The organism is Caminibacter profundus, assembly GCF_054657155.1.
Genome location: NZ_BAAHXC010000001.1, coordinates 647672 through 759233 on the forward strand (window position 1 = coordinate 647672; position 111562 = coordinate 759233).

A 111562-nucleotide genomic window follows, 5' to 3' on the forward strand; every position below is an offset into this window, starting at 1 on the left:
CATAACTTTTAGGCTTTACTAATAACTCTTTTAATTCTATTGCAAATACTAAAAAAGGGAAAAGAAGAAAAATTGATTTCATTAATAAAGAGATGCAATTATATTACTAATTAAAATTTGTAAGAATTGAAGAGCTAAAATTAATATAATTGGCGATATATCAAATCCACTAAAGTTTGTAGGAATATATCTTCTAATAAATGAATAAATTGGTTCAGTTACAGCATATAAAAATCTTACAATAGGGTTATAAGGGTTTGGCTGAACCCAAGTAATAAGTGCCGCTATTATTACCACCCAAATATAAAGTCCAATTACTAAATTTATAAATTGCAAAATACTAATTAATACTGCGTTCATTGCTTTGCCAATGTGTAAAGTTTAATAACCAAAAATAATACTGTTAGATCAAAGATAATAAAAAATATCCAAGTCAATGCCTCCATTAATTTTCCTTTATCTGTTCTGTTAAATCACTCATTACTCTATATAATTTTACCAAAATAAACACTGAAATAATAAAGTTAATAAATAAAAAATTCATTAAAACAAAAATTTTTGTACTAAAACCTTTTATTAAAATATAAAAAACCATACTTGCAATAGCTGAAATTAAAGCAAGTGTCAATAAAACAACTCATCTAAAAATTTCCCTTACGTTAGCTAATTTCTCTTTATAATACTCTCTCATCTACTTTTAATTACTTCTTTTAAATATGGCAACATTGCATTATATAAATCTTTAATTTCAGCACCATGTTTTTCATTTATTAAAAGTTCTCTTAAAGGCATAAAAAGTTTTTTACCTTTAAGAGATGTATTTTTCATAACTCTCTTTTTAAAATCATCATAGTTTTCTTCTAACTCATTTTCTAAAATTTCTTTTTTTAGAATTTCTCGTTCATCTTTAAACTCTTCATCAACAGATTTCTCAAAAACTTTTTCAAATTTTTCTTTTATCTCTTTAAGAGTAGAACTTTCATCTCTAAAAATCTTTAAAAGCTCTTCATAACGAGAATTATATCCTAAATATTCTGATAAATTTTCTATTTTCTTCATATGTTCTTTATTTAAAAATTTAAGTTTTTCTATATCAAATTTTGCAGGTGCTTTTGAAATTTTACTTAGATCAAAAAATTTAATTGCTTCTTCCAAAGTAAATACTTCTTTCTCAAAACTATTCCCAAGTAAAATTAAATAATTTGCAATAGCTTCTGGTAAAAATCCTTCTTCTAAAAGCCATTTTACTGATGCATGATTTTCTCTTTTTGAAAGTTTTTTACCCTCAACATTTAGAATAATTGGTAAGTGAGCATATTTTATCTCTTTATTATATCCTAAAGAATTTCTTATATGTATCTGTTTTGGAGTATTGCTTAAATGATCCTCTCCTCTAATTACTAGAGTTATATCATAAAGCATATCATCAATTGCACATGCAAAATTATACGTAGGAGTTAAATCTCCTCTTAAAATTACAAAACTATCCACTTCAAATGGAGATATATCAAATTCACCTTTTATTTCATCTATAAACTTTATATTATTTTCAGGTTTTTTTATTCTAATAACAAATGGCTTTTTTTCTACAATTAGCTTTTCAACTTCACTTTTACTTAAATTTTCACATTTACCACTATATCTGTAAGGTCTTTTTTCTATTTTTGCTTTTTCTTTTTGTAGTTTTAACTCTTCCTCATCACAAAAACAAACAAAAGCTTTTTTTGAATCTAAAAGCTGCTTTGCCAACTGCTGATGAATATGAAAATTTGATGATTGATAAACTACTTGATCATATTTTATCCCAAATAGATCTAAAATTGTTAAAATTTCTCTATCTTTACCCTCAATATTTCTTTCTTTGTCTGTATCTTCAATTCTAACTATTAACTTCTTACCTGTTTGCCTAGCTACAATATAATTAAAAATAGCAACTCTAAGATTTCCTATATGCATATCTCCTGTTGGACTTGGTGCAAATCTAAGCATTTAACCCTTTCATGAATATATTTTTTTGCTATTTTCTAATACTATCTCAAACATTTTCTCATCTTTCGATATTAGTTCAACAAATTTATCAAATTCTTGGAATAGAAGTGTAGCATATTTTTCAATATCTTTTAACTTTTCATAATACCATTCATAATTATTTTTATTTACTCCTTCTTCTTTTAATCTTTCTAATACTTCTAAACCTATAGAATGTATAAAATCATGATACTCTTTCATTTTTTGATAATGTTGTAATCTAACTAATATTTCTTTTATTTCAGGTATTTCCATCCACTTTCCAAGCATACAAGTAGATGAGTTAATCTCAAACATTTTATTTTCAATATGTTCTTTTGTAACAGATGAATAAAGATTTGATTTGAAGATAATATGCGCAATTTTAAATGTAATAAAGATTAATTTTAATTTATTAGTATCTGAGATTGAACTTACTTCTTTTAAGTCTTTTTGTAATATATTTAAAAGACTTTCAAAACTTTCAAGTGAATTATAAGATTTGCTACTAATTTCTACCACTTTTTCTGTATTATCACTCACTGTCATAAATTGCTGCTGAAGAGTTTGAATAGTAATTGCTATTTCATTAGTAGCTTTTTGAGTTTTTTCAGCTAGTTCCCTTACATTATCAGCAACAACTGCAAACCCTCTACCATGTTCACCTGCTCTTGCCGCTTCTATTGCTGCATTAAGAGCTAGAAGATTTGTTTGGTCTGCAATATCTTTAATAAGTTCTACTATATCAGAAATTGAACTAATATGATTTGCCATATTTTCAATTTCAGCTGAAGTTTCTGTTACTTTTTGAGAAAGCTCATCAAAACCACTTTTTGTCTCTTGCATAATTGCATAAGTTTCATTTGCTTTATTTGATGACTCTTTAACTTTAATAGCAATATCTTTAAATGCTTCATCAATTTTATAAATTGACTCTCCTACTCTTCTAAAGTTTTCAGGCACACCACCATCAATTGTGGTAAGCATTTTACTAAGGTTTGCAAGAAGTTCTACTTTTTTTGAAATTTTAAGTGATTCAATCGCTTTTTCAAATTCAAGCGCTACATTTCTAAATTCTCCATGAAGCCCACTTGGTAATATATATCTATAATCTTCTCCATTAATTATGGCTTTAATAGAATTCTTAGTTTCTCTTAATAAATCCTCAATCTGATCAAGAGATTCATTTATATTCCACCCAATTTGCTCTTCTTTCGTTTTATCATCATCAAGTATAATTCTATGATGAATTTCTCCATTATATACTTTTTCTACTACTTCCTTGATTTTATCAAGAGTATCTTTTTTTTCTACTGTCTTTTCTCTTTTAATCCAAGGTAATATTACAATTATCAAAAACAATACTGCTAAAATATACTCCTCTTTAAAAGTAGAATAAATAACTCCAATTCCCGATATTGATGAAATTATAACTTCTATAATTTTTCTCATTTTTTATCCTTGTTGCAAATCAAATACTAATTTATTATATTTTTTTATGACATTTTCGTCATTAGTATCTAATAACTCTTTTAACAATTCATAACTTGCACTAATACCCCCTTGTTTTTCAGCTTCTAAAAGCTTTTTATATATCTCACTCATAAATTCAATTCCACGTCTACTTGGTTTTTTTCTAAAAGAAGTGTATCCAACAATATTGCCTTGAAGATCGACATCAGCAGTAATATAAGCAAAAACCCAATAATATCCTCCATCTTTTCTTAAATTCTTTACAAACCCAAAAAATTCTTGTTTGTTTTGAATCAAATCCCAAGCAATTTTAAAAGCAATACGAGGCATATGCGGATGACGAATGATGTTATGATTAGCTCCAATTAGCTCAAATCTACTCCATCCAGCCATTTCCACAAATATCCTGTTACAATATGTAATATAACCTTTTGGATCAGTTTTTGAAACTATAAAATCATTATCATTCATCACTTTTTCAATATTTTTTATCTCTTTTGGCGCATCTAATTTTGAAAGCCTCTTTTTAGATTTTAATTTCTCTTGTATTCTCTTTTCATCTATCATATTATTCCTTTTAAATCGGTCTAAACATTGTAAGTGCAATCATTATTATAAAAATCATAAAACTTAACCAATACATTATTTCATAAATTTTTGATGAAAAATTAATCTTTTTTAGTAAAACATAGACTAAAAATATGTTCTCAATTATTAATAAAACATCAAATGTAAGCTTAATATGAAACCAACCGCCTGACTTTGCAACTACTGGATTTAAAAGTATTAGCTTTGTTCCTATACCCAAAACAATTAACATCATAAATACTGATAAAATACCAAATATATATTTATCTGATAAATTGTTTTGAAGAGATTTTATAAATTGAAGTAAAAAAATAGCCCAACTAAATACTACTAATAAATGAAATCCATACCAAAGATAATACATTTTCCTTCCTTTTTTGGAAAATTATAGCGAATATTTATTCACTATTAATATCGACAAATTTTTGTAAAATTTTAATAAAATTTTAACAAAATTTTAATAAAAAAAGTAAATAATTCATTATAAACAAAAAGTGTCTGTTACTTTTTATTTGGTAAAATATAAAAGCAAGAGACTATTTAGGGGCTCTTGCTACTTCTACTCCATTTACTCTTACAATAATAAAATCACCATCTACATCAAACTCTATTTTATCTCCATCTTTAACTTTACCCTCAAGTATAAGTTCAGCTAATTTATCTTCCACTACATCAGCTAATGCTCTTTTTAGTGGTCTTGCACCAAATACTGGGTCAAATCCAACCTCAGCAATAAAATCTTTTGCTTTTTCGCTAAGTGTAAGTTCAATTTCTCTCTCATAAAGTCTTTGTTTAATTTTTCTAAGTAATATTTCAACAATTTGTTTAACTTGCTCTTTTCCTAATGGATTAAATACAACTACTTCATCAAGTCTGTTTAAAAATTCTGGTTTCATTCTTCTTTTAAGTTCTGCCCATACAGCTTCTTTTCTAGCATTTGGGTCTTTTATCTCCATAATAATATCACTAGCAATGTTACTTGTTAAAATAATAATTGTATTTTTAAAATCAACAGTCACACCTTTATTGTCTGTAAGTCTTCCATCATCAAGTACTTGTAAAAGAATATTAAATACATCAGGATGAGCCTTTTCAATCTCATCAAATAAAATTACACTATATGGTTTTCTTCTAACAGCCTCAGTTAACTGTCCACCTTCTTCATATCCAACATATCCAGGTGCAGCTCCAATTAGTTTAGATACTGAGATTTTATCCATATATTCACTCATATCAAATCTAATTAATGCTTTTTCATCATCGAATAAAAATCTTGCAAGAGTTTTTGCTGTTTCAGTTTTACCAACTCCTGTCGGACCTAAGAACATAAAACTTCCAATTGGTCTATTTGGATCAGATAGACCAGCTTTATTTCTTTTGATTGCTCTTGCAACTGCCCTAACCGCCTCATCTTGTCCAACAACCCATTTTTTGAGTTCATCTTCAATATGAAGAATTTTTTCAAGTTCACTTTTTAACATTTTGCTTACAGGAATTCCTGTCCATTTACTTACTACATTAGCAACTGACTCTTCATCAACTGCACTTTTAAGCAATGTCCCTTCTTTTAGCTTCTCTTCCCATTTTTTTTCAAGTTCTGATAATTTTTTATTAAGTTCAACTATTTTTCCATATTCTATTTCAGCTGCTTTATGGAAATTTCCTTCTCTTTTTGCAATTTCAGCTTCATTTTTTAATCTTTCAATTTGTTCTTTAATTGAAGCTATCTCTTTTAAAATCCTTTTTTCTTCTTCATATTTAGCCTCAAGTTTTCTTTTCTCTTCTTCAAGATTTGCAAGCTCTTTTTCAATTTCTTCTAGTCTTTTTTTATTTTTACCTTCCATTTCAAGCGCTTGTTTTTCTACCATTAATTGCTCTATTTCTCTTTTAATTTTTGCAAGTTCAAATGGCTCACTTTCAATCTGCATTCTAATTTCAGCCGCTGCTTCATCAATTGCATCAATTGCTTTATCAGGTAAAAATCTATCAGTAATGTATCTATCAGTAAGTTTTGCAGCAGCTACAAGTGCTTCATCAAGAATTTTTACTTGATGATGTGCTTCTAATCTATCTTTAAGTCCTCTTAATATTCTAATAGCTTCATTTACACTTGGTTCATTAACCATTACAGGCTGAAACCTTCTTTGAAGTGCTGCATCTTTTTCAAAATATTTTCTATATTCTTTTAAAGTTGTTGCACCAATTGTTCTAAGCTCACCTCTAGCAAGAGCAGGTTTGAGTATATTTGCAGCATCCATACTACCCTCACTTGCACCTGCTCCTACGATTGTATGAATCTCATCAATAAATAAAATTACATCAGGATTTGCTTTTACTTCATCAACAACAGCTTTTAATCTATCTTCAAATTCACCTCTATATTTAGCACCAGCAATAAGTGCTGTCATATCTAAAGCTATAATTCTTTTATTTTGAAGGCTAGTTGGCACCTCTTTTTTTACAATTCTTTGAGCCAATCCCTCAACTAGTGCTGTTTTACCAACTCCTGGTTCACCTAATAAAATAGGATTATTTTTTGTTTTTCTAATAAGTATTTGAATCATTCTATTAATTTCTTCATCTCTACCAATTACAGGATCAAGCTCTGAGTTTCTAGCTTTTGCTGTTAAATCAATACCATATTTATTAAGTGCATCAAGATTTTCATCTGAACTTTTACTTTCTATTTTTTTATCTCCTCTAACTAACTCAAGAGTTTTTTTAAGTTCCATTAAATCTACATATTTTCCTAGTACATTTTTAAATCTATCAATGTTTGCTATAAGCCAAGTATCTACAGCTATATACTTATCTCCAAGTTTTGTAGCAAGAGCTTCTGCTTGTTGTAATGAGTGAATAAGTTCTCTTCCAACTCTAATACTCTCTTTTGTAATATTATCTACTTTTGGAAGTCTATCAACTGCAGATTTAACTTCAAGCTCAATAGCAATTTTATCAATTCCCATTTTATTTAGAGCTTGATTTAGTACAGTATTAGTATTTGTTAAAAGTCCCCATATAACATGTAATGGATGAACTTCTGGATTTTTATTGTGTAAAGCTAAACTTAAACCACTTTCAATTGCTTCCATCATTTGGTTAGTTAATTTCTCGAATAATTTTTCCATATTCTCCTCCTTAAAAGTTTTAGTTGAGCGTATTATAACACTTTAGTCGATTTATGTCAAGTTAATTTAGTTAATTAGTTAATTTGTATATTTGTATATTGGTATATTAGTATATTTGTAATTTCCCATTGTATTCATTCTCGATTCTCCACTTGGAACTTGGAACCTGGAACTTAGCAATTTTTTTCAATTTTTCATTTTCAATTGTCCATTTTCCATTCTCCATTCCTTCCTTGATTTTTTAAGTAAATTAAAATAGAATTTCAAAAACCCTCAAGGAGAATTATGAAAAAAATTTTTTTAGCTATTTTATTGATATTTTCTCTAACTTATGCAAAATACTCTTCTGAATCAAGACTTGCTTCGTATGAAAAGTTTGTAAAAGTTGTAAATATGATTGAAGCATACTACGTAGACCCTTTAACAACTTCTGAAATTATAAATAAACTTCTAAAAGGCGGAGTACCAGCACTTGACCCACACTCAAGTTACCTTGATAAAAAAGCTTTTAAAGAACTTAAAATACAAACAAATGGTGAGTTTGGAGGACTTGGAATTGTTGTAGGTATGAGAAATGGTGTTTTAACTATTATCTCTCCAATTGATGATACACCAGCTTTCAAAGCAGGACTCAAAGCAGGTGATATAATTTTAAAAATAAATGATAAAGCTACAATTGATATGACACTTGATGAAGCAGTAAATTTAATGAGAGGCAAACCTGAAACTAAAATCACACTAACAATTGTTAGAAAAGGTAAAAAGCCTTTTAAAGTCACAATAACAAGAGCAATAATTAAGGTAAAATCTGTAAAAGCAAAAGATTTACAAAATTATTCCGATATTAAATATATAAGAATTAGCAATTTTGATAAAAACGTAGTACCAACCCTAAAAAAAATATTAAAAAAAGTAAAAAAAGAAGGTAAAAAAGGAATCATAATTGACCTTAGAAATAATCCAGGAGGGCTTTTAAACCAAGCAGTTGGTACTCTTGACTTGTTCATAGATAAAGGTGTGCTTGTATCTCAAAAAGGTAGAGTAAAAAGTGAAAGTGAAATTTTTTATGCTCATAGTGCAGGAACATATAAAGAAATTCCTATAGTAATCTTAGTAAACAATGGAAGTGCTAGTGCTAGCGAAATTGTAGCAGGTGGTATGCAAGACCATAGACGTGCTGTTATTGTAGGTGAAACTACATTTGGAAAAGGTAGTGTTCAAGCTATTTTACCTCTTAATAAAAATGAAGCATTAAGACTTACAATTGCAAGATATTACTTGCCAAGCGGAAGAACAATTCAAGCAAAAGGAGTAACACCAGATATTATTGTCCATCCAGCAGAGATTAAAGAAATTAATGAAACTGCTGAAATAAAAGAAGCTAATTTAAAAGCGCATTTAAAAGCAGAATTACAAAAAATAGAAGGTAAAACTAAAAAAGAAAATAAAAATGTACAAAAAATTGATGGTGATTTACAGCTTTTAACAGCTGCAAATATTTTAAAAGCACTAATCTTAGAAAAAAATAAATAAAGGAGTAATATGAAACTATTATATGAAGGAAAAGCAAAAAGAATTTATGAGACTGAAAATCCAAATGAAGTAATTTGTGAATTTAAAAACTCTCTTACTGCATTTAATGGTGAAAAAGCAAGTGAAGAAGAAGGTAAAGGTGCATTAAACTGCGCTATTACTACTTTAATCTTTGAAGCTCTAGAAAGAGGAGGCATTCCTACTCATTTAATTAAACAAATAGATGAGACTAAACAATTAGTTAAAAAAGTGAAAATTATACCTATTGAAGTAGTAGTTAGAAATATTGCTGCTGGAAGTTTAGCTAAAAGATTAGGTTTAAAAGAGGGTGAAAAACTTCCATTTACTATTGTAGAATTTTATTATAAAAATGATGATTTAAATGACCCATTAATAAACGATGACCATGCGATGATTTTAAATTTAGTAGATAACAGAAAAGAACTAAATATTCTAAGAGAATATGGAATAAAAGTAAATGAATTTTTAAAAGAGTTTTTTGACAAAGTAGGCTTAATTTTAGTAGACTTCAAAATAGAATTTGGAAAAGATAGTGAAGGCAATATTATATTAGCTGACGAAATAACTCCTGATAGTTGTAGATTATGGGATAAAGAAACAGGTAAAAAACTTGATAAAGACTTATTTAGATTTAATCTTGGTGATATTAAAGAAGCATATACAGAAGTACTAAATAGACTAAAGGACGTAAAATGAAAATAGCTATAAACGTTCATTTAAAAAAAGGTGTATTAGATCCTCAAGGAAAAGCTGTAATGCACGCACTTGAAACTCTTGGGTTTAGTGACGTAAAAGATGTAAGAGTAGGAAAACAAATTATTATAGATATTGACACAACAGATACTCAAAAAGCAATTGCTAAAGCCAATGAAATGGCAGAAAAACTTCTTGCAAATCCAGTAATTGAAAATTTTGAAGTTGAGGTTAAGGAATGAAAGTAGCAGTAATTGTATTCCCAGGGACAAACTGCGATAGAGATACGAAGTGGGCTTTTGAAAAGCTTGGAGCAAAAGCTGATTTCATTTGGCACAGTGAAGATAGTTTAAAAAATTATGACTTAGTAGTTTTACCTGGTGGTTTTAGTTATGGAGATTATTTAAGAAGTGGAGCAATTGCAAGATTCTCTCCAATTATGCAAGCAGTAAGTGAATATGCAAAAAAAGGTGGTTATGTTCTAGGTATTTGTAACGGTTTTCAGATTTTACTTGAATCTCATTTGCTCCCTGGTGGTATGACAAGAAATGAAAATTTACATTTTATCTCTAAATTTCATCACTTAAAAGTTATAGATAATAACAATAAATTTTTACAAAATTTAAATGTTGGTGATATTGTAAATATTCCAATAGCACATGCGGAAGGTAATTATAAAGTAGATGAAGACACTCTAAAAAGAATGTATGATAATGGTCAAGTAATTTTAAAATATTGTGATGAAAATGGAAATGAACTAAATCCAAATGGAAGTATTGACGCAATTGCTGGAATATGTAATGAGACAAAAAATGTATTCGGACTTATGCCTCACCCAGAAAGAGCCATGGAGAGTATTTTAGGTGGAGCTGATGGAATAAAAATGCTTGAGGGTTTCTTTAAATGAAAAAATTTTTATTAATCTTCTTTTCCTCTTTACTTCTTTTTGCTTATAAAGTAGACATACACAAATGGTCATATAAAGATACTTTTTATGGCTTTTTAAAACAAAACTCTTTGCCTTTAAGTATATATTATAACTTACCAGCAGAAATAAAAAGAAAGTTAAGAAGAATTCCAACTGGTGAAACTATATTTATTTTAAAAGACAACAACAAATTAAAACAAGCCTTAATTCCAATAGATAATAAAAATCAACTTCAAATAATAGAAAAAAATGGAAAATTTATCACAAAAATTGTTCCAATTATTTATGATACTCAGAGAAAATATGTTGAAGTAGATATTCAAAATTACCTAAGCTATGATTTATATAAAACTACTCATCTAAGAAGTTTAACAAGTAAATTAATAAATATTTTTGAAGACAAAATAAACTTTAGAGCAATACCAAAAAATACAAAAATAAAAATACTTTATGAAGAAAAATTAAGATATGGTAAAGTAAAAGATGTAAAAATTATATATGCTTCTATTCAAAACAAATATTACACATACAATGCCTTTTTAAACCCTTATGATGGCAGATATTATGATGAACAAGCTAGAAGTCTTAAGGGAATGTTTTTACCAGTACCTCTTAAATATAAAAGAATTTCATCAAAATTTGGAATGAGATTTCATCCTATTTTACATAAATGGAGAATGCACGATGGAATTGATTATGTAAATAAAATAGGAACTCCTATTCACTCAGTAGCAGATGGAAAAGTTATTTTTAAAGGATGGATAAAAGGTTATGGAAAAACCATAAAAATAAGACACAAAAATGGATATGTTACAATGTATGCCCATTTACACGGATGGCCAAGAGGTATATATGTCGGAAAATGGATAAAACAAGGTCAAGTAATTGCATACTTAGGTAACACTGGTCTCTCAACCGGTCCACATTTACATTTTGGTGTAATGCGCTATGGAAGATGGGTCAACCCAGCAAAACTAAAAAACTCAGCAAAAATTACACTTTGGGGTGAAAAAAGAAAAGAGTTTTTATCATATATAAACACACTTCAAAAAGAATATAACATTGCATTAAAATGAGGGTAATTTTACTACTGATTCCTTTTTTTTTATTTGCTGAAATAATAAAATATGAAAATTTAAAACCTTACTATTATGAAAATCAAATAATAAACATAAAAGCAAAAATAGTTTTACCTAAACCTAAAGAAATTATTGCAATTCCTTCAAATGTTGAAGTTAATTTATCTAAGAAAAACCCATATATTTACTACATTAATATAAAGTTTAAAGCAGACAATATCGAACACAAACTGATTTTAGTAAGTCAAAAATTTTATAAAGAATTTGATCTAAATTCCATTATAAAAATTAAAAAAATAAATCCTCCTAAAAATTATTCTAATATATTAGCAAATAAGTTAGAAATAATAAATCCTATCTCATCAAAATATAAAAATAATAATATCCTTGTCTCTTTTACACTAAAATGTGATAATTGCAATATAAAAGACTTTAATCTAAGTGCAAAAGAACAAAACCTAACTCTTATTTCAAATAATGAAGCCTCATATTATATGATAGTTCCAAAAAATAAAAAAAAGATAGAATTTTATTATTTTAATTTAAAACAAGAAAAGTTTAATAAAATCGAAATACCTATAATACTAAAACAAGAAACAATAAGTACTCAGACAGATCTAAATCCTGAAGAAAATAGATTTTTTACGCCTTTAAATATATTAATTTTAGGTATTATTGCATTTTTCTTAATTGTTTTTATAATATATCAAAAAATTTGGATATTGTTTTTCCCATTAATTTTAGGTGGATATTTAATTTATGTCATCTTACCAAAAGGTGAAGTAATTTTAAAAAGAAACACAAAAGTTCAAATTTTACCAACTAAACAATCAACTGTAATTTACATAACAAAAGAACCTCAAAAAGCTAAAATTTTAAATAAAACAGATAATTACACAAAAGTAGAAATAAATAAAAAAATAGGATGGGTAAAAAATGAAGATATTGAATAGTATTATTTCTTATATTAAACTAGCTCTTGGTGTATTTGTTACTGTAATAGTTTCAATACTTTGTGGAATAGACCCTAAAAGAGAGCTAAAATATAGAAAGTGGTTATCTAGATTTTTAACACAACTTATAGCAAAAGAAATAATTATTGAAGGTAAATTAGATAAAGAAGCAAATATTTTAATAGGTAACCATACTCATAATCTTGATATTCCATTAATGGAAACAGTTATTCCAGAAAAACTAATTTGGGTAGCAAAAAAAGAACTTGGTGAAACTCCAATAATCAAATACATGCTAACAAAAACTGATATGATTTTAGTAGATAGGAGTAACAAACGATCAGTCCTTACTATGCTAAAAGAAGTAAAAAATAGAGTAAACAGAGGCCTTAAAATAGCAATCTTTCCAGAAGGAACTAGAAATAAAGTAAATCCAAAAAAAATGCAAAAATGGAAAAATGGACCAAAAGCTGTAGTAGAAAAACTAAATTTAAAAGTTCAACCTTTTGTTATAGTTAATCTTCCATTTGCTTTTAAGAAAAAGCCTTTTAGGGTTGAAAAACAAAAAATAAAAGTTATTTTTCTTGAGAGTTTTTATCCAAATGAACCTGATTGGTATGAAAAAACAAAAGAAAAAATGCAAGAAGTCCTTGATAAAGAATACAATAAAAATGAAAAATTGAAAATGGAAAATGAAGAAATTACCAATAACTAATATGCCAATAACCAATATACTAATTACCAATACACTAATATACAAGGATATTAAATGAAATTTGATACATATTTAGCAATAGGAATTGGTGGGTTTATTGGAGCTATACTTAGAGCTTATATTACCGGTTTTGTAAATAATTCAATTGAAGCCGATATTCCATTTGGAACACTTATTGTTAACTTAATTGGTAGTTTTACTCTTGGTGTTTTAATAGGTCTTATTCAATTCAATCTTATTGAAAACCCTCACCTAAAATCTCTTTTAACAACTGGTATGATGGGTGCTTTGACCACTTTTTCAACTTTTGCAATTGAAAGTTTTTTTCTATTAAAAAATGGACTTTTTATTGAAAGTTTAGTTTATATTTTATTAAATGTAATAGGTAGTATTGTTTTAGCAGCTGCCGGATTTAAAGGAATAGAAGCAATATATGCGAATTGAAAATTAGTTATTAGTTTATTTGTAAGCAATATACTAATATATAACCAATATACCCATACACTAAGGTAAAATATGTATGTAAGTATAAAATATCTTCATTTTTTAAAATTTAATAATTGTAAAGAATGCAATGATTGTTGTAAAAATAAGTTCTTAGCTCCCCTAGTTTTAGAAGATTTTGAAAAAGCATATAAATTTTTTCCTATTCTAATAGCTAAATTAGATAGCCTAAAACCTGTTATGCTTTTAAGCAACGAAATTTCATGCCCTTACCTAAAAAATAACATTTGCTCAATTTACGAAAAAAGACCACCTGCTTGCAAAATTTATCCATTTTCTCCTTGGTTTGATGATATTTTACTTGATATATCTTGCCCTGGAGTTGGAATATATGGAGAGAAATTACCTTTAACAAAAGATGAATTTATAAATTCAAAGTTTTTTGATACAAGAATTGAGAACATTCAAACTAAAATAATTTCAACTCAAAACTGGTTAAAAAATCAAGATTTAAACTATTTAGCAACGTTTAAAGGCATTTCCCTTTATATAATTAATAATATTAAAGACGATTTTGGAAAAATGCACAAAATTTCCCTAAATTTTTTAAAAAATTATCAAAAAATACTTGCATTTTAAAAACTATTTTACTATAATTTCATCACCACAACGGAAGCTCAGAAGATGACCCGTTAGCTCAGTCGGTAGAGCATCTGCCTTTTAAGCAGAGGGCCGCTGGTTCGAATCCAGCACGGGTCACCATCTGTCCCCATCGTCTAGAGGTCTAGGATACCGCCCTTTCACGGCGGCGACACGGGTTCGAATCCCGTTGGGGACGCCACCTAAAAAGGTCGCTTAGCTCAGTTGGGAGAGCACCAGCCTTACAAGCTGGGGGTCGCAGGTTCGAGCCCTGCAGCGACCACCATTGGAGCCGTAGTTCAGCTGGTTAGAATGCCGGCCTGTCACGCCGGAGGTCGCGGGTTCGAGTCCCGTCGGCTCCGCCATTGCTTCAAAAATCCTGCAATATCAACATCTTTAAAAAAACCAAAGAGGTAAGTTTCAGTTGTTTTATAAATTGTAAATTTTTTATAATAAGCACTATTGTTTGCTATAAAAGCAACCTTATTTTTTTATTCTAAAACTTTCATAACCTACAATTAATTAATTTTCTCATTATTTATACCAATGCTAATACCAATTCTAATATAGTCATAGTTTTTAAATAGAAGTATATGCTTTAATTGGTTGTATTTGATTAACTAAATTTTATTATACTGAAGTGTATAAACATCTTGGAATTGGTATAAGGATTGATTTGGGGTTTGGTATAATATTTTATTTTCTTTTTCATAATTTTAATTATATTTTTTATACTATAAATGGATTGAACCTGGTATAACTTATCATTTAGAAAGTAACAAAGCTATCCATTTTGTTTTTTCATAACTCATAAGCGCTAATTTTAATGTCATTGTAAGAGGTGCTGCTAAAAACATACCAGCAATTCCAAAAATCCATCCCCATACAAGCAATGAAAAAAATACTACTGCTGGTGATAAGTCAAGTCCATCTCCTAAAATTTTTGGCTCAAGCACATTTGATATAAAGTTATTTATAACCAAATACCCAATAGTTATATAAAAAGCTATTTGAATATCATAAGTAATTAGGGCTATTAAAACTCCAGGAATTGCAGCTATAATAGAACCAATTACTGGAATATAATTAAAAATAAAAGCTAAAATTCCAAAAAGATATGCATAAGGGACTTCAAAATATAAAAGCATTAAAGCAACTAAAAGTCCAGTGAAAGCAGATGTAAAAGTCTTTATAATATAATATTTTTGAGTATTTTTAAAAAATAGTTCAAGAGTTTGTTTATTTTTAGCTATAAGAGTTATCTTTTTCCCAAAATTTTTTGATTCAAATATCATAAAGGAAACTCCAATAAATATTACCAAAAATCCAGATAATAAACTCCCTGCCTTAGCTAAAAAAATTTTTATCATAGGTACTAAATTTATATCGCTAAGTAAAGAAATATCAAATTTCAAATTATATTCATTCAAAAACCTATTTACTTCATTAATTATTATTTTTAGTTTTTCATGATAAAATGAAGCATTATTTACAAACTCTCTCAAAGATGAGTTAATTACCATAAACATAGCACTAAAGATCATCACTACAATCAAAGCTGAAAAAACATACCCTACTAAAATGGGAAAACCTCTCTTCTCAAAAAAGTTAACCACAGGATATATTAAAATCGTAAGAAAAATAGACAAAATAAGATAAATTAAAAAAGAAGAGAGAAATTTAAGTCCTATTATAATAATAATAGTAGCTGCAATATATAAAATATTCATCAGTCAATCTTCAATACACTCAAAAATGCTTCTTGTGGAATATTTACCTTTCCTATCGCTTTCATTCTTTTTTTACCCTCTTTTTGTTTTTCAAGAAGTTTTCTTTTTCTACTAATATCTCCACCATAACATTTAGCTGTTACATCTTTTCTAAGAGCCTTTACAGTTTCACGGGCAATGATTTTATTTCCTATGCTTGCTTGAATTGCTACTTCAAAAAGCTGTCTTGGAATAAGTTCTTTCATAACTTTTATAAGTTCTCTACCTTTTCTCTCAGCCTTATCTCTTGGAACTATTACACTTAGAGCATCTACTACCTCACCTGCAACTCTTATATCCATTTTTACTAAATCGCCCTCTTTATAACCAATTGGTTCATAATCAAAACTAGCATAACCTCTTGTTAAAGTTTTTAGTTTATCGTAAAAATCTGTTACTATCTCATTAAGAGGCAATTCATATTCAAGTAATACTCTCTCAGGTGAGAGGTAGTCCATCTTAAGCTGTACTCCTCTTTTTTCATTCAAAAACTGAATTAAATTACCTACATACTCAGCAGGAGTTAAAATTGTAGCTTTTACATAAGGTTCATAAATTTTATCTATTTTATTTACAAGAGGAAGTTCACTAGGATTACTTATTTCTATTTCATTTCCATCAGTTAATTTCACTTTATATGTAACACTTGGAGCAGTTGCAATAAGTTCTATTCCAAACTCACGCTCTAATCTCTCTTTCACTACTTCCATATGAAGCATTCCTAAAAACCCTACCCTAAATCCAAATCCAAGGGCTTGGCTTGTTTCTGGTTCAAAAGTAATAGATGCATCATTTAATTTTAGTTTCTCTAATGCATCTCTTAAATCATCATATTTATCAGTGTCAATTGGATAAATTCCTGCGAATACAAAACTTTTTGCTTCTTCAAATTCACTTGCTGGCTCACTTGCTGGATTTTTAGCACTAGTTATAGTATCACCTACTCTAATATCGGCTACATTTTTAAGTCCCATTACCACAACGCCAATTTCACCGGTTTTTATTTCATCTGTTTTTAATTTTTTAAGAGGATGTGGATAAAAAAGCTCAAGTACTTTATGTTTTTTACCAGTACCCATTACAAGTACTTCTTCGCCTTTTTTAATAGACCCATCAAATACCCTAACTAAACAAATAGCTCCAAGATAATTATCAAACCAACTATCATAAATAAGAGCTTTTGTAGGAGCATTTGGATCGCCATTTGGTGCTGGGATTCTCTCAATTATTGCATCAAGTAATTCTTCAATTCCAATTCCAGCTTTTGCACTAACTAAAATAGCTTCACTTGCATCAATTCCAATAGTTTGTTCAATCTCTTCTGCAACACGCTCTGGTTCTGCACTTGGAAGGTCTATTTTATTAATAACCGGAATAATTTCAAGATCATTTTCAACTGCCATATAAACATTTGCTAAAGTTTGAGCTTCAACCCCTTGAGTCGCATCTACTACAAGTAACGCTCCCTCACTACTTTTTAAAGATTTGCTAACTTCATAAGAAAAATCAACATGTCCTGGTGTATCTATAAGATTTAAAATATGCCCTTTATAATTTAACCTTACACTTTGAGCTTTAATAGTAATCCCTCTTTCTTTTTCTATATCCATAGTATCTAATAATTGGTCTTCTTTTTCTCTATCAGTTACACCTCCACAAAATTCTATAAGTCTATCAGCAAGTGTACTTTTTCCATGGTCTATATGAGCAATAATTGAAAAATTTCTAATTTTATCTTGCATAAAATCGCCTTTTTTATCGTAATTATAACACATTGAAAATAGAGAATATAGTATCCAATTAGTCTGGGAAATAAAGAATAAAAAATTAAGTATTAGTAATAAATGTTGTTAATTTTTCTAAAAAATATACTTTAAAATTATTGACACAAATTGACTAAAATTTGTATAATTATAGTACATTAAAACTTAAGGAGGCTCAAATGAAAAAATTATTAACATCTATAGCACTCGCAGGATTACTTGTAAATAGTGCAATTGCAGCAGATAATAAAACAAATACAGTAAGTAAAAATGCTGTAATCAAAGCAGAAAAAAACGCTCAAAATACTCAATTAGTAAAAGAAGCAATCAGAGCAATTCAATACACTCAAGATGCTTTAATTTACTTAAATGCAAATAAAACAAATAGTGCTAAAAAAGCTTTAAAAGATGCAATTGGAGAACTTGCAATAGTTTTAAATGCACCAAATGCTCCATATTTATTACCAGTAGATATTCAAATTGAAGCTTATGAGTTTAAAGGCAGAATTCAAGATATAGCTAAAATGGTAGCTAATGCAAAAATCTTGGTAACAGAAAACAAACTCCCGGAAGCTAGAGAAATATTAAACTCTTTAAGAGATGAAATCGTAATTAAAACGATTAACTTGCCTCTTGCAACATATCCAGCAGCTTTACAACTAGCTATAAGATATTTAAATGAAGGAAAAATAAAAGAAGCAAAAGATGTTCTTTCAATGGCACTTTCTACACTTGTAGAAATAAACACAATTATTCCTATTCCTATAGTAAAAGCTGAAGGACTTGTAATAGAGGCAAGTAAAACTATTAAAAAAGACAAAAAGCAAGCAATAAAATACTTAGAAGAAGCTAAACATCAATTAAAACTTGGAGAGCTTTTAGGATATACTAGTAAAAGTGAAACAACATATAAAATGCTTGAAAAAGAAATTAAAAAACTTGAAAAAGAAATTAAAGCTAATCATAAAACAAAAGGATTATTCCAAGAATTGTTACAAAAACTTAAAGAATTTAAAGAAAAAGCTATCCAGCAAATTAGCAAATAATTGCTTTTTCTTTTTCTTATACCAAAAGCTATTTAAAAAAAGTAATTTAAATTTAAAGTATACACATTTGGGGTCAGTTAATAACTTCAACAAAATCTAAAACTTTTCTACAAAAAAGACAAAAAAATCCGCCAAAAGAAAAATAAAGTTTTTACTTTTTCTTCTTTTTAGGCGGTGTTACTAAAAGATTTATATAATTTCCTTCAAGTTTTGGTTCATTTTGTTTTTCAGCAACATCTTTTAACATATCCCAAACTCTATTTATTACTTCAAAACCTTTTTCAGGTGTAGCCAGCTCACGACCTCTTAAGAAAACTCTAAGTTTAACATGCTTTCCTTTTTCAAGAAACTCTCTAGCATGTTTTACTTTATAGTTTATATCATTTTCTTGAATTTTTGAAGTAAATTTAATCTCTTTTACTTCAATTTTTACTTGTTTTTTCTTTGCTTCTTTTTTCTTTCTTTCTTGTTCGTATTTATATTTTCCATAGTCCATTACTTTAGCAACAGGTGGATTTGCATTTGGTGCTACTAATACTAAATCAAGGCCTTTATTATATGCTATTTCAAGAGCTTTTGCAGAGTCTACTATTTTTGGTTCACCTTCCCCATCTACTAATCTCACTCTATCAGTAAAATCAATAATATCTTCATTGATTAACGTTTTTTCAACTTTACTCATAGTTTTACCTCACATAAGTTTTTTATCATTTCCACGAACTCTCCTTTTTCCATTTTGTATTGTTCTCTTTTTCTTCTATCTCTAATTGCAACTGTGCCATCACTAACCTCTTCATCACCAATAATTACAACGTATGCTACACGTTGCTTTTCTGCATTTCTAATTCTTTTATTAAGTGAATCATTGCTTGCAAAAATTTCTGTCTTAATATCGTCATTTAATAATTCTTTTTGAATATTTTTTGCATATTCAATATGTTTCTCACTGATAGGTACAAAAATAGCTTTAATAGGAGCTAAGAATATCGGAAATTCTCCTGCGTAATGTTCTGTAAGAATAGCAATAAATCTCTCAAAACTTCCAATAATAGCCCTATGAATCATAACAGGACGTTTTCTTTCATTGTTTTCATCAACATAACTTATGTCAAATCTTTCTGGTAAATTAAAATCTACCTGAATAGTTCCACATTGCCATTTTCTACCAATAGCATCAGTTATTTTAATATCTATTTTTGGTCCATAAAATGCTCCGCCACCCTCATCAATTCCATAGTTTCTTCCTAATTTATTAAGAGCAGACTTTAGTGCATTTGTAGCTTTTTCCCAAATTTCATCACTTCCAATTGATTTTTCTGGCCTTGTTGAAATTTCCATCTCATATTCAAACCCAAACTTTTTCATTATAGAATCAACAAAATCAAGTACTTTTATAACTTCTTCCTCTATTTGATCAGGTCTACAAAAAATATGAGCATCATCTTGAGTAAATTCTCTAACTCTAAGTAATCCGTGCAGTACTCCACTTTTTTCATGTCTATGAACAGTTCCAAACTCAAAAAGTCTTAGAGGTAACTCTTTATAGCTTCTAGTTTTATGTCCAAAAATTCTAACATGAGATAGACAGTTCATAGGTTTAATACCATACTCTTCTGGTGCTTTTGAAGGATCATCATGCTCAATTTCTGTAAAGTACATATTTTCTTTATAATTGTAATAATGTCCAGAAATTTTCCACATTTCACTTTTAAGAAGTTCTGGTCCTATTACTGGGTCATATTCACGTCTAATATGAGCTGAGAAAAGTAGCTTTTCAAGGTTGCTTCTTAGCATTGCTCCACGTGGCAGCCAAATTGGCATACCAGGAGCCACTTCTTCATCAAATAGCCAAAGTTCAAGCTCTTTACCTAATTTTCTATGATCTCTTTTTGCTGCTTCTTCAAGCATTTTTAAATAACTTTGAAGCGCTTCTTTTGTAGCAAAAGCAGTACCGTAAATTCTAGTTAACATTTCTCGGCTTGAATCACCCCCAAGATATGCACCTGCTACTTTTTGAAGTTTTACATTCTGAAGATATTTTGTATTTGGAAGATGAGGACCGCGACAGAGATCTTCAAAATCACCTTGTTTATAAATTGACACCTCATCACTTGGTATCATTTTAAGAACTTCTTGCTTTAGTTCATCATCTTTAAATTTTTCTATTGCCTCAGCTTTACTTATTTCATATCTTGTAATATCATATTTTTTCTTAGCAAGAGCTTTCATTTTTTTTTCGATATTTTTTAAATCTTTATCACTAATTGGCTCACTAGTTTTCAAATCATAATAAAAACCATTTTCAATAGTAGGTCCTACATAAAACTTTGCATCTGGAAAAATTTCTTTTATAGCTTGTGCCATTAAGTGTGCAGCTGAATGTCTAATAATCTCAAGAGCATCTTCACTATCATCAAAATAAATCGGCGTTGCGTCTTTTATATCTATATTTTTTGCCTCAATAGTTTGCAAATCTATAATATTATCCCCTATTTTATAACCAATAATATCACTCATTAAAATCCTTTTAAAGTTTTTGAAAAATTTATATTGTAGTTAAAAGTAGAAATAAGAAGAATATTAACCAAGCAAACCCCTCATTTTTGTAATACAAAATATTTTAAAATTTTTCCTTTCCATTATCAATTAGTATATTCTCCTTTTTAATTAAATTTTATCTGAAAAGTTTTTTAATGTCAATTTTAAAGTATATAAATTTATTAAAAGTGTTACTATGGTGGTCGCAGCTACAATATTAAATTTATTAATTTTTATTGTAATTGCGGCACTTTATAAAGGATATTTTTCAACTATCCCCTATCTATACCCTTAAAATATAAGGCATTGCAAACACAAATATTTGCAAAGTAATTATAATAGATTATTTGAAATTAGTAAAGAGAAAAGTTTTTAAAAATTTAATTATCTCATAGCAACCTGTTTTAACTTTTCTAAATTTAACCCTTTATTCTCTTCTAATAAAATAAAAAACATAAGCAACACATCTTATGAATTTCATAAGCAACCCCTCTTATGACTAACTTCAAATTATTAAATTTTGATACAATAAAAGTTTTATTTTTCAAACTCCACCCTGCAAGTATATCCACCCCCACTTAAATTATGCGTAACCTTTTTAATACTATACTCTCCATCATCTTCACCAAAGCTTGTTAATACTAAAATTCCACCTGCTCTTATTTCTTTTCCTACAATAGTTAAATTACCAGTAATAATTCCTTTATTTAGCATTTCATAATAACTTTTAGCTGTCTTATATGCTTCTGCTTCACTTTTAAAACTATCTTGAAAAATATATTGAGGCTCACCTGATAAATAAGTTATTTCTTTTTGTTTATTTTCTTTTGTATCATGATAAATTGCTTTTACACTTTTATACATTGTTTTAGCATTATATTTTATAGAATAACTTATAACTTCTTTTATATCTACTTCAAATTTAGGTAAACTCTCATTTTCTTGTTTTGTTTTAATAAAAATAATAGTGTCATTTTTAATATTAAATTGTGCATTAAGTTGTTTTGCAAGTCTTGTTAGAAGATTCAAATCACTCTCATTTGTTTGGGCTAAATGTTTAAAAGTAAAATCAATATCGCATTTTGATTTAAGATTATTTTCTGCTGCAAGTTTTGATATTAATTCACAAACTTTAATATTTTCAAAGCTTCTGTTATATTTTTTCTTTAAAGAATTAGTAAAGTTTGTAGCAGTAGCTTTAATAGTTAAATCACTTTGTGTTTTTGTAGTTGTTTGGACAATATATATTCCATAATATTTATCTTGTATCCAAACTTTTAATTCATCTCCATAACTTGGTCTTTTAAAATCGTTTCTAACTTTTAATGTTATTTCATCTGCACTAATACCTACTTCATCTATTAAAGATAAAGAGATAAGATTTTTTTGAATAGTTTCGGTTATATCTTTGTTATTTGCAATTATTTTAAAATTTACCATAAAGTTTTATCCTCTTTTAAAGATTCAATTACAATATCAGGCAAATAAACCTTATCAAATGCTTCAAGTTCAATTTTATTAAGTAGATGTGAATTTACTTCAAGCACTTTATTTACTACATCCTGATTAAGTGTTTTATATTCACGATAAATAATTTGGTCTAATCTTTCGCCTTGTGTTGCAATATATTCTCTCATTCGTAATACCTTTTAAGTTTAATTGAGAATTCTTGTTTAATTGCTCCACCTTTTATAAACTTTTTTCGCCCTATACTAATAGAAGTGATAATAACTTTTATACTTCCTTGAATAGTTGTAAACCTTATAGGCTCTTTTTTTCTTGCAATCTGTTTTAAAGTTTCAAAAATATTATTGCTTTTAAGTAAATACCAACCCTTTATTTCAAATTCATTATTTTCTTTTTCAATATCCTGATAATATGGATTATTTGCTACTCTTTTAATTTCAGCAAAAGGATAATTTTCAACTTCACTAATATCGCTAATTTCTTTTTCTGTAAATACAAAATCTCCCAATTTACATAACATCAGCTAAAGCCCTTTCTTTTTTGTTTTCTTCAATTTCTTCTATTAAATGAGGTAGAATAGTTTTTATTTTATCTATTATTTCATTTGTGTTTTGTCCTGTAACATTTATATTTATTGTATAAGAATTAGTAGTATTAACACTATTTGTAGCAACATTAGTTGTTGTAGCAGAAGGTATATTTCTTCTTCTATTTATAGCCTCTTTTGGTGTAACTTGTGGTATATTTTTTGTAGAGATTTTAGGTGCTTTAAATTTAGCAATTTTAATTTCTTTACTTTCTTGTTTTATATTTAAATCTTTTTCATCATCCCCAAAACCAAAGAAACTTTTAACTTTACTTGCAATATTTGTAACCCATTTTATTTTATCTGTTATCCATCCAAGTATTTTATCCCAACCTTTTTTTATAAAATTCACAGGAGACATAAAGATATTAGCGAGAAAAGTTACACCTTTTGAAAATCCTGCCTTTAAGTTGTTCCAAAAATTATTAAAAAAGCTGACTATACTATCCCAATGATTAATTATAAGTCCAATAGGAGACCAAGAAAATACCTCTTTAATAAATCCCCATACAGCATTAACTCCATCTCTAAACCAAGCAAATTTATTATACATATAAATAACACCAGCAACTAAAGCTATAATAGCAGTAATTACTAACCCAATAGGATTAGCTTTAAGTGCAAGGTTAAAGATTCTAACGGCAAAAGCTGCGGCTTTTGTAGCAATAGAATAACTTTTGATTGCAAACTCAGCTGTTTTTAATATTGCAGTTTTTATACTTAATGCTCCACTTAAAAAACTAATTCCTGTAATAAATGCACTTAAAGCAATTCCAACTGTCCCTAAAATAGCAGCTAATGCTCCAAGACCAGCAACTGCATACAAAATATATTTTACAAAAGAATTTGAATTTGCAACTTTATCAAGCCACATAGCAAGTTTACCTAATTTATCACTCACAAAACTAACAGCTGGTGCTAAAAATTTCCCAAATGTTGCTGCTAAATTACTAATTCTTTGTTGCAATATTTCAAACTCTTTACCTCTATTTCTTGCTTTAGCCATTTGTTTAACATTATCTAATGTTGCGTTAGATAGTTCTTTTTGAGATTTAGTAAGGTCATCTGTCTTATGATAAAGTGCAGTAATTATTTTTACTGCCTCCTCACTTCCAAATGCCTGTTTTAGCATATTCATTTCATTTGCGTCTAAAGTTTCTCCAAATTTAGATTTTACCCTTTTTAATATTTCTACCATTGGTAATAGCTTACCTGTGCTATCAGTAAATACTAATCCTAACTTATTTTGTGCATTAACAACATTTGCTAAAAAAGCTCTATAAGCAGTCCCTGCTTCTGCGGCAGAGTTAAATGCACTTTTTGCATTACCAATGATTGAAAGCTCTTCACTTAAACTAACTCCAAAACTTTTAGCAACAGCACCAATATTGCTTATACCTTGCACTAAATCACTACCATCTGTTCTAAATGCTTTAACTGCTAAAGCTATATTTGCACTAAATCTTTTCCCAAATTGAAAGTCTGTTTCATTACTTTTTTTAAAAATACCATACCCAAGTGCAAAAAGTTTGGTCATTTCTGCAACACTACTTTTAGTAGCCTGTGCAGTCATAGCAGCAAGTTTTGTAAACTTAGCAACTCCTTCATCACTTAAAGAAGATATACCACTTTTAATATCATAACTTGCTCTAATAAAATCTGGTGCAGTAATTCCTGCAAACTGATTACTCATCTCTTTTGCGGCTTTTGTAATTTTTTCTATACCAGTATCATTTATTCCTAAACTTGCTAAATCACCTTGAGCTTTTTGAATTTCTTGGTAAGCAGTAATTGTTTGTTTAAGAGGTGCAATAATTGCATTTCCTGCAATAGTTGCAACAGTGGAAACTTTAGCAAGTGTAGAGCCTATTTTTCTTAATTTTTCATTTGTAGCTTCTGCTGCTTGTTTAGCTTCTATTAATTTATTTTTTAATGCAAGTTTTTTTGAATTTAATGTTTCAATTGCATTTGAAGTTCTTTTTAATTCAGTTTTTAATTTATCGCTCTCTTTTTTAGCTTCTTCAAGATTTTTATTAATAGATAGCTTTTTTTTATTAAGTGAAGAGATTTTAGTTTCAATTTTAGTTAGTTTTTTATTAAAAGTTTCTGCTGATATTTTACCTTGTTTGAAGTCTTTTTCTAACTTAAGTTTTTCTTTATTAAGCTGTTTAATCTCTTTATCTATATTTTTAATTGCTTCATAAGCACCTTTTGTTTTTCTTTGCAATTCTTCAAACTTATAATTAAGTCTTAATTTAAACTTTTCAAGACCTTCTAATTTTTTATCTATTTTTGTAATTTCTTTATTTACATTATCAAGTTTAATATTTTTAAATTTACCTGTAAGATTTGTAACAGAATCACTCATTTTAGAAAGAGGCTTAGAAAACATATCAACAGCACTTAAAACTATTCCTAAACTAAGTAGCTTTTCCAAAACTTTTCCTTTTGTGGTATAATAAAATAAAAAGGCTTTTAATGAGTGTAATTATTAAAACTTTATTTATTATTTTGTATATTCTACTTTCAACAATTTTAGCAGGAGTAATTGGAATTGTTTTTAATCTTCCAGATACTCCTTTTGTGTATATCACTCTTTTAACTCTTTTTCTTGGGCTTCCAATATTTCTAAAGCTTTCAAAAAATAAATCTTAATCTTTTTAACTCTCATTTTCATAATATCACTATAACTAAATCTTAATTTCGTAGTTAAAATTACAACTACATCCTCAAAAGGGAGTAGACTAACTCCCTCTACATTAAAAAAGAGCTAAGTTCCTGCACTATAGCCATATAGTTTTTACCAGGCATCTCTCTAAAATCATCAGCACTTAAAGGATGAGAGACTATTAACTTTTCTGCAAGTTCTGTAATAACTTTTCCCATTGCTTTTTTATCTCCACCTGCACTTGCAATCTCCCCTACAAAATCTTCCATATCAGCCCCAAGAGGCTCTCTAAACTCTAATTCATCTACTTTTTTACCATCTATTTCAATTGGTTTTGGTAACTTTACTTTTATTTTATCCATCTACTCTCCTTACATTATTGCGTTTCTAATATCTTCTAAAATATCTTTTCCATCAATTCTTGCAATTACATTTTCCAAATCTGCAAAAATCACTTCTTCACCATCAATTTCTTTTGTGTATTGAATTGGATAGATTTTAATATTTTTCTTTTTAGCGTCTTTTACTTTCGTTGAATTCTCTTCTATATCAAAACTTCCAACCATTGTATGCACAATGGTTTTAGGCTCTCCATCTTCAATTACACTCTCTTTTACAACAAATTTAGCTTTATTTACTTTTTGCATTGCTGTATATGCAACTTTATTAATTGTATTAATATTTATTTCTGCTTCCATAGGCTCAAGCACTCTAATATCTTGCTTAATACCTTGTGGTGTTTCAGCCTTTTGTGTTTTTACAGTTGGCTCTTTAAAGTCTTCAACTTTTCCTAAAAATCCAACCCCCTCTACAAAAGCGTTATAACTTACACTTGCTGCTGGTAATCCCATTTTTTACTCCTTTATGAATTAATTATCTTATAAACAATTGGACTAAATTTATCAACTCTATCAAACTCAACACTTATTAATGTAGGTGTTGGATTTTCTTGTGCTTCTACTTTAAGATAAAACTTACCTTCTGTAATTGCAGTTGGCGTTGTTAAGTCTTCATCTAAATAGATATTAGTCCCTATTAAAACTCTTTTTCCAATCATATCAGCACAAAATGCTTTAATTGTATCTTTTGCCTCTTTTACAGCATATACCCCTCTATCACTATCAATAAATGGAAAAATTGCATCTAATACATCCATAGAGAGCTTATCAAAAATTCTAACTCTTCTTGCATCTTGAAGTAAACTATCTGGACTTGTTGTTTGATAGTTCCAAACTCTTATCCCATTGTATGCAATAAAAGATGTTATTTGATTGTTTGTTAAAAGGTCTGTCTCATCAGGAAGACCCATAATAAATTGAGCTTTATTTTTTGCTTGTTTTACTGGTAAAGTTTTATTACTAAGTGAATAACTCCACCCAACACTTGTAGTTAAATCACTTGCATCTACTACACATCTAAAAACAGATAAAACAAAATTTGCACTAAACTCATCTTCATCATCTTTTAAAACATTCCAATCAATTAAATTTGTAAAAATAGGTGTAAGTCTTTCACTTCCAAAATGATTTCTTTTTTCTATTGCATCGCTCCCATCTGTTGCATCTAAATCAATAAATCCTCTTGCTTTAAGAATATTAATCGTAGCAAGGTATTGATTTGCAATATCTAAATCAGTAGTATAATCAGGCACACTTATAATATCTGGTCTTACACTATAATCACCTGGTGCATTTTTAAGTTCTGCAATTGCATTAATAATATTTGTTTTTAAAACATCTTCGTTATCATCATATTTTGCAACACTTATAATTGTAGGCACAACAATATTATATTTATTGTTAACCCACACAAGATATTTAAATAAATTACCTTTAATCTCCCCATTAGCAATTGCTTTTTTAATATCATCTACACTTCTACCATTTAAAAATCCATCTAATGCTTTTGCAAGAGAATCAAAATAAAAAGTCTTGTTTTCATCAACCTCATTACTAACTAAAACTATTGCAATAGGTTCAGTCGCAGAGACTTTAACAGGTCTTGCTCCTATTGCTTCCCAGCTACTTACTACTCCTCTTGTTATAGGCATTTCCTCTCCTTAAAAGTTTTATTGTGTAAATTCAGGTAACTCAGTTTCAATTGCTTCTAAATCAATTGTTTCATAATTATCAATTGTAACTGTATCTTGCAACTCATACATCTTTTTATAAACCTCTTCTATCCAAGTTTGAATAGCTTTTGCTTCTTCATACCATTCGCTATTTTCATTTGCAGCATAAAGTGCTACTTCTCCCTCACTGTCGTAGTCATACTCTTTTAAAATTTCTTTTACTTTATTTGTAGCAATATTTGCTATTTGCTTTTTAACTTCTTCCAATTCAAGTTCTTTAATTTTTTCTTCTATCTCTTCTTCACTTAAAGAAGATACATACATTATTCCATTTTCTTTATCCATATCTTTAATTAAATAATCTACTTTTAATTCGTTTATAGCTTTAAAAAATGTATTCCTTTGTGCATTTTTTATAGAAATCATTATTAATTACCCCCTTATCCTAAATTAATTTCAGTAACTGCATAATCAGTACTACTACTATAAACAGAAATATCATTTATTTCTTCAAGAATATCTACGCCATCAATATAAGATAATAATTCAACAGAAACACTGACTTTGCCAGGTAAATACTGTTCATCAACATTCACGTTAGGTTGCACATAACAAGTAATAAAATTATCTTGATGATAAAATCTCATTAATGTGTTATTATCTCCACCATAAGGAATTTGCGTAATTTGGTTTATTTGTATAGCAGAAGGACAACAAGATTTTGAAATAGAAATATCACTACCAAAAATTAAACAACAATATCCACCATGTATCTTTATGTTACCTGCAAAAGCACTTATATTTACTTTAAATAATGGTGTCCATTCCCCTGGTCTAATATCTTTAGTAATACCAAAAGTTTTTTTATAAGCTTTAATTTCTTCTAATGTCTCCCCACCAAGCCTCAAAGCATTTCCAACACTAAGTTCACTTCCATCTTCTTTTACTAATATACCATTATCATCAAATTTTAACCCTAAACTCTCAATTTGTGCTTTCAAATCATCTGCTGTTGTTTGAAGAGTTAAAATTTTATTTTGTGTTTCAGTGTCTAATTGTGCAAACACTCCATCATATTTACTTAAAAGCTCCCTTGCATTAGTATTTAAATCAGCGAGTTCTAACGCTAAATCAGCCATCAATTACTCCTTTATCTATTAATTTATTTTCTAAAACAGTTATTCTATTAGTTAAAGCTGTTACAATAGGTAAATAGAGTTCATCAAACTCTGTTTTAGTTATATAATCATTTGCTTTAAATACAATCTCACCAGCCTCTCCACTTACTGCGAATTTAAGAGTTTGAACTCCACCAAGCCCTGTAACAAATGTAATTTCAGGTGTTTCACCCTCGCTTATAATTACATCATCACTATTTACAACTCTTATATACTTCATAGGAGTTGTAATATTTTCATCAACAGGTATTTCAAAAAGTGCTGTTAAAACTCCATCAGCGTCATAGTAAATACTATAAAATTCATATCTTTTAATCTCTTGTTTATTTTCATCTAAAAGTACTGCATATTTAAGATTACTTTTTATATCTTCTTTTATTAATTCAATACCATCATTTGTAGGTAAAAGCATCAAACCTGCCATATTACTGCTCCTTGTAAGTTATTGTTTGTATTTATGTTTAAGTCCATATTTAAGGTGGAATTAATGCTAACATAGCTAACCTTTGCTTGTGGGATATGTATATTGTTTGTAGGTCCTAAATCTATTTCTTTATTTTTATCTATTTTAATTTTTGCACTAAATCCGCTGTAAGTTTTTATCTCTTCATTTAGCTTTAATTCAAACTCAAACCCATCTAAAACAGACCTAACATTTTTATTTTCTTCAATTATTTTTGTAAGTCTTTTATAGTTGTTTTCATCAAATTTAAATTCAACATTATCAGGACTTAAAATTGCTTTAAACTTGTAAGCTTCTCCATTATATTCATACCATTCTTTAATTTCTGCATCAGTATAAGGCTTTAAACTTGCTTTAAAACTTTTTGTAGTTCCTTTATAATTTAATGCACTTATAGCTTCATCTATTGCAATTCTTGCACTCTCTTCATCTAAATTATCAATATTTACTCCAACTTCAAGTGCTAAATAAGGCAGATACTCTTTTATGCAAGTTAAAGGATTTGTATCAAAATATTTATCATCAAGTATTTTTCTTCTATCTTCGCTACTCATTTGAAAATATGCTTTTAACTCTTCACTCGTATAATTAGGAAGCACTGCTTACTCCTAAATTAAAACTAAATTTAACTACCTCATTAAATTCTGTTGTAATTTTTTCAGTAGGAGAATTTAATTCAACATCAATTATATTTTCATCTGTTAGCAAATCATATATTTTAGGTATGCTAAGGTATATATTAAACCTCTCTTCATAGTCTTTAAATTTTTCTTTAACTGCTTCTAAATCAACTAAACTAATATCTTTTGCAATCAATACTGCATCTATTAAAATTTCTTTTATAATAGCTTTTTCAACTTCAACTAAATCAGTTAAAGGTCTAATCTCTTCGCCATTTAAATAATCTCTAACAATATCTGTAATATCCTCATCTGCGTGATAGCAAACTTTTACAATCCCAGCCCCACCATTTCCAACATTTACTTCTTTAACTCTAACATCAGCACTTTTTGCATAAAATTCATACATTAATCTACTACCAGCAGTAGTTCTTCTCTCACGACTTAACCAAATTCTCTCTCTATATCTTTCGTCATCCTCAGGACTTGCTCCATTACTAAAAGGTGTAAGTTGTTTTGCAGTTACTACCCAAGCAATAGGAGTTAAGATTATTTCAGTTTTTATATCTTTAAATTCAATCTCCTCATCAAGCTCTATTATCCCAACTGCACTAATCTCACCAGCTTTAATAACTACATCATCTATTAAATAACTTACATCTTTTCCATTTCCAAGCATTAAGCCTTTTGGTAAAACTACATCATAATCTTGTGCAAGAGAGAGTGTAAATTCAATTTCAGCTTTTGGCTTAATACCAGGTAATCTTTCAACTCCAAATCTTGTAATACCTATATGGTCTAAATTACTACCAGTTGCAAATGCTAAAAATTGCTGTTTTATTCTCTCATTTGTATTAGCAATTAAAAGCATCTCTTCATATGCATCCATTTCAATTAAAGTCATTAAATCATCAGCTTCACTTGGGATATATTCAATTCCTTTACTTGTTAATATCTCTTTTACTCTATTTAATTTTCTCTCAACAATAGCTTCATAATCTGGTGTTTCTATAAGAGTAGGTGCTGGAATATTAAATAAACTCAACTTCTACCTCCAATTCACCATTTTCATCTTCACATAAAATAGTTATAAAGTTTTTATCAACATCAACTTTTTTAATATTCACTTCAGGTAAATTCTTCTCAATTGCTTCATATGTATAGCTTATTGCATTAAGGATAAATTCATCATCAAATGTTTTATCAACTAATGTGTAAAGCAAACTTCCAAAATTAGGTCTCATAACTCTACTACCAAGTGGAGTTAATAAAACTCTTTTAATTGCTTCTTCGGTTAGTATTTTTTTTATCATTTATCCTCCAATAAATACATTAGGACTTCCACTTGCTTGTGTGCTACCACAACTAACACCATCTCCAACCTTTTGTGCAGACCTTCCATTTACAAAAACGCTATTACTTCCAATCATAACCCCACTATGTGTTTCAGGAATATCTGGACAAGTATGAGGAGTAGAACTATCACCTGCTCTTGCTGCAGGAATTCCATTAACAAAAACATCACTGCTTCCTTCAGCTATTGCATGTCCCGGCCAACAACCATGTCCAGCTAAAGCATCTCCTAATCTTGTCATTGCACTCATAATATTCCTTAATTCAAGTTAATCTTGCTTCCTTTAATATTTACAACACCGCCTGCTAAAATATTAATCCCCCCACCAGCTATTAAATTAATACTCAATGGGGCATTTGCAGTAATATTCTCTCCATCACTTTCAATTCTTACACCATTTGCAAAATCAATCACAACTTTTTTATCATCTACACTGCTTGGCTCTTTACAGCCTTTATTGTAAATAGAAGGTAAAATAATCCCACTACTTGCATTCCCAAAAGGACTTAATACCACTACTTGCTGTCCAACACGAATCGGCATCCAAACTTTTACAAAATCATTTGCCCACATTAACACAGGTAAAAAGTCTGTAACTCTCCCAAGTATATTTACCCTTGCAAGAGCTAAACCTAAAGCACTTTTTACCTCTGTTACTGTGCCTATTTGGATTAAGTTACCTATTAATCTTTTAAATTCAGTCATCTTTTCCGCCTCGCAAAATAGATAAAATAGCTTTTATATCTTGCTTTACTTCTTTCATGTCGCTTTCTACATGCGTAAACCTTAAATCTATTTTTTCTAAAATAAGTTCTAATTCACTTTTTTGGACTACATCTTTAAATCTATTATTACAATGGTCTTTTGTTACAAAATTTTCTATATCTTTTCTGGTCACACTATTTTCATTAAAATGTTCAATCTCTCTTTTTAAACTTTCAATATCTTTGTCAATTGCTGTTTTTAATTCTATAAATTCATTCTTCATACTATCTATTTTAGAACCAATTGCATTTGCTTTATTGTGTGCTTCTTCAACTTTTTTTGTTGTTCCTTTTAAAGTTGCCCAAGCTCCACCAATACTAAGCAAAACTGTAGCACCAGTAATAAGTAAACTATGTTCTAAACTAACAATCACTTTTTTATCCTTGCTAAAACTGCATCTTTATCTTTGCTTCCAATACTACTTCCAAAATAAAAACTAAGCACCATACCAAGTGCAGTATTTAACATCCCTAAAAGCAACATTACTACCTCTTTTCTCTCTCCTGTTAAATTTTCACTCACAGACAAATAAAACATAACAAAAGTAGCAATTACTACAATTGTTGCTAAAATCTCAGGGTATATTTTTTTAACAATAGGCACATTTTCATTTGTACTTAAATTTGTATTCATCTCTCTTGCATTTTGTTTATCAGCTAAATACATTTGCAACTTTTGTAAAATAAGCTCTTTATTTTTTATTTCAAACTCTTTTAATTTTTGTAAATCCTCTTTTGTTAAATTTCCTTTTTTATTTAAATCAATTCCTGTTTTATCTTTTATAAACTTAACTGCTTCATCTTTTCCTTTATCAATAAAACTACTAAGTAAACTCATTCCTGCGTCTGCAAGCATTCCAATTAAAGGTATCATCCTAAACTCCTCATAATTTCTGCTAACTCTCTTGCTCTGTTTGGTGTTTGTTTTGCCCATCTACTATCAAGCATTTCATCAGCTGCTTTTTTATAGTCACCGTTTTTAAGAGCTTTCCACATCTTTTTAAATCTTAAAACACCATTTACCCCCATTTGGTAAGCCATATTCGCAATAACTTCTTGTGCTTTTTGCGGTAGTTCTAAATAAAAAGGCTCTCTATCGCTTAATTCAAGAATTTTTTTATCAAGTCTGTGTTGTAGAAGCATTTCAGCTTCTTCTTCTGTAATAGGTAATTTAGTTCCATAGCCAATAGTAGGAATACCTAAACTATCTTTATAAGGCATACCTCTAAAACCTTCGTGTTTTTTAATAGTTTCAATTAAACTCATCAAATCCCCCATTTTTCTGTGTAGTAGGTTATTTCAAGTTCGATTTTTGCAAGCCCAACTAAGTGCTTATCATAAGTAAATTCAATCTCATTACTTTTAAAACTTACATAATCTCCTATTAAAACTTGCTCTTCTAAATCTCTAACAACATTTAAAATGTCTTGTATTTTTTCTCTCAATATCGCAGGAGTTAAATTGTTTTCACTCATTAACAAATCTATTTCAATTTTTAAAGAATGCTTACTGCTCCCGCTTACTTCTTCACTATCAATATTGTCTTCTGTATCTCTTATAATTAAAAGTGGATATTCTTCAATTTCGTGTGGATTAATAACCCATTCATAAAAGTTTTTAATAAATCCACCATTAGCAACATCAAGTGTTTTAAGTCCATTTTTTAGATTATTTATTATTTCTTGTCTTTTCATATAAGAAGTGTATAAAAGAAAAAAATTTTAAGGTAGTCGACTATTTTAAAATCTTGTAGAATTGCTTTTAGAAATAAAAAGTTTTAAGATTAATTCATCTTTTTGCTCTTTTTTAATCACATACCAAGTTTCGTCTCTAAATTTTAGAATATCTCCGTTTTTAATATCTTTAAAATCAGATTTTTTAACTATAAGTGCAGGAGAATAACCCAAGTAGCCATCATCAAGCAGATATTCACTTTTTTCTATAAAAATAGCAGGAAAAAGAGAATTGTTATATTCAACCTCTTCTCCAAACTCATCAAAATTAAAAAAAACATCCAAGTCATCAATTAGATTGTTTTTCAGGCTCACTTGCTTCCTCTATTAATTCTATAATTTCAGCTTTTTTCATTTTAGGTTTTAATTTAATACCTTTTTGTTTAGCTAACTCTTCAAGTTCTTTTACAGTCAGTTTTTCTAAATCCCCCATATTTCCAGATTTATTTCCACTTTTTGCCTTTTTTTGTTGTTCAAATTCATTTTTATTGCTTCTAATAGCCTGCCCTGATAAAATCATTCTATTAGCTAAATCATCTCCAACTTCTAAAATAGAGCCTTTGGGATATTGTTTGCCTTTATAAACAACATCCCTTTTTACTTTTATATACATTGCTTACCTTTATTTATTTAGTAAAAATTTAACTGTCCCAGCAATATTTGCAGCTTTATTTGTAACAGCATGTCCAGCAAAATTATAAGGATTACCATCTGCATCTTTATCATCTGTTGTAAGTACTCTATTTACATCATCAAAATACAATTTATCCCCAACTTTAATCTCTTTACCTTCTGCTGCAATACCTTCAACTACTACATCGCCAACATAAACTGTAATAGTCTCACCTGCTAATCCACTTGTGCCTGCAATAGCTACCATATCACCAAATTTAATAAAATCACCTACCTCTACATTTTCAGTTAAAGTAAAAGGAACTCTATCAGCTCCTTCTTGTCTAATAATTGCTTCTTTCATTTATTCCTCCTTATTATGCACCAGCATTTTTGTAAAGACCTCTAAAGTCTTCAGCAGTAACACCAAAATCAAATACTAATTCATATTCAATTCCAGTAATATTGCTTCTATTAACTTCTTCTACAATAGGTTTTCTGCCTGTTCCTTGTAAATATCCAACTTTAATTGTTTTTTTCATAGCAGCTAAATACCAAGCTTTTGCATCTTCAAGCTCCATATCACTAATTAGTTCAAATGCACCTTTAAATGGATTTGCTACACCTGCATTTTGTGCTTCTACTTTTGCAGTAGAATTAAGAATTTGTAATGCTGCTACTTCAAGCTCAGGCGGCACTAATAAAAATTTTGGAAGTATTCTAAGCTGTCTTCCATCAAAATCTTTTTGTCTCATCATTTTTGTTCTTGCTGCTGCTAAACTATCTGTACTTAATGCTGCACCATCTGCATCATAGTTATTATGTGCTGCATCAAAAATAGGTTTTCCATCGTCCATTACATAATTTGCAAACTCACCTCTGCTTTGCAGTAAATCATAAACAAGTCTATTTTGGAATACCGCAACTTGTTCAATCATATCTTGTAAATCATCTGTAAACATACCTAAATCATCATTTATTAACATCTCTCTTGTAAATGCAAATCTTGCACCGTAAGAGTGTATTCTCCAAGTAATACCTGTTTCTCCTTTTTCTACATATTCAGTTTTTCCAAGCTCTTGCACTTTTTTAAAGTTTGCTCCAAAACTTCCTTTTCTAACTTCTGTTCTTGGTTTAAAGTCTTTAAAATCAACTGCTTGTGTCCATTTTCTAAATGTAACAGGAGCACTTTCAAAACTATCTTGAATAACTTTATTTTGCACATTAGCTAAAATTAATGGAAAATCACTTGTAGTCATTGCCCTTACAAGTTCAGTTTCACTTGCTTCAAGTGGTAATCCTGCAATTTTCCTTACCATATTTTGCACACTCATACCTCTAAACATATCAGCGTCTTTATGTTTTTCACTTGGATTAAATCCAAGTCTAAGCATAAGACCATCACTCATTGCTCTAATCATCTCTTGTCTGTTTTCATCACTTTTTTTACCTGCATATACTTTTGGTTGTTCGCTTGCTCTTGTATCAAGTAGGGCTTTCATAAAATCCTCTTTTGTTTTTGTTTTATCATCTAAAAATCTTTGCACTAACTCTTTATCTGCACCATAAGCGATTGCTAACTCTTGCAATTCACTTCTTCTTTGTAATTCTTTAATTTCAGCTTCTCTTGTTTCAAGTTCTTTAATTTTTGTTTTTAAAGATTCAAGTTCTCTTGTTTGCTCTTCATTTCTTTCTTTTAAATCTTCAAGCTCTTTTAATCTTGCTTGCATTTTTTCTTTATCCAATTTCTCCTCCTTAAAAGTTTTACTTCTTCCAACTGTTGCACCTTTATCAAATCCAACTCCAACAGCACTAACTTCAATTATTTCAAAATCAGTAACTCTAACAATAGGTACTTCACCTTGTTTTTCAATAACTTCAACTTCTTTAACTCTATATCCAACCGATACATCAGTTAAAATCCCCTCTTTGTACTTATTAAAAACTTCAATTGCATCAGGAGTGCTTCCAAATACAACATCAGCTTTTAACTCTCCATTTTCTACACGCACATTTTCAATTTTTCCAATAGCACTATCAACACTTCTGTCGTGGTCTTTAAAAAAAGTTTTTAAATTATCAAACCTTGCACCATTTACATCAAGCTCTTCAATATATTCAAGCTCTCCACAACAATATCTCTCACCTCTATTGTTTTTAGAAATAAGGATAAATGGAATTCTTCTTTCTTTCTCATCAATTAATTTCGTCTGTGGCGATGCTCTTCTTTGTATCTCACTTCCAATTATTTTACTCTTTAGTTTCACTTACTGCCTCCTCTCCTAAAATTTTTTTAATTAGTTCATTCTCTCTCTTTTGTTGGATTAACACTTCCTCAAAATCTTTTCCTCTTTTTGCAATTACTTCGCTTTTTGTAGTAAGACCAAGTGCTAATTCAAGCTCAATTGCTTTCATATCTTTAAGAGGGTCTACCCATTCTCTTGCAGGAGTTACCCATTTAGGTTTTAAATACTTCTGTTTATTTGTAAAGTATCTTTCAGGCTTAATGCTTTTAATTCTCCCAGCTAAGACCATACTATCAAGCCAACTCTCATAAATAGGATTAAGCACATAATCAATCATATGTTGCTGTTCATAATCAAATCTTTTGTTATCTTGTATAATGCTTGCTCTCGCAGAAGAAAAATTAACTTTGCTAAAATCTCTAAAAGCAAGCTCATAACTTACATTTCTTGCAACTGCAAGCATTCTAATTACACTCTCAACAAAATCTTTATAAGTATTACTTACTAAATCAGGGTCAAGTTTTGCAATTTTTTCTCCTTTTCTTAAATAATGCACCATTACACCATTAATCTCTTGTATCTTTTCAAAGTCATCATCCCTTACCCCATTTGCAAATCCGGGAACTCCTTCTTGTTCTACAATATAAGCAATATTTGCTCTTGCTCTTGCTGCTTGTATTGTAGCTGTTTGAAATGCTGCAAAATTTTTTAAATCAATTATTGCTTGCTTGTATTCACTTATACCTCTATATTGTGTAGCTCTTTCTAATTTAAAATAATTAATAACATCCTCAGCAAGAAGTTTTATATATTCAATTTTGCTTTCATAATCTCTATTGTTAATAATATAGTAATAAATAGGTTTTCCATTATCATCAATTTCTACACCATCAATTACATTTACAAAATCCCCGCCAAATTTATTTATTCTATCAGCTTCAATTAATTGTATTTTTAAAGGGAATTTTTTGTCTTTTGTAATTTTTTTATAGATAAGTATTTCGCCATCAACCATTCTTTGCTCTAATATTAGTCTTTGCAAATCGCCAAAATTAAGCCTACCTGTAATGTCACAATTTTCTTTTTTCTCCCATTCTCTCCAAAGTTTCTCAACTTCATCATCAAATTTAGATAAACCAGTTTTACTTTGTAATTTAATGCCTCTTCCTACTACATTATTAACAATAGTTTTATCAATATTAGCCATTATTGGATTATTCTCGTGCAACCATCTTGCTCTTGCTCTTAATATGTCTCTATCAGGACTTGCTGTTACTTCAAAAGGAGAATTAGCATTCCAAAAGTCTTTATTAGCTTTTGTAATTCTTCCGCCCTCATAAAATTTTCTTTTTTTAACACCAAAAAAACTTTTTACCTTAGCTAAAAGAGACAAGTGCTACTCTCCTTTGTGGATTAGAGTTACTTCCAGGAATATAATCTCTTCCATACAATTCAATTTGTTTAATCAATTCATTTTCTCTTTTGTATAAAACATTTAAACTTGCATAAGTTACTTTTCTACCCTCAATCTCATAGCTTTCTACTGCTCCACTTTCAAGTTTAGCAATAGCATTTTGCACTCTATCAAGTTTAACCCCAAGTGTTTCAGCCAAATTTAGCCTTTTTTGCAAATTGTAAATAAAAAAAATTTTTTAAGGTAGTCGACTATAATAAGTTTGATATAATTTTGTGAAAAAGGCATATTAATATGGCTAAAAAAGAAGCAATTACTGACTTTTGGGTGTATGAATTATTAAAAGAAGCTAATATAAATCTTGAACCACAAGGAAGCAGCATAAAAGAAATTGATGATGCATTAAAAACTGCTTCAAAAAATATGACTAAAAAAGGTGGAAAACCAGAATTTGTAGGAGCTGTTAAAGATTTTTTAATTGTTATAGAAAATAAAAAAGATTTAGATAAACACATAAAAATTGAAAATAATGTAATTTCTCAAAATAAAGAAGATATTAAAAAATATGCAGTAAATGGTGCATTATGGTATGGACTACATTTAATAAAAAACACCTCTTATAAAAAAGTTCTAGCTTTTGGAGTTAGTGGAGATGAAAAAAGACACAGAATAACTCCTATATTTATCAATGAAAGAGGTGATTATAAAATTTTAGATGATGTAGAAAGTTTTATTTCATTTAATGAAAAAAACATTCAAGATTATTATATTAGAGAAATTTTAAAAGAAAAAACAGATTATGATAAAGAATTACAAGAAATTTTAAAAGATGCAAAAGAATTGCACGAAGATTTAAGAAATTACGGAAATTTAAAAGATATTGATAAACCTTTAATAGTATCAGGAATACTCCTTGCATTAAGAGAAAAAGAATACAGCAATTTTTCTATTAATGATTTAACAGGCGATAAAGTAAAAACAGATGGTGAAAAAATACATGAAGCAATACAAGCACATTTAAAAAGAGTAAATGTTTCACCAGAAGTAAAAAGAGATAAAATCCTATCTCAATTCTCTATTATTAAAGATATGAAAATCTTAAATGAAATAAATCCAACTTTAAATAAAACGCCTCTTAAACATTTTACCGAATTTTTAGATGAGAGAATTTATAAATCAATTAAATATTCAAAAACCTCAGAAGATTATTTAGGAAGATTTTACGGTGAATTTATGGCTTACAGTGGAGGAGATGGTCAAACATTAGGAATTGTATTAACTCCAAAACATATTACTGACTTGTTTTGCGATTTAGTTGATATAAAGCCAAATGATGTAGTATTAGACCCAACAGCAGGAACAGGTGGATTTTTGATTGCAGCAATGCACCATATGCTAAAAAAAGCAAAAAATGATACACAAAAACAACATATAAAAGAACATCAGCTTTTTGGAATAGAACTTCAACCTTATATGTTTACAATAGCAACTACAAATATGATATTAAGAGGGGATGGAAAAAGCAACTTAATTAATGAAGATTTTCTTAAAATAAAGCCAGAAGAACTACAATTATGGGGAGCAAATATAGGATTTATGAACCCACCATATTCACAAGGAAGTAAAAAAAATCCTGAATTATACGAAATTTCGTTTATTGAACACTTATTAAATTCTTTAACTATTGGAGGTAAAGCAGTTGTAATAGTTCCTCAATCTACAATGACTGGAAAAACATCTATTGAAAAAGGAATTAAAGAAAATATATTAAAAAAACATACATTAGAAGGAGTAATTACACTCAATCCCGATACTTTTTATGGTATAGGTGTAATGCCAGTTATTGCCGTATTTACTGCTCACAAGCCCCATCCAAAAGATAAATTGGTAAAATTTATAGATTTTAGAGATGATGGATATATAGTAAATAAACATATAGGACTTATAGAAACAGAAGCAGCAAAAGATAAAAAACAACATCTACTTGATGTATGGTTTGATAGGATAGAAGCTCCTACTAAGTTTTGTGTAAAAACTACAATACAGCCTAATGATGAGTGGTTACATAGCTTTTATTATTTTAATGATGAAATTCCAACATATGAAGAATTTGAAAAGGTCGTGAATGGTTATTTAACATTTGAGTTTTCTATGATTATGCAAAATAGAGAGTATCTTTTTGATAAAACTACTATTAATGAATTAAAAAATTTACAATATAAAGAAATACCAAAACTAAAAGAGGTGGAGTGGAGGGCTTTTAAAATAGAGGAAATTTTTAAAGTTTCTAAAGGAGAATATTTACATAAAAAAAATATAATTGAAAATGGAAAAACTCCTTATATTACCGCTCAAGCGATTAATAATGGAGTTAAATCATTTATAGGTAATAAACCAAATTTTAAAGGTAATTCATTAACTGTTGAAAAAGTAAAATTAACAACTTTTTATCAACCATATGACTTTTATTGCTCTCACGATGTAAGTGTATTACAACATAAAAAATTAAACAAATTTAACTCTTTGTTTATCTCTTCTATGATAAATAGACAAGGCTTTAAATATTCTTATGGAAGACAAGCTCAGATGAATGTAGTTAAAAGAGAAACTTTATTTTGTCCAATCAAAAATAACCAACCAGATTGGGAATATATGGAGCAATTCATAAAAAATATAATTTATAAAAAATTACAAAAATTTTTAAATTACAAAAACTTTTAATATTGCTTATAAAACCCATTCTCCAAAATATTTTTTTTATATTTTTTAAATGTCTCGCTCTCTTCTAAAAGCTCTTCAACAACTCTTGTAAAAGCAATTTGTTTCTCACTTGCTATTGCTCTTAAAACATCAAAAGTAAGCTCAGTAACTGCTGGATGTATTGTCGTTTTTTTATAAGCAATATCAATCTTTTTTCTACTCATTTTCCCTCCTTAAAATTCATCTAAATAGTTATTTGTATAGTTTGCAACTTTTTTTTCTTGCAATTTAGCTCTAACTTGTTTTTGTGTTTTTCTCAAAAATCTAATACCAAGTAACTCACCTAAAAAAGTGTTATAAACTCCACAGTCCCACAAATGGTTATCAGCTGTTGGATTAACTTTATCCCACTTATAAACTTCTCTACCTTTTTTATTTATTTCAACTATTTTATGTTCGCTTGTATATTGTTTTGCAAACACTTCATCAGTGTTTTTATGTAGTGTAAAAATATTATCTCCTCTAATTTCGCCTTCTTTTTCTTTTATTTTTAAAGACCTTGTAATAGAGTTATAAAGCATATCTTTAAAATATTCAGTATTAAGCGTATAAACTTTTAAACCAGTAGCAATAGTAATCCCATCTTTTTCTTTCATTGCATCACCAGTAGTCCAGGGATTTACCATTTTATCTTTACCTTTCACAGGAATACAAACATCGCTATTCATTGCACAAAATTCATATACTTCTGGAGCGTTATATCCACTATCTATTGCACAAACTTTTACAAAATATTTATTGCCTCTTTTATCTAAATAATAAGTCCTAAATAAATCTTCTAAATCACTCCAATTTTCTACTCTTCCGTATCTAATTACATGTTTTTTATTCCCATACCCTAATGCTCTTATCTCATACCAAAAGTGGTCTTTTTGCACATCCACACTCATTACTAAAAATACTGTATCATCAGGAACAATTCCCTCATCTAAATCTATTTTTAACTCAAATATTTTTTCATAATCCTGCTCTTTTTGTGCTTTTTCAAAGACTTTTGCATTTCTTGTATTTTCCCAAACTTTCATATATTCATCAATTCCATATTTCTCTTGCTGTCTAAGTGCTTTTAAATATTCTTTAAAAATAGCATTCCAACTAATCCAACCAACAGGAGAATAATAACTTGGAAGCCTATACCCCCTTTTACTTGCTTTTGGATTATGTGCTATCCACTTACCCTTAGCTAACATTTCACTTTTTGCACTTTCATCTATCAATTTTTCACATTTAGGACATTTATATTTAACATCTCCTTTAAGTTCATAAGTTTCTTCATCATAATCAAACACAAAATTTTCTTTTTCAAATGTTATATACTCTCCACAATGTGGACAAGGCAGGTAAAAATGTCTTTGGTCACTTTCATTAAACTCTTTTTCAATGTTACTTGCACCTTTTATTGTAGGAGTGGAGTTTATATAAATCTTTCTATTTGCAAAAGCATCAGTCCTTTTCTTTAAAAGCTCAACAGGATTACCCTCTCCTCCAACATCAAGTGGCCATCTATCTACATCATCCCCAATAACAACTCTTCTACTCACACTTGCAAAAGTAGATTTTGTTTGTGCCCATCCAAATTTAATATTTCCACCAGGAAACATAAGTTCAAGTGTGCTACTCCCTGTACTATTTCCTTTTGCTTTTGTAATTTTATTTGCAAGTCTCGGCATCTTTTCAATTGATGGCCAAATTTTAGTTTTTGCATGTGTTCTTGCTATATCTTCTGTATGCAATACCATTAACATTGGACAAGGATGTAAATCTGCATAATAAAATAAAACATTATTAGATAACTCAGTAAATCCTAACTGCACTCCTTTTATTACAACCACTTCTTGTGTAGGACTTTGTGGAGATAATTCATCCATAATTTCTTTAAGGTAAGGTGTCCTACTTGTTCTCCATATTCCAGGCTCTGCACTCCCTTCACTCGGCAAAACTCTATATTTATCAGCCCATTCACTTACTGTTAAATTTTCTTTTGGCTTAATTGCTTCTAAAAAGCCTTTTTTAAACGGCATTCTCAATGTCCCTTATCACATCCTCTAAAATATTGCTAATTTCACTTTCAATTTTATTTCTTATCTCATTACTATCTTTACCAACAAGCTCATCACTAAGTCTTACAGGCATTGCATAAAGTGCGTCTTTTAATTTTTTACCAATCTCAAAAGCCTGCCTTTCAACTTCATCTTTATCAACTACAAGCCCTTTTTCTTTTTTAAGTTTAAATTCTTTTAGCTCTGCACTCGCAAGTTTATCTCTCAAATCTGGCGGAAGCTGTGTGCGGTCAATATCTTCAAATGCCCCTGCGGTAATTTCAATTTTGCCGTGTTCTATCATCCACTTTATTGCTTTACTAATGGGAAAAACTCTTCTTCTTCCAAGCATCTCATAAGGAAGACCATCTTTTATCCAATCGGTAATTGCCCTTTGAGACACATCAACTACTGGTAGTTTTGATAAAACTCCAACCGAAACTAAAATATCATTGTCGTTTGTTAAATCTAATGTAATTTTTCCAGCCATTTCCCCCTCCTACTTCAAGAAATAAATTTTAAGTTCTTACATTAATTTACAAATTTTCATTGTTTGAATATTTGAAGCTAAAAAAATCATTTTGTGTGTATAAAATTTGGGCTCAAAATGAATCGCACCACCTAGAACCCCTAGACAGAACCTATTAAAATTTAAAGTTTTTAAATGCATTGTCTATTCTGTTCCTTATTATTTGTTCCGCTTCTTTATTAGCTTTTTTTAAAAATTCTTTTCGTCCTAACATCTGAGTAGGTGAAATTGTAGTTACTGGATGTATATTTATATTTCTATCAGAGTCTGTAAATCTTGGATCATCTTTTTTTAGTCTTTTAAATAAAGTTCTTCCTTTATTTCCAACAAACCAAGTTTTCAATCCTCTTGTTTGTAAACTAATTCTTTTCCCTCTTATAATTTCTATACTCTTAGCTATTTTTTGTTTTTCAACTATTGTGACTCCACCATCTTTTCTATATATTTTTCTATTCTCTAATTTCGCAAATCTAATCATATTTAATCTACTTGACCTAATCTCTGCTTTATATTCTAAATTTGAATTTGTTGCTTTTTTTTCTTTAATAAATTGATTAAAATATGATTGGCTTTTAACTTTATATTTTTTATACGCTTCTTTTTTTAAAACACTTAAAAATTTTTTACCAGCCCTATTTATTGTTTCTTTAACATAAGGTAACATTTTTCCATTATTAGACATAAGTTCCAAAGTCTTTAATAATTCTTTATCTTCAATTTCAAGCTTAAAATCTATATAAGGTGTTTTACCCATCACTCCCCTTTAAATTAAAATAAATTCCCAACAAAAACAAAGCAATAAAAAACAGTTCAGTTAGCACTCACATACCTTTCAACTACTTTTATCGCTTCATCTGCTCCATAACAAACAACCGCTAAATACCCAAGCTTATTAAGCCTCTCAATCCACTCTTTTTGCTTTTCACTCACTCTTCCGCCCTTTTTTCTTTTCATCTCGATATAAAGTCCGTGATACTTCTCATTTGGAAGTGGAATACAAATATCAGGCACACCTGCACTAACTCCCTCTGCTTTTAAATTTTTAGCTTCTATTGCATTTCTACTACCACCATTTGGTATTGCATAAAAAGGTATCTTTTTTAATTTAAGATACCTTGTAAAAGCTATTTGCTCAGCTCTTTCTGTTGGGGGGTTAGTTTTCACTTATTTGCTCCAAAAGTTCTGGATTTTCATAAATATTTCCTATTACCTTAATAACTTCAAGTGGAATATCTTCAAAAAGAAAAATACCGGTTTTTGCGATTATGCAAAAGTAAGCACACTCTTCATCAAAAACAACTTTCCCTATTGCACCTGTATCAATTTCTACTATATCATCCTCATAAATCTCTTTTCCATTTTTGTCTTTTAGTCCTGTGTATTGGCCTATGCTTTCACTTACCACTTCAATATTTTCACCAAGTTCATAGCTATTAATATAAACACTTTCATAATCTTCACACTCTCTTCTTGTTACAAAATCACCTATAATCCATCTATTTAATTCTCTTGAATATCCCTTAAATTTAATTTCTCTCATTTTACCTCCTCAAAATCTTCATCTGTTACATGCTCTTTTGCTAACTTAATTGCCCTTTGTGTTGCCTCAGCTTTTGCTTCTTCACTTGCTTTTAGAGATTTTATAAGATTTTCAATCTCTTTTTTTAATCTTTCGTTTTCTCTAACAAAATCCACTCTTAACTTTCTTATTGCTTCTAATGTAATGTTATAAGCTTGTCTCTCTGTATAAAGTCCCAATTTATTAAGCAGTTTTTCTAACATCTTCAAGCTCCTTAATTAAATTAAATGGAAACTTATTTGCTAATTTTTTAAATTCAATAAGTCCCTTTTTATTTGGAAACACATCTGCAACTAAATCACTTGCATATTTAATAGAATTAATTGCTGTCTCTTTATCTGTGCTATAAACTGCTTGTTTTGTTAAAAACTCCAAATCCTCAACTAAATTAATTTCTTTTGTTAAATTAAACATCTTAAAATAAGCCAAAACTACAATCGCAACTATTGCTATATCTGTTGTTTTGCTTATATCATCTGGAACTCTTTTTAAAAGAAAATTTCTAATTTTTTCATTTACAAATATCTTTTTTATATTGTCTAACTTTTTATAAACTCTTTCTAAAATAAAATCAGCCTGTGTTTTGTCTTTTATGCTTATTTCGTTTGTATTTTCATAAGTTACTTTTAAAAAAGCATAAGCCATTAAAAGTAATGCTCTTTCTTTTTTTTGTTGTTTAGTCATATCAAATCCTTTAAAGTGGTATCTCAGGCATATCAATTTGTGTAGGTGTAATTTCCCTAACAGGTTCAGGAAAAATCTCATTTATATGTATCTCATTTACAAAAGGTTTTCCTAACCTATTTTTATCACAAATTAAAATTCTTGCATTTTCATCAATTATTGGATTACCTGTTTCATCTTTTTTAATTTTCCCTTTTTCATCTTTTAAAAACTTAAATCCAAGACCAAATACTAAATCAGCATCATACTTTTGGTCCCCACTCTCTTTTAAAACTAAACGATTTTCTTTAATTGCTTCTTCGCTTATCTGATTAATTAAGATTATTGTTACTCCTAATTCTCTTACTAATTCTGATAATTTTTTAGAAATATTACTTGCAGCCTCTTTTGCTGTTTTATCGTTTGTAACTATTTTCATACGACTATCAATTATAAAAAATCTTGCTTTTTCTCTATAATGCAAAAGTTTAATATCTCTTATTAAATCATCAAGTTTTGGACTTGCTTCTTCTGGAAGAATTAAATTTTCAAGCTGTTTAGGCTCTACAAAAGTTTTTATCATCTGCTTATAAACTCTATACAAGATAACTTCACTCATCTCAAAATTAAAATGCACTACTTTTTCACTTTTTGCAATATTTAAAGCCAATCTCATAAGTGTGGTTGTTTTTCCTACATAACTTTGAGCTGCAAATTGCACCATCACTCCAACAGGCATACCGCCAAGATTTTCATCAAAAGCTCTTATGTAAGTCTTTACATACTCAAAATCAGGCATCTCTTTTTTTAAGAACTCTTTTAAGCTAATAGTCTTAATATCTTTTTGTTCTTCAATTATTTCAAGAAATTCAAGCTCTTTTTTAAGTTTTATTTTTTTGTATTCGATTGCTTTTTTAGTTTCGTTATTTAGCTTTGCTAATTCTCTTAAAGCATCATAATACTCAATCTCTAAATCAAGTTTTTCAATATCATTATTTGCTTTTAAGATTTTAAATTTTAGTTCTTTTATTTTTTTCTCAATAAAATTTATTTCACTGCTCATATTACTTTCCTTAAAAGAATTTTTTCAGCAATTACCCCAAGATAAGTTTTAATTGGATTGACTTCTAACGCACCAGTTGATAAAATTTCAATACATTCAGATTTTTCATTTTCGTTTAGCAGATGGATGAATGCTTCACTAATTATCCAGCATTCATAACATCCATCAGCTCTTACAGTCTCTATCTCTGTAAGGGCTTTTTTAAGTATGCTAATATGAGCTGGTAAAAACAAATGGCTTTTAGAGGAGATTATCTCTTCTATTAGTCTTAACCTTTCATTGTTTTCTTCTGGGATATAACTCTCAATTAGAAGTCCAGCTAATATTGCTCTTTGATAAGCTAAAATTTCTTCGTCCATATTCACTCCTTAATAAAACGATATTGAAGGTCTATCAAGCATTACTCCATATTCAGGCTTACTATCAGATTCTTTATCTCTATACTGACCTTCAATAACTTTTATGATATTAGTATCGTTTTCGATTAACCAATCAAACTTCATCTTCCAGTTGTTTTTATTTTCTCCTCTAAGGAATGAACTAAACTCTAACTCTTCTAATGCTCTTTTGAAATCTTCTAAGAAGTCTTTATTGTTTTTTATTCTTCTCTTTAACTTTCGTTTTCTCTCGTTAGATAGTTTTTCTACTTTTGGTAAATCAAACTTCTTTGCAGACTCATTCCAAACTTTGACAAAAGTTTGAAAGTCGCTTGTCGACTCTTCTTTTTCTTTTTTAGATTTTTCTTTTTCTTTTATATTTACATTTTCATTTACATTATCATTTACATTTACATTGCTTCCATCTTGCTTATTATTTGCTTCTAAGGTTGCTTCTTGTTTGCTTTCATCTTGCTTATTGTTTGCTTTTTCTTTGTTTGCTTTTTTGATTTCAGCACCCTTTTTTCCAGCTTCATATTTTTTATTACTTGCTTCAAGCGTTGGTTTAGCCATCATAAATATAGCTTTTGCGGTATTAGGTAATTCATCTGATATATCTTTTCCATTAAACATAAATTCAAAAATCGCCTTATAAGCATCAGCTCTTTGCGCTTTTGGTAATAATTCAATTGCTTCATAATAACTTCTATAAAAAACAAAACTATCTCTCATTTTTCACCCTTTTTTGTTATAATTTCACTGCGATTATTTTAAAGTGGTTAAACTTAATTTTCTCAACAACAAATTTGAATTGCGATGGAGTTTCCCTTAAATCTTTTAGAAACTCTTTCGCAAACTCTATTGCACTTTTTTTATCTTTTACAAATGCTTCAAATGTATATGTTTTCATTGTTGCTCCTTTTTAAGTAATTCATAACTTGCTTCAATCAACTTAGCAGTTCTTGGTGCAATGTCTTCAATCAACTTATCAGCTATAACCTGCAATGCTAAATAATCAGCTTCACTAATAAGCTCATCTTCAAACATTGCTCTACTTGCATAATGTAGCAACATACCAGTGCCTCTGATTTCTCTTTCTATGTATTCACTATCTAAAATAGTTGAAGTAGCTTGTGACATAATTGCTCCTTGACTGTAGTCTTAATTTACATTTATAAGTGAATTATATAAAATATTTATACAATAAGTCAAGGATTAAGTAAATTTATTTTACAAAAGATAGTTAAAAATGTAGTTAAAAAATACAAAAGAAGAAGTTATTTTTTTAACTCCTCTAATAAAGATACAATCATTGCAGCTTTATCAGCTTTTTCTTTTACTTTTTCAAATTCTAAAAGTAAATTCATAAATTTAATAGCCCATTCAGGTGGATTATTTTTGCTGCTCCAATTTCTAACGGTTACATCATTTACTCCCATTCTCTCCGCCAACTCCTTTTGAGTTATTCCTAATTCCCTACAAACTTTTTTAACGATGTTTTCTTCATTATCTTTACAATATCCAAGCTCTTTTAATGTAGGTAACCAATAATCAAAATCTTTTTCTTTGCCTTGACTCCAATATAATTTTTCATCCTTATTTTGTTCCAACCATATTTCTAATGCTTCATTTGGCTCTATATCTTCTTTTAGATTAGATACCCAATATGAAAAAGCACTAAATATAGCACCAAAAGGATTAGTCTCATAAATATCAAGTATTTTGTTGTTTTCTTTTAGCCATTTATTTAGTCTTTTAAAAAAGTCACATTTATGCATTATCCAGTATTTATATGTTTTGTTCATTTTAAATCCTTTTTTACTAAAATTATACTTAATTCACTCAGGAGAGCCCCCTTTGATATAATTGTAAAAGCGGAACACAACTAAAAGGAGGCTCACTTGAATGTTTTCTTGGCTTGAAAATCTTGATAAAAAAAGGTGGTGGAATATGATTATCATTGTTGGATTTGTATTTGCAATACTTTTTGGTACAAAAATTATAACTATTATTGACCCACAAGCTGGTTTTTTAATTTCAGTTGGTCTTTTATTTGTTGGTATTGGTGAGGGAGCTAATCATAAAAAAGTTATCGAATACACAATTGGTAAAGAGGTTTATTATAATCCATTTTCAAAAACTATTGAGGGTGAATCTCCCACAATGAAAATTCCAAAAGGCTACATTTATAAAAGAGAGCCAATATTTATTGGACTTTTATTTGATTTTATTGGTGTAGCTTTAATTGTTATTGGACTTGTTAAACTTATTTAATCCCTCACTCTTAAAAACTAATTCTTTGCTTTCAACAAACTATAATTAGAATTATTAATTTTTACTTTCCCAATAACTTCTATTAATCCTAAATCTTTAAGCTCTGTAATTCTTCCACTAATTGCGTGGAGCGGTTTTTTTAGTCTTTCTGCTATTTTTATAGATGTAGCAGTTCCAAGCTCTAAAAGAGTTTTGTATACTTCTTGTTGTCTTGTTGTTAATTCTGGTTTTATATTTTCATATGCTTCTAAACTCGTCTCAGCCATTCTTCTCATCTCTTATCCTTTAAAATGGAATACTATCTTCATCTATATCCATAGCTGGTGGTTGAGCTTGTGATGCTTGGAATTGTTGTGGTTGCTGGTTGTTGACTTTTTCATTAGCTGTTGAATATTCAAATTTTTTGATACTTAATCCATCTTCACCATTTTTCTTTTTATATGGGGATATTGTGATATATAGATATTTATTTAGCAAATCATCAGTGTTTAATTTCTCAATTCCATCATCCCAAACTTTTACAGCTTTTGCTAAAAGTCCTAATTTCCATAACATTTTTTCAGTAAGTGGGAAAAAGTCAGAAAAGATAAAATTGTGTTTATCTTTAAAAGTAATTTTTAAAACATCATTGTTAAATTCATCTTTTGTCTTTTCTATTGCATCAATTTTCACTAAATGTCTACCTTCACCTAAAAAAGAAGTTGTTTTTACATTGCTCATATTGATTATCATTTTTATGCCCCTTTTTCTAAAACATTTATCACATATGCATTTATTACACTTCCAAACAGAGTATCAATAGCTCTTTTTAATGCTCTTGTTTCAGCCTTTGCAACTAAAAAATGTAAAGGTTTCCCTTTCATTTCATCTGGCTCTACAATTCCCATTCCATCAGCTTTTCTCAAAATATTATTAATTTGAAGTATTAATATACCTCTAACTAACACATACTCTTTTTTTATTTCTGTATCTGTTATTTTCCATTGATAACTAAGTGGCGTAGAACTTAAAATTTTTAACATTCCATCTCGTTTAGCTTCCCAAGTTCCATTAATCTTTACAAAATCACTTTCTTTTAAAAGTTTATATGCTTCTAATTTCACATAAGAAATTATTTGTTTATCTTCTTGATTTGCAGGAATTAAGAGTGCGCCTGTTTGTTCTTCAAACTTAATATCAATAATTTCTTTCTCCATTATCTAATCCTTAATGTTTCAATTTGTTCAAGTGTTGCACCTTTGATTATTAGACCATTTTTTAATGCTTCTTTTAATTTTTGTTTATCAATTTCAATTTTTGGTATTTTAAATTCATCAGGAATTTCATTTTCATCGTTAATTATTAATTTTGGTGGTGTAGGTGCAAAATAAAATGTTGCTTTTGGTGTTTTTAATTTTTCAATTCCTGCACTTTTTAAAGCTAATTCAAGTAACGTTTTTAGATTTTCTTTATTTTTTTGAATAGTTTTTTTTCTATTTTGAAGTCTTTTAATTTCCTCATCTAAAAATTTAATATCACTATCAAGTTTTTGTAATACAATTCTTGTATTATCTGCCTTGTCTTCTAACTTTATTTCAAGTTCATTAAACAACTCTGTTAAAGTTTCAATATCATCGCTATCGCTTGCTAATTCATATAATTTTTGAAATTCATCAGCTATTTCAAATAGTTTCATTTTTTATCCTTTTTATGTTATAATCAAATTGAGTTTTTTTAATTAATTTTTGAAATCTTTTAAAATTTTTCACCTCCAAATATTTTTTTTATTTTTATAAGCAATCCATCTATCAGCTGCAATTAACACCGCATATCCTAACCCCCAACCTGCAATCATTCCATACCAAAAATCCATTATCACTCCTTAATAATTGCTTGGATACTTCCAATTATCATCTTTTATAGATTTACCTTCTAATCTCTTTAATTTTGCTTTTACTACTTGTGCAACTTGCATCACCTTTGCTTTAAGTTCAGCTTCTTTTTTTACATTATCAACCTCAAAAATCATTATCACTCTACGCATTTGTTCTCCTTTTTTCCATCCATTCTATAATTTCATCTTTTGCAAAAAAGACTGCATTATTACTAACCCTACAAGGTTTTGGAAAATCTTCAAATTTCCTTCTCCATACTTTAATAGTTCCTGGTTTAATTCCTAATATTTTTGCTGCTTCTTTTTGATTTACATATATTTGCTCTGTTTGTTTTTCTTCCATTTATACTCCTTGTGTTAGATTTAAGAGAGGGTAGATAAAAAATTTGGGGCAGTTAGAGTATTAAATGATGAAAACAATGAACCTTGGTTTGTTGCAAAAGACTCAGAATTTCCAAAACCTTTAAAACCAAAAAACTCTACCCTCACCTAAACCTAACAAACTCCCACCCCTGCCTGAGAGTTTGAGATCTTACCACCGCTTGGCTTGGGAGCGGCTGTATTTTCAATCATCTCACAACCCTAAACCTTTTTTGTTATAATGTCGATATGTGTATATAAGGTTGTTTATATGTGTAATTATAGGACAAAATTGTCTTATTGTCAAGACTTTTTTGGGATGAAAGGACAAAAAATGGATAAAATTGGAGAAAGAATAAGACAAAGAAGGGAGACTTTAAATATAAGCCAGGAAAAACTGTCTGAATTAGTTGGAGTTTCTCCTAAAACTTTACAAAGAATTGAAAAAGGTGAAAATGATATTAAAGTTGGATTACTTAGAAAAATTGCTGATGCTTTAGAAATTAATTTCCATGAACTTATAGGAACAGAACCAATCAATTTTCAAAAAACTAAAGCAAAAAGCATTGGAACAGTAGCTCAATCAATGACAATTAATTCTCAAATAACTCAAACAGGCATAAAAAATAATACAAGACTTGAAAAGGCAAAAGAAGTGCTTAACAATATAGAAAACAATCACAAAGCAGATGTAGTGAATGTGCCTTTTTATGAGGATATATATGCAAGTGCTGGAGCTGGTGCTTACAATGAAAACATAACTCCAACTAATAATTTAACATTTTCAACAAATTTTCTAAAAAATATGCTAAATATTTTAGATTATACAGGTTTGCATATTATCACAGCAGTTGGAGATAGTATGCAGCCTACTATCTGCGATGGAGACAAATTATTCGTATTACCTTTAAAAGATTACGACTTAAAAGATGGTGGAGTTTATGTAATATCTACTCCTTTTGGTGTATTAGTTAAAAGAGTATATATCTATCCAGTGGAACAAAAAATAATTTTACACTCTGATAATCCAGAAATAAAAGATGAAGTATTACAAGGGGAAATAATGGAAAAAATTAAGTTTATTGGAAGAGTTGTGGGAATATTAAGAAATAGAATTTAAAGGATAAAGGGTGAAATTTTTAAAAGCATTAGTAGCTTTTTTTGTTTATTATTTTATAATTTTGTTTTTTATTACAATCATCACTCCTGAATCCATTTTAAAAAGTTCATTTGGAGTCATTCTTTTTTTTGTTACATTAGGATTAGCTATTTATATCGCAATCAAAGCTTATAAACTTAATACATTATCATTATTTAAAATTTTTAATCATAAAAAGAAAAACTCTCAAATACAAATTGAAAAAGAAGTAGAATTTATTAAAAATTTAAGTAAAAATCGTTCAACTTATTCATCAGACTCAAAATTTGCATTTCCAAAAAACAAATCTTCAAAAGAAACACAAACATCAATAAACAAAGAAGCCGATATTGAAATTATTTATGAAAAAGAAAATGGAGAAATAAGCCAAAGAAAAATTAAAGTAAATAAGATAGATAACAAATATTTATACGGATATTGTTTTTTGAGAAATGAAGATAGAACTTTTAGACTTGATAGAATAAAAAAATTAATAGATTTAACTACTTTTGAAGTTATCACTAATAAAGAGGGAATTATTGATTATTTACAAACAATGTTTAGTGAAAATGAGTTTATAAAAGAAATTCAGACAAATAATAAAAATTATATTGGTGAAGGATATTTTTATGGAAAAGTTGACTTAATAATAGCTGATGTAAATAAAGATTTTCATATTATATATAAAGATAATTACGAATTTGATGCAGCAGTTATAAGAGTTGGAAAATCTTTATACGATGATAAATTAATGCTTTTAATAAGAAATTTAGATACTGATGAATTTGCAAGTTTATATGTAGATAAAATAATAGAAATGTATGATTTAACAACTGGTGAAGTAATATCAAATATTAGTGAATATTTTGAAAAAATATATGAAAAAGAGTATATAAAACACCTTGAAAAAGAAGCAAAAAGACAAGAAAAAGAAAAAATAGAAAATTTTATTGATAAACATTTAGATTTATTAAAAATGCTTATTTATATTGCTAAATCAGACGGAACAATTAATTCAAAAGAAAAAGATATTTTAATAGATACATTAAAAACATATTTACCAGAAATTCCAGAGCCAAATAAAATAATTGATAAAGTTTCAAAAAACCATCTTTACTTTAATAGCTATAATTCTTTCGCTCATAATGCAAAAAGAATAATGGAGAACTATCCAGAAATAAATTTTTTGGAATATGCCGAAAAAATTGTATCAACTCAAAAAAGTATACATAGTGATGAAGAAAAAATACTAAATTATCTCTCCAAATACTACAATCGTGATTACCAATTAAAACATGAGCTAATATCAAAAAAACAAAGAGTATTTTATAATGAACCTTGTCCTCATTGTAACTCAACTCATACAATTAAAAAAGGAAAAAGAGAATATAAAAATTACACTGCACAAAGATACGAATGTCAAGATTGTGGAAAAATTTTTAGTATTAAAATAGAAGAAAAGGATGATAATGAGAAATAATTATCAATTTAATGAAGCTGATACTATTCAAAATTTAGCTCATCATATTGATATACACAATTATTATGTAGAAAAGAATTCCCCAAAACAAAATATTAATTTTAAAGGAGTAGTTCTTCATAAAAAAATGAATGAATTTGTCATATTCCTGGGAATATATCTAACTTTTGCTTTTACTTTTGGACTCATGTTTACTAAAAATCTATATTTATTTATAAATAAATTTATAAAACTATCTGATGCTTTTTTACCTATAATTTATATTATAGTTTTAGTATCGTTTATTCCTATCCTCATCCTAATAATGGAAAAATTACGCAAAAAAAATCAAATAGAAATATTTGAAGATACATTTAAAATAGAAAAAGGGAAATATGGGAAATTTAATTATTCAAATATTTTTAATTGGAGGATAGATGATAAAAAAAGAAATAGAGTGATTTTAAATATAAAAAACCCTGACAAAAATATTGTTTTTGATAGAAGAATAGACTTTTCAAGTGAAGCAGAAGCAATAATATTTAGTGAAATATTAAAAGATAAAATTTTAGGTGAAGACAAATAATTAAAGATTAAAGGTTGTGTAAAGGAAAAAAGAAACTATTAATAATCTTCTTTACATTAAATACATACAATTATATAATATTGGAGCTATAAATGAAACAAAAAAGAAATTTATTCAATAAAACAAAACCACCATATAATGAATACAAAAAAAGGCATAAAAAATACGAAAATTTAGATACATTTATTGATAAAAAAACTTTTGAAAAATTAATAATTTCAGAGTGTGTATATTGTGGTTTCAAGCCAAATGGTAAAAAATCTTGGAATTCAATAGATAGATTTAACTCAAATAAAGGCTATAATAAAGATAATATATATCCATGCTGCAAACATTGCAATTATGCAAAAGGCAGTTTAGAATTTAATATGTTTAAAGAATGGATTAGTAGAATATCTAAACACTTTATAAATAAAAGAGGAATTTGGAATGAAAAATAAATTTTTAATAAAATTAATATTATTAATATTTCAACCATTCCTTTTAGCCTTTACAAGCAAATACACACCTGACTTAAACAATTTTCTACAACCTATTAAATGTGATTACACACTACATAAAACAGCCTTTGATATTTGCTACTCTTGCAAATATAAACATCCTTTAGCAGTTACTTACATATTAAAAGGTGACCTTGTTAAAAAGAAAATATCTCGTAAAGGCTTACGATTTAGACCAGATTACAGTCTTCCAGCAAAATGCAGGTCCTACACAAAAGATTATTCTAAAACAGGATACGATAGAGGACATTTAGCAAGTAATGCAAGTTTTGATTACAACAGAGCAATACAAAAACAAACTTTTCTATTAAGCAATATAGCTCCGCAAAGACCTAAGTTAAACCGCAGATACTGGGCAAAGGTAGAAAAGTTTACTCGTTATCTTGCAGTTAAATATAAAGAGATAGAAGTTGTTACTGGGGTATGTGGGAGTAAAGGATATATTAAAAATAAAGTAGGAATACCTGCTTACTGGTATAAAATAATATACATTCCCAAAACTAATAACTATGTAGCATTCCTTGCTCCTAATACAAATACAGGAATGAGTAAGGCTAAATTAAAAGAATATAGAGCTACATTAGAAGAGATTAGAAATAAATGTGAATATTAAATTAATTTTCTAAAAACTTCTCCCACCATTTAAGCATTTCTCTCCTCTCCTCTAAAAAATCACTTCTCATATAAGCACGAGTGACTTTTGAGCCTATTACATGAGCAAGTTGAGTTTCTATTACTTCCGCACTAAATCCATGTTCTTTTTGTTTTTCATAGCAAATTGTCGCAAAACTTGCTCTAAATCCGTGTGCAGTATGATTAAACCCTTTACTTTTAATTAATTTACCAAAAGTATTATCCGACATTTTTACATTATAATCTCTTCCAAAAAAGATTAATCCTTTTTTATTAGGTTTAAACATAGCCATTTTATTTAATATTTCAATTAACTTATCTGTTAAAGGTAATCTAAACTCTTTTCTTGTTTTCATTTGCTCTTTTGGAATTATAATTATGTTTTTATCCCAATCTATCCACTCCCACATTAAACCTCTAACATTTCCTGGACGTAAAGCAGTTAAGGCTAAAAAATGCAATGCTAAATAAGTTTTTTTATACTCTACATCTTTAAAGAGCTCTTTATACATTTCTTTAAATTCTTGCTCATTAAGGATAGCTTGAAAATTTTCTACTTCTCTTTTAGGAAGTATTGCATTAATATCAATTGCAGCAGTTACATCTATCTCAGTATAATTATTGTGTAATGCAAATCTATAAATCTCTCTTAAAATAGAAAACACTCTTCTTGCAGTTTCAATCTTATTAGTTTTTTTAGTGTTAGGGGTATGCTTATTGGGTACACTTTTTATAACCTTTACAATATCTCTTTTTGTAATTGCATCTATAAGCTTATCTCCTAAATCTGGTAATATATAATTTTCTATCCTGCCTTTTTGTTTTTTAAAATGTGTTTCGCTAACTTCTTTTTGTTTTTTATCTAAAAAATCTGCTATAATATTTTTGAATAGTTTTTCTTCTTTTAGTTCCTTTTTTGCTTGTCGCTCAGCAACTGGGTCTATACCATCTAATACCTTTTGTTTAACTTCTCTTGTAATAGCTCTTGCTTGTGATAATGTTACTGCTGGATAATCGCCAACTGTATAGGTCCTTTCTTTACCAAATAACCTATACTTAATTCTCCAAACTTTCCTACCTGTTGGCTTAATTTCTAAATATAATCCATCCCCATCGAATAACTTATACATTTTATCTTTTGGCTTTGCTCTTTTAATTTTTGTATCTGTTAAAGGTATCGCAACTCTGGGCATTTTAACTCCTTTTAGGGTATAGTTCAACAAAAAAGATCTTTTAAAAGGTATTATACCCCAACCTATCCCTTTAAAGCAAATAGATAGTTATATATTTTTATAGACACTAATATAAGTTAAAGTTTCGATTTTTAGGGATTTTCAAAGGTTTTGTAGATAGATATATATGCTTGTAGATTGATTAGTGGTGGTCGCAGCTGGACTCGAACCAGCGACCCCTACCGTGTCGGGGTAGTGCTCTACCAGCTGAGCTATGCGACCAAAATAACATAATTTATGAAATTTTATCATTTTTTTTGAAAAAATAAAAATATGCAAAAAGTACAATACTTAAATCTATCATAACATCAGCAAAATTAAATATTGCAAAATCAAAACCACAATGCCAATATACATAATCAACCACTCCACCTCTTAAAAATCTATCAATTAAGTTTGAAATAGCAGCACCAAAAAGTATTCCTGAAATATAAGGAAAATTTTTTATGATTTTTTCTCTATAAAAATACCAAAGCAAAAATGCAATTAATCCAACTTGTAAAAACTTCAGCCACTCACCTAAAAAAGCAAACATAGAAAAAGCAACACCTTTATTTAAAGCTAAAATTAAAGAAATACATTTACTATGCCACTCAAATCCACTTAAAAATATCCACTTTATTACTTGGTCTATTCCTAAAACTAAAATAAAAAACAAAATAAATTTAATCCAAAACTTTTCACTTTTCATATTTTACTTTTCACTTATGATAGTTTTTTCTGAAAAAATTCTGTGAGTTTTTCTAAAAGTTCTTTTGCTTTTTTACTCTCTCTTCCTTCAATAAGAAGTCTTAATTTGTTTTCAGTTCCAGAGTACCTAACTAAATGTCTGTACCCTTGTTTTTCTACTTCTTTTAAAATATCACTTGCACCATCAATTTTCTCAAGAGGTATTTTTTCCGTTACTTTTATATTTGTTTGAACTTGAGGATAAAGTTCAAATAAATTAAAAGCCTCGCTTGCTTTTTTTTGAGTTTCTATCATATAAGCAACTGCTTGCAAACTGCTAACTAATCCATCTCCTGTTTTAGCGTAGTCACTAAAAATAATATGACCTGATTGTTCTCCTCCAAAATTTAAATTATATTTTTTCATAACTTCAAGTACATTTTTATCTCCAACAGCACTTCTATATACTTTTATTCCATATTTTTTCAAAAACTCTTCTAATGCACCATTGCTCATTACAGTCACTGCAATTCCATTACTTTTTAATTGATTCTTTTTATGTAAATAATAAGCTAAAGATCCTAAAAGTCTATCTCCATCTATTACTTCACCTCTTTCATCAACTACTACTAATCTATCTGCATCTCCATCAAAAGCAAATCCTATATCAGCTCTATATTCTTTGACTTTACTTGCTAAAATTTCTGGATGCATTGCACCTGAATTTTGATTTATGTTATAACCATTAGGTTCATTGTTTATCGTAATTACATCAGCTCCAAGTTCGCTAAAAATAGTAGGCGCTACTTTATATGCTGCCCCATTTGCTGTATCAATTACAATTCTAATACCATTTAAATTTAGATGTTTTGGAAAAGAAGATTTGATATGGACAATATATCTCCCAATAACATCATCAATTCTTTTACTTTTTCCTATTTCTTTGCCTGTTTTTAATTCAAAACTATTTTTAGAATATCTATCTTCTATCTCTTTTTCAATATCACCTGAGAGTTTATTTCCCTCACTATCAAAAAACTTAATTCCATTATCATCATATGGATTATGACTTGCACTAATCATAATTCCACCATCACATCTCATATCTTCAGTTAAAAAAGCAACAGCAGGTGTTGGCATAGGCCCTATTTGAATCACATCATATCCAATAGCAGTAAGTCCACTTACAATTGCATTTTCTATCATATAACCACTTCTTCTTGTATCTTTTCCTACTAAAATTTTTCCTGTTTTTTTAGAAATAGTCTCACCAAATGCCATTGCAAGATTTAGTGCAAGAAACGGGGTAATAACTTCACCTGCTTTTCCTCTAACTCCATCAGTTCCAAATAATTTCATTACAAATCCTTTATTTCCTTTTAAAAATGAAATATTGATTTGCAAATTTTAACAAATTTTTATAAAATACGGTTCAAAAAAAGGAACTAAATGGCAAATACAAAGTCAGCTCAAAAAAGAATCAGACAAACAAAAAAAAGAACTGAAAGAAACAGATACTATAGAACAAGAATTAAAACAATTACAAAAAATGTAGAAAAAGCTGTTGCTGAAGGGAATTATGAAGAAGCTTTAAATTACTGGAAAGTAGCAAACAAAAAATTTCAAAGCTTTGTAAATAAAGGGATTCTGAAAAAAAATACAGCAAGAAGAAAAATTAGCAGACTTCATCATCTTGTAAAGTCAATCGAACCACAAAACGCTTAATTTTTTTCCCATTTCCCCTCCTGTTACTATTGGTATATTGGTTATTTTTTATACCAATCCCAAAGCAAATTTTACAAATTTGTATATTGGTATATTTGTATATTAGTTTAATTCTCTTCTATTTACTTAGAACTTGTAACTTAGCAACTTGGAACTTATCCTTCATTCTTAACTCTCAATTCTCCATTTTCAATTGATATAGATGGTATAATTCAAAAAAATTTTTAAAGGTGCAAAAAATGCTACTTGATAAATTAAAACCATTCGTTGATAAATATAATGAAATAAACGAAAAACTTTCATCTCCTGAAATTACAAAAGATATAAAACAAATGACAAAACTCTCACGAGAAGCGAGAAATCTTGAACCAATCGTTACTAAGGCTAAAGAATATGAAGAGATATTAAATAATCTTGAAGAAGCTAAAATGATGTTAGAAGATCCTGAAATGGCAGAACTTGCAAAAGAAGAGATTAAAGAAATTGAAGAAAAATTGCCTCAATTAGAAGAAGAAATAAAAGTGCTTCTCCTTCCAAAAGACCCAAATGATGATAAAAATATTTTTCTTGAAATTAGAGCAGGAACAGGTGGAGATGAAGCAGCACTATTTGTAGGAGATTTAACAAAAGCTTATCTCAGATACGCCGATAAAAAAGGTTGGAAAGTAGAAATAGTAAGTGAATCTAAAAACGATATAGGTGGATATAAAGAAATTATTTTATTAATAAAAGGAGAAGGTGCTTATTCTAGATTAAAATATGAAGGTGGTACTCACAGAGTCCAAAGAATTCCTATTACTGAGTCTCAAGGGAGAATTCATACATCAGCTGTAACAGTTGCTGTTATGCCTGAAGTTGATGATATAGATATAGAACTTGACCCAAAAGATATTAAAATAGAAGTAATGAGAGCAGGAGGTGCTGGTGGTCAGCACGTTAATAAAACTGAAAGTGCAGTTAGAATGACACATATACCAACAGGAATAACTGTATCAATGCAAGATGAACGCTCTCAACAAAGAAATAAAGAAAAAGCTCTTCAAATATTAAAAGCTAGGGTTTATGAAAAACTTGAAAGCGAACGCCTTGCAGAAATTGGAGAAAAAAGAAAAAGCCAAGTTGGAAGTGGTGATAGAAGTGAAAGAATTAGAACATATAACTATCCACAAAATAGAATCACAGACCATAGAATTGGTTTGACTTTATATAGGCTTGAACAAATTATGAGTGAAGGACTTTTTGATGAAATAATAGACCCTCTTATTGCGCACTACCAAGCAGAAGCACTTAAAGAAGCGGGACTTTAATTAATTGAGAATTGAGAATGTGGCAGCCCGGCATACACGGAGTGTGTGCTGGGAAGAGTTGAGAATTGAGAATTTAATTTTAGTAAAATAGAGTATTTAGATTGAAACTGATTTTATGAAAAAACAAAAAACGAAAAGCGTTGCAAAATTTAAGCGTTACGAAGTAAAATGGAGCACTTAGCTTGAAGTTTTTTGTTTTTGAATAATAAATTTCATTTTGGAGAAACCAAATGAGCCAATTAAAAATCTGCGAAGAAGCAAAAAAACTAAAAATCCCTGAGTGGATTAGACCAACGCCTTTTTTAACAGTTGATGGAATTATTAAAATTTTTAACCCAACTTTTTCTGGAATAGTTCTTATAAAAAGAAAAAATCCACCCTTTGGATATGCACTGCCGGGTGGATTTGTAGACTATGGTGAAAGTGCAGAAGAAGCTCTTATTCGTGAAATGAAAGAAGAAACAAATCTTGATATAAAAATAGAAAAACTTCTTGGAGTATATTCCAACCCAAATCGAGACCCAAGAGTACATACAGCAAGTTGTGTATTTATATGTAAAGCTTCTAAACTTCCTAGAGCTGGAGACGATGCAAAAGAAGTAATGCTCATAAAACTTGAAGATATTCCTTGGAATAAACTTGTATTTGATCATAGAAAGATTTTAGAAGACTTTTTAAAATCTTTTTAAAATAAAAGTTTAAAAGGTTGTATAGGGTTATAAAAATTATAACTAACCCTTTACAACCTTTATAATATTTTTAAACTTTTTTATTTCCACATACCTCCAAAATGCTTCATAGGAAACCAATAATAGTTTCTATAATATCTCCCTATTCCTCTTTGAAAAGGATAATTTTGACACCATCTTTTTTCCATTAGCTCACAAGCACTTTTTCCTGTTATTAATCTTAATTCATTATTAAAAGCATTATAGTGATTATAACTTCCTGCCCTTAAAAATTTAAATAAAGCTACCACATCAGATGAACTCACTTCATTTAAGTACTTATCTAAATCTTCAACATCTGTAACTTCTACCATTATTCCAACTTCAAGTGCGTCTTTTATAGACTTTTTACCTTTCGAAATCAATTCATTATATAGTTTTTGAAGATTAGGATTGTTAAATTTTCCAACTTCATCTCCAAGCATTGGAAGAGGTATTCCATAATAACTCAATACATTTGCTACACCTTTTTGATGCATTACCTCAGCTCTATAAATATGTGGAAAAGTTCTTAAATTTGGATACATTTGAGATAAAACATAATAAACATCTTTTGCTAATTTCTCTTCTTGATACATATAAATAAGAGCCTCTTTTTCTTTTTGAGTTAAGGCAAATAGATTTACCACAATAAATAAAAAGATAATTAATTTCTTCATTACTTCTCCTTTATCTAAAATAGTAAGGACCACCTCTCATACCAGCACCATGTCCACCACCAAATCCAAAATGAAACATATAAAAAAGAAAATGTTCAATAAAAGGAAAAATTAAAATTAGTATAAAAATAAAAATTAAAATCTTTAATAAATTTTTATTGTCCATTTTCGCCCTTTTTAATCATTTCAGCTATATCTACTGGAGTTAAATTATTTGAAAAAGCAATTTCTCTTAAAGTTTGAGTCTTTTTAGCATTTATTCCTTTTGCTTTTAAAATTTTAATAGCTTCATTTGCATCACAACTATATTTTTTACAAAAATCATCAAGACTCATTCTCCCAATTCCACTTCCTGGTATAAACTTTACATTTTGAGAATTACTATTTTTTTTAGGTTTTATTATCTCGTAAACCTTATCAGGAGTTAAGTTGTTTTTATTTGCAATTTCCTTTAAAGTTTCATTTACATTAAATTGAACACCTTTTTCTTTTAATTTTTTAATAGCCTCATTTAAAGGGATATTTAGTTTAGCACAAAATTCTTCCAAACTTAAAAGCTCACCATGTGCAATTGGTATTTCACTTTTTGAAACTTCCCAAGAATTTTTAATATACTCTTCTAAATCACTTACACTCTTGAATGGTTGAATATTCTTTATAGTCCCAATAGATACCAAAGCTATAATTAAAAGAGCAAAAATTGACTCTTTTTGAAATAAATATTTCTTTAAAACTCTCCAATTAAAAACTATATGCCAAACAGCAACAATTACCAAAAAAAATCCAAAAATTACATGCAAATTATCCCATCCATCTTTATCAATACCCAAAAATTTCCACCCTGTAAAATAAGCCACACGCCCGTGTGGCATTATGTATAACACTATCCCACTAATAATTATAATAAGTGTTGAGTAGAATAAAAATAAATCAATCCATTTTCTCATCTACATTTCCTCGATCTACTTTTATACTCAAAACCTGTTGTTTTATCTTCTATTTCACAAGTTATAAAACTATACATTCCCTGATAACCTTTTACTTCTACTCTATCTCCAGGTCTTATATTGATACTTTGTAAAACCCAAGTAGGTGCAATTGCTACTTTTACAGTGCCTTTATTAGTTTTTACATCTGCCATCCACCAATAAATACCTTTTCTAAGACCAGGTAATGTATAAACTCTCTCAACAACTCCATAAAACTCACTATTGTAGTACTTAGAACTTTTCATCATTCCCATTTCGTGTTTTGAACTTATAATTTGATTAAAATAACTTTTAGAAATAAATTGTGGAGTATAATCCCCTCCATATCTTCTTAATATTCCAACAAAAGCCCTCATATGATGTCGACTGCCTTTTTCAAGATTTTGATAAACTAAATCTATATCTTTATTATTACTTCTCCTGATAGCTTCTTTTAGATCTTTTATATCTAAATCTTCAATTGTAGCTCCTACAATCAAAGCGTCTTTTAAGCTAATTGATCCTTTTTCAACTAATTCGTTATAAAGACTTTGAAGCTTTTTATTCTCAAATATCCCTATCCTATCTCCTGTTTTTTCAACTGGATCATGTAAACCATACTTATCTAAAAGTAATTTAACCATATGCATATGCCAACTTTCACTTCTTGAGATATTTTTAAATACTGGTAATTTCCATTTTTTATACAATGTCAAATAAACATCTCTTGCTAATTTTTCTTCTTCTCTCATATGTAATAAATCTTTAATTTCAGCTTTTGATAAACTCTCTTTAGGTAAATTTAATACATAACTTTCAACTGGTGCTTTCGCATAAGCACTACTTATCAAAACTCCTAAAGCTAATGCACTTAATAATTTTTTCATTTCACCCTCCTTAAATGTTTTTAAAATTATAAAGGGTGAAGTTAAACAAAATATAAACAAGTTTCAACTTTTTTATCTATATTTCTAATTTCAAACTTAATTTTATATTCATCTGCTATTTTTTTAACAATATAAAGTCCAAGCCCAAAACCACCTTCACTTCTTTCTTCTCTTACAAATTTTTTTGTAATGTTTTCAATATTCTTAATTTCACCAATATTTTTTATACAAAATTTTCCTTTTTTAAGTTTAATCTCAATAGTTGAATTATTAGGAGCATATTTAATTGCATTTGAAAGTAAATTATCAATAATTCTAATTAAATCTTCTTCATCAAAAACTACTTCAAAATTTTCACAATTTTTTACAACTTTTAAGTTTTTATTTTCAATCTGAGTTTCAAAAACTAAAATCCTCCTAGAAATAAGCTCTTTTAAATCAATCTTTTTTAACTCTTTTTTCTTTTTATGATACAACCTTATATATTTTAAGTCTTCAAAAATTTTACTTAGTCTCATACTAGCATTTTCTATTCTTTTTATAGCTTTTTTATTTGGTTTTTCCTTTATAATTTCAATATTCGTAAGAATTACGCTAATAGGAGTATTCATTTCATGAGTCGAATCTCTTATAAAGTCTTCTAAACTTTTTATAACCTCTTTCATAGGAGCTAAAAATACTCTTCCTAACCAAAAAGAAATAAAAATTAAAAAAAACAAAAAGAAAATATTAAATATCAACAAAGCTCTATGTAAAGAATCAAATTTTTCTTTATTAAGTAATTTTTGAGCCACAATATCTATTCTTCCCCACATTTTTATCATTTCATATCTATAATAAATATGATTGTCTTCAATCCAAAACTTTTTATCAAAATATACTTTTTTAGGATGAAAGTTTGAATATATTAATTTTTTATTTTTATATATAGCAATCTTTAAATTTGTTGAATAAGTAAATTCAGAATTTATTATTTTTATAATCATTCCTCTGTTTTGTTCTAAAAAAAACTTTATTTCTGTTTCTATTGACTTAATTTCGCTTTCAATTATATTTTTGTACGAAAATTTATAATAAAACCACTCACCAATTCCTACTAATAAAATAGTGGAAATAATATAAATTAATAAAAATCTCCTAAGTGCTTTTTTCTCAGCCAACAAATTTATATCCTATACCCTTTATAGTTTCAATTGATTCTTTTCCTAAAATATTTCTTAAATTGTTTATAAAAGTTCTAAGAGACATTTCATTTGGTTCTTCTAACTCATAAAGATATTCAAAAATCTTTTCTTTACTTACAACTTTTCCTCTATTTTGTATAAAAAACTTCAAAAGCTCAGCTACTTTTGGCTTTAGATGAATTAGCTCACTATCTTTTTTTAATTCTAAATTATTTAAATCAAATTCAAATCCATTCTTTAGTTTTACAACACTTTTATCACCATAAACTCTTTTAATAATAGCATCAATTCTATATTTTAGCTCTTTTAAAGAAAAAGGTTTTTTTATATAATCATCACCACCACTTAAAAAACCTTCTTCAACATCTTTTTCACTATCAAGTGATGTTAAAAAAATAATAGGTGTATTTTTAAATTTCCTGATCTCTTTTACTGCACTAAACCCATCAACTTTTGGAAGTTTTACATCAAAAATAATAACATCATAATTTTTTTCATACGCCTCTTTAATTGCTTCTTCTCCATCAAAAACACTTGTTACTTCAAAAAAATCTTCTAAATATTCTTTTATTGTTTCATTCAAGTCAATATCATCTTCTACTAAAAGAACTTTCATCTTTAGCCTTTTTTTAAAGAATAACTAATTTTTATAAACGTAAAATAAACTAAAATTCTTTTAACAAATCTTTTTTTATAAATTTATAATTTTTTACGGCAAAATAAGCAAAAGCACTAAAAGTTTTTCCATTTAATTTTATGCAGATTTTTTTTCTTTTATAATAAAAAGGCACCTCTTCTACTCTATCAAGGATTTTTAAAAGTCTAGGAGTTATTTTATAGACTTCTCCTTTTATAAAATGACCTCTCCCTTTTTTATCTATTAAGTATGGATACCAACCAGATTTACTAAGAATTAAAGGATACTTCTCACATGTAAAAGCCTCTCCCAAAAACTTTGCGTTTTTGAGATAAAACGCAAGTTTTTTTTCTCTTTTTAAACTACCATAAACAAATACAATCATTTGCAATTATAGTAGATAACTAATCTCTCACCTGGAATAATTAAAGCAGAATTATTTGACTCAGGATTTTTATCAGGCATAAATATTACACTCGAAACATTGTTTTCATACCTATCAAAATCTTTCCATTTGCCTGTAAATTTTAAACTTTCACTTACTTTTCCTACTTTTACATTTACTATGTCTTTATTTTTATTTATTTCAATATTAAAAAAAGTATTTAAAGTTTTTTCTAAAAGAGGCTTAGTTTTTTCAGTTACTGGAATATTTTTTGTTTGATTTCCATCATTAAAACTAATTCCGACTGTTTCACACTTATAATTTTTATTATCTACTATATTAAAAGCCATTGCTGCAATCGCTAAGCTGCTAATAAACAAAAACTTTTTCATCTTTATCCTTTTTTACAAATTGTATCATAAAAATTTATAAATTTCTTGTAAGGCACTTAGTGCAGGAAGTTTGATTTCAATATCAGCACCATCTGACTCTTTTGGATTTATTCTAATAAGTTTTGCACCGAAAAGTTCTCTAATTCTCTCACTCATATTTCTAACAGTAGGTACAGCTTTACCCGCTCCTATCTCAATAATTACTAAATCATCATCAATTTGACTTAGCCAATAATTAAATCTACTAACCTGTTTATCAACTCTATTGTCTACAAATTTAAAATCTCCAAACATTAAAATATTTGGTCTTGCAATTTTCCCACAGTGTTTACAATATAAAAAGTTTTTAGCTTCAAACTTTTCTATATCTACCATAATTTCTTCATTATTCTCCCAAATATCATCCGAACAAGGCTCAGTGCATTGTAAATAATGAATACTTCCATGAATCTCAACTATTTGATTTTCTAAAAATCCTGCCTTTTGAAACTGTCCATCTACATTTGAAGTAAAAACAAATTTATCTTGAGGTAAATTTTTAAGAATGTAAAACCCTCTATGTGGACTTGTATTTCTATAAAGGTTTAGTCTATGACCATAGAAGCCCCAAGCAAGTTTTGGATTTATATCAAACCAGGTAGGATTTGCAAGTGCTTGAAAATTTAATCCAAGCTTCCGAGCTTCAGGATAAGCTCTCCAAAACCCATCATCTCCACGGAAATCCGGAAGTCCACTATCAACACCCATTCCAGCACCAGCAGTTATTAAAAGATACTTTGATTTTTTTATAATATCAGCTGCTTTTTTTATTTCATTCATTTACTTCCCTTGCATAAAAAACATGCACTATATAACTTTCATCATCTATTTCAATCTTTATATCCAAAATATCTACATCAATATTTTCTTTTTGTTTAAGTTTTTCTCGTATCATCTCTTCTATCTCTTCTAAATAAATCGTTCTAAAACTTATCATTCCCCAATTTTCATTTTTTCTATATTTAATTTTCATTATATTACCTCACTTTCTGAGTTAGTTTTAGAGGTATTAGAGGTTTTAAAGGTTTTAGAGGTAATAAAAATATTACTAACCCCTACTACCTTTAATACTCCTACTAACCCTTACTAACCCCTACACACTTTGTTCGCATTCTCAATTCTCCTTCTGCACCCCAAAAAATCTAGCGATTTTTCGGGGACCCCGCTTTCTCCATTTTCCATTTTTAATTTTCCATTTTCCATTTATTATTACCCTCCAGTTTCCCAAAATGCTCTTGTACTAACTTCATCTTCTTGCCAGTCATTTTTTTCAGGTTTATTTCTTACTACATCTCTTAAGATTTCCGCAGCTTTTTTTATATCATTTTTTCTAATAGCTTCTTTTATATTGTAACTTTCAGTAAAAAAAAGACATGGAATTAAATACCCCTCAGCAGTCAAGCGAATCCTATTACAACTTTTACAAAACTCATCATCATGCGGTTTTATAATTCCAAATACATATCCGTCCTCAAGCTCATAATAATCACTTGCTTCAGCTTTTTTTTCTTTTTTTTCAAACTTATATTTTTTTGAAATTTTGTCTAATATATTTTTTGCATCAACTCTCTTAATTCCCGGATATGCTCTTTCATTTTCCATAAACTCAATAAATCTAATTGTAACATTTTTACTTTTTGCATAATCTAATAAATCTAAAATTTCATCATCATTTATATTTCTCATTATTACGCTATTTAGTTTTACTTTAAGATTTACTTTTATTGCTTCTTCTATTCCTTCAATTACTTTATCTAAAACATCTTTTTGAGCAATTTTTGCTGCAACTTCTGGCTTTAATGAATCAAGAGAAACATTGACTCTTTTAAGTCCTGCATCTTTTAGCTTTCTAGCATACTCTTTTAGATAATACCCGTTTGTAGTTAGAGCCAAATCTAAGCTCTGTTTATAATCATAAAGCATTTTTACAAATACATCTAAATCTTTTCTTAAAAGTGGCTCACCACCTGTAATTCTTATCTTTTTAACACCTTCATCAATTGCAAGGCGCAAAAACTCAAACATCTCTTCATATCTCAAAATATTCTCATGTGGCTCCCATTCAAAAGGAGTGTTTGGCATACAATAAAGACATCTAAAGTTACATCTACTTGTAACTGATACTCTTATGTAATCTATTGTTCTATTATATGAATCAATAAGCATCCTGTTCCTTTGATATAATTTCAAAAAAGGGTTTTTTAATGTTTTTTAAAACCTTAGAATCAATAATAACTTGTGATAATATACCACAAAAATTCGAAATGTTTTATGAAATGTACAAAAATATTGATAATTTTGATTTCAAATCAGATGAAAAACCTAAAATATTTAAAACTCCTAGTTATTCAAAATTTTGTAAAGTTGTCCACCCAGCAAAAGTTCCAAGACGCAGAGGTTTCGAAACACCAGAAAAAAAAGCAGTACTTCTTCATGCAATTGTTCATATTGAATACTCTGCAATTGACTTAGCACTTGATGCTTGTTATAGATTTAGAAATCTGCCAAAAGAGTTTTATCTTGATTGGTTAGAAGTTGTAGATGATGAAATTAGGCACTTTAAAATGATGAATAATTTACTCGAAAAAACTGGTTTTACTTATGGAGATTTTCCTGTACATAACTCTTTATTTGAAGCAAGTCAGAAAACTGTGGACCTATTAAGTCGTATGGCAATTATTCCAAGATGGTATGAAGCAAATGGACTTGATGCAAACAAAAAGATTATAAAAAAACTTGAAAAATCAAACGATCCTTTTGCAAAAGAGGTAATAAATTCACTTTTAGTCATTTTAGAAGAAGAAATTCCGCATGTAAGTAAAGGTGATAAGTGGTTTAAATGGGAATGTGCTCGCCAAAATTTAGAGCCAATCCAGACATATTTTAAGATAATTGATAACTTTTTTAAAGATTGGAAGAAAAAAGATTTAAATGTAGCAGCTCGTCTTAAAGCTGGATTTACTTGTAAAGAACTCAAAATTTTAAATGAAAAAATAGAGTGTTAATTACACTCTAAGATTTTTCCATTTTGAAATTCTATTCTTGTTGGCTCAAAATAAATATTTAAATTTTCTGTTTTTTCATCTTTTAAATATTTTTCAAGTTCATTTCCTACAATATGTTTTTTGTTTATAATAATTTTAGAGTTTCTTGGAAAATTAACTTCTCTACTTATATAATCTTGCAATATTTTTACTCTATCTTTATCCTCTGCAAAAAGAGAACCTCTCATATATTTTATACCTTCAGGATACTCATTTTTTAAAATAATTTTAAGTGTATAATAAGGAATTATTTCATCATGATATTTATAATTTAAAGAAAGTACTTTAATTTTATTGCAGCTTTTAATAGCAAACTCTCTTTTAGTATTTTCTTCTTGTTTTTTTAGTTCTTTTTGTTGTTTATGTAGTTCTTCTTTTAATTTTTCTATCTCTTTATCTTTTTTATCTACCTTTCTTTCTAATTGTTCTATTTTTTGAAGTAATAAATCAAGTTTTTTATTGATGTCATCATTTGAAGCTGCAAATATTATAGAAGTTGCTATAAATGCAATAAGAATTATTTTTTTCATTTATTCCCTTTTTAATGATATTTTATCAGAATTTACATATAATTTTATTAAAAATTTAAAAATGCTACAACACTTTTCTAATAAAAGGATAATTTTGAAAAAAGATATATTAGCATTAATAATTTCTTTAATTTTAACTATGATAATACTTAATATATTAAAGCTACCATTTATTTTAGGATTTATTGTAGGTTCAATTCTTTGGAGCGTATTGCATTTTAATATAAAAAAATGGTTATAATTTTACAAAAAAGGCATAATATGAATTTAACTCACATAAATGAAAAACATAATCCTAAAATGGTAGATGTAGGTGATAAAAAAGAAACTAAAAGAATTGCAATAGCCAGTGGAAAAATTCATATGAAAAAAGAAACAAAAAAAGCTATTTTAGAAGAAAAAACCAAAAAAGGAGCTGTACTTCAAACTGCCATAATTGCTGCAATTATGGGAAGTAAAAAAACTAGTGAATTAATTCCAATGTGCCATAACATACTAATTGATGGAGTAGATGTAGATATCGAAGAAATTGATGATGGATTTAAATTAATAGTAACTGCAAAAACAACTTCAAAAACTGGAATTGAAATGGAAGCATTAACTGCAGTTAGTATTGGACTTCTTACAATTTATGATATGGCAAAAGCAATCGATAGAGAAATGATAATAGATGACATAAAACTTGAATATAAAGCCGGAGGAAAATCAGGAGAGTTCAAAAGAAGTGAAAAGTAGAAAATGAAAAGTAAAAAGTTAAAAGTAAAAAGTAGCCAAGTGGCTAAGTGGCCAAGTTCTAATTTATCAAAAACTTTACACTTTACACCTTATACTTTATACTTATCAGATATTCCTTGTTTTATCTTAGCAGGAGGCAAATCAAGTAGGTTTGGAGGTGATAAAGCAAAAGTTTTTTATAAACATCAATACAAACTATGTAAAAGTGTTTTTAAAAAAGTTTATTTTGTAGCAAAAGAAAAAAAATTTAAGAATTATCCATTCTTTATAGAAAAATCAAAAGAATATGCTCCTTTTTTTGCGTTAAAGGAAATTATAAAAAAACACAAAAAAGTTTTTGTAATAAATATTGATACACCATTAGTAAAACCACAAACTTTAAAAAAACTTCTCTTAAAAAAAGTAGTAGCTTGTGAAAATCCGCTAATTGGTTATTATGATTACACTATGTTAAAAAACTTTAATAAAAATACCTTAAAAATCTCCGGAATTAATAAAAGATGCCTTAAAATTAAAAATGAATCAATAAATATAAATAAAAAAGAAGATTTAACTCTCCTCCCAAATAAATTTAGGAAGATTATCAAAGTCAATTAACCTACTCTTTTCAAGTGATTTAATAATCGGTTCAGTTTTATAAAATTTTGCTTTTTTTATAATATCTTCTATTTCATTATCATATCCAAAATACGAAATATAATTATTTACTCCTTTTTGAATTTTTTCTTTGTCTTTAACAGCATTTAATAACTGATTTAAATAAGCTGATTTTATAATTTGCTCAGCTCTGTGCTTATAAATACTTGAATGCAGCAAATCATTCAAAATAGTAGAAACTTTATCGATGTTACCGCTTAATGCCTCTTTTTCTGCTTGTTTAAATTTGTCAGTAGTCATTCTTTTAAACATTAAATAATCGTCGCTATCTTCTAAAAATGCATTTTCACTAACCATCTTTTCTACTAAATCATATTCTTTATTAGCTAGTGCATTTAAAAAAGAAGAATAAATATTACTCTTTTTAATAAAATCTTCGGCTTCTTCTTTATATTTAGGAAATTTTTTAAGCATTTCGGCATATTCCATTGATTCTTTAAATTTTCCATTCTTTAAAGATTTTATAGCTGCATCTTTTAATCTCTCACCAAACTTTAAAGCTTGTTCATACTCTGGAGTTTCATATAGAAAAGGATACTTTTCTACTAACCTAAAAAATTCTTCAAACTTTCTCTTCATTAAGAATGATCTAAACAAACTAAAAAGTTGCTTATCATTAAAAAGAGATTGAATTAAAGGAGTTTTTTGAGACACTCCTCTAAATGGAGCAAGTAGTTGTCTTACTCTATCTTCTTTTCCTTTTATTCTTATAAGTTCTTTTGCTTTATTAAAAACTTTTTTCCAATCTGATTCAATTTTTTTATAATAAGCAGTATCCCTAAAAGATGGATACTTAGTTGCAAGTGAATAAGCAAGCGGATATTTTCCTTTTATAACTGCTGTTTTAAACTTTTCAAATTCAGAAAAATCATTCAAAATATTTTGAATAATAGTTCTTTTTTGAGGAACAGCTAAAAAAGGAGTTAATAATTGTCTTGCTTTATCATATTGAGCTTGTTCCATAAGTTTATAAGCAGCTGTTATAGTTTTTTCCCATGTCTTTTCTAAATTTTGATACTCTTCAGTCCTTATTAAAAATGGATTTTGTTTTACTATCTCATACGCTTTAGCATAATCTTTTTTTAAAATAGCATCACTTAATTTTTTATTATCTTCATAAATATCAAAAATATATACACTTCCTCCAAGAGTGCCTATCCAAAGAGTTGAGTTTTCTGCCACATATGAAATAGAACTTGGAAGCTCATTTATTTTTATAAATTTTTCACTTATTAATTCATAATTTTTTAAATCATACAAATACACATTTTTATCTTTTGTTATGACAAACATAAACTCTTCATTTTCATCAAAATCAAAATCAATCACCATATCAGCAACACTTTGAAGTCTTGAAATCACTTTACCTTTTGTATAATCCCATACAATAAGCTCACCTGTTTTATCACCACTTACCATTCTTTGGTGTTTTAAAAACTTTATTTGAGTAATAGCACCCCTGTGAGATTTTTTTCTAAAAGAAATATTCATTGAAGAAATATTTGTAACATTTAACATTTTATCATAACTACCAGTAGCAGTCCAAAGAGAGTTTTTACTAAAAGCACCTGAAATTACATAATCTGGATGAGGTGGAAGTGAAGTTACCATCTTACCAAGTTCAACAGACCATAAATACGCCCTTCCATCCATCCCACCTGTAAGCAAATAGTTTTCATCAAAATCAAAATTTACACATAAAACCTCACCTTTGTGCCAACCAAGAGTATGTAAAAGTTTTTTTTCTTTTATTTTCCAGATAGTTGTTTTATTCTTTCCTTTTATTGGAATTGCAAGATATGTACCCTTAGGAGAAATTGCTATACTATTTTCAAGAGGATTATTCTCAGGTAAAGAGACCTTAAATCCTCCTAAAAGTTTAAAATCATTAGCATCATATATTCTAAAAGTATTTAATTTATCAATTATTCCTACTTTTCCATCAACATATCTTACTAAGCTTACAGGATTTTTAATATTTAAGATTTTCTTTACATCCAAAATCTCTCCTTTTATGATAACATTTTACAAAAAAAGGTAAAAAATGCCTACTTTAATCATAATCGACACTTTTGGATTTTTATTTCGTAATTACTATGCACTTCCTCCTCTAAAAAGTAAAAAAGGCATCCCTACTGGAATGATAACAGGTTTTATGAACTTTATTGCAAGTCTTGGACGTGATTTTCCAACTGATTACATAGTCTTCACATTAGATAGCAAAGAAAAAGAAACCTTTAGAAAAGAAATTTTTAAAGATTACAAAGCAAACCGCCCTGAAGCTCCAGAAGACTTGAAAATTCAATTGCCTATTGCTATTGATTTAATTAAAGAAATGGGATTTAAACTTATTGAAGTTCCAGGATTTGAGAGTGATGATATAATTGCAAGTCTTGCAAAAAAAGCTGCATCTAAAGGTATAAAAGTAAAAATAGTTAGTCACGACAAAGATATGTATCAACTAATAGATGATGGAAAAATAGTAATTTTTGATCCGATTAAAAAAACAGAAATTGATGAAAAAGGATGCATTGAAAAGTTTGGCGTACATCCAAAGTACTTTAAAGATTTTCAAGCACTAGTTGGAGACAGTAGTGATAATATCCCAGGAGTTAAAGGTATTGGAATAAAAACCGCTGCTAAACTAATTAATGAGTACCATACATTAGAAAATTTATACGAGCATATTGATGAAATAAAAGGAGCTGTAAAAAAAAGACTGATTGAGGGCAGGGAAAATGCATTTTTAAGCCGCGAACTTGTAACACTAAAGACTAATCTTTTTAATAATGAAATTAACCTTGAAGAATTTAAATATCCTGAAATTAACCCTATACTAAAAGTAGCTGATAAATTAATTGATTTAGATATCAATTCTATAATTGAAAGAGTAAAAAAAGATGGACTTTTTGTAAAAACAAAAGAACCAAAGATAGAATTTGAAACAGTAATAATTGAAGATGAACAAGAACTATTTGAGACAATTGACAAAATTAATGATAAAATAGTGGCTTTTGATACTGAAACTGATTCTCTTGAAAACCCAAAAATAATAGGGTTTAGCTTTGCTTTTGAAGACAATAAGGCCTATTATGTTCCAATAAACCATTTTTATTTAGGAGTATCTAAACAAATTGATGAAAAAGTAGCACTTAAAGCTATCAAGGAAATTTTATCTAAAAAAGTAATAGGACATAATTTAAAGTTTGACTTTAAAATGTTAAGAGATTATGGTATATATGCTAACCCTCCTCTTGCAGACACTATGATACTTGCATGGCTACTTGACCCTGATAGTCCTGTAGGACTTGACAGTGTAGCTAAAAGATATCTAAATCATATAAATATAAAGTATAAAGAAATTGTAGGAAAAAATCAAAATTTTGGTGATATTGACATAAAAACAGCAGCCAAATATGCAGCTGAAGATGCAATTATTACTTTAAAACTTTTTGAAAAATTAAAAGAGAAATTACCTGAAGCTACAAAGTGGGATTTTGAAAATATTGAAATGCCTTTTATTAGCATACTTATTGACATGGAAAAAGAAGGAATTAAAGTTGATACAGATTATCTTGAGAAATTACAAGTTAAACTAACTCAAAAACTTGAAGAGTTAACAAAAGAGATATATTCTTTATCTGGCAGCGAATTTAACATAAAAAGTACAAAACAATTAGCCCATATTCTTTTTGAAGTATTAAAATTACCTGTTAAGAAAAAAACAAAAACTGGATATTCAACAGATGAAAAGGTATTAAATTCTTTAAAAAACACTCATCCAATAATCCCAAAACTTCTTGAATATAGAAAACTTGATAAACTTTTAAGTACATACATAATTCCTCTAAAAGAATATGCAAAAAAAGACAAAAACCATAAAATTTATACTCATTTTCTTCAAACAGGAACTGCAACCGGAAGACTTTCAAGTAAAAATCCTAACTTACAAAATATTCCAACATCAACTGAAATAAATATAAGAAATGCTTTTATTACTGATAAACTTTTTGTTAGTCTTGATTATTCTCAAATAGAGCTCAGACTGTTAGCACATTTTAGTGAAGATGAAAACTTAATAAATGCATTTTTAAATGATAAAGATATTCATCTAGAAACTGCTATTAAAATTTTTGGTAAAGATTATGCTAAAGAGTATAGATCTGTTGCAAAATCTATAAATTTTGGTCTAATTTATGGGATGGGTCCTAAAAAACTATCTGAAACCATTAACGTATCAACAAAAGAAGCTAAAGAGTTTATTGAAAAATATTTTGCTTCTTTTCCAACTGTAAAAGATTTTATACAACGTTCAAAAATAGCAGCAAGAGAAAATGGATATGTTGAAACATTATTTAAAAGAAGAAGATATTTTAACTTTGCCTCAGCTAACGCAAGAACTATTGCAGCGTTTGAGAGAGAAGCAGTAAATACTATTTTTCAAGGTAGTGCTGCCGATATTATCAAAAAAGCTATGATTGATATAAAAAAAGCTTTTCCAAAATCAAAAATGGTTCTTCAAATTCACGATGAATTGATTTTTGAAGTTGAAAATGAAGATGAAGCCCTAAATTATCAAAAAATTATGCAAAACTGTGTTAAACTAAAAATTCCTCTAAAAGTTGGAATTAGTTTTGCAAAAAGATGGGGAGAACTTAAATGACATCAATTGATAGTGGAGTTGCCAAGTACCACAGTTCCAAGTTATAGTAGAGGTTAGTAGAAGTTGTAGGGGTTATTAAAGGTTAGTAGAGGTTATTTTCTAAAACCTCTAATACCTCTATTACATCTAAAACCTCTAATACCTCTAATACCTATAATACTTCTAACACCTCTAAAAATTATACAACCTCCTTTACAATAACATTATTCGCATTCTTCTAAAAGTTTATTAATGTGTGAATCATCATATGGGTCAGCGTGAATATTTATTACCCATTTTTTATTTGGATCAAGCTCTCTTATTTTTTCCTCTACATTTTCAATAATTGTATGCGCTAATTTTAACTTCATATCAGGCGTTAATACTAAATGAACATCAACAAAATTTCTATTTCCTGCTTTTCTAGTCCTTAAACAATGAAAATCAAGAACAAGTGGCTCTTTTTTTATAATTTCTTTAATTTTTTCAACTGTTTCAAAATCAAGTGATACATCAAGAAGAATTTCAAGTCCATCTTTTACTATCTCACTTGCCTCTTTTATAATATAACCACCAATTAAAATTGATAATATAAAATCTAAAAAATAAAATCCTGTAAATTTTATTATCAAAAGTGAAATTAAAACAGCCCCATTTGTCAGCAAGTCAGTTTTATAATGTAAAAGGTCTGATTTTACTATTAGATTATCAGTTTTTTTTGCTATATATAGTAAAAAAGCTACAAGACCTCCTGTAGCAAAAATTGAAAAAAGCATCACATAAATCGAAATATCTATCTCTTTAATTGTTTCATGGTAGATTATTTTTCTAATACCTTCATAAATAATAAAAATACCACTAGAAATAATAAAAAGCCCCTCAAATAAAGCAGCTATCCCTTCAATCTTACCTTTTCCATAGTTAAACTTTAAACTAGGCTTACTCTCTGATATTCTAACTGCTATATTATTAAAAATAGAAATAAACATATCTAAAATAGAATCTAATGCACTAGCTACTACAGCTACACTTCCACTCATAAATCCTACTATTACCTTTGCAATAGCTAATACAAGAGCCGTAAGTGTAGCAACGGTTGTTGCAAGTCTAGGTAAACTCATAAATTCCCTTTTTTTGATTAAAATATTATTCATTTTTTAAAAATATATCAAGTTAAAAGGCTCTTATACCCTCTTTTAAAATATCAATCAAAACTGTTGCGTAACTTCCTTTTGGTAAAATAAAAGCTAACTCATACTGAGCATAGTCTTTTAGATATTTTTTGTCAACTATTTCAGGGAAAATCCAAGCAAGTCTTCTATCTCCTCCAGCTGGTATCAATTCATCATATTTTTCTTCAATTTCCCTTGCTTTATCTTTTGCCCTCATTACTCTTTTTCCAGCTAAAAGTCCTGTTACGCTTATATCTTTTTTATGAAATCTTTCAGTATCTTCTAAATTTTCTAAATAAAAAAATTTTCCTTTAGGATAATGAGTTAAAACATCCCCTGGAAGAAGTTTAAAAGGATGTTTTTGATTCTTAACAAATTTAATTAACTCCTTTTCAAATCCTGCCATTAAAAGTTCTTTTTCACTTAAATCAAAAATATTACTTAAATTTATTCTCTCCTTAAGCCAATCATTAAAAAGTTTTGATTGATATGCATTAATTAAAAGCTTTTCAAGTTTCTTATTTTTTACAAACTTTTCCCCTTCAATTATTGCTTTTCCATCTTCGAAGTTGTTTCCAAATTTTCCAAATCTTTGATACCCAAAAAAATTTGGAATACCATATTTTTTAATATCTTTAATTACACTATCTATTTTTTTAGCATCTACTGGCAATACTTTTTTAAATCTAACAAAAAACTTATTTCCTTTTAAATGACCTATTTTTAGCTTATTTCTATGCAAATCTTGTTCTAATATTTTTATCTGTTTATCTTCAAATTTATTAATTTTATCTCTAAATTTGCGAGGAACACTAATCCATTGAATTGTCATACCAACTTTGTCTTTAAGTCCAGCATATCCAATATCTCTAGCCTTAATACCAGTTTTTGAGGAAATTTTATTAATCATTTCAGGAGTTGTAAGTCCTTTTTTTCTAACTTTAAGCATAAGCCACTCACCAGTATGAGCAAAAGGATAAAGAGGTATCTCTTCTACTACAAAGTTTTCTGAATTTTTATTAAAATGAAAATTAATTGGTGCATGCGAATATATCATTCTTTTCCTTTTTGGTATATTAGTTATTGGTTATTTGTAATTATATCAACTATATTGACACCAGTACACAAATATACAAATAGGCACTGACTAAACAAAGTGAAACAATTGCAAATTTGAGTGAAGCAAAAGCGTTAAAAAAAGCATTCTGTTTGAGCGAAGCGAGTTAATGCTTTTTAGCTTTTGCAAAACGGAAAAAATTTGCACCTCTTGTTGAACTTATACCAATTCTCAATTAGTTAGTTACTTTAAAAATGTTTAAAACTGCCATTATTTCAATACTTTTCATCATTTTCCATTGTCCATTTTCCATTGTCAATTGGTATTATTTAGTCAGTGCCTACAAATAACCAATTAACTAATACATCAATATACAAATCAACCTTTAAAAATGATTTTCTTTACATAAATTTCTAAATTTACCTCTTTTAGTGATAGCAAAAACAATAATAGGTGTTCTTGTAATTTTAGCAATATTCTGGATTATTTTTAGATTCTTTTTAGGAAAAGTAAAAAGAATTTCATACTCTTCTCCACTACATCCTATCCTTTTAGGAAACTTAACAAAAAAATCATAATCAATATGTGAAATTTTTGAAATTCTCTCTAACTCTTTATAAAGACCATCACTTATATCACAAGCTGATGTTATATATTTTGAAGCCTTATAAAAAAATTTATCCCTCAACACTGGTTTTATAAATTTAGAGCTTTTACTAACTTTACCACCTTTAAGTAAAATCTTTAAATCCCTTCCAACACTTCCAAGGTTTCCTGTAAAAGCAACATATTCATTACATTTTGCTTTTCTAGTCACTGCTTTTTTAGTAACACCAATATGAGTCACTGAAATTGCAATTTTTTCATTTTCTATTGTATCACCGCCTATTATTTCATAGTTATATTTTTTAGCAGTTTCTTTAAATCCGCTAGCTAACTCTTTAATTTCTTTTAAAGTTAAACTTTTAGGAAAAGCTACATTTAAAATAGCATATTTTGGTTTTGCATTCATTACAATCATATCACTTAAATTCACTAAACTAGCTTTTATAGAAATTTCTCTTAAACTCATCCACTCTCTTTTAAAATGAACATCTTCAAAAAAAGAATCACTAACTATAACCTGAAACCTGGAACTTGAAACTTGAAACTTTAAAACAGCTCCATCATCACCTATATATTTATTTTGAAACTGTTTAATAAAAAATGGTTCTTTCATTAAATTCCTTAAGATAAATTAAGATAATTGTTTTAAAACTTCTTCTTCCCAAGGTTTTAGATTATCTTTTTCTAAAAGCTCTGCTTTTCTCATATTTCTATAAAGTAAATCTGCTTGAGCTATTTCATCTCTGGTTGGTTCACGTCTAACAGCTACAAAACCTGAAATCTCATCAGGTCTATCATAAACTATTTCACCTGCTTCATTTATAGGATCTATTTGAACTACAACCCAATAATATTTACCATCTTTTCTCAAATTTTTAACTAATCCTTCCCAATGCTGCCCTGCTAAAATAGTATCCCACATCTGCTTGAAAGCCGCTTCTGGCATCATCGGATGTCTAACAATATTATGTGATTTTCCAATTAATTCATCTTTTGAATATTTTGTCATATTACGATATGCACGAGAAGCAAAAGTAATAATACCTTTTTTATCTGTTCTTGTAATTAAAGCTCTTGCATCAAGTCCTTCTTCTTGAAAAGTTACTTCAATATCAATAGGAGTTACATTTGGTTTTATTGCCATTGTAAATCCTTAAAAAAAGTTCGTTTCAAATCCGAAATCTTGAAGTGGCGGATTCTCATCTTTTGTTTGAAGAGCTTTAATGTCAAAAGCACTTGCTATTCCTTTTGGACACACCATTATACACTTTTGACAATTAATACAATCATAAAGTCCATTAGCTTTAGCATTTTCTATTCTTTCTTGTTTTTCGCTCTTATCTCTATCATCAAAAACAAATCTAAAATATTTAGTAAAAACAAAAGGACCAGCAAAATCTTTCTTAAAATCCAACGCTTCACACTCAAAGTAACAAGCCATGCACATAATACAATCAGTCTGCTTGTCATATTTTTTAAAATCTTCCGGTTTTTGAAGATTTTCTTTTGAAGTATCTATTTCATCAACAAACCATAATTTATTTTTCTTAATCATTTCTTCAATATAACTATGATCTACTACTAAATCTCTAATTACCTTACTTCTATCTACAGGTTCTATAATTATTTCATCATTTTGTATTAAATCCTTGACTTTACTTTTGCAGGCAAGAACAGTTTTATCATTAACTTTTACAGCACAAGTCCCACAAATTGAGCTTCTACAAAAACTTTTATAAGCTATGTCTCTTTTTTGTTTATTTACTCTATCAAGAAGTTCTAATATTGTTTCATCTTCTTTGAAATTTATACTAAACTCATCAAACCAAGCTTTTTCCCCATCAAATCTTTTTATTAATAATTTCATCTAGCAATTCCCTTACAAAATTTAGTCCATCATTTGGATTTTTTTTATATTTTAAAACAAGACTTTCAATGTCTTTTTTATCAAATTTTTCATCTCTTTGCAAGTAATATCCAATAAGTTGTAAAAAATTTCTAGGTTTTTTACTAAAAACAGCCCTTTCAAAATCTATAAATTTAACTCCATTTTCAGTTCTAAAAATATGATAATATCTACCAAGCTGTTTATGAAAAATTCCTACTTTATCGAAATAATAAGCTCCACAAAAAGCCTCTTTTAAAAGTTCATAATATTTAATATCTCCAATTAACTCTTTTAAAGGCTTTCCAACAATTAGTTCCATTACAAGATATCTATTTCCTCTAAAAATTGGCTTTGGTGCATATTTTCCATTAAGATAATTTAAAATTTTCCACTCTTTATCAATTTCATAAGATTTTGCCCATTTAATCGCTACAACTCTCCCATCCTCAAGTTTAGCTTTGTATACCTCTCCCCTATTGCCCTCTCCTATTTTACAAATAACATCATACCTCACACATTACCTTTTTTATCGATTAATTATACCACTAATAACAAAAGAAAAAAAAGACTAAGAAAAGCTAATTTTTATTTCTGTTTTATTTAAGTCCCAAAATGCATCTTTAGGCTCACTACCACAAGCAACATTTATAAGCTGAGTTACTTGTAAAATTGGTTCTTCATATCCATCCATTGCTTTATGGCACAATGGACATGGTGTTGCAACAATATCCGCTCCTGCTTCTTTTGCTCCATCAAGTGGCTTTACTGCAAGACGTTCTTTTTGATCTGGATCAGTAAATCTTGCATGATATCCACAACAAGTATTTTCATTTTTATAACCTTCTATAATTTCAACTCCAAGTGGTTCAAGTATTTCATTTAAAACACTAGGGTTTTCAGGATCATCCACTGCCACTTCATTAGGTGCAAGCACATGACATCCATAATATGGAGCAACTTTTAAACCTCTAAATTTTCTTTTTATTTTACTTTTATATTTATCTATTCCAATAAAATCTCTGATTAAATTTAAAGTATGATAAATTTTAGCCTCTCCTTTATACTCAAGTCCCTCTTCGGCTAAAATTTTATTTACTTTTGCTTTTAGTTCTTCATCGCTATCAAGGACTAGTTTTGTTTTTGCAATAATCATATAGCATGTATTACAAGGTGTATATAAATCCACTCCCTTTTCTTCTGCTAAAGCAATATTTCTTGCATTAAGACCATATACTAAATTTTTATTAGTCTCATCAATAACCCCACCACCACAACAAGCAGCTCTATCAAGCAAAATTCCTTCAACTTCCATTTTATTTAAAAAATCAGTTGTTATATCATAATTGTGAATATCAGCACCTTGAAAACAACATCCAGGATAAATTCCTATTCTTTTCATTACAGTTCCTTTTCAAGTTTTTTAATAAAGTTTTGGAATTTTTTAATATCAGCAAAAGGTTTAGGACCAAACTCATCTTCTTTCATACCTCTGCTTCTAAACTCTTCTTCTAGTTTTTTAGTAGCAGCTTTTCCTCTCTCATCTGCAAAAGCCACTTCAGGTAAATGCCATTTATCAATTTGTCCAGTTGCATAAACAGTTTCAAACCAGAATTGTGCACGTCTTGTTGCAATGTTTTCTTCTCCTGTATCTTTTGCTATACGACGAAGTTCAAGTATATCTTCAGCTGGTCTAATTCCTTTAGGACATGCAGCAAGACACATTTGACACTGCACACACTCCCAAATTCCATGATTTTCAGTAAGTTTAATTCTTGTCTTTATATCTACCCCATCTCTTGTATCCATAATAAATCTAAATGCTTTTGTTAGCTGAAAAGGACCTATATACTTCTCATCACCCTCAAGTGCATTACACTGACCATAACACGCCATACATAAAATACAATCAGTCTGCTTATCATATCTTTCAAACTCTTCTGGTAAAACTAGTGATTCAACTTTATTATTCTCAGGTACTACTTTTGGATCTGGTACAAGATATGGTTTAATACTCTTTAATTTATTAAAGGCTGGCTCTTGGTCCACTACTAAATCTTTTACAATAGGTAAATTATTAAGTGGTTCAATTCTTATTACACCATTTTTAACTTTATCTTTAGCTTGAATTTTACAAGCAAGTCCAGCTCTTCCATTAATAATCATAGCACAACTACCACAAATTGCACTTCTACAAAAAGCTCTAAATGTTAAACTTGCATCAATTTTATCTTTAATATACATTAAAAGCTCAAGAACTGTTAAACTATCTTCAACCTCTACTTCAAAATCTTGAAAGTAACTTTCATTTGTTTTAGGATTATATCTTTTTACTTTTGCAATATATTTTATTTTATTCATTCTCAATCCTTTTGCAACTTAATTTTAAGCTATGATTATTTTGTTATAATTTCATATCTCCCGGTAGCTCAGTTGGATAGAGCGTCGGATTCCTAATCCGAAGGTCGTGGGTTCAAATCCCACCCGGGAGACCACTTTAAATGGACAATGTAAAATGAAAAATGTAAAATTAATTTTCCATTGTCCATTTTCAATTTTCAATTAGTATTTGCGTTCTGCTGGTTCATATAGACTTATATCAACTTCACCTCGCTCATAATTAAAGCTTCCATCAATATTCTTAGTAATCATTGAATGGTATAGATAGTTTTTATCATCTCTTTTTGGATAGTCATCTCTATAAAAACTACCACGACTTTCTTTTCTTTGAAGCGAAGCAAAAGCTAACACATCTGCAATTTCAAGTAAATTGAAAAATTCAAGTGTTGCTTGAAGGTCTAAATTGAATACTTTAGATTTATCTTCAACTCCAAGATTTTTATGAGCTCTATTTATTAAATCTTTAAGCTTAGCATAGCCCTCTTGCATATCTTTTTCATTTTTAAATACTCCAAAATGTTTAAACATAATCTCACCGAGTTCGTTTCTCATATCACCTAAAGTCTCTTTAGACTCTCTACTCATAAGTTCAGTAATAAATTTAATATCATCATTTAACTTACTCTCTCCACCTTCTGCAAAATCAGTAGACTCTGCATATCTAACTGCAACTTTTCCTGCAACATTTCCAAATACCACAATATCAAGTAAGCTATTTCCTCCTAGTCTATTTGCCCCATGAACGCTTACACACTGAGCTTCACCAGCTGCATAAATACCTTCAATTGGTGTTTCACATTTTACATTTGTGTGAATTCCACCCATTGCATAGTGAGCTGTTGGTTTAATTGGAATTGGCTCTTTAATTGGGTCAATCCCTTCAAAGTCAATTGCAAGTTCTCTAATTTGAGGTAGTCTTTCTTTAATTTTTTCAGCTCCAAGATGAGTTAAGTCTAAATGAACGTATTCTCTTCCTTCTTCATCCCTAAATCCTCTACCCTCTCTAATTTCAGTCATAATACTTCTACTTACTAAATCTCTAGGGCCTAATTCCATCTTTTCTGGTGCATATTTACTCATAAATCTTTCACCTTTAGAATTTATAAGGTGTCCTCCTTCTCCTCTTGCAGCCTCACTAACTAAAATTGCTGATTTTCTAAGTCCCGTTGGGTGAAATTGTAAAAATTCCATATCTTTAAGAGGTAGTCCTGCTCTAAGAGCTGCTGCTGTTCCATCTCCTGTACAACCTAACGCATTTGAAGTATATCCCCAATAAATTCTACTATGTCCACCAGTTGCAAGAATAATTGCTTTTGTTTTTATAAGCTCTATATCTCCTGTGGCAATATTTATAGCAGTAACTCCAACTGCTCTTTTACCATTATGAATTATATTTAACATAAACCATTCATTTAAAAATTTTATCCCTTCTTTTATACATTGTTCATATAATGTATGAAGCATTACATGCCCCATTTTATCAGCACTATAACAAGTTCTATCACGACTAGCACCACCAAATGGACGTTGAGCAATTTTTCCATTATTTAATCTACTAAATGGAACACCCATATGCTCCATTGCTCTAATAATCTTTGGAGCTTCATAACACATATACTTGACTGCTTCTTGATCTGCTAAATAGTCACTTCCTTTTATAGTATCAAATGTATGGAGTTCTTCATTATCAGTAGGATCTACATTTGCCAAAGCTGCATTAATACCACCCTGAGCAGCACCTGTATGAGAGCGAGTTGGATAAACTTTTGATAAAACTGCAATATTTAGATCTTTATTTTCCTTTACTGCACTAAGAGCTGCATACATTCCAGCACCACCAGCACCTACAATTAAAACATCAACTTTCATATCTCTCCTTTAATTAAATATTAAAAACATTATAACAAAAACTTATATTAAAGGAGAATTTTAATATTTTCTTATACCTAAAATGATTATTTATGTTACAAGCAGTTACAAAAAAGAAAGAAAAGAAGCTAAATCTTAACTTTAGTTACATGATGATTTAGTCCAAGTTTATCAGGTGTTATGCCAAATGCAAGCCCAATAAGTTGTGGTAAATGAAGTACAGGCATATTGAATTCTCTATTTACAACTTTTGATGCTGCTTTTTGTTTTACATCTAAATTTAGATGACAAAGTGGACATGGTGTTACCATTAATTCAGCTCCATTTTCACTTGCATCAATAAGTACATTTGCAGTTAACTTTTCACTAACAGGTGTATTTTGTAAATCTACATGAAACCCACAACATTTTATTTTACTTTCATAATCAATAGGTTCTCCCATTAACACTTTAACTAAACTCTCAATTGCATTTGGTTTATAAGGATTTTCATTTAAATTGCTTCCATTTTTAGTTTTTGTAGGTCTTATTATGTGACATCCATAAAATGGTGCTACTTTTAAGTTAAGAGGCTTTTTTACACGCTTTGCAATCTCTTCAAGACCAATATCTTCAAGAATTGCATATAAAAAGTGTTGAATTTTTACATTACCATTATACTCATATCCAACTTCTTTTAATTTTTCATTTACTCTTTCTTTTAATTTTTTATCACTATCTAATCTATTTTTAGTGTTTTCAAGCATAAGCTGACAAGTATTACACAACGTTACAAGCTTTAAACCTCTTTTTTCAGCTAAACAAATATTTCTAGCGTTTAAGACTAACGATAAAAACTCATCAAAATCTTGCAAATGACTCGCTCCACAACAACTAGCTTCATTTAAAATTTCAATTTCAATTCCAAGAACTTCTGCAATAGCTAAAGTTGATTTTAAAAGTTCTGGAGTTGACTCTTTAGCCGTACAACCTGTATATAGTGCATATTTCATATTAATCCTTTAGCTCATGAGTTTGGGAAATTTCTATTAGTTTTTGAATTTCTCCTAATTTTTCACTTTTTGGCATTTGCCATGGAAGTTTAATTTTTCCTTTTCTAAACATTGCTATAGCTTCTGGCAAATGACGAACAACTTTCACACTTTCACTATATAAAACAAGCATCCCCTCATCAAGAATTCCATGTTTTTTAATAGAATGAACAAAACCTTCAGCGTGTTTTGTAGCTACATTTCTTTTTGCCACCCCTTCTTCAAAAGCTTGATTATGTAAATGAGTAATCTTAATAAATGGATCAACCCCTTTAGGACATACTTCTATACATGCCTGACATTTTACACAATCCCAAATACCACTACCTAACTCATTTACAAGTTCTAATCTCTCTTTTTTAGCATCATCCCTTACATCTGATGTAAATCTATATGTTTTAGCAAGTGCTTGAGGCCCTAAAAAGTCTTTATTTACACTTATACTCCCACAAGCATAAAAACAACATCCACAAGCAATACAATAATCAGCCTCTTCTAATATCTCTACAAGCTCTGGTTTTATTAAATTTTCACTTTCAGGATGTTCATCAATCTCAGCTATTAAATATGGTTTTACCTTGTCATGTTTATCCCAAAAATCTTTTTTATCTACTACTAAATCTTTGACTACTTTATTTTTATTTTTACTAAGTGGTTCAATTACAAGCTCATTTCCAAACATCTCAACTGCTTCTTTAATAGGAGTTTTACAAGCCAACACATTTTTACCATTAAGCTTTACGGCACAACTTCCACAAATTCCGTGCCTACAGCTTCTTCTATAACTTAAACTTCCATCAATTTCCCATTTGATTTTATTAAGTGCATCGAGAATTACTCCATCATCTTTAAGTTCTAACTCATACTTTTCATAATGAGGTTTATCATCTACTTCAGGATTGTATCTATAAACCTTAAAAGTTACTAACATTCCATATCCTTTTATTATTTATCTTTTTTACTTATTAGCTACCTGGAACTTTGTAGCTTAATATTTACGCTCTTGAGGCTCAAACTTAGTAATTTTTACTGGTGCATACTCGATCTCAACACCATTATCTTTTAAATACCCAAATGTATGTTTTAAAAAGTTTTTATCGTCTCTTTGTGGATAATCTTCTCTATAATGCGCTCCACGTGATTCTTTTCTATTAATAGCCCCTTCTACAATAAACAATGAATAATCAAGCATATGACCAAGTTCTATTGCTTCTTGTAAGTCAGTATTGTACATTTTTGATTTATCATCAAGTTTTATATTTTTAAATCTATCTCTTAATTCTAGTAGTTTTTCTTTTGCTTCAAGCATAGTCTTTTCTTCTCTAAACACTCCAACTTTTGTACTCATAGTCTCTTGAAGTTCACTTCTAATTTGGGATACTTTTTCTTCTCCATTAGAATTTAAAAGAGTATTTACTTCACTAAGCATTACTTCAGCATCTTTTGAAGTAGCTTCCTTTAAAGTTAAACTATCAAGGTCTTTTAATATTGTATTTCCTACCCATCTACCAAAAAATAAAGCTTCAAGAAGTGAATTTGCCCCAAGCCTATTAGCACCATGCACACTAACACAAGCACACTCACCTGCTGCATAAAGTCCTTCTGTTAACTCATTTGGATTTTTTCTAACGTGTCCATCGATATCTACTGGAATTCCTCCCATTGAATAGTGAGCAGTAGCTGAGATTAAGATTGGTTCTTTTACCATATCTCTACCTAAAAATGTGAGTGCTAGGTCTCTTAATTCTGGAAGTCTTTCATTTATTTTCTTTTCTCCTAAATGTGTCAAATCAAGATAAACAGCAAATGGGTCTTCTTTTGTTCCTCTCCCTTCAATTATCTCTTTCATAATAGCACGACTTACAACATCACGAGGTGCTAATTCCATTTTCTCAGGTGCATATTTTTCCATAAATCTTTCACCTAACCCGTTAAAAAGCCTACCACCTTCACCTCTTGCAGCTTCACTCATTAAAATACCACTTCCAGCAAGTCCAGTTGGGTGGAATTGCACAAATTCCATATCTTCAAGTGGAATGCCACGTCTTGCTAGGATTGATAGTCCATCACCAGTATTTGCGTGAGCATTTGAATTTATTTTAAATGCTCTTGCATATCCACCTGTAGCAAACATTACAGCTTTTGCATTAAATACTGCAGGAGTTAAATCTTTTAAATTATATGCTACCACACCATAAGCTTTATTTCCATCATATAATACATCTGCAACATACCATTCATCAAGCATTAAAACATTTTCTCTAATACATTGCTCATAAATTGTCTGAAGTAAAGTAAGACCTGTTCTATCTTTTGCAAAACAAGCCCTAGGTCTGCTTTGTCCTCCAAAAGGTCTTTGAGCAATACGTCCATCTTCCCTTCTACTAAATACTGCCCCCATTCTTTCAATCCATCTAATTGTTTCAGGAGCTTTTTCACACATAAGTTCAACTGCATCTTGATCCGCTAGATAATCGCTTCCTTTAATAGTATCGAATTTATGAAGTTCTACATCGTCATCATCTGCTAGTGCTGCATTAACTCCACCTTGAGCTGCTCCTGAATGAGAACGAAGAGGATGAAGTTTTGTAAGAACTGTTACACTTTTTCCACTCTTTACTAATTCTCTAGCAGCAGCAAGACCAGCAAGTCCTGCTCCAACTATTACAACATCACTTTTATATACAGATACCATATTAATCCTTTAATCCTAAATATTCAAGTATTGCAAAAGCAGCATCTCTACCATCTCTTGCAGCAGTAACAACTAAATCCGCTCCTCTAATAGCATCCCCTCCAGCAAAAACTTTTGAATTTGATGTTTGATATTTTTCATTTACTATCGGACATCCCCATTTATCAGTTTTTATATCTGCCCTTTCATACCAAGGAAAAGCTACATTATCAAATCCAAGTGCAAGAATAATCACATCACAATCAATTTCAAAATCACTTCCTTCAACAACTTGTACTCTTCTTCTACCACTACTATCAGGTGCACCAAGTTCTGTTTTTTGACAAACAATTCCTACAACATTTTTATTTTCATCAACTTTTACAGCTTTTGGTGCAGTATAAAACATAAATTTCACACCCTCTTCTTTAGCATTAACTACCTCTTTTTTACTTCCTGGCATATTTGCTTCATCTCTTCTATATACACAATAAACTTCCTTAGCACCACTTCTAATAGAAGTTCTAACAGCATCCATAGCACTATCACCACCCCCAAGTACTACAACTTTTTTACCCTCAAGTATGCAATCATCAAAATCTTTAAATACTCTTTTTTGTGCATGTGTTAATACATCCATAACGTGATATACACCATTTGCATCTTCATTTTCCATTCTAGCTCCTCTACCGCTAGGAGCACCAACCCCTATAAATACCGCATCAAATTCATTAACTATTTTTTCAAACTCTTCTTCAGTTAAAATTGGTTTATTTAAATGAATTTTAGCACCAGCTTCTTCCATCCATTTAAATCTTCTTAATACTACATCTTTATGAAGTTTAAAGTTTGGAATACCATAAGTTAAAAGTCCACCTGGTCTATCTGACTTTTCAAATATTTCAACATTCGCACCACCTCTTAATAAAAACGTAGCGCAACTCATACCAGCAGGTCCACTACCTATAACTGCAACTCTTTTTTTTCTTTTTTTATCTTCACCATAATATGGTTTTAAACCTTGCTTAAAACCTTCTTCACTAATATATACTTCAATAGCTCCAATCGAAACACTACCATGTTCAGTTTTCTCAATAGTACAACTTCCTTGACATAAGTTATCATGAGGACACACTCTTCCCATAATTTCAGGAAAAGGTGAAGTCTCATTTGATAATTCAAATGCCTTTTTTATATCTCCTTCTTTTACTGCTTTTATCCATTGAGGAATATTATTGTGTAGAGGACAACCTGTCTTACAAAACTTAAATTCATCTTGCTTTTCAAAAACGTCAATTGGACAAGTTATACATCTTAAAGCTTGATTAATTGCTTCTTCGTTATTAAATTCAATATATACTGGTTCAAAATCTTGTATTCTCTCACTTACATCTCTTTTTCTTTGGATTTGTCTTGGAATTTCTCTAAATTTTTTTTTCATTAACTACTCCTTTACCTCAATGTATTCTATATGCATCTCTTCTCCGGAAATTATTCTTGTCTTATTAGAGTTACAATTTGGACATTTAAAATTAAAACTATCTATTTTCATAATTTGATTACAATCTTCACATTTAACTTTTATATCTGTTTCTATTATTTCTAAACTAGCATTTTCACATATTGTATTTTCTTTAAAAACATCAAAACTTTCCTTTAAAAAATGCGGCTCAACTCCACTCATTTTTCCTATTTTTACAACAACTTTTTCTACTTCTCTGCCTCTTGCATATTTATCAATTATTTTCATCATAGACTGAACTATTGATAACTCATGCATATGGATTTAATCTTTCAAATGCAACTTGTTGTTTTCTTATCTTATACTCATCATAATCAATAAGTTCAATTGCATCAGTAGGACATATTTCAACACAAGCCTGTTTTCCTTCTACTCCACCACATAAATCACACTTAATTGCTACTAAATTTGTTACATTTTGATTGTGCTCACTGCGCTCTGCCATAACAATCGCACCAAATGGACAAACTATTGCACAACTTCTACATCCAATACAATCATCTTCATAAATTTTTATATGGTTATCTTCATGTTTAATAATATCAATTGGACAAGCCTTAACACATGGTGCATCTTCACACTGCATACATTGCATTGGTGCAGTAAGATTTGCCATTTTAATTACTTCATTTCTATGAATTAGTTCTTCTCCATTAAGTCCCCTTTCATAGGCTTCATCTAAAGATATTCCTAAAAAACTAGCTGCACAAGCTAGCTCACAATTTAAACATCCTATACACTTTTTCGCATCTGCAAATATAAACTTATTAGCCATTTACTCTCCTTTTTTATCACTTTTTTATTACTTGAAACTTGGTAACCTGAATACTCATACTATCTCTCAGTACACGAAATACATGGATCTATACTATTAAAGATTAAAGCAACATCACTCAACTTATTACCCGGAATCATCACCTTTAACGCTTCCCAATTCATATAAGTAGGAACTCTCCATCTCATTCTCTCAGGCTTTTGAGTTCCATTTGTTTTTAAGTAATAAATTAACTCGCCTCTAGGAGCTTCAGTTCTTATTACTGCAACTCCTGCGGGTATATGAGGTCTCTTTTGAATTACAACCGGACCTTCTGGTAAAGTATTGACTGCAACTCTAACAAGTCTAATAGAATCTTTTACTTCTCTCCATCTAACTTTCATTCTTGCATATACATCACCACCCTCCTCTAATATGATTTTAGGTTTTAATTCATCATAAGCCGCATAAGGAGCTTTAATTCTGACATCATTCATAACTCCACTACCTCTAGCAGTGGGACCTGTAACTCCAAGGTCTAAAGCTTCTTCTTTTGGTAAAATCCCAACTCCTATTGTTCTTAGTTTTACTATCCTATTATTAAAGTATATATCCATTAACTCATCAACTTGAGGTTCCAATTCTTCTAGACGTTTTAGAATATATTCAATCTGAGGTTCATCAAGGTCATACTTAACCCCACTTAGAGTGTTAGCACTCATATCCATCCTATTACCCCAGATTGACTCTTTTATATCTTGCATAATCTCTCTAGCTTCCATTGTTTGTGTCATTAATGAATGAAATCCTATAAGATGAGCTAACATTGAAAGGTTAAACATATGAGATGCTATTCTTTTTACCTCATCAGCTATTACTCTTAGATAGTTTGCGCGTTTACTAACTTCAATTCCTGCAATTTTTTCAACTGCCATTACATAAGTAAATGGATGGTTATTAGAACAAAGAGAACACACTCTTTCAGTCAAAATTAAATTTTGAAAAAAATTTTTTTGCATTGTTAGTGCTTCAATACCTCTATGCACAAAACCATTAATCATATCTACATTTACAACAGTCTCACCTTTAATATCAACTTTAAAATATACTGGTTCTTCAAGTCCTATATGAAACGGACCTATTGGAATTCTAGTGCTCATGATTTTCCTTTTCACTTTCTATTTTTTCCCAAAGCGTACAAGTAGCTGCACCGTTCATAGCCTGAGATAATGGAATGTAATCTTTTAATACACCCTCATCTATACTCTCATCTAAAAAAAGTCTCTTAGGATTTGGATGATCAATTAAGTTAATTCCATACAATTCTTTAAACTCTCTCTCAGCCCAATCAGCAGATTTCAAAATAGGAGTAATAGAATCAATAGTATTGTCAGTTAATTCAACTTCAACATTCAATAAAATTCCATCAATATCTAAATGATAAACTAAAACATTATTGCCAGATTTTTTATTGTTATAAGCAGTTATAATGACACATCTGCCTCCAAAATCTTTTACAAGCTGAGCAATGTGTAATATGTCTTTTCTATTAAATAATTTCAACCATAATTGAAAATTCCCAAATTGATCAGTGTCCTCTTTTAACTCAATATTTTCATTTAACTTCTTTATCTCAATCACTATTTTTCTTTTTAAAGTCTCTTTCATTTATATAACCTTTCAAAAGCTAATTTTCTCCTACACTCTGGGCAAAACTCTAATAATTCATTAATATCATCACTAATACAAGGATATGATTTTTCTATAAGAGGCTTAGTTGCCGGAACAAACTTTTTAAAACATCTCTTACACTCTTTTTCACTAATTATAGCTACTGTAATAAATTTATATTTTTCTTGTTCTGTATTTGCTGTATGAAAGTCATTTGTAAGTTTTATAGCACCAGTAGGACAAAAAAATTCACAATTCCCACAAAAACAACATGTGTTATACCAAGTTGTATGTACATAAACATTTTCATTTTTTGTTATATGAATCGCACCTGAAGGACATACTTCCTCACAAGTAGCACAAGCAGTACAGATAGCAGCATCAACTTTTAATTTTCCTCTTAATTTATCAGGTACGAAAGTTTTTCCAAAAGGATATGGGTCAGTAGTAGGTCCTTTTAATAAATTTCTTATTGCTATTTTTAAAAAACCACTCATTTACCATTCCTTATTTTGCTTTTCCAAATTTCAAGAGCTTTCGCCACTCCATCAATTATTGCTTGAGGTCTTGGTGGACATCCTGGCACATTTACATCAACTTTTATGTATTTATCAAGAGGACCTTCAATCGCATATGAATCTCTAAATATCCCACAACTGGTAGGACAAGTACCTACCGCTATTACTACAAAAGGTTTTGGAAGTTCGTCTAGTACTTCTAACAAATATGGTTTACTTCTTGCTGTAATTGGACCAGTTACCAATAAAATATCAGCATGTTTTGGACTTCCAGTGTATCTACATCCAAGTCTTTCAATATCATATCTTGGAATCATAGCTGTTGTTGCAAGTTCAACATCGCACCCATTACAACTACCAGTGTTTATTCTGAATAAAAATGGGCTTTTTGTAATAATACTCATATTATTCCTTTAAGAGATAAAATCACTAGAACTAAAGTTATTAACGCTAAAGTTGTTGGGACAATTAATAAAAATTTAAATGCCTGGTCTATCCTAAAGCTTGGAAGTATTGCATGAAGAAGTGAAAAAAACATAACAAAAACAATAGTCTTTGCAATAAACCATACTACATTAATCACTATATCATCTACAATTATTACAGGGAAAAAGAATATTTGAAATACAATACTCAAAAGTATAATTTTAAGAGCATCAGTCATCTCATAAATAGCTAGAGGAATCGAACCATGTTCTATCAAAAATCCATCCATTACATCAGTGTCATTATGATGTGCTACTTGGAAAGGAGGAAGCTCAAGAGTTGATAACACAAAAATAATAAAAGCTAAAACTGCTGGCCAAAATTTCCAATCAAATAAAAAACTACCATTTTCTAATTGATAATTCATAATTTTTTCTAGTGAAAAAACAGCTTCGCCTTTTCCAACATATAATGCAATACTAAAAGCAATAATCATAAATACCGTTTCATATACAAGCATTAGCTTTAACTCTCTATTCACAGCTATTGCTGCATATGGCGAACTTGATGCTCCTCCACCTAATATATGAGCGATTGCTGGAAGGGCCATTACATAAATTAATAAAATCAAATCACTATTAACCTTGCTACCTTCATAAACTCCTGGAATTGGGATAAAATACAACATAACAAGCATTCCTGCAAAGCCAATAATAGACGCATATTTAAAAACACTTGTCTTTGCATCTTTAGGAATTAATATCTCTTTATTAAAAAGCTTTATAATGTCTATAAAATTTTGATAGATAGGAGGTCCTATTCTTCCTTGAAGCCTTGCAACAATAATTCGTTCAAGTGAGAGCATTAAAACACCAAGAGAAAGTGCAAATATTCCTCCAGGAAAAATAAAAAAATGAATTAAATTATCTCTCAATGTATCCTCCTTTTAATCCAAACACCATTTTTATAATTTGGATTATTTTATTTATGAGTTCAGTTACACTTTCGTAGAAATTATTAGATTTTATGTGAAGTTCTTTTTCACTTAAATCTCTTACACCTGATAGGAAAATATGAGTTTTTCTTGTTTTTTTATTGTATAAAAACATTAAATACCCAACTCCTAAAGCAAGTAACAAATAAAATGCCAAGGTAACTAAATTTAAAGTATCTCCACCCATACTAACAGATGTAAGAGTTATATAAATTTCTGAGAAACCAAAACTTTCAAGAATTAAATTAATAGGTTTAAGTACTAGATATGGGAAGATTCCTAAAATAATATTTAAAATTGCCAAAATAATCATTGGTATTGACATAAATAGATCAACTTTCTCAAGTTTTTCAAAACTTTTATCCATTTTTCCAAAATAAGCACTATGCATAAATTTAACAAATACTAGTAATATCATCACGCTTCCAAGAAGAGTAAGAATTGCCAAAAATACATAACCTTTAGCTATAAGTGCATGATATATCATCCATTTTGAAACAAATCCGCTAAACATAGGTACACCTGCTGTTGAAAATACAGCAATCATAAAAACTCCAAATGTTATTGGCATTTTTCTAGCAATTCCACCAAGTTTATCAAGCGAGTCAATGCCAGTTTTATAAAAAATAGCCCCTGCACTTAAGAAAAGCAAGTCTTTAAAAAACATATGATTAATTAAATGTAATATACCTCCTGCTAAACCTTGAGATGTTACAAGCGAGATACTTGCAATAATATAACCGATTTCTGAAACTGTTAAGAAAATCAGAAGTCTTTTCATAGAATTAGTAAGCAATCCAAATGCAGCACCCATTATAATTGTAATAACTCCTATTACAGCTGCAAAATGCGATATTATTTCAATTGCTAATATTTTGTTCAAACTAATACCTGCTGCAATTAAATAAAATAATGTAACTAGCATTAAAGGACCTGTTTTTAACATAACTGCTGAGATATATCCACTAATTGGAGTTGGTGCTGGTTTTGGGTGCATTTGATAATCAATTCTTATAGGAAGTTGTGCAGCTTTTGCTAAGAAACCAATAGTAAGCAATACAATTCCAAACACTACTATATTTGTTAAAGGTATAGTTTTCAATACCTCAAATGTAAACCCATATTTCATAATAACACTAAGGCCTATCATCAAAATTCCAGCACCAGCAAAATTATATATCAAATATTTACTACCTTCACGAATTGAATAGCTATCTTCTTCATGAACAAGGGCAATATATAATGCCCATCCCCCCATAATTTCCCAATAAAAAAACATAGAATAAATATTATCACTTAAACTAACTCCAATAATTCCTATTATCATAATCATAAAATTAGTAAAGAATCTATATGGTTTGTGAGAATGGTCCATATATTTTGCAGCATATATAAAGTTTAGAATTGCCATAAATAATACAAGTGACGCAAAAAATGTATTAAGAGAGAAATGCTGATTTAATACAAATAAAAACGCCAAAAATGAAAACGAAGCAGCTAAAATGCCAGTATTTTTACTATTTTTACCACAAAAGTATACAAATATTGCACCTATTACTAAAATAACTATGCTAATTGGAGTTTGTAAAATAAACTCAGGAGCTACTGAATTAATATTTAAAGTTGAATTAACAGATAGAGCAATAAAATCAATTACATTCTTTCCAAAAATTCCTAAAAGAAAAGAAACAAAGCTAAGAACATAAACTACAAATAGTTTAATTCCCCCAACTTTTACAAACTCTTTCTTAGGATTTAGCAAAAAAATAATTTTAAATACTCTAAGCATTGCTATAAATCCAATAATTGAACCAATAATAAGCCCAAATCCTACTAAAAAGTTATTACTTTGAATCGCAGCATAAATCATCAAAAATTTTGAGTTAAAGTTACCAAATGGAGGAAATGCACCAATTGCAAAAATTCCCACTCCTAAAGGAAAAGCTATCAAAGGAAGTTTTTTTCCTATTCCTTTTAAGTCATCAAGGTTTCTACTTCCAGCACTCAAAATTAAAATACCAGCACTTAAAAATAAAAGGTCTTTTACAACAGCATGATTTATTATATGATACAAAGCACCTGTTAGTGCAAGAGAATTCATAACTCCTAAAATAGTTACAATTTCACCAATTTGACCAATAGTAGAGTAAGCAAAAAATCTTTTTATATCTTTCTCATAAAGAGTTTTAATCTCACCATAAAAAAGTGTTAAAAGTCCTATTACAACAAGTAAATATGAAAATGTTTTATTATAAAATCCTATAAAATAAATTACTACAATAATTCCAAAAACTCCAGCTTTTGTTAAAATACCTGAAAGAGGTGCAGAAATACTACTAGGTGCTGCTGGATGAGCAAGAGGTAACCATTTATGAAGAGGTACAATACCAGCCTTTACACCAAATCCTAAAAATAGAATAATTGCAATATCTAATGAAATTGATGTAATTTTAGAAAATTCATCTATTCCTTGAATATAAAAGCTTGAAAAAGCTAGTTGAAGTAAATATGCACCACCTATACACATCAAAAAATAGATTTTAGCAGCTTTTATAGATTCATCACTTCTATTATGCATAATTAGTAAATAAGAAGAAATTGTCATAAGTTCCCAAAAAAGATAAAAACTCTCAAATTTATCACTTAAAGTAAGTTCTATTAATGCTACTCCCAAAACAAAGAGTGCTAAATAATAAAATTTTTTATATTTTTTAATATAATCAAACGAATACACAAACACGATAAATGAAATAAATGCAAAAATTAAAGCAAAAATCCCTCTTATACCATTTATATCAAATCCCAAACTCAAATGATAAGTATCAATATTGCTAAAAAGTCCCGGTATAATTAAATAAAGCTGTGGTAAAATAAAAACACCAATACCAGCTAATGTAAATATAGCTATTGACAAAGTGTTATTAAATTTAATCTTTTTATAACTTCCTTTTTTGAAGACAATATTTTCAAATAAAGTAATAAGATAATATGCTTGAAATAAACTTATTAGAACAATTAAATAACCAAAATTCCATAAACCTTCTGAAGATAAAGCATTTAATATAAGCTGTTTTGAAGTAATTAACGAAACTCCTAAACTTCCAAAAATAGCAAATCCAAAAATAACACCACTTAAATTAAATCCTACTCCCTTTAAGTTATCTAATTTTTCACCATAATGTCTAAAATATTCAAACAAAATAAGTATCGCTAGTACCCTAAATACAACTTGATATTCCAAATGTAATATACTAGCACTTAGTGCATATGAACCTAAAAATCCAATACCAAGATATAAAATTTCTGCAACACTTGCAATTAAAAAAGAAGTTTTAACATTTTCAATTTTTAGAATTGCAAAAATTTTAAATCCAAGTATTGTTAATAATAAAAAAACAATACTCTCCACTATTTCTCCTTTAAATGAATAATCATTCAAATTTTAAAACTTTATTAAATGAAAATTAAGAAAAAAGAGAGAAAAACTGAAGTTCAAAGCTGAAGTGTTTATTTTTTACACACAAAAAGAGAAAAAAAGTCTATTTTTTATAAAAATTATTGAGTTTATAGTATAATTCTAGAAGTGTCTTTTGAATTTGAAGTTCAACTATCCTTTTATTTAAAACTGCTTGCATTTTAGAGTTTTGAAGCACTTCTAAATCTAAAAGTGTTGATGTACCTGCTTTTATTGATTCTTGAGTAGAATTTATTAAGCTATTATAAATTTTAACATTTTCGTCATATATTTTAAGTTTATTTTTTAATGAATTAATTTTTTCTATCGTCATTTTATAATTATTTACGAGCTCTTTTATTTTATCTTGAAGCAAAACTTGCGATTTTAAATAGTCGATTTTTGTTTTTTCAATTTTTGTTTTAGCATTAACATCAAGAGGCACACTAGCACTAATCCCAACTATATAATAGTTTTGTTTGTCTATTTTTTTGTTTTCAGTTTCTTTATAATTATAACTTCCATTAAAAGATACTGTTAACAATTGATTTCCTACTTGCATTTTATAAAGATAATTTTTTATCTTTTTATATATCTTTTGAGAGTTTAACTCAATATTCTCATTTAAAAACTTATCTTTTGAAATAAGTTTAAAATGAGGCAATTTAACATTATCTATATTTAAATCAGATAAATTTGCAAAAGAATATTTAATTTGATTAATGTTAGTTCTTATATCTTCTAAAGATAATTTTAAACTATTAAGACCTAAAATTGCATTATCAAGTAAACTAGAATCTCCACTACCACTTAAAAAAGCCTCTTTTTTTCTTTTGACATCAATTTTTGCATTTTTTATTTTTAATTTTACGATTTTTTCATTTAGCTTTGAAATTTTATAATCATAAACTAAGTCTAAAGCCTTTTTTATTAAGGCTCTTTTTTGAAGTTCAACCTGGTCTAAATTATATTTCTTAGAGAGATTTGCATATTTAATTGAATAATAAATTGCTCCACTTTTAAAAATTGGTTGATTTATACTTATACTAAAAAGATTTGTAGTAGTTTGATAACCTAAAGTATTATCTTTTTGGTAAGAATATTGAAAAATTATTGGATTTATCCAACTTTTCTTTGTCTCTTGTGAATCTTTAATAGTTTTTAATCTATCAAAATCTATCTCTTTTTGTTTTATTTCACTTAAAATTCCAGCATAAACAAAAAAAGGAATAAAAAATAAAATTTTCCTCATTTTTTCTCCTACTTAGATTTCAATACTTCTTTTAATCTATGAAATCCTTCATCAATTTCTTCTTTTGTAATAGTAAGAGGTGGTAAAAATCTTACTGCTTTAATTCCGGCTTTAAGAACAAGTACTCTTTTCTCAAAAGCTTGTGCTACAACTTCATCTCTAATTTCTGTTGAATGAGCTTTTAATGCTTTCATCAACCCATAACCACTAATACTATCAAATTTATCAGGAAACTCTTTTGCAATTTCAACTAACTTATTATCAAAATACTCTATTATCTCTTTTAACTGACCGCTTTTCTTATACTCATCAAGAATTTTAATTACTTCAATTCCAGCACGAGTTGATAGATAATTACCACCAAATGTTGAACCATGGTCACCTGGTTTTAAAACATCTGTCAGTCTTGTAATTACTGCTCCAATTGGAACTCCTCCGCCAAGCCCTTTTGCAAGAGTTATAATATCTGGTTTAATCCCATATAAATTACTTGCTAAAAATTTTCCTGTTCTGTAAATTCCAGTTTGCACTTCATCAACTATTAGTAAAATATCTTGTTTTTTTAGTTTATCCTCAAGAGCTTGAACTTTTTCAATATCAAAAGGATTAACCCCACCTTCTCCTTGAATTAACTCAATCATAACAGCAACTGTTTTTTCATCTATTTTATTATAAATATCATCAATATCTTTTGCATACTCAAACCCATCAGGAAATGGTCCAAAATATTTATGAAACTTAGTTTGTCCTGTAGCTTTTAGAGTAGAGATTGTTCTACCATGAAATGAGTTTTCAAGTGTAATTACTTTATATCTTTTAATTTCTCCATCTACTTCACCATACTTTCTAGCAATCTTAATAGCAGTCTCATTCGCTTCAGCTCCTGAATTACAAAAAAACACACCTGCTGCGTTTTGACCACTTTTTGTAACTAAAATCTCTGCCAGTTCTTCCTGAGGCGAAATTCTATAAAGATTTGAAATATGTATGATTTTACTTGCTTGCTCACTAATTGCATTGCTTAGCCTCACATTTGCATGTCCTACACTTACAACCCCTATACCGCTTGTAAAATCTATATAATCTCTATCATCTTTATCCCAAAGTGTAGCATTCTCACCTCTTACAAACTCAACATCAAATCTCGAATAAGTGTTTAATAAATATTGCATTTTTACTCCTTATATTCCATAAAATTCAAGATCACTTATTTCATTTTTACTAAAAACTCCAACCTTACTTTCAAACATTTTAAGAAAGCTTAGTAAGTTTTCCATTTCTTCTTTATCAATATCACCAATTATTACACTGATTTTTTTAGCGTTATTTATTAAATAAAGTACTCCTGCAACTTCTTCAAGAGTAGTACTGTGATTTTGAATTTCTTTTTTTACTCTAACTGACTTTAACACAATTTCAACAAAATCTTCAAAATCCATATTTTCTTTTAAGTCTTCATCATAAACTTCAAAAACATAAGCAAGTCTAGCTAATAAAAGTGGTAATTTTTTTGAGGTTTTTAATATATCAACTTTTGAAAATTCTTCACTTCCTCCTATAACTATATAATCTTTTACAAGTTTTTTTGGTTCTGTTTTATAAAAAATTATTAAATCTGAACTATTTAAAAAACTTTCATCTTTATTCGTATAATATTCGCCCTTTTTTTCAAACATTTTTTATCCTTTTCGATATAATTTTGCCTCAAAAATTTTTAAAGGATTATACTTGTTTTCTAAAATATTGCAAAATTATAACGCAAAAAGTGCAAAAAATGATATATTAGCAGGAATTGTAACTTCAGTCGCTTTAGTTCCAGAAGTTGTAGGGTTTGCATTAATTGCTGGTATTTCTCCTATTGTAGGACTTTATACTGCATTTATTTTAGGATTAATTGCGGCAATAATTGGAGGAAAACCAGGGCTTATTTCAGCAGCTGCTGGAAGCATTGCTGTTGTGGTTGTAAGTCTTGTCAAAAATTATGGGGTTGAATATCTTTTTTGGGCTGTAGTATTTGCTGGAATAATTCAAATTTTAATAGGAGTATTAAAATTAGCTAAATTTATTAGACTTGTACCAATGCCGGTAGTTTATGGATTTGTAAATGGTTTAGCAATTGTAATTGCTACAAGCCAACTCGAATTCTTTGAAAACAATCTTTGGGTTTATGTTTTTGTAATTTTAACTATGGCAATAATGTATTTTGGTCCAAAATTCATAAAAGCAATTCCAGCTGGACTTATTGCTATTGTTTTAGTTACCGCAATAGTTTATTTTTTCAATATAAACATTAAAACTGTTGGAGATTTAGCAGATATTAAAGGAAACTTCCCATCATTTCATATTCCACTAGCTCCACTAAACCTGGAAACTATAAAAATAATTTTGCCATATTCTATAATTATTGCACTTGTAGGACTTATTGAAACGCTTCTAACAATGGAAGTATTAGAAGAAATGGATAATACTCGCGGTAATGGAAATAAAGAAGCAATAGCACAAGGACTTGGAAATACTGCTTGTGGACTTTTTGGTGCAACTGCTGGATGTGCAATGATTGGTCAAACAATTGTAAATCACACATCAGGTGGAAGAGGAAGACTTAGTGGTATTACAGCAGCCATTATGATTATTTTATATATTGTGTTTTTATCAAAACTGATATCCCTAGTACCTCTTGCAGTCTTAATTGGTATTATGTTTATGGTAAGTATTGCTACATTTGAATGGGCAAGTATTGATAAATTAAAAAGAATGCCAAAAGAAGATGCTTTTGTCTTAATTTTTACAACTATTGTTACAATTTTTACAGACCTTGCAATTGCTGTAATTAGCGGAGTTATAATATCTGCACTTGTATTTGCTTGGAAACACGCAAGAGTATATTTTAAAACAAAAATGGAAGGTAATAAAAAAATATATGAATTTGAAGGACCTTTATTTTTTGGAAGTACTAGAAGTTTTCTTGAAAGTTTTGATGTAAAAAATGATCCAGAAAATGTGGTAATGGATTTTAAAAATGTAAGAGTAATGGATGCAAGTGGTGTTGAAGCTATCGATAAAATTACAAAAAAATACCTTGAAGCTGGGAAAAAACTAACTATTATACATCTAAGCCATGAATGTAAAAAACTATTAGAGATTGCAGGACCATATTGTACATATGAAGAAGACGACCCAGATTATAAAGTAGCAATTGATCCTAATAAATTAAAAAGAACTTAAAAATTCTCTTAGCTCTTCTTTTGGCATAGGTTTCGCAAAATAAAATCCTTGAATATAATCAACTCCCATTTTTTTCAGCTCATTTACTGCTTCCTTACTTTCAACTCCTTCTGCAATAGTTCTTATATTCATTGCTTTTGCCATTGAAATGATAGCTTGCACAATATGTTTATCCTCTTTCTCTACTAAAATATCTTTTACAAAACTTCTATCTATTTTTAAAGCGCTAATAGGAAGTCGTTTTAAATAGCTAAGAGATGAATAACCAGTTCCAAAATCATCTATTTCTATTTTTATACCTTCTTTTTCTAATAGTCTTAACTGAGGCATAACAATATCTATATTTTCCATTAAAACTGATTCTGTAATTTCAACAATTATTTTCTCTTTATTAGCATTAATTGCTTCAATTTCTTTAATAAGTTTTAAGGCTAAATTTTGAGAAAGAAGCTGTATTACTGAAACATTAATTGAAAAAGTAAAAAATAACTCATTAAACTCTTTTGAATCAACTAAAACTTTTTTAATAATTACATCTCCCACTTCATTAATTAATCCGCTATCTTCAAGTATAGGAATAAACTTTGCAGGACTCACAAGACCTCTTTTTTTAGATTTCCACCTAAGAAGTGCTTCTACTCCCCATATTTTATTTTCTTTTATATCAATAATAGGCTGATAATAAATTGTATATTCATCATTCTTAACTGCTTTTTGTAGTTCTTTTTCTAATTCTAAATAATCCTTTGGCAGCAGAGTAAAAGAAGATTTTGCATAACTTATTCCTTTTCCACCTCTTTTTTTTGCAATTCCTAAAGCTTTTTCAGCTTTCAAAATTAAGTCCTCTTCTTTAACTCCATCATCAGGATAAAAAGCTACTCCAACACTTATGGGTAAATATACTTCATTTCCATTAATTTGAACTATTTTTTCATTAAACTGCAAAATTTTATTTAATTTCTCAAATATTTTATATTTATCTCCTTTTATTATTACTCCAAATTCATCACTACCAATTCTTGCAATAAAACAATTTTTTAAATTATCTATTAAAAATGAAGATAAATTTTTAATAGCCTTATCTCCTGCCCAAAATCCTAAAACATCATTTACTTTTTTTAATTTATCAATATCAATAATTACAATTGCAAATGGAACTTTTTCTTTGATATTTTCTTGAATATCTTTTATAAATAGTTCTCTTTTAGGTATAGAAGTTAAAACATCAGTAAAAAAAATTATTTTTGCTTTTTCTTTCATAAACAAATCAGTAATTGCAATATTTATTTTATAAATTATCTCTTTAAGTAAAACTATCTCCTCTTGATGAAAACTTAAATTTTCTTTGGAATATAAAAGTACTACATAGGCTATTTCATTTTCTTTTGAATACTCCCATTTTCTATAAATAGGAAAAATTATATTTTTTTTATACTCTTTTTCTCTAAACTTTATATCTGTTACAATAAACTCTTTATTGTGAATCAACACATCAAGTATTCCTTTAAAATAATCAAAGTCAAAAATTTGACTTTTAAATTCTATATCCTCCTCTTCATCATTTAATGTAGTAATTGGTATTATTCGCTTTAATTCATTATCAATCTTTGCCACCCATCCAAAATCAAATAGTTTAGAACTAATAAAAACTTTTAAAATCTCTTGCATTAAGCTTTCAAAATCCCTAACCCTAAGGACTAAATTTGCAATTTCTTCATCAATTACATTTAATTCATACATCACGGAATTTATCTCTTTTTTTCTAAAACTTATAAAATAATAATTTTTTTTATTAATATTAAAACTTTCTCCTTTTATATCAGCAATTTCACCATTAATAAGAGGTACATTCTTTTGTGAAAAAAACTTTTTATTTTTTACATTTTCTATAAATTTCATAGAAATATCTATAAATTTATCTGAAAAAAGAGAATAAAAAGAATGACTTAAAAAATCTCTCTTTAAAAAATCTTTAAAAACATCATCAACTTCTATTATTTTCAAATCTTCATCCAATATTACTACAGCCTCTCTTAATTCAAATGCTTTAGTGCATTTAATTAACAATTCAGATAAAATAACTTCAATTTTTTTTAATTTTTCTTCATTTTCTATTATTAAAGTAGCTTTATTTAAAAAATCTTCTTTTAAAATTTCCATTCTATTTTTCCTTAATCATATTATCTAAATCTTTATACATTTGTATTGTTTCTAATTCTGCCTTTTTAAAAGATTTAAGCGAATCTTTCATACTCAAATCCATACTGTCTTTTAGATGATTTTCAAATCTGCTTTGAGTAGACTTAATATCTCTATATGAGTTAGTTTCACTAAAAGCCTCTTTTCCTACACCTTCATACCAAGTATCAAAGCTATGTGCTCCAATGTCTTCACTATACTTACCATCCCCCATTATTTTTTCTTTATAATTTTTAATTTTAAAAAGTAGATTATTAATTTTTTGTTCTATTGCTGTTAAAGCATCAGCTAAATGACTAAATCTTGAAAAAAGTCTATCATCAAGTGAACTTAAATTATCAAAACCTTCTTTAAATTCATTCATAAAATTTTGCATTTCATTAATAATATTATCTAGATTTTTCCCTTCATCAGTCATATTTGATGAATTTTGTTTTAACACATTTATAGTAACTTCTACCTCTTTTGTTGCATTTTGAGTTCTCTCAGCCAATTTTCTAACCTCATCTGCCACAACTGCAAACCCTCTTCCATGTTCACCAGCTCTAGCTGCTTCAATTGCAGCATTTAATGCTAAGAGATTTGTTTGATCTGCTATATCTTTAATCAAATTAATTACACTATTTATATTATCTACACTTTCATTTAAATTATCTATATTTTCTATTGCAATGCTAGAAAATTTCATAAGTGCATCTATCTCTTTTAAAAATTTTTCAAATACTTTTCTAATATCAACAATTTCCTCTTTTACTTGTTCATTATCTTTTGTCATATTTGCAAAATAATTAATATTATTGTGCGTATCTTCGGCTATTATTGTTAAATTGCTTTCTACATTTTTCAAACAAGAATAACATAAATTTAACTTATCAATTTGTAATTCTTTTTTATTTAATTGATTCTTTAAATTTATATTTTCTTGCTCAAGTTTTGAAAGTTCTTCTTCTAATTCTTTTATTTTTTCTTGAAGCTTGTGATTTTCTATTAGAAAATTATTATCGCTTTTTTCTTTTTTAAACCATCCTTTCATTTATAATCCTTTAAATTTTTTTTATTATACACCTTTACCCCCCCCCCTTGTCAAATTAACACCTCAATTACAATTTAGATAAAATTTATCGAATCCATATCCACTTTTGCTTTACTTAAATCAATACATGGATAAATAATCTTATGAAGATTTTTACCTTTAAATAAAACAAAAAATCTGTATTTATTGTGTAATTTAAAAATTGGTGCTTCTCCAAAACCTATTAATTCATCTCTTTTGCCTATACACGTTACAAAATCTTCCATATTCTTTTTTGCAATTTCTTTTCTTTTATCAACAAATTCAATTTTACAAAGCCTATTAAATGGAGGATAACCCAGATCTTTTCTAAACTCTATCTCTTCTTCATAAAACTCTTCATATTCTCTATCAAAAAATTCAGGATTTAACGTTTGTATTATAACCTCTCCATCTTCTTTTCTACCAGCTCTTCCTTCAACTTGCCTGCACAAAGCAAAAGCTCTCTCTCTTGCACGATAGTCTGCACTATTAAGTAAAAAGTCAATATCTAAAACTATACTCAGTGCAACATCTGGATAATCGTGCCCTTTACTTAACATTTGAGTACCTACAAGAATATCTATTTCTTTATTGGAAAATCTTTTTAAAAGTTTATCTATTCTACTTTTTGAAGTAACTATATCTCTATCAAACTTTTCAATAACTGCTTCTTTAAAAAGCTCACGAAGTTCTTCTACAATTTCACTTGTTCCTTTTCTTTCATTTATAAACTCTTCACTTCCACAATTTGGACAAATATTAGGTATTTTTGTTGTATAGTTACAATAATGACACTTAAGAGCTAATTTATCTTTATGAATACTCATTGCTACATCACAATACTTACAATGAATAGCCTTTGCACAGTCTTTACATATCATATACTTAAAATGAGCTCTTGTCGGAATAAAAATAATTACTTGCTTATTACTCTTGAGTTTTTCTTTTATTTTATTTATTATAAATTCATCAAAACTTTCTTTAAAATAACGAGTTTTTTTAGTATTAAAAAAAGTACCTTTTAACCTAAAGACAGGAAATTTATACAAATCACTTACAAGAGGAGTTGCGCTTCCAAGCACAACCTTAGCATTCAAAACTTTTCCAAAATAAATGCTAAGATCCTTTGCATTATATTTTGGTATTTGTTCAGACTTAAATGCTTCATCATGAGCTTCATCCACAATAATAAGTCCTAAATTAGAAAAAGGCAAAAAAAGTGCACTTCTAGCCCCTGCTACTATTCTTATTTTTCCATTTACTAAGTCTTTTAAAATCTCCCCTCGCTTCTTTTTAGTTATTTTACTATGCCAAATAGCAAGACTATCACCAAAATGCTTTTTAAGTCTTTTTTCCATTTGAGAAGTTATTGCAATTTCAGGAAGCAAAAAAAGCACCGTTTTTCCTTGTTTTAGAGTGTTTTCAATTAGTTTTATATAAATTTCAGTTTTCCCACTTCCTGTATCACCAAAAAGAATACTAACATCATTTTTTTCTAAAAAATCCAAAGCTTCTTTTTGCTTTTGGGTTAAATTTATTCCAATATTTATTTTATGTTCTTTCAATTCTTCATTCTCAATTCTCCATTTTCCATTCTCAATTAAATAGAAAAGTCCCGCCGCTTCACCAATAGAACAGAAATAGTAAAAACTTATAAATTCAATAATTTTTATATAAGACTCATTAAATTCATAAATTTTTTCAATTATATCTTTGCACTCAAATTTTGGTTTTTCAACTTCTTTTAAAATAATTCCAAATTTCTCTTTATTTCTTACAAAAACTTTAACAACATCACCTTTTTTATAAACTTTATCTGATTGATAGATAAAAGCAGTAGGAGTATTTAAAATTGCTACTTCATAATATTTCATTGTAGTTTATCGCAAAGTGTCCCGCTATTACATTTAAACGGACAACTTTTTGAAGCATTTTTTTCATAAGTAAATGTAGCTTGAGCTGAGTCTATTTCTAATTTGTATATACTCTTATTAGAGTCATCAGAAACAAAAGACCATTTAATATCTGTGGCATTTTCTTTTATAGGTGTTGATAATATTTTTTCAAAAAGCATCCCATCGCTAGTACTTTCTTCAAGCTCAGGACATATATCTATATTTCCTGACATTATATTTTTAGAATACGCAGAAGATATACCAGCACGAACTGTAGCAATTTGAGTTTTTGCTTTTGCTAGTTTTGCATCAGAAATCCCAGTAAATAGTTTTGGCAGGGCAACCCCTGCCAAAATACCTATTATTACTATTACAAAAATAAGTTCAAGTAGTGTAAATGAATTTTTCATAATAAAATTTACTTAGCTAAAAATTAGTTTACTTCTGTAACATTAGTTTTTGTACTTATGTCAGTTCCATCTGCAATTCCACAATCAGTTGAAGCATTGGTTCCATTACATTTATATAATTTAAATTTAGGTGATTGATTTGCATTTCCATCTCTACAAGTAATAACATAATCTGTACCTGCTACGGCTTCTTTTATTTGAATAACTACTTTATCTTTAGTAGAATCATTACATTCAGATAATTTTACAGTACCAATTTCTTTAGGCAAATCTACATAAGTGGTAATGTTATTTTCTGTTAACCCTGTATATGAAATATCACCATTATGACCATTAGATATTGATGTGCTCCAAAGAGTTGGTCCTACACTTCTATTTAATGTTCCAACAAATGACTTTAAATTTCCCTCATGTGCTTGTTCTGCAACACCTAAGAATTTCGGAAGAGCAACTGCTGCTAAAATACCTAAGATTACAATTACGAAGATCAGTTCAATCATTGTAAATGCTTTTTTCATATTTAATCCTTTTTTGGGAAAATTGTACCATAAAAAAATTTTTTTTAATAAAGATTTAATAAATTTTTATATATATTTTACAATCATTTGACATATGTGAAATTTATAACAAATTAATCTCTACTAACTAAAACTTTATTATCTTTAATCCTGATTAATCTAAAATATGGAGCAGTAGTCGCAGTCCCATCTTTACAAGTTATATTAAAGTCATCTCCTGCTATATCTTTATTTGCAGTCATAATAGTTTGATATTTATCATTACCACATTTTTTCAAGTCTATACTGCTTGCATTAATCTCTTTAGGGATATCTATATATTTAGATAAAAAGTTTGCATCTTCAGGACTAGTTAGGTTAGTTATACTACCATTTTTACCCTCATTTATACTTCTAGCCCATAAATCTTCTCCGGTAGTTCTATTTAAAGTCCTTACAAAAGATATCAAATTTGCTTCATGAGCAGAATCACCAAGTGCAAAATATCTAGGAACAGCAATTGAAGCTAAAATACCAATAACCACCAAAACAAAAACTAACTCAATAATAGTAAAAGCCCCTTTTTTCATCCTTAACTCTTATTTATTTTTTTTAAAATCTTTTCAATCTCTTTTTTTGTAGTAAATTCTTTTTTATTTTTTTCCAAAACCAAAAAAAGAAGTTCACGAGGAGTTGGATTTTGTAATTTAACTAAGTCCTCTTTTACAAACTCAAAAAACTCTTCTTCAAGTTCAAGCTCAAACTTTTCCCCCATTATAGAGACAGAAATTTTTTTCATTATTTACCAAGAATTGCTTCTATTTTAGCTAATACTTCTTCAAGTTCAAGTTCTTTAAGTGCCATAGCTTCTTGACATTCAAGCAAAGAAGCTTCTTTTTCTTCAAGCTGTTGTTTTGTGTTTTGAAGATCTAATTTTAATTTTTCATTTTCTTCTTTTAAACTTTCATAATTTTTAATTAAATCTTCAATTTTTTCATTTAATTTAGCAAGTAAGTCCATTTTCCTTCCTTTTTATATATTTGCTATAATTATAATAAAAAGGAGAAATTTGTTCAAATTAAATTCTAATTACAAACCAACTGGTGATCAACCTCAAGCTATAGAAACTTTAAGTAAATGTATAAAAAAAGGCAATAGATACAATACTTTAATTGGTGTTACCGGAAGTGGTAAAACTTTTACAATGGCAAATATTATAGAAAAACTTCAAATTCCGACTTTAATTCTAACTCATAATAAAACTCTTGCAGCTCAACTTTATAGTGAGTTTAAAGAGTTTTTTCCTCAAAATCATGTAGAATATTTTATAAGTTATTATGATTATTATCAGCCAGAAGCTTATCTTCCACGCCAAGATCTGTTTATTGAAAAAGATGCTTCAATAAATGCCGAACTTGAGAGACTAAGAGTATCAGCAACTGCTAGTTTACTTGAATATGACGACGTAATCGTAATAGCCAGCGTGTCAGCTCTATATGGTCTAGGTAACCCTCTTGAATATAAAAAAATGGTAGCTAAAATTGCCATTGGTGATGAGATAAACCAAAGAGAATTTATGCTAAGACTACTTAGCATGGGATACAATAGAAATGATAAATATTTTGAAAGAGGAAATTTTAGAGTAAATGGAGAAGTTATTGATATTTTTCCAACATATTTTGAAGACGATGTTATTAGAGTTGAGTTTTTTGGAGATGAAATTGATAGAATTTATACAATTGATTATATAACAAATGAAAAACTTCAAGACCTTAAAGAAATTACAATTTACGCTGCAAATCAATTTATAGTAGGTGCAAGTAGATTAGCCGAAGCTATTAATTCTATTGAAAAAGAACTAGGGGAGAGATTAAAAGAATTTGAAAAAGAGGGTAAAATTTTAGAATACCAAAGACTCAAACAAAGAACTGAGTTTGATTTAGAAATGCTTGAAACCACTGGAACTTGCAAAGGAATAGAAAATTATGCAAGACACTTAACAGGCAAAAAACCTGGTGAAACGCCATATTCACTGCTTGACTATTTTGAAATTAAAGATAAGCCTTATCTTGTTATTGTAGATGAATCCCATGTGAGCTTACCACAGTTTCGTGGAATGTATAATGGCGATAGAGCTAGAAAAGAAGTATTAGTAGAATATGGATTTAGACTTCCAAGTGCACTTGACAATAGACCATATAAGTTTGATGAATTTATTAATAAAGCACCTCACTATCTTTTTGTCTCAGCA

133 protein-coding genes, 6 tRNA genes and 1 pseudogene (2 of these 140 cut by a window edge) are annotated in these 111562 nt (G+C 28.6%); 34 read left to right on the forward strand and 106 right to left on the reverse strand.

Annotation, left to right across the window (positions count from 1 at the left end; all coding sequences use genetic code 11):
• The 8 genes from ACYQ1U_RS03275 to ACYQ1U_RS03310 all read right to left on the reverse strand — a co-directional run.
• Positions 1-82 carry the beginning of a transglycosylase SLT domain-containing protein gene (locus tag ACYQ1U_RS03275; RefSeq protein ID WP_459884269.1) on the reverse strand. Its footprint begins 1406 nt before the window's first position, so the window shows 82 of its 1488 coding nt (coding positions 1-82); its start codon is at positions 80-82; its stop codon lies off the left edge, out of view.
• A complete protein-coding gene (locus ACYQ1U_RS03280; RefSeq protein WP_459884271.1) occupies positions 82-360 on the reverse strand; it encodes a YggT family protein in 279 nt (92 codons plus the stop codon). The genes ACYQ1U_RS03275 and ACYQ1U_RS03280 overlap by 1 nt, the downstream gene beginning before the upstream one ends.
• An 85-nt stretch (positions 361-445) precedes the next feature.
• The gene (locus tag ACYQ1U_RS03285; RefSeq protein WP_459884274.1) at positions 446-628 is read right to left on the reverse strand and encodes a hypothetical protein; all 183 of its coding nucleotides are present in this window, start codon (positions 626-628) and stop codon (positions 446-448) included.
• Between the two features lie 59 nt (positions 629-687).
• Positions 688-1989: a glutamate--tRNA ligase gene (gene gltX, locus ACYQ1U_RS03290; protein WP_459884276.1), complete on the reverse strand. Its 1302-nt coding sequence runs from the start codon at positions 1987-1989 to the stop codon at positions 688-690.
• A 9-nt stretch (positions 1990-1998) separates the two neighbouring features.
• Positions 1999-3459 (reverse strand): methyl-accepting chemotaxis protein, encoded by a 1461-nt coding sequence (locus ACYQ1U_RS03295; RefSeq protein ID WP_459884279.1) that lies wholly within the window; start codon positions 3457-3459, stop codon positions 1999-2001.
• Positions 3460-3462: 3 nt separating this feature from the next.
• Entirely contained in the window at positions 3463-4047 is a 585-nt protein-coding gene (locus ACYQ1U_RS03300; RefSeq protein WP_459884281.1) for a PAS domain-containing protein, read from the reverse strand.
• A 10-nt stretch (positions 4048-4057) separates the two neighbouring features.
• On the reverse strand, positions 4058-4432 hold the full coding sequence (locus ACYQ1U_RS03305; RefSeq protein ID WP_459884284.1) for a hypothetical protein: 375 nt from the start codon (positions 4430-4432) through the stop codon (positions 4058-4060).
• 172 nt (positions 4433-4604) lie between these two features.
• Positions 4605-7196: an ATP-dependent Clp protease ATP-binding subunit gene (locus ACYQ1U_RS03310; RefSeq protein ID WP_459884286.1), complete on the reverse strand. Its 2592-nt coding sequence runs from the start codon at positions 7194-7196 to the stop codon at positions 4605-4607.
• 285 nt (positions 7197-7481) lie between these two features.
• On the opposite strand from ACYQ1U_RS03310, the gene ACYQ1U_RS03315 reads away from it, so the two are divergent.
• The 13 genes from ACYQ1U_RS03315 (at position 7482) to ACYQ1U_RS03375 (ending at position 14566) form a co-directional block, all read left to right on the forward strand.
• Entirely contained in the window at positions 7482-8729 is a 1248-nt protein-coding gene (locus ACYQ1U_RS03315) for a S41 family peptidase (RefSeq protein WP_459884289.1), read from the forward strand.
• A 9-nt stretch (positions 8730-8738) separates the two neighbouring features.
• Positions 8739-9446 (forward strand): phosphoribosylaminoimidazolesuccinocarboxamide synthase, encoded by a 708-nt coding sequence (gene purC / locus ACYQ1U_RS03320; protein ID WP_459884292.1) that lies wholly within the window; start codon positions 8739-8741, stop codon positions 9444-9446.
• Positions 9443-9685, forward strand: coding sequence for a phosphoribosylformylglycinamidine synthase subunit PurS (purS, locus tag ACYQ1U_RS03325; RefSeq protein WP_459884295.1), 243 nt, complete (start codon positions 9443-9445; stop codon positions 9683-9685). The genes purC and purS overlap by 4 nt, the downstream gene beginning before the upstream one ends.
• Complete coding sequence (purQ, locus tag ACYQ1U_RS03330) at positions 9682-10350, forward strand: phosphoribosylformylglycinamidine synthase subunit PurQ (RefSeq protein ID WP_459884297.1); 669 nt, start codon at positions 9682-9684, stop codon at positions 10348-10350. The genes purS and purQ overlap by 4 nt, the downstream gene beginning before the upstream one ends.
• Positions 10347-11447: a peptidoglycan DD-metalloendopeptidase family protein gene (locus ACYQ1U_RS03335; protein WP_459884299.1), complete on the forward strand. Its 1101-nt coding sequence runs from the start codon at positions 10347-10349 to the stop codon at positions 11445-11447. The genes purQ and ACYQ1U_RS03335 overlap by 4 nt, the downstream gene beginning before the upstream one ends.
• Positions 11444-12403: a hypothetical protein gene (locus ACYQ1U_RS03340; protein WP_459884301.1), complete on the forward strand. Its 960-nt coding sequence runs from the start codon at positions 11444-11446 to the stop codon at positions 12401-12403. The genes ACYQ1U_RS03335 and ACYQ1U_RS03340 overlap by 4 nt, the downstream gene beginning before the upstream one ends.
• The gene (locus ACYQ1U_RS03345) at positions 12387-13118 is read left to right on the forward strand and encodes a lysophospholipid acyltransferase family protein (protein ID WP_459884303.1); all 732 of its coding nucleotides are present in this window, start codon (positions 12387-12389) and stop codon (positions 13116-13118) included. The genes ACYQ1U_RS03340 and ACYQ1U_RS03345 overlap by 17 nt, the downstream gene beginning before the upstream one ends.
• A gap of 54 nt (positions 13119-13172) precedes the next feature.
• Positions 13173-13562 (forward strand): fluoride efflux transporter CrcB, encoded by a 390-nt coding sequence (gene crcB / locus ACYQ1U_RS03350; protein WP_459884305.1) that lies wholly within the window; start codon positions 13173-13175, stop codon positions 13560-13562.
• 72 nt (positions 13563-13634) lie between these two features.
• Positions 13635-14201, forward strand: a complete 567-nt coding sequence (locus tag ACYQ1U_RS03355) for a YkgJ family cysteine cluster protein (RefSeq protein ID WP_459884307.1) — start codon at positions 13635-13637, stop codon at positions 14199-14201.
• Between the two features lie 47 nt (positions 14202-14248).
• Positions 14249-14324 (forward strand) — tRNA-Lys (locus ACYQ1U_RS03360).
• A 3-nt stretch (positions 14325-14327) separates the two neighbouring features.
• Positions 14328-14403: transfer RNA gene (locus tag ACYQ1U_RS03365), tRNA-Glu, on the forward strand.
• Positions 14404-14411: 8 nt separating this feature from the next.
• Positions 14412-14487, forward strand: a tRNA-Val gene (locus ACYQ1U_RS03370).
• A 2-nt stretch (positions 14488-14489) separates the two neighbouring features.
• A tRNA-Asp gene (locus tag ACYQ1U_RS03375) sits at positions 14490-14566 on the forward strand.
• Between the two features lie 399 nt (positions 14567-14965).
• On the opposite strand, the gene ACYQ1U_RS03380 is transcribed toward ACYQ1U_RS03375, so the two are convergent.
• Together ACYQ1U_RS03380 and lepA are read right to left on the reverse strand one after the other, a co-directional pair.
• Positions 14966-15931, reverse strand: coding sequence for an AI-2E family transporter (locus tag ACYQ1U_RS03380; RefSeq protein ID WP_459884309.1), 966 nt, complete (start codon positions 15929-15931; stop codon positions 14966-14968).
• Entirely contained in the window at positions 15931-17712 is a 1782-nt protein-coding gene (gene lepA, locus ACYQ1U_RS03385) for a translation elongation factor 4 (RefSeq protein WP_459884311.1), read from the reverse strand. Before lepA ends, ACYQ1U_RS03380 begins: the two co-directional genes overlap by 1 nt.
• Before the next feature lie 200 nt (positions 17713-17912).
• On the opposite strand from lepA, the gene ACYQ1U_RS03390 reads away from it, so the two are divergent.
• Positions 17913-18779: a YfdX family protein gene (locus ACYQ1U_RS03390; RefSeq protein ID WP_459884313.1), complete on the forward strand. Its 867-nt coding sequence runs from the start codon at positions 17913-17915 to the stop codon at positions 18777-18779.
• A gap of 151 nt (positions 18780-18930) precedes the next feature.
• On the opposite strand, the gene infC is transcribed toward ACYQ1U_RS03390, so the two are convergent.
• From infC to ACYQ1U_RS03420, 6 genes are all read right to left on the reverse strand, one after another.
• A complete protein-coding gene (infC, locus tag ACYQ1U_RS03395) occupies positions 18931-19461 on the reverse strand; it encodes a translation initiation factor IF-3 (protein WP_459884317.1) in 531 nt (176 codons plus the stop codon).
• The gene (thrS, locus tag ACYQ1U_RS03400; RefSeq protein ID WP_459884319.1) at positions 19458-21296 is read right to left on the reverse strand and encodes a threonine--tRNA ligase; all 1839 of its coding nucleotides are present in this window, start codon (positions 21294-21296) and stop codon (positions 19458-19460) included. Before thrS ends, infC begins: the two co-directional genes overlap by 4 nt.
• Before the next feature lie 558 nt (positions 21297-21854).
• Positions 21855-22757: a phage late control D family protein gene (locus ACYQ1U_RS03405; RefSeq protein ID WP_459884321.1), complete on the reverse strand. Its 903-nt coding sequence runs from the start codon at positions 22755-22757 to the stop codon at positions 21855-21857.
• A complete protein-coding gene (locus ACYQ1U_RS03410; RefSeq protein ID WP_459884323.1) occupies positions 22751-22954 on the reverse strand; it encodes a tail protein X in 204 nt (67 codons plus the stop codon). The genes ACYQ1U_RS03405 and ACYQ1U_RS03410 overlap by 7 nt, the downstream gene beginning before the upstream one ends.
• Entirely contained in the window at positions 22951-23304 is a 354-nt protein-coding gene (locus ACYQ1U_RS03415) for a phage tail protein (RefSeq protein ID WP_459884325.1), read from the reverse strand. Before ACYQ1U_RS03415 ends, ACYQ1U_RS03410 begins: the two co-directional genes overlap by 4 nt.
• Entirely contained in the window at positions 23294-25807 is a 2514-nt protein-coding gene (locus ACYQ1U_RS03420) for a phage tail tape measure protein (protein ID WP_459884327.1), read from the reverse strand. Before ACYQ1U_RS03420 ends, ACYQ1U_RS03415 begins: the two co-directional genes overlap by 11 nt.
• 41 nt (positions 25808-25848) lie before the next feature.
• On the opposite strand from ACYQ1U_RS03420, the gene ACYQ1U_RS03425 reads away from it, so the two are divergent.
• Positions 25849-26025 carry a hypothetical protein gene (locus tag ACYQ1U_RS03425; protein ID WP_459884329.1) on the forward strand — a complete coding sequence of 59 codons (177 nt, stop codon included), beginning with the start codon at positions 25849-25851 and terminating at the stop codon, positions 26023-26025.
• A 99-nt stretch (positions 26026-26124) separates the two neighbouring features.
• On the opposite strand, the gene ACYQ1U_RS03430 is transcribed toward ACYQ1U_RS03425, so the two are convergent.
• From ACYQ1U_RS03430 to ACYQ1U_RS03530, 21 genes are read right to left on the reverse strand one after another with little or no spacing between them, the layout of a single operon-like run.
• Positions 26125-26400 (reverse strand): phage tail assembly protein, encoded by a 276-nt coding sequence (locus ACYQ1U_RS03430; protein ID WP_459884331.1) that lies wholly within the window; start codon positions 26398-26400, stop codon positions 26125-26127.
• Between the two features lie 9 nt (positions 26401-26409).
• Positions 26410-26889, reverse strand: a complete 480-nt coding sequence (locus tag ACYQ1U_RS03435) for a phage major tail tube protein (protein ID WP_459884333.1) — start codon at positions 26887-26889, stop codon at positions 26410-26412.
• Between the two features lie 11 nt (positions 26890-26900).
• Positions 26901-28088 carry a hypothetical protein gene (locus ACYQ1U_RS03440; RefSeq protein ID WP_459884336.1) on the reverse strand — a complete coding sequence of 396 codons (1188 nt, stop codon included), beginning with the start codon at positions 28086-28088 and terminating at the stop codon, positions 26901-26903.
• 18 nt (positions 28089-28106) lie between these two features.
• A complete protein-coding gene (locus ACYQ1U_RS03445) occupies positions 28107-28535 on the reverse strand; it encodes a hypothetical protein (RefSeq protein WP_459884338.1) in 429 nt (142 codons plus the stop codon).
• A gap of 14 nt (positions 28536-28549) precedes the next feature.
• Positions 28550-29248: a hypothetical protein gene (locus ACYQ1U_RS03450; protein WP_459884340.1), complete on the reverse strand. Its 699-nt coding sequence runs from the start codon at positions 29246-29248 to the stop codon at positions 28550-28552.
• Positions 29241-29711 carry a hypothetical protein gene (locus ACYQ1U_RS03455; protein ID WP_459884343.1) on the reverse strand — a complete coding sequence of 157 codons (471 nt, stop codon included), beginning with the start codon at positions 29709-29711 and terminating at the stop codon, positions 29241-29243. The genes ACYQ1U_RS03450 and ACYQ1U_RS03455 overlap by 8 nt, the downstream gene beginning before the upstream one ends.
• A complete protein-coding gene (locus ACYQ1U_RS03460; RefSeq protein ID WP_459884345.1) occupies positions 29699-30349 on the reverse strand; it encodes a phage tail protein I in 651 nt (216 codons plus the stop codon). The genes ACYQ1U_RS03455 and ACYQ1U_RS03460 overlap by 13 nt, the downstream gene beginning before the upstream one ends.
• Positions 30339-31415: a baseplate J/gp47 family protein gene (locus ACYQ1U_RS03465; protein ID WP_459884347.1), complete on the reverse strand. Its 1077-nt coding sequence runs from the start codon at positions 31413-31415 to the stop codon at positions 30339-30341. Before ACYQ1U_RS03465 ends, ACYQ1U_RS03460 begins: the two co-directional genes overlap by 11 nt.
• Complete coding sequence (locus ACYQ1U_RS03470) at positions 31402-31683, reverse strand: GPW/gp25 family protein (RefSeq protein ID WP_459884350.1); 282 nt, start codon at positions 31681-31683, stop codon at positions 31402-31404. Before ACYQ1U_RS03470 ends, ACYQ1U_RS03465 begins: the two co-directional genes overlap by 14 nt.
• The gene (locus ACYQ1U_RS03475) at positions 31684-31974 is read right to left on the reverse strand and encodes a PAAR domain-containing protein (protein ID WP_459884352.1); all 291 of its coding nucleotides are present in this window, start codon (positions 31972-31974) and stop codon (positions 31684-31686) included. It lies immediately after the preceding gene.
• Between the two features lie 8 nt (positions 31975-31982).
• Entirely contained in the window at positions 31983-32429 is a 447-nt protein-coding gene (locus tag ACYQ1U_RS03480) for a phage baseplate assembly protein V (protein ID WP_459884355.1), read from the reverse strand.
• Positions 32422-32862 carry a hypothetical protein gene (locus tag ACYQ1U_RS03485; protein ID WP_459884358.1) on the reverse strand — a complete coding sequence of 147 codons (441 nt, stop codon included), beginning with the start codon at positions 32860-32862 and terminating at the stop codon, positions 32422-32424. Before ACYQ1U_RS03485 ends, ACYQ1U_RS03480 begins: the two co-directional genes overlap by 8 nt.
• Positions 32859-33362 (reverse strand): hypothetical protein, encoded by a 504-nt coding sequence (locus ACYQ1U_RS03490; protein ID WP_459884361.1) that lies wholly within the window; start codon positions 33360-33362, stop codon positions 32859-32861. Before ACYQ1U_RS03490 ends, ACYQ1U_RS03485 begins: the two co-directional genes overlap by 4 nt.
• Positions 33359-33754, reverse strand: coding sequence for a glycoside hydrolase family protein (locus ACYQ1U_RS03495; RefSeq protein ID WP_459884363.1), 396 nt, complete (start codon positions 33752-33754; stop codon positions 33359-33361). Before ACYQ1U_RS03495 ends, ACYQ1U_RS03490 begins: the two co-directional genes overlap by 4 nt.
• The gene (locus ACYQ1U_RS03500) at positions 33754-34182 is read right to left on the reverse strand and encodes a hypothetical protein (protein ID WP_459884367.1); all 429 of its coding nucleotides are present in this window, start codon (positions 34180-34182) and stop codon (positions 33754-33756) included. Before ACYQ1U_RS03500 ends, ACYQ1U_RS03495 begins: the two co-directional genes overlap by 1 nt.
• 45 nt (positions 34183-34227) lie before the next feature.
• The gene (locus ACYQ1U_RS03505) at positions 34228-34536 is read right to left on the reverse strand and encodes a head-tail joining protein (protein WP_459884369.1); all 309 of its coding nucleotides are present in this window, start codon (positions 34534-34536) and stop codon (positions 34228-34230) included.
• Positions 34511-34834, reverse strand: a complete 324-nt coding sequence (locus ACYQ1U_RS03510; protein WP_459884371.1) for a hypothetical protein — start codon at positions 34832-34834, stop codon at positions 34511-34513. The genes ACYQ1U_RS03505 and ACYQ1U_RS03510 overlap by 26 nt, the downstream gene beginning before the upstream one ends.
• A 9-nt stretch (positions 34835-34843) precedes the next feature.
• Entirely contained in the window at positions 34844-35197 is a 354-nt protein-coding gene (locus ACYQ1U_RS03515) for a DUF2190 family protein (protein ID WP_459884373.1), read from the reverse strand.
• A 13-nt stretch (positions 35198-35210) separates the two neighbouring features.
• A complete protein-coding gene (locus ACYQ1U_RS03520; RefSeq protein ID WP_459884375.1) occupies positions 35211-37100 on the reverse strand; it encodes a phage major capsid protein in 1890 nt (629 codons plus the stop codon).
• Complete coding sequence (locus ACYQ1U_RS03525) at positions 37084-38472, reverse strand: phage portal protein (protein ID WP_459884377.1); 1389 nt, start codon at positions 38470-38472, stop codon at positions 37084-37086. The genes ACYQ1U_RS03520 and ACYQ1U_RS03525 overlap by 17 nt, the downstream gene beginning before the upstream one ends.
• Positions 38456-38692, reverse strand: coding sequence for a hypothetical protein (locus tag ACYQ1U_RS03530; RefSeq protein WP_459884379.1), 237 nt, complete (start codon positions 38690-38692; stop codon positions 38456-38458). Before ACYQ1U_RS03530 ends, ACYQ1U_RS03525 begins: the two co-directional genes overlap by 17 nt.
• Before the next feature lie 95 nt (positions 38693-38787).
• Here ACYQ1U_RS03530 and ACYQ1U_RS03535 point away from each other — a divergent pair.
• A pseudogene (locus tag ACYQ1U_RS03535) lies at positions 38788-40674 on the forward strand (HsdM family class I SAM-dependent methyltransferase); the annotation flags it as partial.
• Positions 40651-41214 (forward strand): restriction endonuclease subunit S, encoded by a 564-nt coding sequence (locus tag ACYQ1U_RS03540; protein ID WP_459886383.1) that lies wholly within the window; start codon positions 40651-40653, stop codon positions 41212-41214. The pseudogene ACYQ1U_RS03535 and the gene ACYQ1U_RS03540, both read left to right, overlap by 24 nt.
• Here ACYQ1U_RS03540 and ACYQ1U_RS03545 read toward each other — a convergent pair.
• From ACYQ1U_RS03545 to ACYQ1U_RS03610, 14 genes are all read right to left on the reverse strand, one after another.
• On the reverse strand, positions 41211-41417 hold the full coding sequence (locus tag ACYQ1U_RS03545; protein WP_459884381.1) for a hypothetical protein: 207 nt from the start codon (positions 41415-41417) through the stop codon (positions 41211-41213). The genes ACYQ1U_RS03540 and ACYQ1U_RS03545 overlap by 4 nt on opposite strands.
• Positions 41418-41426: 9 nt before the next feature.
• Positions 41427-43274: a phage terminase large subunit family protein gene (locus ACYQ1U_RS03550; RefSeq protein WP_459884384.1), complete on the reverse strand. Its 1848-nt coding sequence runs from the start codon at positions 43272-43274 to the stop codon at positions 41427-41429.
• Positions 43264-43782 (reverse strand): DUF1441 family protein, encoded by a 519-nt coding sequence (locus tag ACYQ1U_RS03555; RefSeq protein WP_459884386.1) that lies wholly within the window; start codon positions 43780-43782, stop codon positions 43264-43266. The genes ACYQ1U_RS03550 and ACYQ1U_RS03555 overlap by 11 nt, the downstream gene beginning before the upstream one ends.
• Positions 43783-43936: 154 nt before the next feature.
• Positions 43937-44575, reverse strand: coding sequence for a hypothetical protein (locus ACYQ1U_RS03560; protein ID WP_459884388.1), 639 nt, complete (start codon positions 44573-44575; stop codon positions 43937-43939).
• A 56-nt stretch (positions 44576-44631) separates the two neighbouring features.
• Positions 44632-44985, reverse strand: a complete 354-nt coding sequence (locus tag ACYQ1U_RS03565; RefSeq protein WP_459884390.1) for a VRR-NUC domain-containing protein — start codon at positions 44983-44985, stop codon at positions 44632-44634.
• Positions 44975-45361 (reverse strand): YopX family protein, encoded by a 387-nt coding sequence (locus ACYQ1U_RS03570; protein ID WP_459884392.1) that lies wholly within the window; start codon positions 45359-45361, stop codon positions 44975-44977. The genes ACYQ1U_RS03565 and ACYQ1U_RS03570 overlap by 11 nt, the downstream gene beginning before the upstream one ends.
• Positions 45358-45603, reverse strand: coding sequence for a hypothetical protein (locus ACYQ1U_RS03575; protein ID WP_459884395.1), 246 nt, complete (start codon positions 45601-45603; stop codon positions 45358-45360). The genes ACYQ1U_RS03570 and ACYQ1U_RS03575 overlap by 4 nt, the downstream gene beginning before the upstream one ends.
• Positions 45584-46084 (reverse strand): hypothetical protein, encoded by a 501-nt coding sequence (locus ACYQ1U_RS03580; RefSeq protein ID WP_459884398.1) that lies wholly within the window; start codon positions 46082-46084, stop codon positions 45584-45586. Before ACYQ1U_RS03580 ends, ACYQ1U_RS03575 begins: the two co-directional genes overlap by 20 nt.
• Positions 46085-46094: 10 nt before the next feature.
• Positions 46095-47126 (reverse strand): DnaB-like helicase C-terminal domain-containing protein, encoded by a 1032-nt coding sequence (locus ACYQ1U_RS03585; protein WP_459884400.1) that lies wholly within the window; start codon positions 47124-47126, stop codon positions 46095-46097.
• Positions 47123-47485 carry a hypothetical protein gene (locus ACYQ1U_RS03590; protein WP_459884403.1) on the reverse strand — a complete coding sequence of 121 codons (363 nt, stop codon included), beginning with the start codon at positions 47483-47485 and terminating at the stop codon, positions 47123-47125. The genes ACYQ1U_RS03585 and ACYQ1U_RS03590 overlap by 4 nt, the downstream gene beginning before the upstream one ends.
• A 9-nt stretch (positions 47486-47494) precedes the next feature.
• Positions 47495-48235, reverse strand: coding sequence for a DUF6291 domain-containing protein (locus ACYQ1U_RS03595; protein ID WP_459884405.1), 741 nt, complete (start codon positions 48233-48235; stop codon positions 47495-47497).
• Positions 48236-48251: 16 nt separating this feature from the next.
• On the reverse strand, positions 48252-48413 hold the full coding sequence (locus ACYQ1U_RS03600; RefSeq protein ID WP_459884407.1) for a hypothetical protein: 162 nt from the start codon (positions 48411-48413) through the stop codon (positions 48252-48254).
• Positions 48410-48643, reverse strand: a complete 234-nt coding sequence (locus ACYQ1U_RS03605; RefSeq protein ID WP_459884409.1) for a hypothetical protein — start codon at positions 48641-48643, stop codon at positions 48410-48412. Before ACYQ1U_RS03605 ends, ACYQ1U_RS03600 begins: the two co-directional genes overlap by 4 nt.
• 137 nt (positions 48644-48780) lie before the next feature.
• Positions 48781-49308, reverse strand: coding sequence for a helix-turn-helix domain-containing protein (locus ACYQ1U_RS03610; RefSeq protein ID WP_459884412.1), 528 nt, complete (start codon positions 49306-49308; stop codon positions 48781-48783).
• A 100-nt stretch (positions 49309-49408) separates the two neighbouring features.
• Here ACYQ1U_RS03610 and ACYQ1U_RS03615 point away from each other — a divergent pair, with 100 nt between their 5' ends.
• Positions 49409-49777, forward strand: a complete 369-nt coding sequence (locus ACYQ1U_RS03615) for a hypothetical protein (RefSeq protein WP_459884415.1) — start codon at positions 49409-49411, stop codon at positions 49775-49777.
• Between the two features lie 17 nt (positions 49778-49794).
• On the opposite strand, the gene ACYQ1U_RS03620 is transcribed toward ACYQ1U_RS03615, so the two are convergent.
• From ACYQ1U_RS03620 to ACYQ1U_RS03645, 6 genes are all read right to left on the reverse strand, one after another.
• A complete protein-coding gene (locus ACYQ1U_RS03620) occupies positions 49795-50052 on the reverse strand; it encodes a helix-turn-helix domain-containing protein (RefSeq protein ID WP_459884417.1) in 258 nt (85 codons plus the stop codon).
• A 10-nt stretch (positions 50053-50062) separates the two neighbouring features.
• Positions 50063-50509: a hypothetical protein gene (locus ACYQ1U_RS03625; protein WP_459884419.1), complete on the reverse strand. Its 447-nt coding sequence runs from the start codon at positions 50507-50509 to the stop codon at positions 50063-50065.
• A 2-nt stretch (positions 50510-50511) separates the two neighbouring features.
• Complete coding sequence (locus ACYQ1U_RS03630) at positions 50512-50973, reverse strand: hypothetical protein (protein WP_459884421.1); 462 nt, start codon at positions 50971-50973, stop codon at positions 50512-50514.
• Complete coding sequence (locus ACYQ1U_RS03635; RefSeq protein WP_459884423.1) at positions 50973-51452, reverse strand: siphovirus Gp157 family protein; 480 nt, start codon at positions 51450-51452, stop codon at positions 50973-50975. Before ACYQ1U_RS03635 ends, ACYQ1U_RS03630 begins: the two co-directional genes overlap by 1 nt.
• Before the next feature lie 186 nt (positions 51453-51638).
• Positions 51639-51800, reverse strand: coding sequence for a hypothetical protein (locus ACYQ1U_RS03640; protein WP_459884425.1), 162 nt, complete (start codon positions 51798-51800; stop codon positions 51639-51641).
• Positions 51793-51993, reverse strand: coding sequence for a helix-turn-helix transcriptional regulator (locus ACYQ1U_RS03645; protein ID WP_459884427.1), 201 nt, complete (start codon positions 51991-51993; stop codon positions 51793-51795). Before ACYQ1U_RS03645 ends, ACYQ1U_RS03640 begins: the two co-directional genes overlap by 8 nt.
• Before the next feature lie 351 nt (positions 51994-52344).
• Between ACYQ1U_RS03645 and ACYQ1U_RS03650 the strand changes: the two genes are divergently transcribed.
• From ACYQ1U_RS03650 to ACYQ1U_RS03670, 5 genes are all read left to right on the forward strand, one after another.
• Positions 52345-53130, forward strand: coding sequence for an XRE family transcriptional regulator (locus ACYQ1U_RS03650; RefSeq protein WP_459884429.1), 786 nt, complete (start codon positions 52345-52347; stop codon positions 53128-53130).
• Positions 53131-53140: 10 nt separating this feature from the next.
• Positions 53141-54628: an IS1/IS1595 family N-terminal zinc-binding domain-containing protein gene (locus ACYQ1U_RS03655; RefSeq protein ID WP_459884431.1), complete on the forward strand. Its 1488-nt coding sequence runs from the start codon at positions 53141-53143 to the stop codon at positions 54626-54628.
• On the forward strand, positions 54618-55193 hold the full coding sequence (locus tag ACYQ1U_RS03660; RefSeq protein ID WP_459884433.1) for a hypothetical protein: 576 nt from the start codon (positions 54618-54620) through the stop codon (positions 55191-55193). The genes ACYQ1U_RS03655 and ACYQ1U_RS03660 overlap by 11 nt, the downstream gene beginning before the upstream one ends.
• 92 nt (positions 55194-55285) lie before the next feature.
• Positions 55286-55633 carry a hypothetical protein gene (locus ACYQ1U_RS03665; RefSeq protein WP_459884435.1) on the forward strand — a complete coding sequence of 116 codons (348 nt, stop codon included), beginning with the start codon at positions 55286-55288 and terminating at the stop codon, positions 55631-55633.
• On the forward strand, positions 55623-56306 hold the full coding sequence (locus ACYQ1U_RS03670) for a DNA/RNA non-specific endonuclease (RefSeq protein ID WP_459884437.1): 684 nt from the start codon (positions 55623-55625) through the stop codon (positions 56304-56306). The genes ACYQ1U_RS03665 and ACYQ1U_RS03670 overlap by 11 nt, the downstream gene beginning before the upstream one ends.
• A gap of 1 nt (position 56307) precedes the next feature.
• On the opposite strand, the gene ACYQ1U_RS03675 is transcribed toward ACYQ1U_RS03670, so the two are convergent.
• The 4 genes from ACYQ1U_RS03675 to glmM form a co-directional block, all read right to left on the reverse strand.
• Positions 56308-57519 (reverse strand): tyrosine-type recombinase/integrase, encoded by a 1212-nt coding sequence (locus ACYQ1U_RS03675; RefSeq protein WP_459884440.1) that lies wholly within the window; start codon positions 57517-57519, stop codon positions 56308-56310.
• 185 nt (positions 57520-57704) lie between these two features.
• Positions 57705-57780, reverse strand: a tRNA-Val gene (locus ACYQ1U_RS03680).
• Between the two features lie 13 nt (positions 57781-57793).
• Positions 57794-58249 (reverse strand): signal peptidase II, encoded by a 456-nt coding sequence (lspA, locus tag ACYQ1U_RS03685; protein ID WP_459884442.1) that lies wholly within the window; start codon positions 58247-58249, stop codon positions 57794-57796.
• Positions 58250-58263: 14 nt separating this feature from the next.
• Positions 58264-59586 (reverse strand): phosphoglucosamine mutase, encoded by a 1323-nt coding sequence (gene glmM / locus ACYQ1U_RS03690; RefSeq protein WP_459884444.1) that lies wholly within the window; start codon positions 59584-59586, stop codon positions 58264-58266.
• A gap of 90 nt (positions 59587-59676) precedes the next feature.
• Between glmM and rpsT the strand changes: the two genes are divergently transcribed.
• The 3 genes from rpsT (at position 59677) to ACYQ1U_RS03705 (ending at position 61948) form a co-directional block, all read left to right on the forward strand.
• Positions 59677-59952 (forward strand): 30S ribosomal protein S20, encoded by a 276-nt coding sequence (gene rpsT / locus ACYQ1U_RS03695; RefSeq protein WP_459884446.1) that lies wholly within the window; start codon positions 59677-59679, stop codon positions 59950-59952.
• A gap of 239 nt (positions 59953-60191) precedes the next feature.
• Positions 60192-61259 carry a peptide chain release factor 1 gene (gene prfA, locus ACYQ1U_RS03700; RefSeq protein WP_459884448.1) on the forward strand — a complete coding sequence of 356 codons (1068 nt, stop codon included), beginning with the start codon at positions 60192-60194 and terminating at the stop codon, positions 61257-61259.
• 230 nt (positions 61260-61489) lie between these two features.
• Entirely contained in the window at positions 61490-61948 is a 459-nt protein-coding gene (locus ACYQ1U_RS03705; RefSeq protein WP_459884450.1) for an NUDIX domain-containing protein, read from the forward strand.
• A gap of 80 nt (positions 61949-62028) precedes the next feature.
• Here ACYQ1U_RS03705 and ACYQ1U_RS03710 read toward each other — a convergent pair whose 3' ends face one another.
• The 11 genes from ACYQ1U_RS03710 to moaA form a co-directional block, all read right to left on the reverse strand.
• Positions 62029-62646 (reverse strand): DUF2202 domain-containing protein, encoded by a 618-nt coding sequence (locus ACYQ1U_RS03710; protein WP_459884452.1) that lies wholly within the window; start codon positions 62644-62646, stop codon positions 62029-62031.
• 10 nt (positions 62647-62656) lie between these two features.
• A complete protein-coding gene (locus ACYQ1U_RS03715) occupies positions 62657-62812 on the reverse strand; it encodes a hypothetical protein (RefSeq protein WP_459884454.1) in 156 nt (51 codons plus the stop codon).
• Complete coding sequence (locus ACYQ1U_RS03720) at positions 62802-63593, reverse strand: DUF4405 domain-containing protein (protein ID WP_459884457.1); 792 nt, start codon at positions 63591-63593, stop codon at positions 62802-62804. The genes ACYQ1U_RS03715 and ACYQ1U_RS03720 overlap by 11 nt, the downstream gene beginning before the upstream one ends.
• Positions 63590-64501, reverse strand: a complete 912-nt coding sequence (locus tag ACYQ1U_RS03725) for a DUF2202 domain-containing protein (protein ID WP_459884458.1) — start codon at positions 64499-64501, stop codon at positions 63590-63592. The genes ACYQ1U_RS03720 and ACYQ1U_RS03725 overlap by 4 nt, the downstream gene beginning before the upstream one ends.
• A 41-nt stretch (positions 64502-64542) precedes the next feature.
• A complete protein-coding gene (locus ACYQ1U_RS03730; RefSeq protein WP_459884461.1) occupies positions 64543-65661 on the reverse strand; it encodes a sensor histidine kinase in 1119 nt (372 codons plus the stop codon).
• Positions 65654-66301, reverse strand: coding sequence for a response regulator transcription factor (locus ACYQ1U_RS03735; RefSeq protein ID WP_459884464.1), 648 nt, complete (start codon positions 66299-66301; stop codon positions 65654-65656). Before ACYQ1U_RS03735 ends, ACYQ1U_RS03730 begins: the two co-directional genes overlap by 8 nt.
• 49 nt (positions 66302-66350) lie before the next feature.
• Positions 66351-66707: a gamma-glutamylcyclotransferase family protein gene (locus ACYQ1U_RS03740; protein WP_459884466.1), complete on the reverse strand. Its 357-nt coding sequence runs from the start codon at positions 66705-66707 to the stop codon at positions 66351-66353.
• Entirely contained in the window at positions 66704-67099 is a 396-nt protein-coding gene (locus tag ACYQ1U_RS03745) for a hypothetical protein (RefSeq protein ID WP_459884468.1), read from the reverse strand. The genes ACYQ1U_RS03740 and ACYQ1U_RS03745 overlap by 4 nt, the downstream gene beginning before the upstream one ends.
• 24 nt (positions 67100-67123) lie before the next feature.
• Entirely contained in the window at positions 67124-67918 is a 795-nt protein-coding gene (locus tag ACYQ1U_RS03750) for an SIR2 family NAD-dependent protein deacylase (protein ID WP_459884470.1), read from the reverse strand.
• A complete protein-coding gene (locus tag ACYQ1U_RS03755) occupies positions 67911-68111 on the reverse strand; it encodes a hypothetical protein (RefSeq protein WP_459884473.1) in 201 nt (66 codons plus the stop codon). Before ACYQ1U_RS03755 ends, ACYQ1U_RS03750 begins: the two co-directional genes overlap by 8 nt.
• Positions 68112-68347: 236 nt before the next feature.
• Complete coding sequence (moaA, locus tag ACYQ1U_RS03760) at positions 68348-69304, reverse strand: GTP 3',8-cyclase MoaA (RefSeq protein ID WP_459884475.1); 957 nt, start codon at positions 69302-69304, stop codon at positions 68348-68350.
• Positions 69305-69342: 38 nt separating this feature from the next.
• Between moaA and ACYQ1U_RS03765 the strand changes: the two genes are divergently transcribed.
• Complete coding sequence (locus tag ACYQ1U_RS03765) at positions 69343-70143, forward strand: ferritin-like domain-containing protein (protein ID WP_459884477.1); 801 nt, start codon at positions 69343-69345, stop codon at positions 70141-70143.
• Here ACYQ1U_RS03765 and ACYQ1U_RS03770 read toward each other — a convergent pair.
• Positions 70140-70712, reverse strand: a complete 573-nt coding sequence (locus ACYQ1U_RS03770) for a coiled-coil domain-containing protein (RefSeq protein ID WP_459884480.1) — start codon at positions 70710-70712, stop codon at positions 70140-70142. The two genes, ACYQ1U_RS03765 and ACYQ1U_RS03770, sit on opposite strands and share 4 nt — an antisense overlap.
• A gap of 94 nt (positions 70713-70806) precedes the next feature.
• On the opposite strand from ACYQ1U_RS03770, the gene ACYQ1U_RS03775 reads away from it, so the two are divergent.
• The 3 genes from ACYQ1U_RS03775 to ACYQ1U_RS03785 are packed head-to-tail and all read left to right on the forward strand — an operon-like array spanning position 70807 to position 72044.
• Positions 70807-70953 carry a hypothetical protein gene (locus ACYQ1U_RS03775; protein WP_459884483.1) on the forward strand — a complete coding sequence of 49 codons (147 nt, stop codon included), beginning with the start codon at positions 70807-70809 and terminating at the stop codon, positions 70951-70953.
• A 20-nt stretch (positions 70954-70973) separates the two neighbouring features.
• Positions 70974-71447: a cyclic pyranopterin monophosphate synthase MoaC gene (gene moaC / locus ACYQ1U_RS03780; RefSeq protein ID WP_459884486.1), complete on the forward strand. Its 474-nt coding sequence runs from the start codon at positions 70974-70976 to the stop codon at positions 71445-71447.
• A 3-nt stretch (positions 71448-71450) separates the two neighbouring features.
• The gene (locus tag ACYQ1U_RS03785; RefSeq protein ID WP_459884489.1) at positions 71451-72044 is read left to right on the forward strand and encodes an NTP transferase domain-containing protein; all 594 of its coding nucleotides are present in this window, start codon (positions 71451-71453) and stop codon (positions 72042-72044) included.
• On the opposite strand, the gene ACYQ1U_RS03790 is transcribed toward ACYQ1U_RS03785, so the two are convergent.
• Positions 71997-74105 carry a WD40 repeat domain-containing protein gene (locus tag ACYQ1U_RS03790; protein ID WP_459884491.1) on the reverse strand — a complete coding sequence of 703 codons (2109 nt, stop codon included), beginning with the start codon at positions 74103-74105 and terminating at the stop codon, positions 71997-71999. The genes ACYQ1U_RS03785 and ACYQ1U_RS03790 overlap by 48 nt on opposite strands.
• A gap of 43 nt (positions 74106-74148) precedes the next feature.
• Between ACYQ1U_RS03790 and polA the strand changes: the two genes are divergently transcribed.
• On the forward strand, positions 74149-76767 hold the full coding sequence (polA, locus tag ACYQ1U_RS03795; protein WP_459884493.1) for a DNA polymerase I: 2619 nt from the start codon (positions 74149-74151) through the stop codon (positions 76765-76767).
• 203 nt (positions 76768-76970) lie between these two features.
• Here the strand turns inward: polA and ACYQ1U_RS03800 are convergent, their stop codons facing one another.
• The 8 genes from ACYQ1U_RS03800 to ACYQ1U_RS03835 form a co-directional block, all read right to left on the reverse strand.
• A complete protein-coding gene (locus ACYQ1U_RS03800) occupies positions 76971-77867 on the reverse strand; it encodes a cation diffusion facilitator family transporter (RefSeq protein WP_459884495.1) in 897 nt (298 codons plus the stop codon).
• 52 nt (positions 77868-77919) lie between these two features.
• On the reverse strand, positions 77920-78975 hold the full coding sequence (locus ACYQ1U_RS03805) for a tRNA pseudouridine(13) synthase TruD (RefSeq protein WP_459884497.1): 1056 nt from the start codon (positions 78973-78975) through the stop codon (positions 77920-77922).
• A gap of 385 nt (positions 78976-79360) precedes the next feature.
• Entirely contained in the window at positions 79361-80194 is an 834-nt protein-coding gene (locus ACYQ1U_RS03810) for a thiamine-phosphate kinase (RefSeq protein WP_459884498.1), read from the reverse strand.
• Positions 80195-80212: 18 nt separating this feature from the next.
• Positions 80213-80725, reverse strand: a complete 513-nt coding sequence (locus ACYQ1U_RS03815; protein ID WP_459884500.1) for a PAS domain-containing protein — start codon at positions 80723-80725, stop codon at positions 80213-80215.
• Positions 80726-80734: 9 nt separating this feature from the next.
• On the reverse strand, positions 80735-81448 hold the full coding sequence (locus ACYQ1U_RS03820; RefSeq protein WP_459884502.1) for a succinate dehydrogenase/fumarate reductase iron-sulfur subunit: 714 nt from the start codon (positions 81446-81448) through the stop codon (positions 80735-80737).
• Positions 81423-81983, reverse strand: coding sequence for an RIO1 family regulatory kinase/ATPase domain-containing protein (locus tag ACYQ1U_RS03825; RefSeq protein WP_459884504.1), 561 nt, complete (start codon positions 81981-81983; stop codon positions 81423-81425). The genes ACYQ1U_RS03820 and ACYQ1U_RS03825 overlap by 26 nt, the downstream gene beginning before the upstream one ends.
• Before the next feature lie 54 nt (positions 81984-82037).
• Entirely contained in the window at positions 82038-82868 is an 831-nt protein-coding gene (locus ACYQ1U_RS03830; RefSeq protein ID WP_459884506.1) for a CoB--CoM heterodisulfide reductase iron-sulfur subunit B family protein, read from the reverse strand.
• Positions 82868-83827 carry a succinate dehydrogenase/fumarate reductase iron-sulfur subunit gene (locus ACYQ1U_RS03835; RefSeq protein ID WP_459884508.1) on the reverse strand — a complete coding sequence of 320 codons (960 nt, stop codon included), beginning with the start codon at positions 83825-83827 and terminating at the stop codon, positions 82868-82870. Before ACYQ1U_RS03835 ends, ACYQ1U_RS03830 begins: the two co-directional genes overlap by 1 nt.
• A gap of 57 nt (positions 83828-83884) precedes the next feature.
• Here ACYQ1U_RS03835 and ACYQ1U_RS03840 point away from each other — a divergent pair.
• Positions 83885-83961: transfer RNA gene (locus ACYQ1U_RS03840), tRNA-Arg, on the forward strand.
• Positions 83962-84028: 67 nt separating this feature from the next.
• On the opposite strand, the gene ACYQ1U_RS03845 is transcribed toward ACYQ1U_RS03840, so the two are convergent.
• The 16 genes from ACYQ1U_RS03845 to ACYQ1U_RS03920 all read right to left on the reverse strand — a co-directional run bounded on the left by ACYQ1U_RS03845 (position 84029) and on the right by ACYQ1U_RS03920 (position 101707).
• Positions 84029-85735 carry an FAD-dependent oxidoreductase gene (locus ACYQ1U_RS03845; protein WP_459884511.1) on the reverse strand — a complete coding sequence of 569 codons (1707 nt, stop codon included), beginning with the start codon at positions 85733-85735 and terminating at the stop codon, positions 84029-84031.
• A gap of 128 nt (positions 85736-85863) precedes the next feature.
• On the reverse strand, positions 85864-86727 hold the full coding sequence (locus ACYQ1U_RS03850; protein ID WP_459884513.1) for a CoB--CoM heterodisulfide reductase iron-sulfur subunit B family protein: 864 nt from the start codon (positions 86725-86727) through the stop codon (positions 85864-85866).
• 1 nt (position 86728) lies between these two features.
• Positions 86729-87697, reverse strand: a complete 969-nt coding sequence (locus ACYQ1U_RS03855; protein WP_459884516.1) for a succinate dehydrogenase/fumarate reductase iron-sulfur subunit — start codon at positions 87695-87697, stop codon at positions 86729-86731.
• 57 nt (positions 87698-87754) lie between these two features.
• Entirely contained in the window at positions 87755-89461 is a 1707-nt protein-coding gene (locus tag ACYQ1U_RS03860; protein ID WP_459884518.1) for an FAD-dependent oxidoreductase, read from the reverse strand.
• A 1-nt stretch (position 89462) separates the two neighbouring features.
• Positions 89463-90881, reverse strand: coding sequence for an FAD-dependent oxidoreductase (locus ACYQ1U_RS03865; protein WP_459884520.1), 1419 nt, complete (start codon positions 90879-90881; stop codon positions 89463-89465).
• Positions 90882-90884: 3 nt separating this feature from the next.
• Positions 90885-91220, reverse strand: coding sequence for a hydrogenase maturation nickel metallochaperone HypA (gene hypA / locus ACYQ1U_RS03870; RefSeq protein WP_459884522.1), 336 nt, complete (start codon positions 91218-91220; stop codon positions 90885-90887).
• Entirely contained in the window at positions 91213-91737 is a 525-nt protein-coding gene (locus tag ACYQ1U_RS03875; RefSeq protein WP_459884524.1) for a 4Fe-4S dicluster domain-containing protein, read from the reverse strand. Before ACYQ1U_RS03875 ends, hypA begins: the two co-directional genes overlap by 8 nt.
• Positions 91738-91796: 59 nt before the next feature.
• Positions 91797-92876, reverse strand: coding sequence for a hydrogenase large subunit (locus ACYQ1U_RS03880; protein ID WP_459884526.1), 1080 nt, complete (start codon positions 92874-92876; stop codon positions 91797-91799).
• On the reverse strand, positions 92866-93384 hold the full coding sequence (locus ACYQ1U_RS03885) for an NADH-quinone oxidoreductase subunit C (protein WP_459884528.1): 519 nt from the start codon (positions 93382-93384) through the stop codon (positions 92866-92868). The genes ACYQ1U_RS03880 and ACYQ1U_RS03885 overlap by 11 nt, the downstream gene beginning before the upstream one ends.
• On the reverse strand, positions 93381-93884 hold the full coding sequence (locus ACYQ1U_RS03890) for a 4Fe-4S binding protein (RefSeq protein ID WP_459884530.1): 504 nt from the start codon (positions 93882-93884) through the stop codon (positions 93381-93383). Before ACYQ1U_RS03890 ends, ACYQ1U_RS03885 begins: the two co-directional genes overlap by 4 nt.
• Positions 93881-94309: an NADH-quinone oxidoreductase subunit B family protein gene (locus ACYQ1U_RS03895; RefSeq protein WP_459884532.1), complete on the reverse strand. Its 429-nt coding sequence runs from the start codon at positions 94307-94309 to the stop codon at positions 93881-93883. Before ACYQ1U_RS03895 ends, ACYQ1U_RS03890 begins: the two co-directional genes overlap by 4 nt.
• Positions 94306-95265 (reverse strand): respiratory chain complex I subunit 1 family protein, encoded by a 960-nt coding sequence (locus ACYQ1U_RS03900; protein WP_459884534.1) that lies wholly within the window; start codon positions 95263-95265, stop codon positions 94306-94308. The genes ACYQ1U_RS03895 and ACYQ1U_RS03900 overlap by 4 nt, the downstream gene beginning before the upstream one ends.
• A complete protein-coding gene (locus ACYQ1U_RS03905) occupies positions 95255-98734 on the reverse strand; it encodes a complex I subunit 5 family protein (RefSeq protein WP_459884536.1) in 3480 nt (1159 codons plus the stop codon). Before ACYQ1U_RS03905 ends, ACYQ1U_RS03900 begins: the two co-directional genes overlap by 11 nt.
• Before the next feature lie 130 nt (positions 98735-98864).
• Complete coding sequence (locus ACYQ1U_RS03910) at positions 98865-100031, reverse strand: TolC family protein (protein WP_459884538.1); 1167 nt, start codon at positions 100029-100031, stop codon at positions 98865-98867.
• Between the two features lie 8 nt (positions 100032-100039).
• A complete protein-coding gene (locus ACYQ1U_RS03915) occupies positions 100040-101203 on the reverse strand; it encodes an aspartate aminotransferase family protein (RefSeq protein ID WP_459884541.1) in 1164 nt (387 codons plus the stop codon).
• Between the two features lie 9 nt (positions 101204-101212).
• Positions 101213-101707: a hypothetical protein gene (locus ACYQ1U_RS03920; protein ID WP_459884544.1), complete on the reverse strand. Its 495-nt coding sequence runs from the start codon at positions 101705-101707 to the stop codon at positions 101213-101215.
• 52 nt (positions 101708-101759) lie between these two features.
• On the opposite strand from ACYQ1U_RS03920, the gene ACYQ1U_RS03925 reads away from it, so the two are divergent.
• Complete coding sequence (locus tag ACYQ1U_RS03925) at positions 101760-103256, forward strand: SulP family inorganic anion transporter (RefSeq protein WP_459884547.1); 1497 nt, start codon at positions 101760-101762, stop codon at positions 103254-103256.
• Here ACYQ1U_RS03925 and ACYQ1U_RS03930 read toward each other — a convergent pair.
• The 8 genes from ACYQ1U_RS03930 to ACYQ1U_RS03965 form a co-directional block, all read right to left on the reverse strand.
• Entirely contained in the window at positions 103242-105416 is a 2175-nt protein-coding gene (locus tag ACYQ1U_RS03930; protein ID WP_459884550.1) for a bifunctional diguanylate cyclase/phosphodiesterase, read from the reverse strand. The two genes, ACYQ1U_RS03925 and ACYQ1U_RS03930, sit on opposite strands and share 15 nt — an antisense overlap.
• A gap of 1 nt (position 105417) precedes the next feature.
• Positions 105418-106488, reverse strand: a complete 1071-nt coding sequence (locus tag ACYQ1U_RS03935) for a methyl-accepting chemotaxis protein (protein WP_459884553.1) — start codon at positions 106486-106488, stop codon at positions 105418-105420.
• Positions 106489-106562: 74 nt separating this feature from the next.
• On the reverse strand, positions 106563-108383 hold the full coding sequence (locus ACYQ1U_RS03940; protein WP_459884555.1) for a primosomal protein N': 1821 nt from the start codon (positions 108381-108383) through the stop codon (positions 106563-106565).
• A complete protein-coding gene (locus ACYQ1U_RS03945) occupies positions 108380-108814 on the reverse strand; it encodes a type II secretion system protein (protein WP_459884557.1) in 435 nt (144 codons plus the stop codon). The genes ACYQ1U_RS03940 and ACYQ1U_RS03945 overlap by 4 nt, the downstream gene beginning before the upstream one ends.
• 23 nt (positions 108815-108837) lie before the next feature.
• A complete protein-coding gene (locus tag ACYQ1U_RS03950) occupies positions 108838-109332 on the reverse strand; it encodes a type II secretion system protein (protein ID WP_459884560.1) in 495 nt (164 codons plus the stop codon).
• A gap of 113 nt (positions 109333-109445) precedes the next feature.
• The gene (locus ACYQ1U_RS03955) at positions 109446-109901 is read right to left on the reverse strand and encodes a type II secretion system protein (protein ID WP_459884563.1); all 456 of its coding nucleotides are present in this window, start codon (positions 109899-109901) and stop codon (positions 109446-109448) included.
• 2 nt (positions 109902-109903) lie between these two features.
• Positions 109904-110110 (reverse strand): hypothetical protein, encoded by a 207-nt coding sequence (locus tag ACYQ1U_RS03960; protein WP_459884564.1) that lies wholly within the window; start codon positions 110108-110110, stop codon positions 109904-109906.
• The gene (locus tag ACYQ1U_RS03965; RefSeq protein ID WP_459884567.1) at positions 110110-110331 is read right to left on the reverse strand and encodes a hypothetical protein; all 222 of its coding nucleotides are present in this window, start codon (positions 110329-110331) and stop codon (positions 110110-110112) included. The genes ACYQ1U_RS03960 and ACYQ1U_RS03965 overlap by 1 nt, the downstream gene beginning before the upstream one ends.
• A 49-nt stretch (positions 110332-110380) precedes the next feature.
• On the opposite strand from ACYQ1U_RS03965, the gene uvrB reads away from it, so the two are divergent.
• A protein-coding gene (gene uvrB / locus ACYQ1U_RS03970; RefSeq protein ID WP_459884570.1) for an excinuclease ABC subunit UvrB crosses the window boundary here: on the forward strand, positions 110381-111562 show its 5' portion. It continues 849 nt past the right edge of the window; the window shows 1182 of its 2031 coding nt (coding positions 1-1182); it begins with the start codon at positions 110381-110383; the stop codon falls past the right edge of the window.

What these genes read in the sequence shown, in the direction of transcription:
- ACYQ1U_RS03515 (WP_459884373.1), bottom strand. Translation starts at nt 35,197, where the DNA reads ATGAAAGAAGCAATTATTAGACAAGAAGGAGCTGATAGAGTTCCTTTT.
- gltX (WP_459884276.1), bottom strand. Translation starts at nt 1,989, where the DNA reads ATGCTTAGATTTGCACCAAGTCCAACAGGAGATATGCATATAGGAAAT.
- ACYQ1U_RS03580 (WP_459884398.1), bottom strand. Translation starts at nt 46,084, where the DNA reads ATGACTAAACAACAAAAAAAAGAAAGAGCATTACTTTTAATGGCTTAT.
- ACYQ1U_RS03820 (WP_459884502.1), bottom strand. Translation starts at nt 81,448, where the DNA reads ATGAAATTATTAATAAAAAGATTTGATGGGGAAAAAGCTTGGTTTGAT.
- ACYQ1U_RS03810 (WP_459884498.1), bottom strand. Translation starts at nt 80,194, where the DNA reads ATGAAAGAACCATTTTTTATTAAACAGTTTCAAAATAAATATATAGGT.
- ACYQ1U_RS03670 (WP_459884437.1), top strand. Translation starts at nt 55,623, where the DNA reads ATGAAAAATAAATTTTTAATAAAATTAATATTATTAATATTTCAACCA.
- ACYQ1U_RS03590 (WP_459884403.1), bottom strand. Translation starts at nt 47,485, where the DNA reads ATGGACGAAGAAATTTTAGCTTATCAAAGAGCAATATTAGCTGGACTT.
- ACYQ1U_RS03770 (WP_459884480.1), bottom strand. Translation starts at nt 70,712, where the DNA reads ATGAAAAAAATAATTCTTATTGCATTTATAGCAACTTCTATAATATTT.
- polA (WP_459884493.1), top strand. Translation starts at nt 74,149, where the DNA reads ATGCCTACTTTAATCATAATCGACACTTTTGGATTTTTATTTCGTAAT.
- ACYQ1U_RS03610 (WP_459884412.1), bottom strand. Translation starts at nt 49,308, where the DNA reads ATGAACAAAACATATAAATACTGGATAATGCATAAATGTGACTTTTTT.
- ACYQ1U_RS03390 (WP_459884313.1), top strand. Translation starts at nt 17,913, where the DNA reads ATGAAAAAATTATTAACATCTATAGCACTCGCAGGATTACTTGTAAAT.
- ACYQ1U_RS03305 (WP_459884284.1), bottom strand. Translation starts at nt 4,432, where the DNA reads ATGTATTATCTTTGGTATGGATTTCATTTATTAGTAGTATTTAGTTGG.
- ACYQ1U_RS03735 (WP_459884464.1), bottom strand. Translation starts at nt 66,301, where the DNA reads ATGAAAGTTCTTTTAGTAGAAGATGATATTGACTTGAATGAAACAATA.
- glmM (WP_459884444.1), bottom strand. Translation starts at nt 59,586, where the DNA reads ATGAAATTATTTGGAACTGATGGAGTTAGAGGAAAAGCAGGTGAAGTT.
- ACYQ1U_RS03605 (WP_459884409.1), bottom strand. Translation starts at nt 48,643, where the DNA reads ATGTCACAAGCTACTTCAACTATTTTAGATAGTGAATACATAGAAAGA.
- moaC (WP_459884486.1), top strand. Translation starts at nt 70,974, where the DNA reads ATGAATTTAACTCACATAAATGAAAAACATAATCCTAAAATGGTAGAT.
- ACYQ1U_RS03510 (WP_459884371.1), bottom strand. Translation starts at nt 34,834, where the DNA reads ATGTATATAAAAGTAAAAAGGGATGTTGTTTATAAAGGCAAACAATAT.
- ACYQ1U_RS03745 (WP_459884468.1), bottom strand. Translation starts at nt 67,099, where the DNA reads ATGAAAAAGTTTTTGTTTATTAGCAGCTTAGCGATTGCAGCAATGGCT.
- ACYQ1U_RS03495 (WP_459884363.1), bottom strand. Translation starts at nt 33,754, where the DNA reads ATGAGTTTAATTGAAACTATTAAAAAACACGAAGGTTTTAGAGGTATG.
- ACYQ1U_RS03615 (WP_459884415.1), top strand. Translation starts at nt 49,409, where the DNA reads ATGTTTTCTTGGCTTGAAAATCTTGATAAAAAAAGGTGGTGGAATATG.
- ACYQ1U_RS03715 (WP_459884454.1), bottom strand. Translation starts at nt 62,812, where the DNA reads ATGGACAATAAAAATTTATTAAAGATTTTAATTTTTATTTTTATACTA.
- ACYQ1U_RS03310 (WP_459884286.1), bottom strand. Translation starts at nt 7,196, where the DNA reads ATGGAAAAATTATTCGAGAAATTAACTAACCAAATGATGGAAGCAATT.
- ACYQ1U_RS03585 (WP_459884400.1), bottom strand. Translation starts at nt 47,126, where the DNA reads ATGAGCAGTGAAATAAATTTTATTGAGAAAAAAATAAAAGAACTAAAA.
- ACYQ1U_RS03345 (WP_459884303.1), top strand. Translation starts at nt 12,387, where the DNA reads ATGAAGATATTGAATAGTATTATTTCTTATATTAAACTAGCTCTTGGT.
- ACYQ1U_RS03765 (WP_459884477.1), top strand. Translation starts at nt 69,343, where the DNA reads ATGTTTTTTAAAACCTTAGAATCAATAATAACTTGTGATAATATACCA.
- ACYQ1U_RS03540 (WP_459886383.1), top strand. Translation starts at nt 40,651, where the DNA reads ATGCAAAATAGAGAGTATCTTTTTGATAAAACTACTATTAATGAATTA.
- ACYQ1U_RS03750 (WP_459884470.1), bottom strand. Translation starts at nt 67,918, where the DNA reads ATGAATGAAATAAAAAAAGCAGCTGATATTATAAAAAAATCAAAGTAT.
- ACYQ1U_RS03315 (WP_459884289.1), top strand. Translation starts at nt 7,482, where the DNA reads ATGAAAAAAATTTTTTTAGCTATTTTATTGATATTTTCTCTAACTTAT.
- ACYQ1U_RS03545 (WP_459884381.1), bottom strand. Translation starts at nt 41,417, where the DNA reads ATGAGTAGAAAAAAGATTGATATTGCTTATAAAAAAACGACAATACAT.
- ACYQ1U_RS03915 (WP_459884541.1), bottom strand. Translation starts at nt 101,203, where the DNA reads ATGCAATATTTATTAAACACTTATTCGAGATTTGATGTTGAGTTTGTA.
- ACYQ1U_RS03860 (WP_459884518.1), bottom strand. Translation starts at nt 89,461, where the DNA reads ATGGTATCTGTATATAAAAGTGATGTTGTAATAGTTGGAGCAGGACTT.
- ACYQ1U_RS03340 (WP_459884301.1), top strand. Translation starts at nt 11,444, where the DNA reads ATGAGGGTAATTTTACTACTGATTCCTTTTTTTTTATTTGCTGAAATA.
- ACYQ1U_RS03950 (WP_459884560.1), bottom strand. Translation starts at nt 109,332, where the DNA reads ATGAAAAAAGCATTTACAATGATTGAACTGATCTTCGTAATTGTAATC.
- ACYQ1U_RS03450 (WP_459884340.1), bottom strand. Translation starts at nt 29,248, where the DNA reads ATGGCTGATTTAGCGTTAGAACTCGCTGATTTAAATACTAATGCAAGG.
- ACYQ1U_RS03500 (WP_459884367.1), bottom strand. Translation starts at nt 34,182, where the DNA reads ATGAAAAGACAAGAAATAATAAATAATCTAAAAAATGGACTTAAAACA.
- lspA (WP_459884442.1), bottom strand. Translation starts at nt 58,249, where the DNA reads ATGAAAAGTGAAAAGTTTTGGATTAAATTTATTTTGTTTTTTATTTTA.
- ACYQ1U_RS03930 (WP_459884550.1), bottom strand. Translation starts at nt 105,416, where the DNA reads ATGGAAATTTTAAAAGAAGATTTTTTAAATAAAGCTACTTTAATAATA.
- ACYQ1U_RS03835 (WP_459884508.1), bottom strand. Translation starts at nt 83,827, where the DNA reads ATGAATAAAATAAAATATATTGCAAAAGTAAAAAGATATAATCCTAAA.
- thrS (WP_459884319.1), bottom strand. Translation starts at nt 21,296, where the DNA reads ATGAGTGATATTATTGGTTATAAAATAGGGGATAATATTATAGATTTG.
- ACYQ1U_RS03910 (WP_459884538.1), bottom strand. Translation starts at nt 100,031, where the DNA reads ATGAGGAAAATTTTATTTTTTATTCCTTTTTTTGTTTATGCTGGAATT.
- purQ (WP_459884297.1), top strand. Translation starts at nt 9,682, where the DNA reads ATGAAAGTAGCAGTAATTGTATTCCCAGGGACAAACTGCGATAGAGAT.
- ACYQ1U_RS03430 (WP_459884331.1), bottom strand. Translation starts at nt 26,400, where the DNA reads ATGGATAAAATAAAAGTAAAGTTACCAAAACCAATTGAAATAGATGGT.
- ACYQ1U_RS03755 (WP_459884473.1), bottom strand. Translation starts at nt 68,111, where the DNA reads ATGAAAATTAAATATAGAAAAAATGAAAATTGGGGAATGATAAGTTTT.
- lepA (WP_459884311.1), bottom strand. Translation starts at nt 17,712, where the DNA reads ATGCAAGATAAAATTAGAAATTTTTCAATTATTGCTCATATAGACCAT.
- ACYQ1U_RS03470 (WP_459884350.1), bottom strand. Translation starts at nt 31,683, where the DNA reads ATGATAAAAAAAATACTAACCGAAGAAGCAATTAAAAGAGTTTTATTA.
- ACYQ1U_RS03725 (WP_459884458.1), bottom strand. Translation starts at nt 64,501, where the DNA reads ATGAAAAAATTATTAAGTGCATTAGCTTTAGGAGTTTTGATAAGTAGT.
- ACYQ1U_RS03475 (WP_459884352.1), bottom strand. Translation starts at nt 31,974, where the DNA reads ATGAGTGCAATGACAAGATTAGGAGATGCTTTAGCTGGACATGGTTGT.
- ACYQ1U_RS03720 (WP_459884457.1), bottom strand. Translation starts at nt 63,593, where the DNA reads ATGAGAAAATGGATTGATTTATTTTTATTCTACTCAACACTTATTATA.
- ACYQ1U_RS03850 (WP_459884513.1), bottom strand. Translation starts at nt 86,727, where the DNA reads ATGAAATATGCACTATATACAGGTTGTACGGCTAAAGAGTCAACTCCA.
- purC (WP_459884292.1), top strand. Translation starts at nt 8,739, where the DNA reads ATGAAACTATTATATGAAGGAAAAGCAAAAAGAATTTATGAGACTGAA.
- ACYQ1U_RS03885 (WP_459884528.1), bottom strand. Translation starts at nt 93,384, where the DNA reads ATGAAAGAGACTTTAAAAAGAAAAATAGTGATTGAGATAAAGAAGTTA.
- ACYQ1U_RS03880 (WP_459884526.1), bottom strand. Translation starts at nt 92,876, where the DNA reads ATGAGCACTAGAATTCCAATAGGTCCGTTTCATATAGGACTTGAAGAA.
- ACYQ1U_RS03455 (WP_459884343.1), bottom strand. Translation starts at nt 29,711, where the DNA reads ATGGCAGGTTTGATGCTTTTACCTACAAATGATGGTATTGAATTAATA.
- ACYQ1U_RS03845 (WP_459884511.1), bottom strand. Translation starts at nt 85,735, where the DNA reads ATGAAAGTTGATGTTTTAATTGTAGGTGCTGGTGGTGCTGGAATGTAT.
- ACYQ1U_RS03295 (WP_459884279.1), bottom strand. Translation starts at nt 3,459, where the DNA reads ATGAGAAAAATTATAGAAGTTATAATTTCATCAATATCGGGAATTGGA.
- ACYQ1U_RS03895 (WP_459884532.1), bottom strand. Translation starts at nt 94,309, where the DNA reads ATGAGTATTATTACAAAAAGCCCATTTTTATTCAGAATAAACACTGGT.
- ACYQ1U_RS03960 (WP_459884564.1), bottom strand. Translation starts at nt 110,110, where the DNA reads ATGAAAAAAATTTCTGTCTCTATAATGGGGGAAAAGTTTGAGCTTGAA.
- ACYQ1U_RS03740 (WP_459884466.1), bottom strand. Translation starts at nt 66,707, where the DNA reads ATGATTGTATTTGTTTATGGTAGTTTAAAAAGAGAAAAAAAACTTGCG.
- ACYQ1U_RS03410 (WP_459884323.1), bottom strand. Translation starts at nt 22,954, where the DNA reads ATGAGAGAATATATTGCAACACAAGGCGAAAGATTAGACCAAATTATT.
- ACYQ1U_RS03955 (WP_459884563.1), bottom strand. Translation starts at nt 109,901, where the DNA reads ATGAAAAAAGGGGCTTTTACTATTATTGAGTTAGTTTTTGTTTTGGTG.
- ACYQ1U_RS03665 (WP_459884435.1), top strand. Translation starts at nt 55,286, where the DNA reads ATGAAACAAAAAAGAAATTTATTCAATAAAACAAAACCACCATATAAT.
- ACYQ1U_RS03630 (WP_459884421.1), bottom strand. Translation starts at nt 50,973, where the DNA reads ATGGAGAAAGAAATTATTGATATTAAGTTTGAAGAACAAACAGGCGCA.
- ACYQ1U_RS03555 (WP_459884386.1), bottom strand. Translation starts at nt 43,782, where the DNA reads ATGGCTGGAAAAATTACATTAGATTTAACAAACGACAATGATATTTTA.
- ACYQ1U_RS03785 (WP_459884489.1), top strand. Translation starts at nt 71,451, where the DNA reads ATGAAAAGTAAAAAGTTAAAAGTAAAAAGTAGCCAAGTGGCTAAGTGG.
- ACYQ1U_RS03620 (WP_459884417.1), bottom strand. Translation starts at nt 50,052, where the DNA reads ATGAGAAGAATGGCTGAGACGAGTTTAGAAGCATATGAAAATATAAAA.
- ACYQ1U_RS03415 (WP_459884325.1), bottom strand. Translation starts at nt 23,304, where the DNA reads ATGTTATGTAAATTGGGAGATTTTGTATTTACAGAAAAAGAAATTAGC.
- hypA (WP_459884522.1), bottom strand. Translation starts at nt 91,220, where the DNA reads ATGCATGAGTTATCAATAGTTCAGTCTATGATGAAAATAATTGATAAA.
- ACYQ1U_RS03710 (WP_459884452.1), bottom strand. Translation starts at nt 62,646, where the DNA reads ATGAAGAAATTAATTATCTTTTTATTTATTGTGGTAAATCTATTTGCC.
- ACYQ1U_RS03550 (WP_459884384.1), bottom strand. Translation starts at nt 43,274, where the DNA reads ATGCCGTTTAAAAAAGGCTTTTTAGAAGCAATTAAGCCAAAAGAAAAT.
- ACYQ1U_RS03425 (WP_459884329.1), top strand. Translation starts at nt 25,849, where the DNA reads ATGAGTGTAATTATTAAAACTTTATTTATTATTTTGTATATTCTACTT.
- ACYQ1U_RS03865 (WP_459884520.1), bottom strand. Translation starts at nt 90,881, where the DNA reads ATGAAAAAAAAATTTAGAGAAATTCCAAGACAAATCCAAAGAAAAAGA.
- ACYQ1U_RS03920 (WP_459884544.1), bottom strand. Translation starts at nt 101,707, where the DNA reads ATGTTTGAAAAAAAGGGCGAATATTATACGAATAAAGATGAAAGTTTT.
- rpsT (WP_459884446.1), top strand. Translation starts at nt 59,677, where the DNA reads ATGGCAAATACAAAGTCAGCTCAAAAAAGAATCAGACAAACAAAAAAA.
- ACYQ1U_RS03300 (WP_459884281.1), bottom strand. Translation starts at nt 4,047, where the DNA reads ATGATAGATGAAAAGAGAATACAAGAGAAATTAAAATCTAAAAAGAGG.
- ACYQ1U_RS03805 (WP_459884497.1), bottom strand. Translation starts at nt 78,975, where the DNA reads ATGATATATTCGCATGCACCAATTAATTTTCATTTTAATAAAAATTCA.
- ACYQ1U_RS03440 (WP_459884336.1), bottom strand. Translation starts at nt 28,088, where the DNA reads ATGCCTATAACAAGAGGAGTAGTAAGTAGCTGGGAAGCAATAGGAGCA.
- ACYQ1U_RS03875 (WP_459884524.1), bottom strand. Translation starts at nt 91,737, where the DNA reads ATGGCTAATAAGTTTATATTTGCAGATGCGAAAAAGTGTATAGGATGT.
- ACYQ1U_RS03490 (WP_459884361.1), bottom strand. Translation starts at nt 33,362, where the DNA reads ATGATACCTTTAATTGGAATGCTTGCAGACGCAGGAATGAGTTTACTT.
- ACYQ1U_RS03405 (WP_459884321.1), bottom strand. Translation starts at nt 22,757, where the DNA reads ATGGTAAATTTTAAAATAATTGCAAATAACAAAGATATAACCGAAACT.
- ACYQ1U_RS03890 (WP_459884530.1), bottom strand. Translation starts at nt 93,884, where the DNA reads ATGAGTGGTTTTTTAAAAATAGCAATAAGAAATTTATTAAAAGGACCT.
- ACYQ1U_RS03570 (WP_459884392.1), bottom strand. Translation starts at nt 45,361, where the DNA reads ATGAGAGAAATTAAATTTAAGGGATATTCAAGAGAATTAAATAGATGG.
- ACYQ1U_RS03335 (WP_459884299.1), top strand. Translation starts at nt 10,347, where the DNA reads ATGAAAAAATTTTTATTAATCTTCTTTTCCTCTTTACTTCTTTTTGCT.
- ACYQ1U_RS03675 (WP_459884440.1), bottom strand. Translation starts at nt 57,519, where the DNA reads ATGCCCAGAGTTGCGATACCTTTAACAGATACAAAAATTAAAAGAGCA.
- ACYQ1U_RS03965 (WP_459884567.1), bottom strand. Translation starts at nt 110,331, where the DNA reads ATGGACTTACTTGCTAAATTAAATGAAAAAATTGAAGATTTAATTAAA.
- ACYQ1U_RS03625 (WP_459884419.1), bottom strand. Translation starts at nt 50,509, where the DNA reads ATGATAATCAATATGAGCAATGTAAAAACAACTTCTTTTTTAGGTGAA.
- ACYQ1U_RS03940 (WP_459884555.1), bottom strand. Translation starts at nt 108,383, where the DNA reads ATGAAATATTATGAAGTAGCAATTTTAAATACTCCTACTGCTTTTATC.
- ACYQ1U_RS03640 (WP_459884425.1), bottom strand. Translation starts at nt 51,800, where the DNA reads ATGCGTAGAGTGATAATGATTTTTGAGGTTGATAATGTAAAAAAAGAA.
- ACYQ1U_RS03650 (WP_459884429.1), top strand. Translation starts at nt 52,345, where the DNA reads ATGGATAAAATTGGAGAAAGAATAAGACAAAGAAGGGAGACTTTAAAT.
- ACYQ1U_RS03280 (WP_459884271.1), bottom strand. Translation starts at nt 360, where the DNA reads ATGAACGCAGTATTAATTAGTATTTTGCAATTTATAAATTTAGTAATT.
- ACYQ1U_RS03560 (WP_459884388.1), bottom strand. Translation starts at nt 44,575, where the DNA reads ATGGGTAAAACACCTTATATAGATTTTAAGCTTGAAATTGAAGATAAA.
- ACYQ1U_RS03660 (WP_459884433.1), top strand. Translation starts at nt 54,618, where the DNA reads ATGAGAAATAATTATCAATTTAATGAAGCTGATACTATTCAAAATTTA.
- infC (WP_459884317.1), bottom strand. Translation starts at nt 19,461, where the DNA reads ATGAGTAAAGTTGAAAAAACGTTAATCAATGAAGATATTATTGATTTT.
- ACYQ1U_RS03855 (WP_459884516.1), bottom strand. Translation starts at nt 87,697, where the DNA reads ATGTTAGTAACTTTTAAGGTTTATAGATACAATCCTGAAGTAGATGAT.
- ACYQ1U_RS03480 (WP_459884355.1), bottom strand. Translation starts at nt 32,429, where the DNA reads ATGACTGAATTTAAAAGATTAATAGGTAACTTAATCCAAATAGGCACA.
- crcB (WP_459884305.1), top strand. Translation starts at nt 13,173, where the DNA reads ATGAAATTTGATACATATTTAGCAATAGGAATTGGTGGGTTTATTGGA.
- moaA (WP_459884475.1), bottom strand. Translation starts at nt 69,304, where the DNA reads ATGCTTATTGATTCATATAATAGAACAATAGATTACATAAGAGTATCA.
- ACYQ1U_RS03380 (WP_459884309.1), bottom strand. Translation starts at nt 15,931, where the DNA reads ATGAATATTTTATATATTGCAGCTACTATTATTATTATAATAGGACTT.
- ACYQ1U_RS03800 (WP_459884495.1), bottom strand. Translation starts at nt 77,867, where the DNA reads ATGAGTTTACCTAGACTTGCAACAACCGTTGCTACACTTACGGCTCTT.
- ACYQ1U_RS03435 (WP_459884333.1), bottom strand. Translation starts at nt 26,889, where the DNA reads ATGGGATTACCAGCAGCAAGTGTAAGTTATAACGCTTTTGTAGAGGGG.
- ACYQ1U_RS03705 (WP_459884450.1), top strand. Translation starts at nt 61,490, where the DNA reads ATGAGCCAATTAAAAATCTGCGAAGAAGCAAAAAAACTAAAAATCCCT.
- ACYQ1U_RS03635 (WP_459884423.1), bottom strand. Translation starts at nt 51,452, where the DNA reads ATGAAACTATTTGAAATAGCTGATGAATTTCAAAAATTATATGAATTA.
- ACYQ1U_RS03815 (WP_459884500.1), bottom strand. Translation starts at nt 80,725, where the DNA reads ATGGCAATAAAACCAAATGTAACTCCTATTGATATTGAAGTAACTTTT.
- ACYQ1U_RS03945 (WP_459884557.1), bottom strand. Translation starts at nt 108,814, where the DNA reads ATGAAAAATTCATTTACACTACTTGAACTTATTTTTGTAATAGTAATA.
- ACYQ1U_RS03595 (WP_459884405.1), bottom strand. Translation starts at nt 48,235, where the DNA reads ATGAGAGATAGTTTTGTTTTTTATAGAAGTTATTATGAAGCAATTGAA.
- ACYQ1U_RS03355 (WP_459884307.1), top strand. Translation starts at nt 13,635, where the DNA reads ATGTATGTAAGTATAAAATATCTTCATTTTTTAAAATTTAATAATTGT.
- ACYQ1U_RS03830 (WP_459884506.1), bottom strand. Translation starts at nt 82,868, where the DNA reads ATGAAAAGAATAGGAATTTATCCTGGATGTTGTTTTCAAGGTGCTGAT.
- ACYQ1U_RS03645 (WP_459884427.1), bottom strand. Translation starts at nt 51,993, where the DNA reads ATGGAAGAAAAACAAACAGAGCAAATATATGTAAATCAAAAAGAAGCA.
- ACYQ1U_RS03935 (WP_459884553.1), bottom strand. Translation starts at nt 106,488, where the DNA reads ATGAAAGGATGGTTTAAAAAAGAAAAAAGCGATAATAATTTTCTAATA.
- ACYQ1U_RS03575 (WP_459884395.1), bottom strand. Translation starts at nt 45,603, where the DNA reads ATGTTAGAAAAACTGCTTAATAAATTGGGACTTTATACAGAGAGACAA.
- prfA (WP_459884448.1), top strand. Translation starts at nt 60,192, where the DNA reads ATGCTACTTGATAAATTAAAACCATTCGTTGATAAATATAATGAAATA.
- ACYQ1U_RS03445 (WP_459884338.1), bottom strand. Translation starts at nt 28,535, where the DNA reads ATGATTTCTATAAAAAATGCACAAAGGAATACATTTTTTAAAGCTATA.
- purS (WP_459884295.1), top strand. Translation starts at nt 9,443, where the DNA reads ATGAAAATAGCTATAAACGTTCATTTAAAAAAAGGTGTATTAGATCCT.
- ACYQ1U_RS03600 (WP_459884407.1), bottom strand. Translation starts at nt 48,413, where the DNA reads ATGAAAACATATACATTTGAAGCATTTGTAAAAGATAAAAAAAGTGCA.